General features: G+C 42.2%; 107 protein-coding genes, 1 riboswitch and 2 other annotated features (2 of these 110 running past the window's edge). Of the genes, 72 read left to right on the top strand and 35 right to left on the bottom strand.

Annotated elements, in window-relative coordinates; genetic code table 11:
* Positions 1-317, top strand: the end of a protein-coding gene (gene menC, locus NAF01_RS20605; protein ID WP_250801051.1) for an o-succinylbenzoate synthase. The gene continues 790 nt to the left of window position 1, outside the view; 317 of the gene's 1,107 nt are visible here — the last part of the coding sequence; its start codon lies off the left edge, out of view; it ends in the stop codon at positions 315-317.
* A gap of 359 nt (positions 318-676) precedes the next feature.
* Here the strand turns inward: menC and NAF01_RS20600 are convergent, their stop codons facing one another.
* From NAF01_RS20600 to NAF01_RS20585, 4 genes are all read right to left on the bottom strand, one after another.
* Positions 677-829 carry a DUF1540 domain-containing protein gene (locus NAF01_RS20600; RefSeq protein WP_197212962.1) on the bottom strand — a complete coding sequence of 51 codons (153 nt, stop codon included), beginning with the start codon at positions 827-829 and terminating at the stop codon, positions 677-679.
* Positions 830-948: 119 nt separating this feature from the next.
* Positions 949-1,998: a cytochrome d ubiquinol oxidase subunit II gene (locus NAF01_RS20595; RefSeq protein WP_035330424.1), complete on the bottom strand. Its 1,050-nt coding sequence runs from the start codon at positions 1,996-1,998 to the stop codon at positions 949-951.
* 13 nt (positions 1,999-2,011) lie between these two features.
* Positions 2,012-3,373 carry a cytochrome ubiquinol oxidase subunit I gene (locus tag NAF01_RS20590; protein WP_197248460.1) on the bottom strand — a complete coding sequence of 454 codons (1,362 nt, stop codon included), beginning with the start codon at positions 3,371-3,373 and terminating at the stop codon, positions 2,012-2,014.
* A gap of 129 nt (positions 3,374-3,502) precedes the next feature.
* Positions 3,503-4,507 (bottom strand): metal ABC transporter substrate-binding protein, encoded by a 1,005-nt coding sequence (locus NAF01_RS20585; protein ID WP_197212964.1) that lies wholly within the window; start codon positions 4,505-4,507, stop codon positions 3,503-3,505.
* A gap of 295 nt (positions 4,508-4,802) precedes the next feature.
* On the opposite strand from NAF01_RS20585, the gene NAF01_RS20580 reads away from it, so the two are divergent.
* On the top strand, positions 4,803-5,366 hold the full coding sequence (locus tag NAF01_RS20580; protein WP_076263309.1) for a beta-class carbonic anhydrase: 564 nt from the start codon (positions 4,803-4,805) through the stop codon (positions 5,364-5,366).
* Here NAF01_RS20580 and yidD read toward each other — a convergent pair.
* Positions 5,363-5,602 carry a membrane protein insertion efficiency factor YidD gene (gene yidD, locus NAF01_RS20575; protein WP_048011104.1) on the bottom strand — a complete coding sequence of 80 codons (240 nt, stop codon included), beginning with the start codon at positions 5,600-5,602 and terminating at the stop codon, positions 5,363-5,365. The two genes, NAF01_RS20580 and yidD, sit on opposite strands and share 4 nt — an antisense overlap.
* A 141-nt stretch (positions 5,603-5,743) precedes the next feature.
* Here yidD and NAF01_RS20570 point away from each other — a divergent pair, with 141 nt between their 5' ends.
* The gene (locus tag NAF01_RS20570) at positions 5,744-6,217 is read left to right on the top strand and encodes an S-ribosylhomocysteine lyase (protein WP_197248456.1); all 474 of its coding nucleotides are present in this window, start codon (positions 5,744-5,746) and stop codon (positions 6,215-6,217) included.
* Positions 6,218-6,507: 290 nt separating this feature from the next.
* Here NAF01_RS20570 and cls read toward each other — a convergent pair whose 3' ends face one another.
* Positions 6,508-7,956 carry a cardiolipin synthase gene (cls, locus tag NAF01_RS20565; RefSeq protein ID WP_197248454.1) on the bottom strand — a complete coding sequence of 483 codons (1,449 nt, stop codon included), beginning with the start codon at positions 7,954-7,956 and terminating at the stop codon, positions 6,508-6,510.
* Between the two features lie 87 nt (positions 7,957-8,043).
* Positions 8,044-8,226 carry a YtzI protein gene (gene ytzI / locus NAF01_RS20560; RefSeq protein ID WP_048007839.1) on the bottom strand — a complete coding sequence of 61 codons (183 nt, stop codon included), beginning with the start codon at positions 8,224-8,226 and terminating at the stop codon, positions 8,044-8,046.
* A 126-nt stretch (positions 8,227-8,352) separates the two neighbouring features.
* Between ytzI and NAF01_RS20555 the strand changes: the two genes are divergently transcribed.
* The gene (locus NAF01_RS20555; RefSeq protein WP_048007838.1) at positions 8,353-8,790 is read left to right on the top strand and encodes a Dps family protein; all 438 of its coding nucleotides are present in this window, start codon (positions 8,353-8,355) and stop codon (positions 8,788-8,790) included.
* A gap of 411 nt (positions 8,791-9,201) precedes the next feature.
* On the opposite strand, the gene NAF01_RS20550 is transcribed toward NAF01_RS20555, so the two are convergent.
* On the bottom strand, positions 9,202-9,459 hold the full coding sequence (locus NAF01_RS20550; protein ID WP_035330414.1) for a DUF6154 family protein: 258 nt from the start codon (positions 9,457-9,459) through the stop codon (positions 9,202-9,204).
* Between the two features lie 280 nt (positions 9,460-9,739).
* On the opposite strand from NAF01_RS20550, the gene NAF01_RS20545 reads away from it, so the two are divergent.
* A complete protein-coding gene (locus NAF01_RS20545) occupies positions 9,740-10,069 on the top strand; it encodes a hypothetical protein (protein WP_048007837.1) in 330 nt (109 codons plus the stop codon).
* Positions 10,070-10,510: 441 nt separating this feature from the next.
* Here the strand turns inward: NAF01_RS20545 and NAF01_RS20540 are convergent, their stop codons facing one another.
* The gene (locus NAF01_RS20540; protein ID WP_250801050.1) at positions 10,511-11,389 is read right to left on the bottom strand and encodes a DUF6612 family protein; all 879 of its coding nucleotides are present in this window, start codon (positions 11,387-11,389) and stop codon (positions 10,511-10,513) included.
* Positions 11,390-11,544: 155 nt separating this feature from the next.
* On the opposite strand from NAF01_RS20540, the gene ytkD reads away from it, so the two are divergent.
* On the top strand, positions 11,545-12,012 hold the full coding sequence (ytkD, locus tag NAF01_RS20535; RefSeq protein WP_197212984.1) for an RNA deprotection pyrophosphohydrolase: 468 nt from the start codon (positions 11,545-11,547) through the stop codon (positions 12,010-12,012).
* Between the two features lie 27 nt (positions 12,013-12,039).
* Here the strand turns inward: ytkD and NAF01_RS20530 are convergent, their stop codons facing one another.
* From NAF01_RS20530 to NAF01_RS20520, 3 genes are read right to left on the bottom strand one after another with little or no spacing between them, the layout of a single operon-like run.
* Positions 12,040-12,849: an ABC transporter permease gene (locus NAF01_RS20530; RefSeq protein ID WP_197212987.1), complete on the bottom strand. Its 810-nt coding sequence runs from the start codon at positions 12,847-12,849 to the stop codon at positions 12,040-12,042.
* A complete protein-coding gene (locus tag NAF01_RS20525) occupies positions 12,827-13,606 on the bottom strand; it encodes an ABC transporter ATP-binding protein (RefSeq protein WP_048007833.1) in 780 nt (259 codons plus the stop codon). The genes NAF01_RS20530 and NAF01_RS20525 overlap by 23 nt, the downstream gene beginning before the upstream one ends.
* 22 nt (positions 13,607-13,628) lie before the next feature.
* Entirely contained in the window at positions 13,629-14,624 is a 996-nt protein-coding gene (locus NAF01_RS20520) for an ABC transporter substrate-binding protein (RefSeq protein WP_076261845.1), read from the bottom strand.
* Positions 14,625-14,779: 155 nt separating this feature from the next.
* On the opposite strand from NAF01_RS20520, the gene NAF01_RS20515 reads away from it, so the two are divergent.
* Positions 14,780-15,565, top strand: coding sequence for an alpha/beta hydrolase family protein (locus tag NAF01_RS20515; protein WP_197212989.1), 786 nt, complete (start codon positions 14,780-14,782; stop codon positions 15,563-15,565).
* A gap of 85 nt (positions 15,566-15,650) precedes the next feature.
* Entirely contained in the window at positions 15,651-15,893 is a 243-nt protein-coding gene (locus NAF01_RS20510; RefSeq protein WP_048007830.1) for a DUF2584 domain-containing protein, read from the top strand.
* A 95-nt stretch (positions 15,894-15,988) separates the two neighbouring features.
* Here NAF01_RS20510 and pckA read toward each other — a convergent pair whose 3' ends face one another.
* Positions 15,989-17,575 (bottom strand): phosphoenolpyruvate carboxykinase (ATP), encoded by a 1,587-nt coding sequence (gene pckA / locus NAF01_RS20505; protein ID WP_197248445.1) that lies wholly within the window; start codon positions 17,573-17,575, stop codon positions 15,989-15,991.
* 218 nt (positions 17,576-17,793) lie between these two features.
* Here pckA and NAF01_RS20500 point away from each other — a divergent pair, with 218 nt between their 5' ends.
* From NAF01_RS20500 to asnB, 3 genes are all read left to right on the top strand, one after another.
* On the top strand, positions 17,794-18,168 hold the full coding sequence (locus tag NAF01_RS20500) for a thiol-disulfide oxidoreductase DCC family protein (RefSeq protein ID WP_250801049.1): 375 nt from the start codon (positions 17,794-17,796) through the stop codon (positions 18,166-18,168).
* A gap of 105 nt (positions 18,169-18,273) precedes the next feature.
* Positions 18,274-18,389: riboswitch (SAM riboswitch) on the top strand.
* A gap of 353 nt (positions 18,390-18,742) precedes the next feature.
* Positions 18,743-19,939, top strand: a complete 1,197-nt coding sequence (metK, locus tag NAF01_RS20495; RefSeq protein WP_048007827.1) for a methionine adenosyltransferase — start codon at positions 18,743-18,745, stop codon at positions 19,937-19,939.
* A gap of 297 nt (positions 19,940-20,236) precedes the next feature.
* Positions 20,237-22,141 (top strand): asparagine synthase (glutamine-hydrolyzing), encoded by a 1,905-nt coding sequence (gene asnB / locus NAF01_RS20490; protein WP_250801048.1) that lies wholly within the window; start codon positions 20,237-20,239, stop codon positions 22,139-22,141.
* Between the two features lie 382 nt (positions 22,142-22,523).
* On the opposite strand, the gene NAF01_RS20485 is transcribed toward asnB, so the two are convergent.
* Positions 22,524-23,372, bottom strand: coding sequence for a C39 family peptidase (locus NAF01_RS20485; protein WP_227888098.1), 849 nt, complete (start codon positions 23,370-23,372; stop codon positions 22,524-22,526).
* 73 nt (positions 23,373-23,445) lie between these two features.
* Positions 23,446-23,967 (bottom strand): gamma carbonic anhydrase, encoded by a 522-nt coding sequence (locus tag NAF01_RS20480; protein ID WP_048007824.1) that lies wholly within the window; start codon positions 23,965-23,967, stop codon positions 23,446-23,448.
* Positions 23,968-24,137: 170 nt separating this feature from the next.
* Here NAF01_RS20480 and NAF01_RS20475 point away from each other — a divergent pair, with 170 nt between their 5' ends.
* Positions 24,138-24,941, top strand: coding sequence for an alpha/beta hydrolase (locus tag NAF01_RS20475; RefSeq protein ID WP_163144797.1), 804 nt, complete (start codon positions 24,138-24,140; stop codon positions 24,939-24,941).
* 52 nt (positions 24,942-24,993) lie between these two features.
* Positions 24,994-26,088: a tetraprenyl-beta-curcumene synthase family protein gene (locus NAF01_RS20470; protein WP_250801047.1), complete on the top strand. Its 1,095-nt coding sequence runs from the start codon at positions 24,994-24,996 to the stop codon at positions 26,086-26,088.
* A 40-nt stretch (positions 26,089-26,128) separates the two neighbouring features.
* On the opposite strand, the gene NAF01_RS20465 is transcribed toward NAF01_RS20470, so the two are convergent.
* Positions 26,129-26,701 (bottom strand): tRNA 5-(aminomethyl)-2-thiouridylate-methyltransferase MnmM, encoded by a 573-nt coding sequence (locus NAF01_RS20465; protein ID WP_250801046.1) that lies wholly within the window; start codon positions 26,699-26,701, stop codon positions 26,129-26,131.
* A complete protein-coding gene (locus tag NAF01_RS20460; RefSeq protein WP_197213006.1) occupies positions 26,698-27,666 on the bottom strand; it encodes a tRNA modification radical SAM protein MnmL/YtqA in 969 nt (322 codons plus the stop codon). Before NAF01_RS20460 ends, NAF01_RS20465 begins: the two co-directional genes overlap by 4 nt.
* Before the next feature lie 203 nt (positions 27,667-27,869).
* Between NAF01_RS20460 and NAF01_RS20455 the strand changes: the two genes are divergently transcribed.
* The 3 genes from NAF01_RS20455 (at position 27,870) to NAF01_RS20445 (ending at position 29,727) form a co-directional block, all read left to right on the top strand.
* Positions 27,870-28,133 (top strand): YtzC family protein, encoded by a 264-nt coding sequence (locus NAF01_RS20455; protein WP_048007820.1) that lies wholly within the window; start codon positions 27,870-27,872, stop codon positions 28,131-28,133.
* Between the two features lie 14 nt (positions 28,134-28,147).
* On the top strand, positions 28,148-28,330 hold the full coding sequence (locus NAF01_RS20450) for a glycogen biosynthesis protein GlgD (protein WP_197213008.1): 183 nt from the start codon (positions 28,148-28,150) through the stop codon (positions 28,328-28,330).
* A gap of 215 nt (positions 28,331-28,545) precedes the next feature.
* Complete coding sequence (locus tag NAF01_RS20445) at positions 28,546-29,727, top strand: MDR family MFS transporter (RefSeq protein WP_250801045.1); 1,182 nt, start codon at positions 28,546-28,548, stop codon at positions 29,725-29,727.
* A 63-nt stretch (positions 29,728-29,790) separates the two neighbouring features.
* Here the strand turns inward: NAF01_RS20445 and NAF01_RS20440 are convergent, their stop codons facing one another.
* Positions 29,791-30,150, bottom strand: coding sequence for a hypothetical protein (locus NAF01_RS20440; protein ID WP_250801044.1), 360 nt, complete (start codon positions 30,148-30,150; stop codon positions 29,791-29,793).
* Between the two features lie 137 nt (positions 30,151-30,287).
* Here NAF01_RS20440 and NAF01_RS20435 point away from each other — a divergent pair, with 137 nt between their 5' ends.
* From NAF01_RS20435 to NAF01_RS20405, 7 genes are all read left to right on the top strand, one after another.
* Entirely contained in the window at positions 30,288-31,649 is a 1,362-nt protein-coding gene (locus NAF01_RS20435) for a sigma-54 interaction domain-containing protein (protein ID WP_048007817.1), read from the top strand.
* A gap of 331 nt (positions 31,650-31,980) precedes the next feature.
* A complete protein-coding gene (locus tag NAF01_RS20430; RefSeq protein WP_048007816.1) occupies positions 31,981-33,300 on the top strand; it encodes a GntP family permease in 1,320 nt (439 codons plus the stop codon).
* Positions 33,301-33,356: 56 nt separating this feature from the next.
* Positions 33,357-34,133 carry a 3-hydroxybutyrate dehydrogenase gene (locus NAF01_RS20425; protein ID WP_250801043.1) on the top strand — a complete coding sequence of 259 codons (777 nt, stop codon included), beginning with the start codon at positions 33,357-33,359 and terminating at the stop codon, positions 34,131-34,133.
* Between the two features lie 135 nt (positions 34,134-34,268).
* Positions 34,269-34,787, top strand: a complete 519-nt coding sequence (locus NAF01_RS20420; RefSeq protein WP_250801042.1) for a CBO0543 family protein — start codon at positions 34,269-34,271, stop codon at positions 34,785-34,787.
* A gap of 154 nt (positions 34,788-34,941) precedes the next feature.
* Positions 34,942-35,165: a binding site (T-box leader), on the top strand.
* Positions 35,166-35,215: 50 nt separating this feature from the next.
* A complete protein-coding gene (gene leuS / locus NAF01_RS20415) occupies positions 35,216-37,633 on the top strand; it encodes a leucine--tRNA ligase (protein ID WP_250801041.1) in 2,418 nt (805 codons plus the stop codon).
* 168 nt (positions 37,634-37,801) lie between these two features.
* On the top strand, positions 37,802-38,107 hold the full coding sequence (locus tag NAF01_RS20410) for a rhodanese-like domain-containing protein (RefSeq protein WP_250802510.1): 306 nt from the start codon (positions 37,802-37,804) through the stop codon (positions 38,105-38,107).
* A gap of 102 nt (positions 38,108-38,209) precedes the next feature.
* Positions 38,210-38,392, top strand: a complete 183-nt coding sequence (locus NAF01_RS20405; RefSeq protein ID WP_197248428.1) for a sporulation protein Cse60 — start codon at positions 38,210-38,212, stop codon at positions 38,390-38,392.
* 26 nt (positions 38,393-38,418) lie between these two features.
* Here NAF01_RS20405 and NAF01_RS20400 read toward each other — a convergent pair whose 3' ends face one another.
* Complete coding sequence (locus NAF01_RS20400; protein ID WP_197207969.1) at positions 38,419-39,681, bottom strand: BaiN/RdsA family NAD(P)/FAD-dependent oxidoreductase; 1,263 nt, start codon at positions 39,679-39,681, stop codon at positions 38,419-38,421.
* 231 nt (positions 39,682-39,912) lie between these two features.
* Between NAF01_RS20400 and NAF01_RS20395 the strand changes: the two genes are divergently transcribed.
* Positions 39,913-41,529: a putative polysaccharide biosynthesis protein gene (locus NAF01_RS20395; protein ID WP_250801040.1), complete on the top strand. Its 1,617-nt coding sequence runs from the start codon at positions 39,913-39,915 to the stop codon at positions 41,527-41,529.
* Between the two features lie 348 nt (positions 41,530-41,877).
* Complete coding sequence (locus tag NAF01_RS20390) at positions 41,878-42,597, top strand: pseudouridine synthase (RefSeq protein ID WP_076261890.1); 720 nt, start codon at positions 41,878-41,880, stop codon at positions 42,595-42,597.
* A gap of 64 nt (positions 42,598-42,661) precedes the next feature.
* On the opposite strand, the gene NAF01_RS20385 is transcribed toward NAF01_RS20390, so the two are convergent.
* On the bottom strand, positions 42,662-42,883 hold the full coding sequence (locus NAF01_RS20385) for a DeoR family transcriptional regulator (RefSeq protein WP_026041817.1): 222 nt from the start codon (positions 42,881-42,883) through the stop codon (positions 42,662-42,664).
* Between the two features lie 868 nt (positions 42,884-43,751).
* Between NAF01_RS20385 and NAF01_RS20380 the strand changes: the two genes are divergently transcribed.
* The 5 genes from NAF01_RS20380 (at position 43,752) to dat (ending at position 49,485) form a co-directional block, all read left to right on the top strand.
* Complete coding sequence (locus NAF01_RS20380) at positions 43,752-45,026, top strand: M48 family metallopeptidase (RefSeq protein ID WP_197248422.1); 1,275 nt, start codon at positions 43,752-43,754, stop codon at positions 45,024-45,026.
* 104 nt (positions 45,027-45,130) lie between these two features.
* The gene (locus NAF01_RS20375; RefSeq protein ID WP_197248420.1) at positions 45,131-45,847 is read left to right on the top strand and encodes an ABC transporter ATP-binding protein; all 717 of its coding nucleotides are present in this window, start codon (positions 45,131-45,133) and stop codon (positions 45,845-45,847) included.
* Complete coding sequence (locus NAF01_RS20370) at positions 45,837-47,015, top strand: ABC transporter permease (RefSeq protein ID WP_197248417.1); 1,179 nt, start codon at positions 45,837-45,839, stop codon at positions 47,013-47,015. Before NAF01_RS20375 ends, NAF01_RS20370 begins: the two co-directional genes overlap by 11 nt.
* A 97-nt stretch (positions 47,016-47,112) precedes the next feature.
* Positions 47,113-48,531: a dipeptidase PepV gene (gene pepV / locus NAF01_RS20365; RefSeq protein ID WP_250801039.1), complete on the top strand. Its 1,419-nt coding sequence runs from the start codon at positions 47,113-47,115 to the stop codon at positions 48,529-48,531.
* A gap of 84 nt (positions 48,532-48,615) precedes the next feature.
* On the top strand, positions 48,616-49,485 hold the full coding sequence (gene dat, locus NAF01_RS20360) for a D-amino-acid transaminase (protein WP_250801038.1): 870 nt from the start codon (positions 48,616-48,618) through the stop codon (positions 49,483-49,485).
* Positions 49,486-49,535: 50 nt separating this feature from the next.
* Here dat and cysK read toward each other — a convergent pair whose 3' ends face one another.
* Positions 49,536-50,468, bottom strand: coding sequence for a cysteine synthase A (cysK, locus tag NAF01_RS20355; RefSeq protein WP_048010817.1), 933 nt, complete (start codon positions 50,466-50,468; stop codon positions 49,536-49,538).
* A gap of 272 nt (positions 50,469-50,740) precedes the next feature.
* On the opposite strand from cysK, the gene thpR reads away from it, so the two are divergent.
* The 5 genes from thpR to NAF01_RS20330 all read left to right on the top strand — a co-directional run bounded on the left by thpR (position 50,741) and on the right by NAF01_RS20330 (position 56,947).
* The gene (thpR, locus tag NAF01_RS20350) at positions 50,741-51,319 is read left to right on the top strand and encodes an RNA 2',3'-cyclic phosphodiesterase (protein ID WP_250801037.1); all 579 of its coding nucleotides are present in this window, start codon (positions 50,741-50,743) and stop codon (positions 51,317-51,319) included.
* A 65-nt stretch (positions 51,320-51,384) separates the two neighbouring features.
* Entirely contained in the window at positions 51,385-52,362 is a 978-nt protein-coding gene (locus NAF01_RS20345; RefSeq protein WP_250801036.1) for a nuclease-related domain-containing protein, read from the top strand.
* Positions 52,352-53,320: a diacylglycerol/lipid kinase family protein gene (locus NAF01_RS20340; protein ID WP_250801035.1), complete on the top strand. Its 969-nt coding sequence runs from the start codon at positions 52,352-52,354 to the stop codon at positions 53,318-53,320. The genes NAF01_RS20345 and NAF01_RS20340 overlap by 11 nt, the downstream gene beginning before the upstream one ends.
* 63 nt (positions 53,321-53,383) lie before the next feature.
* Positions 53,384-55,534, top strand: coding sequence for a type I pullulanase (gene pulA / locus NAF01_RS20335; RefSeq protein WP_250801034.1), 2,151 nt, complete (start codon positions 53,384-53,386; stop codon positions 55,532-55,534).
* A 639-nt stretch (positions 55,535-56,173) separates the two neighbouring features.
* Positions 56,174-56,947: a phosphotransferase family protein gene (locus NAF01_RS20330; RefSeq protein ID WP_197213056.1), complete on the top strand. Its 774-nt coding sequence runs from the start codon at positions 56,174-56,176 to the stop codon at positions 56,945-56,947.
* Positions 56,948-56,950: 3 nt separating this feature from the next.
* Here the strand turns inward: NAF01_RS20330 and NAF01_RS20325 are convergent, their stop codons facing one another.
* On the bottom strand, positions 56,951-57,229 hold the full coding sequence (locus tag NAF01_RS20325; protein ID WP_250802508.1) for a YtzH-like family protein: 279 nt from the start codon (positions 57,227-57,229) through the stop codon (positions 56,951-56,953).
* Positions 57,230-57,450: 221 nt separating this feature from the next.
* Between NAF01_RS20325 and trmB the strand changes: the two genes are divergently transcribed.
* Both trmB and NAF01_RS20315 read left to right on the top strand, forming a co-directional pair.
* Positions 57,451-58,089, top strand: coding sequence for a tRNA (guanosine(46)-N7)-methyltransferase TrmB (trmB, locus tag NAF01_RS20320; protein ID WP_250801033.1), 639 nt, complete (start codon positions 57,451-57,453; stop codon positions 58,087-58,089).
* Between the two features lie 147 nt (positions 58,090-58,236).
* On the top strand, positions 58,237-59,079 hold the full coding sequence (locus tag NAF01_RS20315; protein WP_048010823.1) for a YtnP family quorum-quenching lactonase: 843 nt from the start codon (positions 58,237-58,239) through the stop codon (positions 59,077-59,079).
* Positions 59,080-59,125: 46 nt separating this feature from the next.
* Here the strand turns inward: NAF01_RS20315 and NAF01_RS20310 are convergent, their stop codons facing one another.
* Positions 59,126-59,440: a PepSY domain-containing protein gene (locus NAF01_RS20310; RefSeq protein ID WP_048010824.1), complete on the bottom strand. Its 315-nt coding sequence runs from the start codon at positions 59,438-59,440 to the stop codon at positions 59,126-59,128.
* 434 nt (positions 59,441-59,874) lie between these two features.
* Between NAF01_RS20310 and NAF01_RS20305 the strand changes: the two genes are divergently transcribed.
* On the top strand, positions 59,875-60,948 hold the full coding sequence (locus NAF01_RS20305) for a M42 family metallopeptidase (protein ID WP_197213060.1): 1,074 nt from the start codon (positions 59,875-59,877) through the stop codon (positions 60,946-60,948).
* 54 nt (positions 60,949-61,002) lie between these two features.
* Positions 61,003-61,515 (top strand): DUF84 family protein, encoded by a 513-nt coding sequence (locus NAF01_RS20300; RefSeq protein ID WP_048010826.1) that lies wholly within the window; start codon positions 61,003-61,005, stop codon positions 61,513-61,515.
* Positions 61,516-61,535: 20 nt separating this feature from the next.
* On the opposite strand, the gene NAF01_RS20295 is transcribed toward NAF01_RS20300, so the two are convergent.
* A complete protein-coding gene (locus NAF01_RS20295; RefSeq protein WP_163142289.1) occupies positions 61,536-61,982 on the bottom strand; it encodes a YtoQ family protein in 447 nt (148 codons plus the stop codon).
* A 162-nt stretch (positions 61,983-62,144) separates the two neighbouring features.
* Between NAF01_RS20295 and NAF01_RS20290 the strand changes: the two genes are divergently transcribed.
* The 7 genes from NAF01_RS20290 (at position 62,145) to murC (ending at position 71,499) form a co-directional block, all read left to right on the top strand.
* Positions 62,145-62,657, top strand: a complete 513-nt coding sequence (locus tag NAF01_RS20290; protein WP_197213065.1) for a hypothetical protein — start codon at positions 62,145-62,147, stop codon at positions 62,655-62,657.
* A 176-nt stretch (positions 62,658-62,833) separates the two neighbouring features.
* Positions 62,834-63,856, top strand: coding sequence for a PTS sugar transporter subunit IIC (locus NAF01_RS20285; protein ID WP_197213067.1), 1,023 nt, complete (start codon positions 62,834-62,836; stop codon positions 63,854-63,856).
* On the top strand, positions 63,853-64,170 hold the full coding sequence (locus NAF01_RS20280) for a thioredoxin family protein (protein WP_197213069.1): 318 nt from the start codon (positions 63,853-63,855) through the stop codon (positions 64,168-64,170). Before NAF01_RS20285 ends, NAF01_RS20280 begins: the two co-directional genes overlap by 4 nt.
* A gap of 163 nt (positions 64,171-64,333) precedes the next feature.
* Positions 64,334-65,134 (top strand): DUF1444 domain-containing protein, encoded by an 801-nt coding sequence (locus NAF01_RS20275; protein WP_197213071.1) that lies wholly within the window; start codon positions 64,334-64,336, stop codon positions 65,132-65,134.
* A gap of 637 nt (positions 65,135-65,771) precedes the next feature.
* The gene (locus tag NAF01_RS20270; RefSeq protein ID WP_250801032.1) at positions 65,772-68,606 is read left to right on the top strand and encodes a DNA translocase FtsK; all 2,835 of its coding nucleotides are present in this window, start codon (positions 65,772-65,774) and stop codon (positions 68,604-68,606) included.
* A gap of 163 nt (positions 68,607-68,769) precedes the next feature.
* Positions 68,770-69,867, top strand: a complete 1,098-nt coding sequence (locus NAF01_RS20265) for a nicotinate phosphoribosyltransferase (protein ID WP_197213075.1) — start codon at positions 68,770-68,772, stop codon at positions 69,865-69,867.
* 336 nt (positions 69,868-70,203) lie between these two features.
* Entirely contained in the window at positions 70,204-71,499 is a 1,296-nt protein-coding gene (murC, locus tag NAF01_RS20260) for a UDP-N-acetylmuramate--L-alanine ligase (RefSeq protein ID WP_250801031.1), read from the top strand.
* A gap of 56 nt (positions 71,500-71,555) precedes the next feature.
* Here the strand turns inward: murC and NAF01_RS20255 are convergent, their stop codons facing one another.
* Entirely contained in the window at positions 71,556-72,671 is a 1,116-nt protein-coding gene (locus NAF01_RS20255; RefSeq protein ID WP_197248398.1) for an aminopeptidase, read from the bottom strand.
* Between the two features lie 228 nt (positions 72,672-72,899).
* Here NAF01_RS20255 and NAF01_RS20250 point away from each other — a divergent pair, with 228 nt between their 5' ends.
* The 3 genes from NAF01_RS20250 (at position 72,900) to ytxJ (ending at position 74,311) form a co-directional block, all read left to right on the top strand.
* Complete coding sequence (locus NAF01_RS20250; RefSeq protein ID WP_035330351.1) at positions 72,900-73,385, top strand: DUF948 domain-containing protein; 486 nt, start codon at positions 72,900-72,902, stop codon at positions 73,383-73,385.
* Positions 73,386-73,407: 22 nt separating this feature from the next.
* Positions 73,408-73,911: a YtxH domain-containing protein gene (locus NAF01_RS20245; RefSeq protein ID WP_048010836.1), complete on the top strand. Its 504-nt coding sequence runs from the start codon at positions 73,408-73,410 to the stop codon at positions 73,909-73,911.
* A 70-nt stretch (positions 73,912-73,981) separates the two neighbouring features.
* The gene (ytxJ, locus tag NAF01_RS20240; RefSeq protein WP_226618229.1) at positions 73,982-74,311 is read left to right on the top strand and encodes a bacillithiol system redox-active protein YtxJ; all 330 of its coding nucleotides are present in this window, start codon (positions 73,982-73,984) and stop codon (positions 74,309-74,311) included.
* 30 nt (positions 74,312-74,341) lie between these two features.
* Here the strand turns inward: ytxJ and NAF01_RS20235 are convergent, their stop codons facing one another.
* Entirely contained in the window at positions 74,342-76,522 is a 2,181-nt protein-coding gene (locus tag NAF01_RS20235) for a cell division FtsA domain-containing protein (protein WP_250801030.1), read from the bottom strand.
* Between the two features lie 276 nt (positions 76,523-76,798).
* On the opposite strand from NAF01_RS20235, the gene NAF01_RS20230 reads away from it, so the two are divergent.
* The 4 genes from NAF01_RS20230 to motS all read left to right on the top strand — a co-directional run bounded on the left by NAF01_RS20230 (position 76,799) and on the right by motS (position 81,281).
* Positions 76,799-77,875 (top strand): bifunctional 3-deoxy-7-phosphoheptulonate synthase/chorismate mutase, encoded by a 1,077-nt coding sequence (locus NAF01_RS20230; RefSeq protein ID WP_197207996.1) that lies wholly within the window; start codon positions 76,799-76,801, stop codon positions 77,873-77,875.
* Positions 77,876-78,174: 299 nt separating this feature from the next.
* A complete protein-coding gene (gene ccpA, locus NAF01_RS20225) occupies positions 78,175-79,173 on the top strand; it encodes a catabolite control protein A (RefSeq protein WP_226618231.1) in 999 nt (332 codons plus the stop codon).
* Between the two features lie 568 nt (positions 79,174-79,741).
* Complete coding sequence (motP, locus tag NAF01_RS20220; RefSeq protein ID WP_250801029.1) at positions 79,742-80,560, top strand: flagellar motor protein MotP; 819 nt, start codon at positions 79,742-79,744, stop codon at positions 80,558-80,560.
* Complete coding sequence (motS, locus tag NAF01_RS20215) at positions 80,550-81,281, top strand: flagellar motor protein MotS (protein ID WP_197248392.1); 732 nt, start codon at positions 80,550-80,552, stop codon at positions 81,279-81,281. Before motP ends, motS begins: the two co-directional genes overlap by 11 nt.
* A gap of 77 nt (positions 81,282-81,358) precedes the next feature.
* Here the strand turns inward: motS and NAF01_RS20210 are convergent, their stop codons facing one another.
* The 3 genes from NAF01_RS20210 to NAF01_RS20200 all read right to left on the bottom strand — a co-directional run bounded on the left by NAF01_RS20210 (position 81,359) and on the right by NAF01_RS20200 (position 83,889).
* Complete coding sequence (locus NAF01_RS20210) at positions 81,359-82,531, bottom strand: acetoin utilization protein AcuC (protein ID WP_250801028.1); 1,173 nt, start codon at positions 82,529-82,531, stop codon at positions 81,359-81,361.
* The gene (locus NAF01_RS20205) at positions 82,528-83,175 is read right to left on the bottom strand and encodes an acetoin utilization AcuB family protein (RefSeq protein ID WP_048010844.1); all 648 of its coding nucleotides are present in this window, start codon (positions 83,173-83,175) and stop codon (positions 82,528-82,530) included. The genes NAF01_RS20210 and NAF01_RS20205 overlap by 4 nt, the downstream gene beginning before the upstream one ends.
* An 81-nt stretch (positions 83,176-83,256) precedes the next feature.
* The gene (locus NAF01_RS20200) at positions 83,257-83,889 is read right to left on the bottom strand and encodes a GNAT family N-acetyltransferase (RefSeq protein ID WP_048010845.1); all 633 of its coding nucleotides are present in this window, start codon (positions 83,887-83,889) and stop codon (positions 83,257-83,259) included.
* A gap of 222 nt (positions 83,890-84,111) precedes the next feature.
* On the opposite strand from NAF01_RS20200, the gene acsA reads away from it, so the two are divergent.
* Positions 84,112-85,830 (top strand): acetate--CoA ligase, encoded by a 1,719-nt coding sequence (acsA, locus tag NAF01_RS20195; protein ID WP_250801027.1) that lies wholly within the window; start codon positions 84,112-84,114, stop codon positions 85,828-85,830.
* 102 nt (positions 85,831-85,932) lie between these two features.
* Here acsA and NAF01_RS20190 read toward each other — a convergent pair whose 3' ends face one another.
* Positions 85,933-88,824, bottom strand: a complete 2,892-nt coding sequence (locus NAF01_RS20190) for a transglycosylase domain-containing protein (protein ID WP_250801026.1) — start codon at positions 88,822-88,824, stop codon at positions 85,933-85,935.
* A gap of 156 nt (positions 88,825-88,980) precedes the next feature.
* Positions 88,981-89,205 (top strand) — a binding site (T-box leader).
* A gap of 75 nt (positions 89,206-89,280) precedes the next feature.
* Here NAF01_RS20190 and tyrS point away from each other — a divergent pair.
* Complete coding sequence (tyrS, locus tag NAF01_RS20185; protein WP_197208004.1) at positions 89,281-90,540, top strand: tyrosine--tRNA ligase; 1,260 nt, start codon at positions 89,281-89,283, stop codon at positions 90,538-90,540.
* A gap of 180 nt (positions 90,541-90,720) precedes the next feature.
* On the opposite strand, the gene rpsD is transcribed toward tyrS, so the two are convergent.
* Entirely contained in the window at positions 90,721-91,323 is a 603-nt protein-coding gene (gene rpsD / locus NAF01_RS20180; RefSeq protein ID WP_048010849.1) for a 30S ribosomal protein S4, read from the bottom strand.
* 539 nt (positions 91,324-91,862) lie between these two features.
* On the opposite strand from rpsD, the gene NAF01_RS20175 reads away from it, so the two are divergent.
* On the top strand, positions 91,863-93,731 hold the full coding sequence (locus NAF01_RS20175) for a sensor domain-containing diguanylate cyclase (protein WP_197248379.1): 1,869 nt from the start codon (positions 91,863-91,865) through the stop codon (positions 93,729-93,731).
* A gap of 142 nt (positions 93,732-93,873) precedes the next feature.
* Positions 93,874-95,061, top strand: a complete 1,188-nt coding sequence (megL, locus tag NAF01_RS20170) for a methionine gamma-lyase (RefSeq protein WP_197213099.1) — start codon at positions 93,874-93,876, stop codon at positions 95,059-95,061.
* 49 nt (positions 95,062-95,110) lie between these two features.
* On the opposite strand, the gene NAF01_RS20165 is transcribed toward megL, so the two are convergent.
* Entirely contained in the window at positions 95,111-95,590 is a 480-nt protein-coding gene (locus tag NAF01_RS20165) for a GAF domain-containing protein (protein ID WP_197213100.1), read from the bottom strand.
* Positions 95,591-95,780: 190 nt separating this feature from the next.
* Here NAF01_RS20165 and refZ point away from each other — a divergent pair, with 190 nt between their 5' ends.
* Positions 95,781-96,410 carry a forespore capture DNA-binding protein RefZ gene (refZ, locus tag NAF01_RS20160; protein WP_197213106.1) on the top strand — a complete coding sequence of 210 codons (630 nt, stop codon included), beginning with the start codon at positions 95,781-95,783 and terminating at the stop codon, positions 96,408-96,410.
* Here the strand turns inward: refZ and hisJ are convergent.
* Positions 96,407-97,201 carry a histidinol-phosphatase HisJ gene (hisJ, locus tag NAF01_RS20155; RefSeq protein WP_226618236.1) on the bottom strand — a complete coding sequence of 265 codons (795 nt, stop codon included), beginning with the start codon at positions 97,199-97,201 and terminating at the stop codon, positions 96,407-96,409. The genes refZ and hisJ overlap by 4 nt on opposite strands.
* 647 nt (positions 97,202-97,848) lie before the next feature.
* Between hisJ and ezrA the strand changes: the two genes are divergently transcribed.
* Positions 97,849-99,537 (top strand): septation ring formation regulator EzrA, encoded by a 1,689-nt coding sequence (gene ezrA / locus NAF01_RS20150; RefSeq protein WP_197213108.1) that lies wholly within the window; start codon positions 97,849-97,851, stop codon positions 99,535-99,537.
* A gap of 453 nt (positions 99,538-99,990) precedes the next feature.
* Here ezrA and brnQ read toward each other — a convergent pair whose 3' ends face one another.
* Entirely contained in the window at positions 99,991-101,334 is a 1,344-nt protein-coding gene (brnQ, locus tag NAF01_RS20145; RefSeq protein WP_250801025.1) for a branched-chain amino acid transport system II carrier protein, read from the bottom strand.
* A gap of 332 nt (positions 101,335-101,666) precedes the next feature.
* Here brnQ and NAF01_RS20140 point away from each other — a divergent pair, with 332 nt between their 5' ends.
* The 6 genes from NAF01_RS20140 (at position 101,667) to rarD (ending at position 109,061) form a co-directional block, all read left to right on the top strand.
* On the top strand, positions 101,667-102,812 hold the full coding sequence (locus tag NAF01_RS20140; protein WP_048009307.1) for a cysteine desulfurase family protein: 1,146 nt from the start codon (positions 101,667-101,669) through the stop codon (positions 102,810-102,812).
* The gene (gene thiI, locus NAF01_RS20135) at positions 102,809-104,017 is read left to right on the top strand and encodes a tRNA uracil 4-sulfurtransferase ThiI (protein WP_404322477.1); all 1,209 of its coding nucleotides are present in this window, start codon (positions 102,809-102,811) and stop codon (positions 104,015-104,017) included. Before NAF01_RS20140 ends, thiI begins: the two co-directional genes overlap by 4 nt.
* A 328-nt stretch (positions 104,018-104,345) precedes the next feature.
* Positions 104,346-104,549 carry an alpha/beta-type small acid-soluble spore protein gene (locus tag NAF01_RS20130; protein WP_035330326.1) on the top strand — a complete coding sequence of 68 codons (204 nt, stop codon included), beginning with the start codon at positions 104,346-104,348 and terminating at the stop codon, positions 104,547-104,549.
* A gap of 173 nt (positions 104,550-104,722) precedes the next feature.
* Positions 104,723-106,312, top strand: a complete 1,590-nt coding sequence (mbcS, locus tag NAF01_RS20125) for an acyl-CoA synthetase MbcS (RefSeq protein WP_250801024.1) — start codon at positions 104,723-104,725, stop codon at positions 106,310-106,312.
* Positions 106,313-106,403: 91 nt separating this feature from the next.
* Entirely contained in the window at positions 106,404-107,999 is a 1,596-nt protein-coding gene (locus NAF01_RS20120; RefSeq protein ID WP_250801023.1) for an amidohydrolase, read from the top strand.
* A 129-nt stretch (positions 108,000-108,128) separates the two neighbouring features.
* A complete protein-coding gene (gene rarD / locus NAF01_RS20115) occupies positions 108,129-109,061 on the top strand; it encodes an EamA family transporter RarD (protein ID WP_048009303.1) in 933 nt (310 codons plus the stop codon).
* Positions 109,062-109,389: 328 nt separating this feature from the next.
* On the opposite strand, the gene NAF01_RS20110 is transcribed toward rarD, so the two are convergent.
* Entirely contained in the window at positions 109,390-110,190 is an 801-nt protein-coding gene (locus tag NAF01_RS20110; RefSeq protein ID WP_197213116.1) for an NAD kinase, read from the bottom strand.
* Positions 110,191-110,404: 214 nt separating this feature from the next.
* On the opposite strand from NAF01_RS20110, the gene sppA reads away from it, so the two are divergent.
* The 7 genes from sppA to NAF01_RS20075 form a co-directional block, all read left to right on the top strand.
* Positions 110,405-111,415: a signal peptide peptidase SppA gene (gene sppA / locus NAF01_RS20105; RefSeq protein WP_197248365.1), complete on the top strand. Its 1,011-nt coding sequence runs from the start codon at positions 110,405-110,407 to the stop codon at positions 111,413-111,415.
* Between the two features lie 15 nt (positions 111,416-111,430).
* On the top strand, positions 111,431-112,015 hold the full coding sequence (locus tag NAF01_RS20100) for an RDD family protein (protein WP_250801022.1): 585 nt from the start codon (positions 111,431-111,433) through the stop codon (positions 112,013-112,015).
* Between the two features lie 88 nt (positions 112,016-112,103).
* Positions 112,104-112,799, top strand: coding sequence for a DUF2953 domain-containing protein (locus NAF01_RS20095; RefSeq protein WP_197213120.1), 696 nt, complete (start codon positions 112,104-112,106; stop codon positions 112,797-112,799).
* 18 nt (positions 112,800-112,817) lie between these two features.
* Positions 112,818-113,285 carry a GerW family sporulation protein gene (gene ytfJ, locus NAF01_RS20090; RefSeq protein WP_197213125.1) on the top strand — a complete coding sequence of 156 codons (468 nt, stop codon included), beginning with the start codon at positions 112,818-112,820 and terminating at the stop codon, positions 113,283-113,285.
* A 130-nt stretch (positions 113,286-113,415) separates the two neighbouring features.
* Positions 113,416-113,916 (top strand): thiol peroxidase, encoded by a 501-nt coding sequence (gene tpx, locus NAF01_RS20085; protein ID WP_035330317.1) that lies wholly within the window; start codon positions 113,416-113,418, stop codon positions 113,914-113,916.
* A gap of 129 nt (positions 113,917-114,045) precedes the next feature.
* Entirely contained in the window at positions 114,046-115,029 is a 984-nt protein-coding gene (locus tag NAF01_RS20080) for a class I SAM-dependent methyltransferase (RefSeq protein ID WP_048009296.1), read from the top strand.
* A 287-nt stretch (positions 115,030-115,316) separates the two neighbouring features.
* On the top strand, positions 115,317-115,343 hold the beginning of the coding sequence (locus NAF01_RS20075; protein WP_048009295.1) for an acetate kinase. The gene runs 1,161 nt beyond the window's last position; only the first 27 of its 1,188 coding nucleotides appear in the window; its start codon is at positions 115,317-115,319; its stop codon lies beyond the right edge, outside the window.

Raw genomic sequence — 115,343 nt, 5'->3', positions numbered from 1 at the left:
GCCGGGTTGGAGGTTTAGGGACAGCAAAGAAAATTCATGATTATTGCCTGGATAAAGGGATCGCAGTCTGGTGTGGAGGTATGCTCGAGTTCGGAATCTCCCGTGCCCATAATATTGCGCTGGCTTCTCTGGAGGGCTTTTCCATTCCCGGTGATATTTCTGCATCAGAAAGATATTGGGAAGAAGATATTATTCTCCCTGAAGTCACCGTAAAAAACGGGATGATTATGGTTCCTGATAAACCGGGTATTGGTTATGAGATTAATGAGAAAAGACTGAGTGAAGTAACAATCGCAAAGGAATGCTTTGTCTTGTAGAAGAAAACCGCCGTTCTATTTTGGAAGAACGGCGGTTTTCATTTGATTGCAAAAAAATAAGGCGCATACGCGGCGCCTTTTATGATCAATTATTGAGTAATTTCGTCTTTAATAAATGAATCTTCTTTAATGGCAAAGGAGCTTAATCCAGCAGCAGCGGCAAAAGCAGCTCCAAGCAAAATAACGGTCGATAACATATGTATCACTCCTATTAGTTATTGTTATTCTATACATTCCCGGTAAAAAAAATAATAAACTTATTTATATTAAAAAAAGCGGTGCAGCACATGCACCGCTTTTGCAATATGCATTAATGGCACTGCCGGAATTCGACAAAATACGGGCGGTGCCTGTCACCATTAATGCGGTTCGAACGTTTTGCAGTCTGTTTCTTTGGAGTCGTCTGCCGTTTTGCCAGTATGGCTGACTACGTATATCTGGTCTGCACTGCATCGGTTTCCATTTTTCCAGAAAGCACAGTTATTAACTTCACATAGTACGTCTTGTGCCATTTTCAAACACCCCTTAACAGAAAATTGTGACCACATTGAAATTGACAAATTTCCGGAGCATGTCACTTCTTTATTTTCTGCAGTGCTTTTTTTGTTCAGTCATGGCATTTGCAGGAAGATCAAGCCGGGTCTTTGGTTTGTTTTTGCCGAAGATATCGTTTGTCGTTCATGAAAAGGCTCCAAAAGTATATGAACCCGGGGAAAAGGATAAGGAATCCTGCGATATAGGTGGCAAATATGGCCCGGAATGAACTTGGATCAGTAAACGCAGAAGCAATAGTCACTTCAGGGTAGACGATATAGGGAAGATGAGCTTTTCCATATGCATAGCTGGCAGCAAGGTATTGGAGGGTTATGGCAATAACCGCCAATCTGGGAATTCCCCTAACTCCTTTTTTGTTTACGGATGGCAGGAACAGGGCAAGCCCTCCTATTAGAAACAATCCAAGAGACAGCAAAAGCAAAGGCATATCATCTATCATCTTTTCATAAATCCAAAATGCTTCTCTTTTCAAAGTAAACATAATAAGAAATGCCATTATGATTGAAATTGGCCCAAGCACGATTGCATCCCTGCGGTATACTGAGTAAGCTTCCATCTCTTCCGAGGCTTTTGAGTAGTCCGCGAGGAGAAGGGAAGACAAAAACAATGTGCTGCTGATTGCAAAGCCGATAAAAGCATATTCGTTCGGGCTTGTAAAAAGATGTGCCAGGTCCAGAGATTGCCTGCCATCACTAAATTCAACAAAGTCTCCATGGGTGATGGGCAAAACGCTGATGAGCAATCCGGGGATAAGAATTCCGGATAAGCCTGAAATATAGGTGAGCGGCTTCCTGTATTCTTCCGCAATGTTGGAAAACACCAGGAATGCACTGCGGATCGCCAGTAAGAGCAATATGATGCTTCCTGGTATTAGAAGTACAGTTCCCAGTGTGTAGGCTGCAGTCGGAAAAAGGCTATAAACTGCCACTACAATTGCGACGATAAAGGTATTTGTCACTTCCCAGGTAGGAGATAAATATCGGTTTGCCACATTTGTTGCCTTTATTTTAGGCCGATTAAAGTAAATCATGGACCAGAAGCCTGCGCCAAAATCCATTGTCGCCATAACCGCATATATGAAGACGAATCCCCATAACACTGTGATGGCCAGTAATTCTTCCGCCATTGGATTCACTCCTTCATGTGTTTGATCCGTATAGAGGAACGTTTTTCTGTTTGGCTCTATTTATGTCATCGATTACAGTATTCTTTTTAAAGTAATAAAGCATAACAAACACAACTGCTACTCCAAGCACTACATACACAAGGGCAAAAAGAATAAATAAAATCCCCAGATTCTCAGCTGTCGTAACAGAATCAGCGGTGGACAGCACCCGGTAGATGGTCCAGGGCTGACGGCCGGTACAGGCAAATACCCATCCGAATTCTATTCCAAGAACTGCGAGCGGGCCTGAGGCAACAAATGCCCACATGATGAACCTGGGAAAATGGTCTCTTTTCAGGAATTTATTCCATACGAAAGCAATAAGAGATAATAATATGAGCAATGAGCCTATTCCGACCATCGCATTAAAGAGGGTATGAACAAAAAGCGGAGGCCACTCTTCTTCAGGAAAATCATTCAGCCCCACTACTTCGGTGTCAAAGCTGTTGCCCGCCAAAAAGCTTAGTGCCCATGGAATTTCAATTCCCCACTTAACCCTCTGAGTTTCACGGTCTGTAAATCCTCCAATCGCAAGGGGAGCATAGGATTGAGTTTCAAACAGCCCCTCTGCTGCTGCTAGTTTTTCCGGCTGGTACTCATGCAGGTATTGAGCCGATTCATGCCCGTTAATAGCTGTTAGAAAAGAAAAAATTCCGCCGACAATCAAACTCAGCATAAGTGCTTTTTTATGAAAGTTATATACTCGTGTTCCGAATGGAGTTCTAAGCATTTTGAAAGCAGCAACTGATGCTACAACAAATGCCCCTGTTGTATATGCTGATAGTGCCACATGTCCTGCTGTAACGATAAAGCTTGGGTTAAAAAATGCAGCCCATGGATCCACATCGACAATTTCACCATCGACAATCCTGAATCCCTGTGGTGTTCCTTCAAAAGCGTGAACATTAGTTATCAATACAGCTGAGGCAAAAGCGCCAAGAGCTACCAGTATAAGGCTTGATATACGCATCCATGGAGGGATTCTTTCGGCAGCATACACATAAATTGACATAAATAAAGCTTCAATAAAGAAAGCATAGATTTCAATCTGGAATGGCAATGCCATTACCTTGCCGATAACCTCCATAAAACCAGGCCATAAAAGGGAAAGCTGAGTCCCTGCTATGGTTCCTGTCGGAATTCCTACTCCAAGCAGCACCGCAAATGCCTTAGTCCACCTTTTTGCCATAATGACGTAATCAAGATCCTTCGTTTTCTGGTAAAGAAGTTCCGCTGTCAGCATCATCAGCGGCAAGCCGACTCCAATTGTTGCAAAAATAATATGAAAGCCCATTGTAGTCCCAAATAAAGACCTCGCAATCAATAAATCACTCATTGCTTTTTCATCCCTTCAATTTCTTCAATGGAAATAGTTTCTGCAAAAAAAAAGACAACTATGTAATCTTTTCCTGAATTACCTAAATTAAGAGACAAAAAAACCTCCCAATGCGGGAGGCTGGTGTGCTTATTTATTCAGCGCTTTTTTCAATGAAGCCAAATTATCTTCCATAAGTGTAAAATATGTTTGATTTTCGGTAATATTTTCTTCTGTAAGGACAGATAAATTATGAAGCATTAGCGGTTCTGCGCCAATTTCTTTCTGCAGAATTTCAGTCAGTCTTGAGCTCACATTTTGTTCGAAAAAAACATATTTTAAGTCATGTTCTTTTGCTTCTGCTATGATTTTCTGCAGTTCTTTCTGAGTAGGCTCGCTGGAAGAATTTAAACCGGATACACTGATTTGATCCAGACCATACCGTTCTTCCCAATAGCCATAAGCTGCGTGTGAAACGATGAATTCCTTATGCTTTGCACTTTGAACTGTCTGTTCAAAATCAGAATGAAGATTATCAAGCTTCTTTGCAAGCTCCATATAATTTTGTTCAAACTGCTCTTTCTGATCAGGCATCTGTTCCACTAAAGCATCCTTAATTGATTCCGCCAATTCTTTCGAGTATAAAGGATCCAGCCAAACATGGGGGTCGATATCTCCATGGTTGTGATCATGATCCTCTTCAGATGATTCAGCTCCGTGTCCGTCAGCATGTTCATCTTCATGCTCAGCTTCATCAGCATGTTCTTCATGTGCAGGATCATGATTTACATCTGAGTGGACAAACTCAATATTTTCTCCAGCGGCGACCATTTTAACATTCTCATTTTTCAATGTTTCTTTTGCCTTTTCCACAAAACCCTCAAGACCCAGTCCTATAAAAATGAATAGATCTGAATCGGCCAGCTTCATCATATCTTTTTGAGAAGGTTCAAATGTGTGTTCATCCGACCCCGGCGGGTAGATGGTTTCAACTTCTATCGCTTCTCCTCCGATTTGTTCAGTAAAGTATTGTAGAGGATAAACGGTTGTATAAACCATAGTTTTATCGCTGCTGCTCTCCTCTCTCTTTTCACCTGTACAGCCAGAAAGAACAAGGATTAGCCCTAGAATATATATCAAAAATGACTTTTTCATTTTTTTTCCTCCTTTTTATAAAGCGTATCTATTACGATTTAAAGTACAGACCATATTTTAAGTAATGTTTATAATTATGACCTTTAATACGTAACCATTACGATTTCCCTTAGTAATCTTACAAAATATCCAGATAAAAAGCAAGGAAAAAAATTTGTTTGGAGCACCTACTTTATGTATCATAATTATAGAGGCCAGTGAAAGGTCTTTATTAGTATTGACATTTTTTCGTCAAGTATGGGAGCGAATAGCTCTTACAATCAAAGTATTCACAAAAAGACAGGGAGTGGAACAATTGAAACTTTTAGAAGAGATCTTAAACCATAACCAGCAATTTGTTGAAGAAAAAAAGTACGAAGAATTTGAAACAACGAAATTTCCTAATAAGAAAATGGTTATTCTGACTTGCATGGACACACGTTTAGTAGAACTTTTGCCAAAAGCGCTTAATGTAAGAAACGGTGATGTGAAAATCATTAAGAACGCGGGAGCCTTAGTAACCCATCCATTTGGAAGTATTATGAGAAGCATATTAATAGCTGTTTATCAGCTGCAGGCGAAAGAAGTGTTTGTTATTGGCCATCATGACTGCGGCATGAGTGGAATGAAGGCTGATGCGGTTGTCAGCAGCATGAAGGAGAGAGGCATTACTGACGATGCATTGGATACGATGACATACTCAGGAATCGCTGCAGATGATTGGCTAAGAGGTTTTGAAAATGTAGAGGATAGTGTATCCCATAGTGTACATATGGTGAAAAAGCATCCGCTGATGCCGGCAGATGTGCCTGTGCATGGGCTTGTTATTCATCCTGGCACAGGCAAGCTTGACCTTGTAGTGGACGGATATGAGGGTTAATTCTTTTTCTTTTTGGGCCATTGCTCTGGAACCAGGTCGACACCGCCCGGATGAAGGGGATGGCATTTAAGGATCCGTTTTATTGTCAGCCAGCCGCCCTTGAAGGCGCCGAATCGCTTAACTGACTCCAGCCCATAATGGGAACATGTCGGATAAAACCGGCATGTAGGAGGCTTGAGCGGGGAAATCACAATTTGATAAAAACGAAATATTGAAATGAGAATTTTTTTAAGCATGGCATTACCTTTCCCGGTTAAATCATATTTTCTTTTAAAATAACATATTATCATGGAAAAGTCATAATTTTCATATTAATTTGATGAATTTAGTCGGATATTATGCTATAGTAAAAGGAAAACTTTAGGGGAGTGTTTTATATGCCTTCAGTAGAAAGCTTCGAGCTGGATCATAATGCTGTAAAAGCGCCTTACGTGAGGCACTGCGGTGTCCATAAGGTGGGCAGTGACGGACTAGTGAACAAGTTTGATATCCGGTTCTGCCAGCCAAATAAACAGGCGATGAAGCCGGATGTCATACACACACTTGAGCATCTGCTTGCATTTAATATCCGTACTCATGCAGAAAAATATGACCATTTCGACATTATTGATATTTCCCCGATGGGCTGCCAGACCGGCTATTATTTAGTGGTAAGCGGTGAGCCGTCAGTTGAAGAAATAATTGATCTGCTGGAAGCTACAATGGAAGATGCAGTTGAAATTACCGAAATCCCCGCGGCAAATGAGAAGCAATGCGGGCAGGCAAAGCTTCATGATCTTGATGGGGCAAAGCGTCTTATGAGATTCTGGCTGCAGCAATCAAAGAATGACTTGAAACAGGTTTTTGCATAAAGTGAAACTTCAATCAGTGGGGGTTTTCCTTATTCCCCACTGATTGTTAGTCGCGTTCTAGTGTCGCTAAGATCTCCGCTAGCGCTTCGATCAATCGACACTACGAACCCGATTTGTTCAACTAAGCCTCTGCCTGCGCGTCGGCAAGTTTCACTGTATCTCACCAATCGGGCCTTTACGGGCAGTAAGACCCCCACTTATCCTCCTTTGATTTCTCTGAGTCTTGAAGTGGGGGTCTTACTGCCCGTTAGACTGCGATAAAGAAAACGGGCTGATTTTTTCAGCCCGTTTTATAATATTGGCGAAAGCAGCCTTGAGATGGATTCTTTCAACTTTATCTTCAAGGGCCTATTTCTGTAATCTCCTGCAGACAGGTTTGCTGATAGCTGGACATCTTCCTTAAAGCTCTCAGTCAGTTCTTTTGAAACATCCTGATCGTAAATAAAAGCATTTACCTCAAAATTGAGCCTGAAGCTTCTCACGTCTATATTCGCAGTTCCTACCGATGATACTTTTTCATCCACAATCAGGGTTTTTGCATGTATGAAGCCATTTTCGTATATATAAATATTTGCATTTACTTTTAGCATTTCCCCAATATAGGAGTAAGTGGCCCAATAAACAAACATGTGGTCAGGTTTATTTGGAATCATAATATTTACTTCCACACCTGACAATGCAGCTATTTTCAAGGCATCCAGAAGACTTGCATCAGGAATGAAATATGGGGTTTGGATATAAATGGACTTACGAGCAGATGAAATCATTTTTATATAACCATTTTTAATTTGTTCCCATTCAGAATCCGGACCGCTGGTAACAATCTGCATCCCTACGCTATCCTGAGACTCGCACAGCGGAAAAAACTCAGGAGCATAGAAAATATCATGGCGGTGGGAAGCCTGGTTCCAGTCCAGGATAAAGCGGGTCTGCAGAGAATGGACAGCACTTCCTCTGATTCTTAGATGGGTATCACGCCAATACCCGAACTTTGGATTCAGCCCGAGATATTCATCCCCGACATTAAAACCGCCAACATACCCAATCCGTCCGTCAATGATGGCAATTTTCCGGTGGTTCCGGTAATTGATTCTTAGATTGATAAAATGCAGCCGCGAAGGGAAAAAGGCCTCAATTTCTCCTCCTGCAGCAATCAGCTCTTTAAATGCCCTTTTATGCAGGCTCCTTGAGCCAAGTTCATCATAGAGAAGCCTGACTTTAACGCCTTCCCTGGCTTTTTCCGTTAAGAGAGTAATTAAGCTTTTCCCAAGATTGTCTCTCTTGAAGATATAATATTGCAGGTGAATATGATCGGTTGCACTTTTTATATCATCTACAAGTGAATTAAATTTTTCTTTCCCGTCTGTAAAAATTCTGACCTCGTTATCCTGGGTCAATACTGCATCATTGTTTACAAGATGCATGTAGATAAGGTCTTTGTATTTTTCAATGATTTCATTGCGAAAATGGAAATCCTTTTCCTTAATTCCTCTGATTTGGCTGTTCAGCAGTTCATCAATTCCAATTTTTTTGCGGTCTTCCCATTGGAACATCTTTCTTCGGGTTAAATTCTGTCCAAAGAAGAGGTACATGAAAAAACCAAGAAGAGGAATAAAGAATAAAACCATGAGCCATGCCCATGTGGCGCCTGCATCCCTTCGCTCCAGAAAGATAACAAACACAGCCAGGATAATATTTAATACTAAAAATACTGTAAGCATCATGGAGTATATATCCATCTTAATGTCCTCTCCACATGTATTTTTCCGTCCCTTTAAAAAGAAAACCTCCGGCTGTACGGAGGCTGTTTATATAATAGCGTATGCTTACGAACGGTTTTGGTTATCTTCTTGCTCCTCGTTAGCCTCTTTTTGTTCCTTGCCGCTGTCAGGAAGCGGATCAATCGGGTCTACCGTATGCTTGAATTGGTAAGCCTTTGAAGTAGTAATGACGCTAAGCAGCAGAACCACAATCACGATAATGATCGATATGACTAATACCGTATACATTTTTCTCCCCCTTTTCACTCAATATTCTACCATGAAAGCAGCTCAATAATGAAAAATTTAGCCATGGCCTTGTACAGGTTTTAATTCTGCCAAGGTGGGTATTCTATTGTTGGGAGGATGATTATTATGAGTAAAGAATTAGTACAAGCTGTTAACCAGCAAGTAGCAAACTGGACAGTTCTATATGTAAAGCTTCACAATTACCATTGGTATATTAAAGGGAAAAACTTTTTTACCCTTCATGCAAAATTTGAAGAGCTGTATAATGAAGCTAACGTACATGTAGATGAACTGGCTGAGAGAATCCTTGCTCTTGAGGCTAAACCGGTTGCAACGATGAAGGAAGTCCTGGAGACCAGTTCCCTTAAAGAAGCGACAGGAAAAGAAAATGAGGAACAAATGGTTCAATCTGTCGTTGACGACTTTGAAAAAATGGTGGACGAGCTTCAGGAAGCAATCGAGCTTGCAGAAGAAGCCAAAGATGAAGGAACAGGCGACATGCTGATTGCTGTAAAGCAAAGCTTGAAAAAACATATCTGGATGCTTAAAGCATACCTTGGATAATAAACAAAGACTGGCTGGAAAGCTGGTCTTTTTATTTTTGAAAAATAAGGGCTTTTTTCGCAAAGTTTGCTGCTATTTGTATTATATTTACTGAGTTGATTGGAGCGGAAGGTGCGAGATCCTCGAAAATGCTATCGCATTTTCTTCGTGCGGTGTCTAGTGCGGTGTCTACTCAAGGAAGCTTATTCAAAGTCCTGCGGGAGTAGCAGGACAGGTGAGACACCGCAGACGCACAGCGTCGAGGAGGCTCACCGCCCGCCCCGCGGTTCGCTGAGCAGCCTGGAGAGGAAATCAACGGACAATATTGATAAACGTAAAGCAATAATTTTAACGAAAAAGACCAAATAAAAAAGCGGCTTCACGCCGCCTTCGAGTATATGGATCGTTATTCTAAATTCGGATATGTATAGTTTAGTGTATGTTCCGGTGGTGAATGATCGGGCTTCTGCGCTGGCCGTAATTTTCACTGGCAAATTTCCCTTTTAAGCTCTCAATCAAATAAAGCCCCATTAAATCATATAATTCCTGATTATCAAGGTCCTTGATAATATTCAGCAGGTCTTCCCTGTCCATTTCCTCTAAGAAGGCAAAAGCGAGCATATCGATATCTTCTTCATCACCAGTCAGCTTATTCCTGTAAAGTTCATATAGCTCATCAATCAGTTTCATGGTAACACCTCCTTAAAAAAATCTCCGGTTTTCTATAGTATACTTAATTTAATACCCCTGATGCAGAAAAATATTCACCACATGTAAATTGGAAAGCTGACTTCCAATTTGTTTAACTTAGTATATGTCAGCTTAAGAAGAATGATCGTAATTTTGTATAATTTTATCATAAATGTGGGATACGATAACTATAGAAATGAAAAATATTGTGCTATGTAAAGAAAAACTGACCGGTGTTGAATCTGCGTCACAGGAATGAACAAAAAAGGGGCTGACAGGATTGGAAGGAAATAAAAAGACGTATTATATAACGCTTGGTTCGGGTGAGATTTCTCAAAGTGCTACTGACTCCACCTGGAATTATAAAATTGAGGCAAATGATGATGAAATTATTGCCTTAAGAGAATATTTTGACCAGAACTATTCAACAGAATGGCAAAATTTTTTCAGAGCCCATGTTCCTTATGTTCAATACCACTATGACCGTGAAAATGATGCCTATGATGACACAATGAAAAAAATATATGGGATGATTTATAATCTTGGAGATGATGAAGCAAGAAAGCATATTGAAAGCATGGGAATCCTGACAGAAGAGGAACATAAATAGAATAGCGGAAGCGCCTTGCTCACGTATGAACGCAGACTAAAAGCGCCACATCCTGTGGAAACGGCTTATGACCCTGAGTCCCTAGGAGCCGAAACAAGACAAACCGAAATGTGGAGGCGACTGCCCTTTTAAGGAATGCAGACTAAGAGCGCCACGTCCTCCCAAAAGCTGCCGCTTTCGGTCGTGCGATGTATCGCTGCCGTAGCTTTCCTTGTCCTGTGGCAACGTCTGCATGACCCGCATCCTGCGGGCCTCAAGCAAAAGACGAGCCCTGCAAGAAGGTGTTCTTTCCTTCTGGAAGGGCTTATGTCTCGAGTCCCTAGGAGCCGCAACAAGACAAGCTTGTGACCTCGAGGGGGTAGGCGCTGAAGCTAGACAGCTCTCGAAGTACTAAAATAAATAATAGTAGAAATAAAAAGCTGAGGCCGCACCTCAGCTTTTCTACATTTCCATTTCCACAGCTGTATCAAGAACTTCCTGTGGAACAGCAATAGCCTCAACTTTATTATAGTTTGAGTATTGGCCGTTCATGTTCTGCTTCATGGAGATTTTTTGGCCCTCAGCCGTGATTTCCATGTCCATAATCATATTCAGCACGCTTGGGTAAAAAGTTTCTTTATCAATCACAATTTCATATTCCACGCCTTTGATGTTCATGTTATCAAGCATTTCACCATTGGCGGCCAATTCAGGCGGGAGCGTTTCTGCTGCCGTTTCCTTCACGAAATCATTGAATTTTTCTCCATCGGCTTTCAACTTCAGGATATAGCTTTTTGTGTCCTGTTCAAAGGTGAAATCGTCCACAAATTCCTGCAGTTTCTTCAGTTCCTCACCAGGATTCGTCTGCTGGCTGGACATTTGAAGCAAATCATCAGACATTTCTTTAGGGAACTTCATCCATTGCTGACCGGCTGCATCATAAAGAAACATGCCTTCTTCCGTAAAATAGCTTTCAATATCATAGGATTCTGCTGCGCCTGCCATTGACATAGTCATTTTCTGATAAAAAGCCATTGGATCTGTGGTGACATCCATATCAATGACAGAATCGATATTCATATTTTCCCCTTCAGCACCCGAGCTCATTTCCTGGCTCATATCCATTTTAACTGAGAAGCTTTTTAGCTCTTCCGAAGCCTCCGTTGATTTCTTTAAAACTTCCTCCAAGGTCATTTCAGAAGATTCTTCAGTTTTTGCTTCTTTCTTTTCTGTGCCGGCTGCTGATTCATTAACTGGTTTGGCTGTTTCATTACATGCAGTCAGCATTAAAATCATGAAGAAGCCGGTAAGGATTGCGAGAGACTTTTTCAAGATATACACTCCTCTATTTATGTTAGTCACCTAATTTTACGGGCAAAAAAGGAGAAAAGTTTCAAAAATATGTAATTTGATACTTTAGCCCCAGAAGTTTTTAAAAACGTGATTAACCTTTATAATGAAAACATCAAAATTTACTTATCGAGTGAGGGAAAAGCATGGAAACCTTTTTGGATGAAAACGGCGGGAAAGTGCGCATGTCTTTTAATAAAAGAGCATTCGAAACAGAGCCTGAACACGTTTTGGTCATTTGCCGCTATGGTGATCAATGGCTGCTGACGAATCATAAAAAAAGGGGATGGGAATTTCCTGGGGGTAAAAGAGAACAGGGTGAGTCTCTTGAAGAGGCAGCCAGAAGAGAAGTATATGAAGAAACCGGAGCAGACTTAAATAGTCTGCGTTTTATTGGTGAATATGAAGTTAACTTGGACAATGAGCGTTTTGTCAAAGCTATTTTTTTCGCAGAGGTGGGAAACCTCAACAATACAAATCAATACTTTGAAACAAACGGTCCCATCCTGACAGGGGAAAACCTGCTTGAAGACAGGTGGAACAGTCAATACAGCTTCATCATGAAGGATAAGGTAGTTGAAAAGAGCCTAAAAAAAATTTTGAAGGAAAAATAAAAAACGGCATGCGGTTTGCCGTTTTTTTTATGAACCATTCTTAATTAGTTTTCTCTCCAGGAGCTCAACCAGCTGATACATCACTGTTGCAAAAACAGCAATTACAAGCAATGAAAGCATTACAAGGGTGAAGTTGAATACTTGGAAACCGTAAATAATCATGTATCCAAGACCTTTTGAGGATACAAGGAATTCGCCGACGATCACCCCTACCCAGGATAACCCCACATTCACCTTTAATGTTGAAATGATGGTCGGAAATGAAGCAGGCAAAATGGCTTCCCTGAAGATTTGAAATCGATTTGCCCCAAAGGTCTGAAGCACTTTAATATAATTGGGGTCTACTTCTTTGAAAGATGTATACACGACAATGGTTGTGATGATGATCGAGATAATCGCACCCATGGCAACGATCGAAGTAAAGCTCGGGCCTAAAGCAACAATTAAAATAGGGCCAAGAGCAACCTTTGGCATTGAATTCAGGACAACCAGATAGGGATCCGCTATTTTTGAAAGCATTGGTGACCACCAGAGGATGGCTGCCAGGAATGTGCCTAAAAATGTGCCCAAAATGAACCCAAATACCGTTTCTGACAAAGTGTAGCCTAAATCCACCATCAAGGTGCCATCCTGTAGTTTGGTTAAAAATAATCCCCATACTTTAGAAGGCGCACTGAAAATCAGCGGGTCAATCCATTGCTTTTGGCTTGCAAGCTCCCATCCTGAAAAAAACACGAAAAATATGACAGCCTGATAGAAGCGGACCCATTTCTTTTCACGGTTCAGCGACCGGATATATTTCTGGTGGAGGAATTTAACGTTCTCCTGCGGGCTCAAGGGACTCCAGCTCCTTCCATATAGTTTGAAAAATCGCTGGATATGCTTCATGATTTCTTGCGTTAAAAGGGGTCTCATCTCGTAATTCTTTAGGTATTACAAATGTCTTATGAAGCTGTCCGGGCCTTGCGGAGAAGAGAAAAACACGATCACTCATGCTGATTGCCTCACCAATATCATGGGTAACCAGTATGGCTGTCTTTCCGAAAGATTTAAGCGTGTCAGAGACCAGATCCTCAAGCTTTAGTTTGGTTTGATAATCCAATGCGGAAAAGGGTTCATCAAGCATAAGCAGCTTTGGGCCGGTTGCAAGTGTTCTTACAAGGGCAACCCGCTGGCGCATTCCCCCTGAAAGCTGCTTCGGAAACTGTGACTCTACACCTTTCAGTCCCATCTCCTGAAGGAGCTTCAGTGCATAAGCTTTTTTATCAGGAGTGAGGCTATTACCGATTTTCAGCCCCAGCAGTATATTTTCTTCAATGTTCTTCCAGGGAAAAAGATAATCCTGCTGAAGCATATAGCCAATTTCATTTTCTGCTGTTTCAACCCGCTTTCCTTCAAGTGTGACAGTGCCTTCTGTGGGTTCAAACAGGCCTGCTATGATGGAAAGCAATGTTGTCTTACCGCATCCGCTTGGACCGAGGAAGGAAACAAATTCTCCTTCCTCCACATCAAGCGAAACATCGGAGAGGGCCGTGACAGCAGAGGTTTTTGTAAAATAAGTGTGGTGGACAGCATCAACTTTCAGAAAATCCATGTCGGCCTCCTCTTTCGTTTAGTTACTTCATTACCCCTTCAGCAATCTCTGTGTTGACAAGTGTGCCATGCTCTAAGCGCTTAGGAAGCTCTCCTGCTTCTTCCATAATGTTCTGCAGATTATCCCATTCTTCAGTATCCAGAATAGGATCTGTTGCAAAAGATCCCTGACTCTTATAGCGGTCTACTACCATTTCAATGATTTCAAGCTCAGTGTTGTCAAAATATCCTTGAATAGCTTCTGCCGTTTCCTTCGAGCTATGCTGCTCAACCCATTGCTGTGCTTTATAAATTGCTCTTGTGAATTTCTCGACTGTTTCCTTATTTTCATCAATATAGCTTTGTTTCGTCATGAATGTGGTATAAGGTATATGTCCGGACTCGGTTCCAAAGGAAGCAACAATATATCCTTTTCCTTCTTTTTCAAATACACTTGCAGTAGGTTCAAAAAGCTGGACAAATTCACCGGTGCCGGAAGCGAAAGCTGGAGCAATATTGGCATAATCAATATTTTGGATTAAATCCAAATCCTGGTGCGGGTCAATGCCATGCTTTTTCAATACAAACTCGCCGGCCATCTGCGGCATGCCGCCTTTACGCTGCCCTAGAAATGTTTTGCCTTCCAGCATATCCCATGAAAAGTTATCGATTTTATTGCGCGAAACCAGGAATGTTCCATCCGTTTGGGTAAGCTGTGCAAAGTTAATGACCGGATCATTGGAGCCCTGTGCCGAAACGTAAATGGAAGTTTCTGAACCTACTAGCGCAATATCAGCGCTATCCGACAGGAGCGCGGTCATTGTTTTATCTCCGCCGGCTGTTGTTGTAAGCTCTACTTTAAGTCCTTCTTCTTCAAAGAAACCTTTCTCAAGGGCTACATATTGTGGAGCATAGAAGATGGAACGTGTCACTTCAGCAATGCGGACCGTTTGCATTTCATCCTTTCCGCAGGCTGCCAATGGAACGATCAGTATCACTGCAAGCATAAGCAGCATGCTGGTTTTCATCCATTTTTTCATAAGCCATAAGACCTCCCTTATGCTAAAAAGTCAGATTAAAAAGCCTAGGATATCGTATGAAGATCGAAAAAATGTGTGAATGCCCATGGAAATATTTTTAGAGGAAGGTCTAAAAGCTCAAACTAAAAGGAAGCCTCAAGAGGGAGGATGAGAAAATGGAATTCAGGAACGGCCAAATCATCAATAAACAGAGATTCCCTTCACCAAATCCGGCAATTGAATTATCTGTTGTTACTTATCAGGCAAATGGATTACATATAAAAGGCCTGCTGGCAGAGCCAAAGGGGGAGGAGCTATATGATGGATTCCTTTACCTGAGAGGAGGCATAAAAAATGTCGGGAAAGTACGGCCTTCCCGGATTGTCCAGTTTGCCTGTGAAGGTTTTATTGTTTTCGCGCCTTTTTATAGAGGAAATCAAGGAGGGGATGGAAATGAAGACTTTGCAGGGGAGGACAGACAGGACGCGTTTGCTGCGTTTACTCTTCTTCAGGAGCATGCCCGGGTAAAAAGAGTTCATATATTTGGTTTTTCCCGAGGCGGCGTAATGGCATTGCTTACTGCAATCGAGTTTCCGCAAGCCGCATCCATTGTAACATGGGGAGGGGTCAGTGATATGTTTCTCACCTATGTAGAGCGCAAGGACCTCCGGAGAATGATGAAGCGGGTAATAGGCGGAACTCCGACAAAGTTTCCGGAACGGTATAAATACCGCACCCCGCTTTTTCAGCTGGAGCAGCTGCAGGCACCTGTCTTAATCATTCATGGAAAACAGGATCATAACGTCTCGGTGGAGCATTCCTATCGCCTCGAAAAAAGGCTTAAGGCTCTTAACAAAAAAGTGGATAGCTGGTATTTTCCTGACTATACCCACTACTTTCCGCCAGCCGTAAACCGGAAGACGGTAGAGGATTTAGGTGCGTGGATGAAAAGTCATAAATGACAAATGATTTTCGCTTAAAGGCTTTCAGAGCAGAAAAAGGTGGGGTAAAATAGAGGAAAGTATAAAGAATGAAGGAGAGATACCAATGGGTATGCCTTTAGAGCTGAACACAATGATCGTGACAAAGGGAAGGGAAAAAAGACTTGATGAGAATTACTTTTCACTTGTCAAAGAAGGGTATAGATTATATCCGCTCGATATCCCGGTCGAAGTAAAAAGAACAATTGACGGCGACCTGAACGGAATGGGAGTCATCCGAAAAGTGGAGTGGGAAAACAGCCAGACACTCATTACTTATCAGCTTGTTTCCTTAAACTCAACAAACTAGAAGAGCGCGCCTGGACAGAGTCCGGCGTTTTTTTGTTCAATGTTTCTGCAAACTCAAAAAAAAGAATTGCCGCGCAAACGGCAATTCTTTCTCTATTATGCAATTGGTCCGCCTTTTTCTTCAATGTCAGAAGAAACGCTTGTAAACTTCTTGAAGTTTTCACGGAATTTAGCAGCAAGCTCTTTTGCTTTCGCTTCATAAGCAGCCTGATCTGCCCATGTTTTGTTTGGCTGAAGAACTTCATCAGGCACTCCTGTCACGTGCTGAGGAATTTCCAGACCGAAAATTTCGTCCTTGATTGTTTCTACGTTGTTTAGTTCACCCTCTAGTGCAGCTTCCACCATAGCACGGGTGTAGGCAAGCTTCATGCGTTCGCCGACTCCATACTCTCCGCCAGTCCATCCTGTGTTTACAAGGAAGACTTTTGCGTTATGCTCATCGATTTTCTCGCCTAGCATTTCAGCATAACGATTTGCAGGAAGCGGAAGGAAAGGTGATCCAAAGCATGTAGAGAACGTTGCCTGAGGTGATGTAATGCCGCGCTCAGTTCCTGCAAGCTTGGATGTATAGCCGCTTAAGAAATGGTACATTGCCTGCTCTTTTGACAGTTTAGAGATTGGAGGCAATACGCCAAATGCGTCAGCTGTTAAGAATACGATTGTATTAGGGTGTCCGGCAATGCTTGGGTCAACGATATTATCGATGGCCTGAAGCTGGTATGCCGCACGTGTATTTTCAGTTAAAGTGCTGTCATCGTAATCTGCAACCCGAGTTTCGCTGTTTACCACCACATTTTCCAGCACAGCTCCAAAGCGGATTGCATCAAAAATTTGCGGTTCTTTTTCACGGGATAAGTTGATGCATTTCGCGTAGCATCCGCCCTCAATATTGAAGACTCCATTCGCAGACCAGCCATGCTCGTCATCACCGATCAGCTTGCGGTTCGGATCTGCAGATAAAGTTGTTTTTCCTGTTCCGGATAAGCCAAAGAATAAAGCCACATCACCTTCACGTCCAACGTTTGATGAACAGTGCATCGGAAGGATTCCGTTTTCTGGAAGCATATAGTTCATAACAGAGAAGATGGACTTTTTCATTTCACCTGCATATTCTGTTCCGCCAATTAAAACAGTGCGGCGCTCAAATGAAATGATAATGAATGTTTCTGACTTTGTGCCGTCAACAGCAGGGTCTGCTTTGAAATTAGGAGCAGAAATGACTGTGAACTCTGCCTGATGATCCAATAGCTCGTCTTCTGCCGGGCGAATGAATAACTGGTGTGCAAAAAGATTATGCCATGCATATTCATTGATCACCTGGATAGGCATGCGGTGTTTTTTATCAGCACCTGCGAAGCCTTTGAAAACAAATACTTCTTCTTTTTCTTTTAAGTAATTGATTACTTTATTATAAAGATTAGAGAATGCTTCTTCAGAGATTGGCTGGTTTACGCTGCCCCAGTCCATTTTATCTTTATTTGATGCTTCTTCAACAATGTATTTATCTTTAGGGGAACGCCCTGTATACTTTCCTGTAGTAGCGCGTACAGCCCCAGTGGAAGTAAGGGACCCTTCATTGCGGTTTAAAACTTTTTCCACAAGCTGAGGAACGGATAATTGCACTTGAATGTTGCTGCCATTTAATAATTCACTCAATTCGTTTGATATGCTTACAGAGTTCATCTGATGAATACCTTCCTTTTTCCCGATTTTTTTATGAAAGTGATTACATCTCGAAATTAGTATAACACATTGAAATGATTAGTCTATACTATTACGAAACTTTTTTGTCTCTGTTATTAAATTGTCACAATTGGACAGGTAATCCACTTTAATCGCCTTATAACCGATATATGCTATTATAGAAGAAAGTGTTAATTTTACCATGGGACTGATCTAAAATGAAGACAATTGCCCTATATGATGGAACATGCTCCTTATGCAAGGAAACAAAGAGAATCCTTAAAAAACTCGATTGGCTGAATAAAGTGGAGTGGATTTCACTGCAGGAATATGAAAAAGAGCCTGGGTCTATCTCATTTTCCCGAAACGATTTGCGGAGGGAGCTTCATATTATTACCCCCTCCGGCAGCGTGAAAAAGGGGTACTATGCGGTAAGGAGACTGCTGTTCCTCTTTCCTGCATCTTTTTTCATTAGCATCCTTTTATATGTACCATTCACTGCAATTCTCGGCGATCCGGTATACAAATGGATTGCGAAAAACAGGCAAAAGTTTCTAAAGAAAAAGTGTGACGATGGAAGCTGTTCTCTGTAAAGGGGAAGCGTACATTTTTAAGCCGAAATTTAACGGTGAAAAATAATGAAAATCTGTTGACATGGTTCGATAAAATACGGTATGATTCAACCTTGAACGGATACTCTCTTATCCCGAGCTGGTGGAGGGACAGGCCCTATGAAACCCAGCAACCTGCTAAAGGCAATAATCAGCAAAGGTGCTAACCTGACGCAAGGACGTAATTCCTTGAACGATAAGAGTGAAAGGCGCGAATCGATTTGCTTTCAACCTTTTCACTAATGAGAAGGTTTTTTATTTTGCTTATCTAGCTCCAGCACCCCCGGGTGCTTACGCTTTTTAACTGGCAATGGGATGAACGGCTTTTGGAATGTACTATTTATGTGAGTTTTTGGCATGCTTATGAATTATGGATACCTGGCATTCTTGCCGGCGCTGTCTATTTTTCTAATAAAAACTCCATGTTTATTTCATACTACTAAGGGAATGAGTTCCGTATCAAACAGAGATCCATGAAATGACAGGGAAAAATTATTTTTCCGCTTCCCCATTTCTTATTTCTCGCTCAATTTTCTATTTATAAGGAGGAAGCCAGATGTCAACAAAACGTCGTTTGTTTACTTCTGAATCAGTTACTGAAGGTCATCCGGATAAAATCTGTGACCAAATTTCTGATGCAATCTTAGATGCGATTTTAGCTAAAGATGCGAATGCCCGTGTTGCTGCAGAGACTTCTGTAACAACTGGACTTGTATTAGTTGCAGGTGAAATCACAACATCTACATACGTAGATATTCCAAAAATCGTTCGTGAAACGGTAAAAGAAATCGGTTATACTCGTGCTAAATACGGTTTCGATTCAGAAACATGTGCAGTTTTAACTTCCATTGATGAGCAGTCTGCAGATATCGCAATGGGTGTTGACCAGGCACTTGAAGCACGTGAAGGGCAAATGAGCGATCAGGAAATCGAAGCAATCGGTGCAGGAGACCAGGGCTTAATGTTCGGTTTTGCCTGTAACGAAACGAAAGAGCTTATGCCTCTTCCGATTTCTTTGGCACATAAACTTTCCCGCCGCCTGACTGAAGTTCGTAAAGAAGAGATCCTTCCTTACCTTCGTCCGGATGGAAAAACTCAGGTAACGGTTGAGTATGATGAAAATGACAAGCCTGTCCGCATTGACACAATCGTTATTTCTACTCAGCATCACCCTGAAATCAGCCTGGAGCAAATCCAGCGCAACCTGAAGGAACATGTTATTAACCCGGTTGTTCCAAAAGAACTAATCGATGAGAATACAAAGTACTTCATCAACCCGACTGGACGTTTTGTGATCGGCGGACCTCAAGGGGATGCTGGTCTGACTGGACGCAAAATCATTGTTGATACCTACGGCGGATATGCACGCCATGGCGGCGGCGCGTTCTCCGGCAAGGATCCTACGAAGGTTGACCGCTCTGCTGCATATGCCGCACGTTATGTTGCGAAGAACATTGTAGCAGCCGGTTTGGCAGAAAAAGTGGAAGTTCAGCTTGCTTATGCAATCGGTGTGGCACAGCCTGTTTCAATTTCTGTTGATACATTTGGAACCGGCAAAGTGGATGAAGATGTATTAGTTGATTTAGTAAGAAAGCATTTTGATCTTCGTCCTGCAGGAATTATTAACATGCTTGGCCTTCGCCGCCCAATTTACAAGCAGACAGCTGCATACGGACATTTCGGACGTACAGATGTTGACCTTCCTTGGGAGCGTACTGACAAGGCAGAAATTCTTCGTTCTGAAGCTGAATAATAAATTTAAAAAGTGGGAGTTGCATTTACTATGTAACTCCCGCTTTCTTTTTTGCGTCTTTATACATATAGGGTGATAATTCACTTTTCGGTCTTTATGCTCTTTAGTCGTTTATAATTATATGTTATCGTGTAAACTTCGGATAATGGCTTAATTTTCCGCGCATGTTTTTTTTATAATCCACGTGCTAATTATAAATGATTAGTGGTAGTATTATAGGGTATGTTTTCTGAGACAAAGGAGCCGTTAAGGCTATATCTAAATATTGAGAATAGAATGGAGTAGGTGACGTACATAATGTGTGGTTTTATTGGTTGTGTACATGAAAAAGCACAAAATTACCGTGACGCAGATAAAGAACAATTTCAAAATATGAATGATATCATTACACACCGGGGTCCGGATGACTCAGGATACTATTTTGATGATCATATTCAATTTGGCTTCCGCCGGCTTAGCATTATCGATATTGAAAGCGGACACCAGCCGCTGACTTACGAGAATGAGCGTTATTGGATTATCTTTAATGGTGAAATCTACAACTATGTGGAACTTCGTGAAGAACTTCTCAAAGCTGGCCTAAGCTTTGAAACAAGCTCAGATACAGAAGTCATCATTGCCCTTTACAGCCATATGAAAGAAAAAGCTGTTGAAAAATTGCGCGGTATGTTTGCGTTTGTCATATGGGATAAACAGGAGCAGTCTTTATATGGAGCCAGAGATCCATTTGGGATTAAACCTTTCTTTTATTACGATAAGGGAGACCGCACGTTCTTTGGATCAGAGAAGAAGAGCATTCTATTGGCACTTCAGAATGATGTATTAAACTATGACTCCCTGCAGCATTTTCTGACCTATCAGTTTGTGCCCGAGCCAAACACAATGTCAGAGGGAATCCACAAGCTGGAGCCAGGCCATTATTTTACTAAAAAAATCGGTGCTCCGATGGATATTAAGCGCTATTGGAAAGCTGCTTTCCATCCAGTGCAGAAATCAGAAGCTGATTTTACAAAAGAAATTAGAGACGTGTTATTCGACTCGGTCAAAATGCATATGCGTGCCGATGTTCCTGTAGGTTCTTTCCTTTCAGGCGGAATCGATTCTTCCATCATTGCATCGATTGCGAAGGAATTCCATCCTGCTATTAAAACATTTTCTGTCGGTTTTGAACGCAATGGCTTCAGCGAGGTGGATGTAGCGAAAGAAACAGCAGAAAAGCTGGGTGTCGAAAACATCAGCTATATCATTACTCCTGAGGAATACATGAATGAAATTCCAAGAATCATGTGGCACATGGACGATCCGCTTGCCGACCCGGCATGTGTGCCGCTTTATTTTGTGGCAAGAGAAGCCCGTAAGCACGTAACCGTCGTTCTTTCGGGTGAAGGAGCCGATGAGCTGTTTGGCGGCTATAATATTTACCGTGAACCACAATCCCTTGAAGTCTTCAATAAAATTCCTGCCATCGGCAAAAAGCTTCTCCGTATGATTGCAAGCATGATGCCTGAGGGTATGAAGGGAAAAAGCTTTATTGAACGCGGTGTTACGCCAATGGAAGAGCGCTACATCGGAAACGCAAAAATGTTTACAGAACAAGAGAAGCGCAGTCTGCTTCATGTATATAAAGACAATTTAAATTATACAGATATCACGAAACCATTATATGAAGAAAGCCGCGGCTATGATCCGGTTGATCGCATGCAGTATATCGACATTCATACATGGATGCGAGGAGATATTTTATTAAAGGCGGACAAAATGACGATGGCTCATTCTCTCGAGCTTCGTGTTCCGTTTCTTGATAAAGAAGTTTTTGAAGTGGCTTCTAAAATACCGACCAGCCTGAAAACGGCAAATGGCACTACGAAGTATATTCTTCGCAAAGCTGCCGAAGGAGTCGTTCCGGATCATGTGCTGAACCGCAAAAAGCTTGGGTTCCCTGTGCCAATCCGCCACTGGCTGAAGGACGAAATGAATGAGTGGGCGAAGAATATCATCCGTGAAAGCAATACAGAGCATCTGATTAATAAAGACTATGTATTGCAGCTGCTTGAAGACCATTGTCAGGATAAAGCGGACAACAGCCGCAAAATCTGGACAGTTCTGATGTTCATGGTTTGGCATCAGGTATATGTGGAGAAAAAATACTCCTTTGAAAAAGAATACTTGTTAGATAAAGATTTGCAGCCTCTTAAAGGCTAATCAAAAGCGTCCATCAGGAATACCCTGGTGGACGCTTTTAGGTATAAGAATGTATAAATTTCTTAATTTAGATAATTGTCTAGCTCCAGCGCCTACCCCCTCGAGGTCACAAGCTTGTCTAGTTGCGGCTCCTAGTGACTCGGGGTCATAAGTCGTTTCCTTTCAGAAGGAAAAACGCCTTCTTACAGGAACCGTCTTATGCCTGTCGTCCCTGGGCAGTCGCCTCCACATTTCGGGCACCCCTCCCAAAAAGGCAAAGGACGCCTTTCCGGAAGGTTCGTCTTGTGCTTGAGGCCCGCGGGATGCGGGTCATGCAGACGTTGCCACAGGACGTGGCGGTCTTAGTCTGCGTTCCTTCGTGGGCAAGGCGCTTCCGCTTTTCTTATGGGACATAGGTAATAGCCTGCTTTCCCATCTGCACCCATGCTTTTTCAAAATCGGGTATGGGTGCTTTTTTATTTTTTTCGCCTGTGAGCGGGTCGTTGAAGTACATGTATTTCTGGTCATAGCCCGTTATCAGGACTGAATGCTCTTTATAGGTGATCTGAATTTTTCCGCTCGGAGTATGCCAGGTCTGAAAAAAGTCATCAGACAGCTGTTTATAGGCTGTGTTGATAATTATCCATACAGGTCTGCCATCTGACAAATGAATCTTTAAGTCTTCAAAATCGGATCCGGTAAGGTCTTCAATGGAGCCGGGCATGTACTTTTCCGCAAGCTCTTTTACGGGTTTATGATAAACACCCAGACCAGGATTATCAAAGGAGTACATATCGCCTATGAAGCCTTCATTCGGGTGTCCGAAATAGATTTTTCCGTTTTCTATACGATAAGGCTCAGGGTTTTTCTTTATTTCTTTAGCAAGTGTCATTTTATCAGCCTTGATCCCTGCATGCTGCAGGAGCATGGATAAGCTCGTGACTTCGCATCCCCTGGGGAGCTCAGGAAACTGATTGATTGCGGGTGCATCAATAATTATTTTTTCCTTGATCTTAATTACAGCCGTGCTGTTTCCAAGAAAAGCAGTGGCTTTCTCAGCTGGTTCAGAAAGCCAGGATTTTATTTTGTTCACGGCAGATGGAGGCTTGCTTCCTGCAAGATTGTCATAAACAAATGCTGCAGAAACAAGGATGAAGACAATTAAAAACATGGGTGCCGTTTTTATTATGGTTTTTCTAAATATCACAATTAATAATAAGAATAGGACAATTGCCCCGATATAAATCTTCAATTCCTTCACCCGCCAATAGCTATTGCCTTATATTTAATATCGGCCTATTTCTCATTCTATTAAGGCTGGAGAGTTATTTCCGCTTTTTCTGCAAAGACTTATAGTATTGGCCTTTTTCAGCGTATTCCCTGCTGATCCGTTCCATATCTTTAATATCTTCCGGTGTCAGCTCACGGATCACTTTTGCAGGCCTGCCGAATGCAAGCGTATTGGGCGGAATTTTCTTTCCCTGCGGAACAAGGCTGCCTGCCCCAATAAATGCTCCCTCCCCGATTTCTGCCTGATCTAAGACAATCGAGCCCATTCCAATTAGAGCTTTCTTGCGGATAATGCAGCTATGAAGGATTACCTGATGGCCTACTGTTACTTCGTCTTCCAGTATAAGCGGGTTATTCGGGCTCTGATGCAGGACGGAATTGTCCTGGATATTAACCTTCCTGCCGATGATAGTTGGTGCTACATCCCCGCGTATGACGGAGTTGAACCAGATACTGGAATCCTCCCCAATTTCAACATCTCCGGTAATGGTAGTGAAATCTGCAATAAATGCGGATTCTGCAATTTTAGGTTCTTTATCTTTATATGGATAGATCATCTGTAAACACTCCTGTATTAGTTGGATTATTTTGATTTTATCATATGAGGCATCATAAACGTTATTTTGGTAAAAGAGTTTTTTAAGGGGCTGATTCATGAACAATTTTTGCATCTAGGCTATAATATATTTACATAAGATCGTACGTAAAAAGGCAGGGAGGATTGACTATGTGGAAGTGGGAAACTGAAGGAGAGGCAAAAGGCGTTATTGTCATGGTTCATGGGGCAATGGAGCATCACCGCCGTTATGGCTGGCTGATTGAAATGTGGCGCTTGGCCGGTTTCCATGTCATTATGGGAGATCTTCCCGGCCAGGGAATGACTACAAGATCCAGAAGGGGCCATATTGATTCCTTCGATGAATATATCATTGAAGTTAAAGATTGGGTACAGGCTGCCTATGAATTTGAATTGCCGGTTTTTCTTTTGGGACACAGCATGGGCGGACTGATTGCCATTCGCTTGCTGCAGGAAGAAAGAATGAATCTCGCTGGAGTGATTTTGTCATCCCCATGTTTAGGTTTAGTTCAGCAGCCTTCGAAATTACTGAACTTTTTATCGCTTGGACTCAATTCAGTGATGCCCGGCCTGAAAATGGATGCAGGATTGTCAGTGGACATGGCGACGCGGAATCAGGATGTCCTTGATGCTGATATAAATGATTCACTGTATGTGACAAAAGTTTCGGTCAGATGGTACAGGGAACTTGTTTATGCCATAAAGCTGGCCTTTGAGAATCTTGATAATATCCAGGATGTACCCCTTCTCGTAGTTCAGGGCGGCGATGATAAAATCGTGAATAAAACAACTGTCAGAGAATGGTTTAACCTTGCGCCTTTCTCAGAAAAAAGGTTCAAAGAGTGGCCAAAGTGCTACCACGAAGTCTTTAATGAACCTGAACGTGAAGAGGTATTTGAATATGCGAAGGATTTCGTGAACAGCCAATTAAAGGCGCTGGGTTATGTGGTTTAATGATTTCCTTAAGATATTCACCAGACCTGATCAAAAGGAGGTATCTGCTGTCATGAGTGTCCCTTCCATGCCAATTAGCCTGATGTCACATGTCTATCGGAAGGTTCTGCCTGCTGTCCATAAGGAGCTTGCATATTGGAAGGGCCGGGCAGAAGCAATTCCTGATCCGGAGTTAAGAAAGCAGGCTCTTGCCAGCATTGAACATAAAACGTTTCACTGTGAAGGGGGAGCTATTATGTCATTGATGGCAAAGGAAAAATATGAACAAGCGATTAAGTTCATTGTCGCTTATCAGACAATCAGTGATTATTTGGACAATCTTTGCGACCGGAGCACCTCGCTTGATCCCGGAGATTTTGCCGCACTTCATGAGTCAATGGAGGATGCCCTGGCTATTGACGCAGAAGGGAAAAATTATTATCGGCTGAGAAGTGAGCAGGATGATGGAAATTATCTTGCAGATTTAGCGGCATCCTGCAGGGAAGTGCTGTCGAGTCTCGATCAATATCCCCATATAAAAAGACATCTGCTTGAATTATGCCGTTACTATTGTGATCTGCAAATACATAAGCATGTCGCAGTCGAAGAACGAGTACCCCGGCTGCAAAACTGGTTCGACCAATATCGTTCAGATATACCCGAGATGGAATGGTATGAGTTTTCTGCCTGCTCGGGTTCGACACTCGGGATTTTCTGCCTTGTATCATACGCACTGAGAGATGATTTTAAAGCGGAGCATGCGGTTAATATAAGAAATGGATATTTTCCTTACATCCAGGGCCTCCACATTCTGCTTGATTATCTGATTGATCAGGAAGAGGACAAGGCCGGGGGAGACTTGAATTTCTGCTTTTACTATGAAAGCGAAGAGAGATTGTTTTCGAGATTGAAGCACTTTGTTGCAGAGGCAGACAAGCATACGGAAAAGCTGCCTCATAAACATTTTCATAAACTGATTAATCGCGGCCTGCTGGGGGTCTATCTCTCTGATGATAAGGTCCGGAAGCAGCGGAATGTCAGAAGATTAGCCAAAAGCATGATCAGGACAGGCGGAATGGTGAGCTATTTCTTTTATGTGAACGGAAGAGCTTACCGGACAGTGCAGAAGATGATGCCTTCTGGTTTTGCAAAAGTCTTTGTGAAATAAGTAAAAGCCTGCAATTTTTTTTGCAGGCTTTTACATCATATTAACGTTTTTCAATTGCAACGATAAACGGCGGGTTATTTTTTTGATTAATAAACTGATACTGCAAAACATGGACGATGCTTTGATCCAGCTGCTTGACATATCGGAGCAGATAATCGCGCTCTACAGCACCTTCTATATGGCCGTGATAAATCACCAAAAGAATGATCCCTTCCGGAGCCATCAGTTCTAAAAGCTGATCGATGGCAGAAATGGTTGTCTGCGGACGGGTGACAATATCTTTGTCGCCCCCGGGCAAGTAGCCTAAATTAAATATGGCTGCTGTTATTTTTCCATGGTGGACAGGCGGTACATTCTCAAGAATGTGTTCATGACCTGTTTGGAAGAGGGTAGCCCTGTCTGACAGTTCGTGATCAGCCAGGCGTGTTTTTGTACTCATGACAGCCTCTTCCTGAATATCGAATCCATAAACTCTGCCGTTAGGTCCCACCAAATCAGCCAGAAATACGGTATCATGGCCGTTGCCCAGAGTGGCATCAATAACGATATCTCCAGGTGATATTGCTTTCTCAAGCAGCTGTCTTGCATATGGTAAGATTCTTTCAAGCTTCATGACAATGCCTCCACTTGACTTGGATTGTAAAATTTACCTTGCCAGCTGTTTCTTCGCTTTAATTCTGCATCAATGCCATTAAGGACTTCCCACTTATTAACACTCCACATTGGCCCGATCATCAAGTCGATTGGCCCATCACCGGTAATGCGGTGTACAATCATTTCCGGCGGTAAAATTTCCAGCTGGTCACATACTAAATTTATATATTCATCAAGAGACAGAAACTCAAGCATGCCCTTTTCAAATTGTTTAACCATCGGGGTTCCCTTTAATAAATGAAGGAGATGGATTTTAATTCCCTGTACATCCAGCTTCGCAACCTCCCGGGCGGTTTCCATCATCATTTCCGGTGTTTCAAGCGGAAGCCCATTAATAATGTGGGAACAGATGCGGATTCCATGTTTGCGGAGCTTGCTTACTCCCTCCACATAGCACTGATAATCATGTGCGCGGTTAATTAAAAGGGCAGTTCTTTCATGTACAGTCTGCAGCCCGAGCTCTACCCAGAGGTAAGTCCGCTTGTTAAGCTCTGCCAGATAGTCAACTACATCATCAGGCAGGCAGTCAGGGCGGGTTGCAATAGACAGCCCGACAACCCCTTCCTGCTCAAGCACCCGCTCATACATATCACGAAGCACTTCAACAGGGGCATGTGTATTGGTAAAAGCCTGAAAATAGGCCATATATTTTCCGTCTTTCCATTTATGATGCATTTTTGTTTTGATTGCATTAAACTGTGTGTCCAAATCATCAGTGCGGTTCCCGGCAAAGTCTCCAGAACCGGCGGCGCTGCAGAACGTACACCCTCCGTGTGCGACCGTGCCATCACGGTTTGGGCAATCAAATCCGCCATCAAGTGCCACTTTAAAAACCTTATGGCCAAATTCACTGCGCAAATGATAATTCCATGTATGGTACCGTTTATTATCGGATGCATATGGAAAAGGATTTACTTTATCCACAATTATCCCTCCTTAATCAAAGAGTAATCTATATTGTGAAAATCATTATGAGTGCTTTCATAAAATTAATCTTATCATGACGCAAAACCTTATAAAAGGGGAATTGGCAGGAAATACAGTGGTAAGGATTACGGAAAAATGAACAAACTAATTCATGAAGCATGCAAGCTTCTATACCCATTCTTCAAGGAGGGGAACATACCATGGCAACCCGTGAATCAATGGATACACTTCTTCAGCAGTGTGAGGATGCAATCCGTTTTGCGCAGGAGCAGTTTGAATCGGGAAGAACACAGGAGCATTACAATGATTTCGAATACTCCAATGCGCTTCAGTCTTTGGAAGCTGCTTATAATGATATAACCCAGATGGCCCATAGCGCCAACTCCCAGCAGCGGGAACAGCTTCATCGTATGAGGCTCCAGCTGCAGCAGCTCCAAAATCAGATGATAATTCTTCCTCATTAAGGAGTGGTTCACAGATGGTAAAAAAGCGATCAAAACAAAACAATCCGGAACAAAAGACCCGCAATGGCGCCAATAACCAGGATGTTGAATTTGGCCGGGACTTCGACGCGGTAAAGCAGTCGAAAAAGCACTATGAAAAATCAGGCGGACAGCCTGTTAAATCGAAATTTCATCCAGAACCGGAACAATCGTCATAAATAATTATGGCAAAGCCCCGATCCACCGAGGATCGGGGCTTTACTTTTCTGAATCTTTAAGTGAAAAAGAAGAAGTATTCTGTCTATTAAAATCGATTAAAAACCTATTGCAAGGACAGGAAAAACCAACTAAAATTATTTTGGATTTCGAAATAGTGTCCGGGAGATAATGCACCGGCTAAACATAAAAAATACGAAAAAAGGGGCGTTATCTTATGCCGCGGACCTTATGGCTTTTAATTATTGGGATGGCAGTGAATGTAACCGGATCTTCTTTTTTGTGGCCTCTTAATACAATCTACATTCATGACCACTTAGGCAAATCCTTATCGGTAGCCGGCCTGGTACTAATGGTGAACGCAGCTGCCAGTGTCGCCGGAAATTTAATAGGGGGGAGCCTCTATGATAAAGTTGGCGGCTATCGTTCGATTCTTCTTGGAATTGTCATCACAGTAATGGCGCTCCTCGGTTTGACCTTTTGGCATGGCTGGCCTGCATATGTGGTATTCCTTACCTTTGTCGGATTTGGCTCCGGGATTGTTTTTCCTTCTATGTTTGCGATGGCCGGATCAGTCTGGAAAGAAGGAGGACGCAAAGCCTTCAATGCCATCTATGTAGCCCAGAACGCAGGTGTTGCCATTGGTGCTGCTCTTGGCGGTCTTGTGGCCTCGTACTCTTTTCAGTTAATTTTTCTGGCCAATACTGTTATGTATATCATTTTTTTATTGATCGCTGTTTTTGGCTACAGGGGAATAAACACAGTTTCCGGTCAGCAGACCTCCATCCTTCAGGAAAATGGCATGGTTAAAAATCATACCAAGCTTTATGCGCTGCTCATATTATGTGCGGGCTATTTATTGTGCTGGGTAGGATATGTTCAATGGCAATCGACTATTGCCGCTTATACACAGGAGCTGAACATTTCGTTAAAGCAATACAGTTTGCTGTGGACTATTAATGGAGCCCTGATTGTCTTGGGGCAGCCGGTTATCAGTGCAATGGTAAAATGGTTTAAAACATTAAAGATTCAGATGGTCGCCGGAATGGTTATATTTATTGGCTCGTTTGCTGTTGCGGCGATCGCAGAACAGTTCTCCGCATTTGTCATCAGCATGGTTATTCTGACAGTAGGCGAAATGCTGATATGGCCAGCTGTTCCGACCATTGCCAACCAGCTTGCTCCTAAAGGGAGGGAAGGGTTTTACCAGGGAATCGTAAACAGCACAGCTACAGGCGGAAGGATGATCGGCCCTTTACTGGGGGGTATTCTGGTTGATCTTTATGGAATCTCCATGCTGTTTGCTGTATTAATGGTTCTATTTGTCTTTGCCATTCTGACGATTCTTGTATATGACCGGAAATTAAAGGAGTCTAAAGAATTGGCGCATGTTTCATAAGTATAAACCAAAGAATGAAACCTGCAGTTTGGAGCTGCAGGTTTTTTGTGTCTTGTAATTCATTTAACCTGCGCCTTCAAGAGAGTTCTCTTTTTGGTTAGCGCAAAATACAACCTCATTGAAGAAGCTTTTCAGAATCAGCCATCTCGCCGGATAAGTATGGATAAAGTCTTCAAGGACCTCTTCAGAATAAAGAAGCAGGATATCCAGCTCTGCTTTCTTTTTCTTCAAATCATACAATAGGGCATGTGGAATGGTGTAGTAGTCGTTCAGCTGCCATTGATTTAGCTTCACTGTATAAATATTATGGTTCTCAATATAGGATTCCAGTGCCTGTTTTTGCAGCTGAATACATTCTTCTTTGGGCTTGTTTAAGTATTGCCAGTGGGGATTGATCAAATATATGCCTTTCAGCTGAAACACCTCCCATGTCTGCACGGATTACTAATGGTATGGACAGTAAACGCAAATGGAATACCTATTGAAATGAATTTGTTGTCAGAAAAATATGATAAAATGGTGTTTATAATAGTAGAATGTCCAAAATGAGGGGATCAAAAATGAAAAGTGCATTATTTGATTTGCCTGTTCAAATGGTTGAAACCATTGTAGAAAACGCCTTTGGATGGCTTGTCGTTGTAAATAAAGAAGGAACGATCATTTACATCAATAAAAATTATTGCGATTTCCTTGAGGTGGAGAGGGAACAGGTTCTGGGGAAGCATGTATCGGGGGTTATTGAAAATTCACGAATGCATATAGTGGCAGAATCAGGAAAGGAAGAAATTGCGGACCTGCAATTTATAAGAGGCAACTATATGATAGCAAACCGCATTCCCATTTTTTCTGATGGCGAGGTAATTGGCGCATTCGGGACGGTTTTCTTTAGGGATACAAAGGAATGGATGCAGATGAACAGCCATGTAAAGAGCATGCTCACAAAAATCCAGAGCTATATCCAGGGAATTGATCCAAGTGTAAAATACAGCCTCGATGATATATTAGGAAGCTCAAGCCAGATTCACAGCCTGAAAGAAAAGGTGAAAATGGTGGCAGCCAGTGATATTTCCGTTTTAATCCGCGGGGAAAGCGGGACCGGCAAAGAACTGTTTGCCCACAGCATTCATCAGCTCAGCAACAGGAGCCATCAGCCATTTGTAAAAATTAACTGTGGGGCCATTCCTGAACATCTGCTGGAGTCTGAACTGTTTGGCTATGAAGAGGGAGCTTTTACAGGGGCGAAAAAGGGCGGTAAAAAAGGAAAATTTCAGCTCGCAGATGGAGGGACCTTGTTTTTGGATGAAATCGGGGATATGCCGCTTAATATGCAAGTGAAGTTATTGCGTGCCCTGCAGGAAGGCGAGATTGAAAGTGTTGGGTCAACTTCTCCGGTTAAAGTGGATGTCCGGATTATTGCTGCAACTAACAGACCGCTCGAAAAAATGATGGAGGAAAAGCGTTTTAGGGAGGATTTATTTTATCGAATTAATGTAGTGCCGTTCATGGTTCCTTCTTTGCGCGACAGGATGGAGGACTTACCCCTTCTAATCGACAGCTTTATCAAGAAAATAACGAAAAAATCAGGAAAGAGAATAAGTGCAATTGAAGAGGAAGTCATAGAAAAGTTTCATCAATACAGCTGGCCCGGAAATATCAGGGAGCTTGAAAATGTAATCGAGGCATCCATTCACCTGACAAGCAATGAAACTATCACCACAGAATCATTGCCGGATTATATGAAAGAAACTGCTGTATATCCGGTTGGAAAAAAGAATTTGAAGGATATTCTTGAGGAAACAGAGAAGCGGATTCTGTCACAAAGCTTGAGCAAATATAATAATGACCGAATAGCAGCAGCAAATGCTCTTGGCATCAGTAAATCGTCCATGTACGAAAAGTTAAAGAAATATGGAATTGTATAGGTTTAAAAAGTCCAGAAATCCGGAATATATTCCAGAATTCTGGACTTTTTTGATTCTAGGAATCTTTAATACTGATAACCCTTAGTTAGACGGAATTGTCAGAAAACTATTCTATTAAATTGGAGGACTTGCTCCCTGCCCGTTCCAGATTTCCGGAAAAATAATTCATTAAATGTTCACCATTCCCTTTACCAAGAAGTATTTTTTTGTTGGCACACTTCTTGCAATAACATTTCACAAGAAGTTATTTTTTTATCTTTTTTTGAAAACGTTTGCAAAAGGAGGGGTGACTTGTTAATTTTCTTATATTTAAAACAAAGGGGGAAATGAAATGCTAAGTATGATTGGGTTAATAGGCGGGCTTGCCCTGCTGATATACCTGACGATGCGGGGAATGAATCTGCTGGTGGTCGGTCCATTATCTGCGCTGTTTGTAGCTCTTTTTAGCGGTATGCCTTTATTTCCGCAGCTGGCAGGAGAAGGAGAGGCCAACTTGGTCGGGAACTATATGTCCGGCTTTTCGGGATTTGTCACATCATGGTATCTGATGTTCCTATTAGGTGCTATTTTTGGAAAGGTAATGGAGGATAGCGGTGCGGCTGACAGTGTATCCAAAATGGTCGTGGATAAGCTTGGAATGAAATATGCCGTTCTTGCCATAGTCGCGTCCTGTGCCATTTTAACTTATGGCGGAGTCAGTTTATTCGTTGTCGCCTTCTCTGTATATCCAATGGCGTTGAGTTTATTTAAGCAGGCAAATCTGCCGAGAAGATTTATCCCTGCAGCACTGGCATTTGGATCTGTAACATTTACGATGACTTCTGCAGGTTCACCTGAAATTCAAAACTGGATTCCGATTGAATTCCTAGGAACAACTCCATATGCGGGCTGGGAAGTCAGCTTAATTGTGGCTGTGTTCATGATGATCTTCGGCTACTGGTGGCTGAAGCGCATGATTACCAAGGCTGTAAACAAAGGAGAAACGTTTGAATCCCGCAAGCAGGATCCTGTAACAGAAAATAAGGATTTACCGCATCCAATTATGGGTGTTGTACCATTAGTTGTGGTTTTAATTATTTCCTTCGTTTTTCATGATTCACTTGCACAATCTGCACTTATTCTTGCCTTGCTGGGTGGAGTCATTGCCACATATCTATTGAACCGAAAGTATTTCACTAATTTCTGGAATGCTGTGTCTGATGGAACATTAGGTGCATTGATTGCTATAGGCAATACGGCTGCTGTCGTTGGGTTTGGCGGCGTAGCAAAAGCAGTGCCTGCATTTGCCACAGCAGTTGATTGGATGACGAGCATTCCTGGCAGTCCGCTGATTGGCGGTGCCATAGCCGTAAGTGTGATCGCCGGGATGACTGGGTCAGCTTCAGGAGGCCAGGCAATCGCACTGCCAATTCTTGCACCGCATTATATGGACATGGGCGTTAATGCAGAAGCCCTGCACAGGACGGTTGCCATTTCTTCCGGAGCTCTCGACTCTTTGCCGCATAATGGCTATGTTGTTACCACTGTACGGGCAATCTGCGGTGAAACCCACCAGGCAGCATATGGAGCAGTGGCTGCTGTTACGGTAATTGTCCCGCTGATTGGTTTAGCCATAGCGATTGTATTATTCTCATTCGGATTAGGAATCTAATTTCGGCAGGGGCTCATCAAACAGGGCCCCGGCTTTGTTTTGAAAGGAGCTTATTCATGGTACAAAATAAAGTCGTTTTTATCACTGGTGCAGCGCAGGGAATTGGCTATGAAATTGGCAAGAGGTTTGCCGAACAGGGCTCGAGAATTGTTCTGACTGATATTCAGGAAGCTGCCGTGAAAAAAGCTGCAGAAAACCTGCAGAATGAAGGTTTTGAAGCGCTTGGGCTAAAATGTGATGTCACATCAGAGTCAGATATACAGGCGGCCATTAATGAAACTGTCAGCCGATTCGGTGCTTTGGATGTGCTGATAAATAATGCAGGGCTGCAGCATGTTTCATTTATAGACGAATTTCCAACTGAGAAGTTTGAATTCATGATCAAAGTAATGCTGACTGCTCCATTCGTGGCTATAAAGCACGCGATGCCAATCATGAAAAAACAAAAATCTGGCCGGATACTTAACATGGCTTCCATCAATGGGCTTGTGGGGTTTGCAGGCAAGGCTGCATATAACAGTGCAAAGCATGGTGTTATAGGCTTAACTAAAGTCGCGGCGTTGGAGGCTGCTGAACATGGCATTACGGTTAATGCCATCTGTCCGGGCTATGTAGACACACCACTCGTAAGAAATCAGCTGAATGATCTTGCTAAAACAAGAAATGTCCCCATCGAAAAAGCACTGGAGGAAGTCATTTATCCATTAGTGCCGCAAAAAAGGCTTCTGAAGGTGGAAGAGATTGCAGATTATGCGATTTTTTTGGCTGGCGATGCAGCTAAAGGAATTACGGGCCAGGCGGCAGTTATTGATGGGGGCTATACAGTTCAATAAGAATGCGCATAGCAGTTTTTTAGAGAGGGCAGAGAATGCCCTCTTTTTCTCTTGTCCAGTAATGCGAATAAAACCTCTGAAACTATGGGTATATTGTTGATACTGAATTGATGGCAGATAATTGGTGGAGATATTGTGTATTTATTATTGGTTGTACTTGTCTATATTTTTTTTGCCTGGAAATTTGTTGATTGGAAAAGATGGAAAGAATACTATCCTACTGTCCAATTTTATATCATTGCCAACTTTCTATATAATTTTTTATTTTATAATCATACCCTATGGGCCTATAGAGCAGTTACGCTGGATTGGCTGAATCATACGTTTATTGAAATCACCTTCACTTTGCTGATTATTCCAGTCGTCGTCATGATTTACCTTCGCTATTTTCCGGAAAAAAATCTAAAGAAAAAGATTTTTTATACTGGCGTGTGGATCGTTTATTTCTCAGTGCTGGAGTATTTGTTTTCTAAAAAGGGATTGTTTATTTATGATAATGGGTGGAATTTCTGGTGGTCTGTGCTATTTAATCTCATCATGTTCATCATGCTGCGAATGCATTATAAAAAGCCGGGAATAGCTATGGCAGTTTCGCTTCCTATCATTGCGATTCTATTATGGCTCTTTCATCCGCATCTGATCGATTTGAAATAATGATTGGATGGTTTCGTAAACATTTTGCCCTAAAGAAAGTGAAACATGGTGCACAATTTTAAAAGCTTTGCATATTCTAAGTATTAAATTCCTGTCAGGATAAGCCTACTTGCATCCTGGCGGGAAATTTATTACAATAGTCATATTCTTATACTAAAATGCTTAGATAAGGAGCAGTAGTGGTGCAGCGCCCGTTTTAAGAGAGTTGACGGCAGGTGCAAGTCAGCCGGGCACATCATGAACTCGCCTTTGAGCAGCAAGTGTGAAATACCAGTAATGCTTGCCGTTTTCCGCGTTAAGGATGAATGAAGCGAGTGACATGTTCACTAATGTGGGTGGTACCGCGGGAGATTTATACATAATCCTCTCGTCCCTTTTTGGGATGAGAGGTTTTTTTATTTTATTTTCATTAATAGGAGGAAACAAAAATGAGTTTCAATCATAAGGAGATTGAAAAAAAGTGGCAGGGCCACTGGGAAGAAAATAAAACATTCAAAACAACTGAAGATAAAGGCAAGCGCAAGTTTTATGCGCTTGATATGTTCCCATATCCTTCAGGCGCTGGTCTTCACGTTGGCCACCCGGAAGGATATACGGCAACAGATATCCTTTCCCGCATGAAGCGCATGCAGGGCTATAATGTCCTTCATCCGATGGGCTGGGATGCATTTGGTTTACCTGCAGAGCAATATGCACTTGATACAGGGAATGACCCGGCAGAATTCACAGAACAGAATATCAACACCTTCCGCCGCCAGATCAAAGCGTTAGGCTTCTCCTATGACTGGGATCGTGAAGTAAACACAACAGACCCTGAATACTATAAATGGACTCAATGGATCTTCTTAAAGCTTTATGAAAAAGGGCTTGCTTATATCGATGAAGTAGCTGTTAACTGGTGTCCTGCACTTGGAACAGTACTTGCAAATGAAGAGGTTATCGACGGAAAAAGCGAGCGCGGTGGCCATCCGGTAGAACGCCGCCCAATGAGACAGTGGATGCTGAAAATTACGGCTTATGCGGATCGCCTGCTTGAAGATCTTGATTTATTGGATTGGCCAGAGAGCCTAAAGGATATGCAGCGCAACTGGATCGGCCGCTCTGAAGGAGCTGAAGTGACATTCAATATTGAAGGACATGATGGCACATTCACCGTATTCACAACACGTCCTGACACATTATATGGTGCAACATATGCTGTACTTGCTCCAGAGCACGCGCTTGTTGATAAGATCACAACAGAGGGGCAGCAAGAAGCAGTTCAGGCTTACATTGACAAAGTAAAGAGCAAGAGCGATCTTGAGCGGACAGATCTTGCTAAAGAAAAAACGGGTGTCTTCACTGGTGCGTACGCGATCAACCCGGCCAACGGCGAAAAAATGCCAATCTGGATTGCAGATTATGTTTTAGTCAGCTATGGAACAGGTGCCATCATGGCGGTTCCGGCACATGACGAGCGCGACTATGAGTTCGCCAAGCAATTTGATCTGCCTATTAAAGAAGTCGTTGCCGGCGGAGATGTTGATAAAGAAGCATACACTGGCGATGGCGAGCATGTGAACTCAGGTTTCCTTGATGGATTAAACAAAGAGGACGCTATTGAGAAAATGATTGCCTGGCTTGAAGAAAAAGGTATTGGCACCAAGAAGGTTACTTACCGTCTTCGTGACTGGTTATTCAGCCGCCAGCGCTATTGGGGCGAGCCGATTCCAGTTATCCACTGGGAAGATGGCACAATGACTGCCGTGCCGGAAGATCAGCTTCCATTAGTGCTTCCAAAAACAACGGAGATCAAGCCATCCGGTACTGGTGAGTCACCATTAGCCAACATTGATGATTGGGTTAATGTTGTGGATCCGGAAACTGGCAAAAAAGGCCGGAGGGAAACGAACACAATGCCGCAATGGGCAGGCAGCTGCTGGTACTACCTTCGCTATATTGATCCGAAAAATAGTGAAGCTCTTGCAGATCCCGAAAAATTAAAAGAATGGCTTCCGGTTGATATATATATCGGAGGAGCTGAACATGCGGTTCTTCACCTTCTATATGCCCGCTTCTGGCACAAGGTCCTTTACGATGTGGGAGTTGTCCATACGAAGGAACCGTTCCAAAAGCTATTCAACCAGGGTATGATTCTTGGGGAGAACAATGAGAAAATGAGTAAATCAAAAGGCAATGTCGTTAACCCGGATGAAATCGTAGAGAGCCATGGTGCAGATACTCTTCGTTTATACGAAATGTTCATGGGGCCGCTTGAAGCTTCCATCGCCTGGTCTACAAATGGATTGGATGGCTCAAGAAGATTCCTTGACCGCATCTGGCGATTGTTTGTGGAAGAGACTGGTGAATTAAGCCCGAGAATTCAAGACATTGAAGAAGGCAGCAGTCTTGAAAAGGTTTACCACCAAACGGTGAAAAAAGTAACTGAGGACTACGAAGGACTTCGTTTTAACACAGCTATTTCTCAAATGATGGTATTCATTAACGAAGCTTATAAAGCAGATGTGCTGCCAAAAACTTTTGCAGAAGGTTTTGTTAAAATGCTTTCACCAATCGCTCCTCATATTTCAGAAGAGCTTTGGTCAAAATTTGGCCATGATGAGTCCATTGCTTATGAAGCCTGGCCGGCATTTGATGAAGCCAAAATGGTGGATGACGAGGTCGAAATCGTGATTCAAATCAACGGCAAAGTCAAAGCGAAGCTAATGGTTCCGGCCGATGCAAAAAAAGACCTGTTGGAGCAAATCGCAATGGGTGATGAAAAAGTAAAAGAGCAAATTGATGGAAAAACTGTCCGTAAAGTCATTGCAGTACCGGGCAAGCTTGTAAACATCGTTGCAAATTAAGTTATATTGAGATGAACCACCTTTGTTTGATCAAGGGTGGTTTTTTTGTATATATGTTAAAGAAACTTCTCATTTTTTTTTTTTCGTGCCATATAGGGTATTATAGGAGTGGCAGCATTAGTAAAAGCAAAGTGCTATTTAAAAAGTTTTCAGGAAAGGGTGTTAGGATTGGACCGTATTGAAGAGATTACCACTGATGAATTGCAGAAAAAGCTGGAGGCTGGAGAGAAGCTTGAGCTTGTAGATGTTAGAGAAGATGAAGAGGTGGCTTCCGGAATGATTCCTGGAGCCAGACATATCCGCATGGGCACGATCCCTGAGAACCTGGATAAATTCGATAAAGACACTGAGTATATCATTATCTGCCGCTCTGGCGGCCGCAGCGGAAATGTTTGTCATTACTTGCAGGAACAAGGATATAAGGTTCGCAATATGGCTGGCGGCATGCTGAACTGGCAGGGGAAAACAGAATAAATTACAAACGGGGCCAATTAGGCTTCGTTTTTTTTAGTTTTTCAATTTTAAAAATTCGGAAAATTGACCAAGCTAATAAAAAATACTGGGAGGAGAATTCCTGTGATTAAGGTAAAATTATTCGATCACGAGCATGAAAAAGACCTGGAAAAGGATATGAATCATTTTCTGGAGAAGATTGAGGAGAAAAAGCTGCTGGATATAAAATATAATGTGGCCGCAGTGCAGGAGGATGAAGACGATCAGATTTATTGTTTCTCTGCCATGGTAATATATAGAGCCTGACTCTAGTGCATCAGGCTCTATCTTTATTACATGGTATGTGCAGCTGCATTTAATCCGGCTAACCGGCCTGTTACAAGTGCAGAAGTGATATTGTATCCGCCTGTGTAGCCATGGATGTCGAGGATTTCTCCGCAGAAGAAAAGACCTTCCATCATTTTTGAAGCCATTGTCTGCGGTTCGATTTCTTTGACGGAAACACCTCCGCCGGTAACAAAAGCTTTATCGAGAGGCAAAGTGCCGGTTACTTTAAACTGAAAAGATTTGCAGCCCTTAACAAAGCTTCTGATTTTTTCATTGGAAATAGCTGCCCCTTGTGCAGATGGATCAATTCCGTTCTGCTCAAGAAGAAACAAAAGATACCTTTCCGGAAGCAGCCCTTTTAAGAGGTTTTTAATGATTTTCTTCGGTTCTTCTTTAATCTTTTTGGACACTTCCTGAAAAAGAGGTTCTTCCTTTGTATCCGGGAGTGCATCCAGGTTCATGGTTACTTCTTTCAAATTCCACTTCTTCATCGCTTTCACCGCATACTGGCTGCAGCGCAAGACCGCCGGGCCGCTAATGCCGAAATGGGTGAAAATCATATCCATCCGATGTGTTATGAGCGCTTTTCCTTTAGGGTTTAAAACACTAAGTGCCACACTCCGAAGCGACAATCCCTGCAGCGCTTTTTCTTTAATAAAGCTCTCTGAAGATGTCAGCGGAACCTCAGTTGGGAAAAGCTCTGTAATCGTATGGCCTGCTTTTTCAGCCCATGCATAGCCGTCACCGGTTGAGCCTGTGTGAGGAACTGACTTTCCACCGACGGCTATCACAACAGAGTGTGCTTCATAAACATCGCCTGTTTTTAATTCTACCGATTTCACCCTGCCATTTTCATAGTGAACATCCTGAATCGGGCTGTCTGTTTTGATATCGACCTTCAGTTCCTTCAGCCTTGAAATTAAGGCATCAACAACCGATTGCGCTTTGTCGGTAACGGGAAACATCCGCCCATGATCTTCCTCTTTCAGCTCAATTCCCAAATTCTCAAAGAAGCGGATAATATCTTCATTGCTGAAGATGGAAAATGCACTATACAAAAATCTCCCATTGCCCGGGATATGCTTAATGATTTCATCTACTGGGAGCCTGTTTGTGACATTGCACCGGCCTCCACCGGAAATGGCAAGCTTCCTTCCAAGCTTGTTTCCTTTGTCAATGAGAAGGACCTTTGCCTTCTTTTCCGCAGCACCGATTGCTGCCATCAATCCCGAAGGACCTCCGCCTATTACTATTACATCATATTTCATGGTTTCACCAACTTATCTAAATTCGCTAAGTAAACAATAGATTCATTATAAATCAAATATCCTATTTCTAAAAATAATCCCTCATTATACGGTATTGCAAGTGGAATTTCCCCGGCAAGAAGAGTACACTACAAATAGTGTGTCTAAAAAGATAGAAAAATGACGAACTTAGCTTTGGCATTCATATACTTTTATAGTTTGTATGCTGCAGTTTTTTAAGGAAGGGATTATATGTCATCTAAGCTTATAAAGGGAACCTTCATCCTTACGCTTGGCACCATTATCTCGAAGGTTCTTGGTTTGTTTTATGTTATTCCTTTTTATCAAATAGTCGGGAAGGAAGGGACAGCCCTTTATTCCTTTTCGTATACACCTTATACAATCTTTATTAGTATCGCAACTGCAGGGGTTCCGCTGGCAGTTTCAAAGTTTATCTCTAAATATAATGCAATAGAGGAGTATGCTGTCGGCAGAAAGCTGTTCAAGTCAGGTTTGGTGATCATGACGGCAAGCGGAGTCATCTCATTCCTGATCCTGTTCTTCCTTGCTCCGGCTGTTGCCGAAATGACCCTGGCAGGGAAAGATGTGGAGGTAAGTGTTGAAGATGTAACAACCGTAATCAGAGCGGTATCATTTGCCCTGATTATTATTCCCTTCATGAGTCTGATAAGAGGATTTTTCCAGGGGCATCAGTCAATGGGGCCTACAGCGGTTTCACAGGTGGTGGAGCAGATTGTCCGCATCCTGTTTGTGCTTGCAGGTGCATATGTGGTCTTAAATGTGATGGAAGGCTCGCTCACTGCAGCAATCAGTGTCGCCACTTTCGCAGCTTTTATTGGCGGACTCGGAAGCCTCGGGGTGTTATTCTGGTATTGGTATAAGCGCAAGCCGCATTTGGATAAAATGCTTGAAGAAGATAAAGGAACAGTGGACATCTCTCTCAAGGAGATATATAAAGAAATCATTCTTTATGCTGCACCTTTTGTGTTTGTAGGTCTTGCAAATCCGCTCTTTCAGTTTATTGATCAGATTACATTTACAAGAGCGATGGATGCTATTGGCGAAGCAGGCAATGCTGTAGCATCATTTTCTGTCCTGAACTTTGAGACCCATAAGCTGGTCATCATTCCTGTCTCACTTGCCACAGCCTTCTCGCTGACGCTTGTGCCGAGTGTGACGAAAGCATTTATGGAAGAAGATCGGGCAGACCTAAACCGCCAGCTGAACCAGACGTTCCAGGTGCTTTTATTTCTGACTCTTCCTGCCGTGGCAGGTTTGTCCCTGCTTGCAGAGCCCGTTTTTACCCTATTCTATGAGCATAAAGATTTGGGTACTGAAGTGTTGAGAACTTATGCACCGGTGGCGATTCTCTTTGCTTATTTTTCGGTAACAGCAGCCATTCTGCAGGGAATCAATGAACAGCGCTTCACAATTTTGAGTTTGCTGACAGGCCTGCTTGTAAAGCTGTCATTGAATATTCCGCTCATAAAACTGTTCGAAACACAGGGAGCCGTTTTTGCAACAGCGCTTGGCTATATTGCGGCGATCTTAATTAACCTTTATGTAATAAAAACATATGCCAAATATCCATTTAAGCTTGTTTTAAGACGCGGTATGCTGATTGTATTATTTACTGCATGCATGTACATTGCTGCAGGCTTGGTTTATCAAATAACCACCAGCTTCTTATCGCCTGCATCCAGTGTCGGGGCAGTAATTATTGTCATCATCTGCGCAGCAGCAGGAGCCGGAGTTTATTTCTACCTAAGCTTCAGAACAAAACTAATCTATCTCCTGTTCGGATCAAGGGTTGATAGGATGCTGAAGAAGTTAAGACTGAAAGCATAAAAAATAAAAGGTCTCCATGATGGGGGCCTTTTCTAAAGAATTCCTAGGGTTTGTTTTAGTTGCCTTTATACCAAAGCACTGAGTTTATCTTCGCTGTGGGTACTTGATCCTCGAAAATGCTTGCGCATTTTCTTCCTGCGATGTTCAGTCGAGGAAGTTTATTCAATGTCCTGCGGGAGCAGCGGGACAGGTGAGACACCGCAGGCGCGAAGCGACGAGGAGGCTCACCGCCTGCCCCGCGGAAAGCAAGTGCCCGCAGCGGAAATCAACGGGCAGAATAATAAGGTATTTTATTATCGCGACTTTAAACGAAACCAGGGTGAATTTGGATTAATAAGGAGGGTCATTATGAGAATAGACAAAATGCTCGCCAATCTAGGCTACGGCAGCCGCAAGGATGTTAAAAAGCTATTAAAAGATGGAGCAGTAACCGTTAATGATGAGAAAGTAAAGGATCCAAAACACCATGTGGATCCTGAACAGGATGCCGTTGTCATCAACGGCGAAAAAGTTGAATACAAGGAATTCATTTATTTAATGATGAACAAACCGCCTGGCGTCATTTCCGCAACCGAGGACTCACAATCTGAGACCGTGGTGGACCTGCTCGAAATGGAAGACCTTGTGTTTTCTCCTTTTCCGGTAGGGCGTCTCGATAAGGATACAGAAGGGCTTTTGCTTCTGACGAATGATGGCCAGTTGTCCCATCGCCTGCTTTCACCCAAAAAACATGTCCCCAAAACCTATTTTGCAGTCATAGACAGTGAAGTTACAGCAGAGGATATAGCCGCATTTCAAAAAGGGGTTATATTGGATGATGGCTATGAAACTAAGCCTGGGACATTAAAAATTCTTAAGTCCGGCATCACCTCTGATATAGAATTAACAATAACAGAAGGCAAGTTCCATCAAGTGAAAAGGATGTTCGAAGCTGTAGGAAAAAGAGTCATTTACTTAAAGAGACTTTCCATGGGCCCGCTCGAGCTGGATGAGACATTGGAATTGGGAGAATATCGGGAATTGACGGAAGAAGAGCTTGATAAGCTGATGAATTATGAAGTGGGATAAGACAGAAAAATCGCCCTGAGAGCAGGGCGATTTTTTATTTATTATGCTGTTTTTGCTTTGAGTATTAAGATGACATCTTTACTTTCTTTTGAGTAATAGTCCATTTGCCTCTGCTCGGACTCTTAACCAAGTCATTGTAGGCGAGGACATTTAAATCTCTTTGAATGGTGCGAGGAGTGATGCCAAATTCCTCTACAAGCTCCTGAGTTGTTACAGTTCCGCGCTTACTTATAAACATGTAGACGGATTTTACACGGTTTAACATCCGGTTAGTCGAAGGTTTCAAAAAACCACTCCCTATCCTTTTTTCAAACCCCATGGCAATTTTCTGCAACCGACAGCTACATTGAAGGTTAACCTTCAATCGTATGTAGTTTTCTTTTCCCCAGACAACCCCTTTATACTCTGGTTTTTAGTCAAGATGTCATACCTCTGACTATATTGTAACGCTATTATCTGATTATTTCTACTTCAAGGCTATAATTTTACAAAATATTTATAATGGTGCTTCTTTTTTAGTCTTTGCGTTCCCCTCCTTTTTAATGTATGTTTAATTCCCTAAATTTCTGTAATTAAACTTCGATGCGAAAAGGCATTATTACTATACCTTATGGCAGAAGGGGCTTGTAATATGTACAGAAAATTCTAAAATATGCTCTAAATTTTCCTATATCCTAAAATTTGTTTTTTGATTATAATCAATTGGTATATTTATCGCAGTCAAATTGCCCGTAAAGGCCCGAAGAAGGACAAAGACTAAGAACGCCACATCCTCCCAAAAGCTAACGCTTTCGGTCGTGCGATGTATCGCTGCCGTTGCTTTCCTTGTCCTGTGGCAACGTCTTTGTGACCCACTTCCTCCCAAAAGCTGTCGCATTTGGTCGTGCGATGCTCATGCTGACGAAGCCTTCCTTGTCCTGTGGGCCCCAACTAACAATCAGTGGGGATAAGGAACCCCCCGCTGATTGAAGTTTCACTTTATCGCAGTCTAACGGGCAGTAAGACCCCCACTTCAGACTCAGCGGAATCAATGGAGGATAAGTGGGGGTCAAACTGCCCGTAAAGGCCCGATTGGTTCAACTAACAATCAGTGGGGGATAAAGCCCCCCCACTGATTGAAGTTTCACTTTATAAGATTGAAAGGAAGAAAAGTTATGGAAGCTCACACTCTGAGAGATCGCCTGGTATACCCGAAGGAAAGTATTTATTTTGCATTTGTTGCCTTATTTAGTATTGTGTCTTATATTTTTCTCGCATTTTCTATTATTGGGATTATTATTATTTTAACTTTGATCCTTGTATCTCTCTTGTTCCATGGGATTATGATGGGCGGCATCAGAAGAAACGGGGTAAGAATAAGTGAGAAACAGTTTCCGGAGATTTATGAAAAAGCAGTAATGACTGCGAAGGAAATGGGTTTACAGGATCTGCCGGATATTTACGTAATTGAGTCTGAAGGGGTTCTAAATGCCTTTGCCACCAGATTTTTCAGAAGAAATATGGTTGTCTTATATTCTGGTATTTTTGAGCTGGTTGAGCGGGGAGCTGAAAAGGAAGTGCTGTTCGTCCTGGCCCATGAGTTCGCTCATTTAAAAAGAAAACATGTTATCATAAGTCTCCTGCTCCTTCCTGCTATGTGGGTTCCATTCCTGGGGAATGCGTACCTGAGAGCATGCGAGTATACATGTGATCGTTATGCTGCCTTTTATATAAAGTCTTTTGAAGCATCAAGGGATGCTTTAACCATGCTTGCCATTGGAAAAGACCTTTATCCTAAGGTCAATAAACAGGCATATATGGAGCAGCTTCAAACAGAAACTGGATTTTTTGTCTGGCTGAATGAAAAACTATCCACGCACCCGCACTTGCCAAAAAGAATATATGCCCTATCGAAGTTTTTTGCCAATGAATCTACAGTTGAATTAAAAGAACCGAAGGGCAGAGTTTGGATTGGAGCAGCAGTGTCAGTCCTGTCTTTGACGATTTTATCCGGAGGACTCTGGTTTGGTTTTAAAACACTTGAAAAAATGGATTTATGGACTGAAACGGTTATGGGGATTGAAGGTGCCACCGCACTAATGAACGCAGCGAGCGAAAATGATACTGACATGGTTCACACATTATTGACTGATGGTGCGGATATTGAGGAAACGGATGCAGACGGCACTACTGCATTACATTGGGCTGTTTCTTATGGCCAGTATGACAGCGCTGCTCTTCTGCTCGAAAGTGGGGCTAACCCTAATGTGATCGATAACTATCAAACCTCTCCTTTAATGAGTGCGGTGTTCAATGAGGATATTGAAATGGCTGCGCTTCTTCTGGAGTATGGTGCTGATCCCGCTGTGAAAGATGCCGAGGGCTATACAGCCTATGATTACGCAAAGGACTTTGAAAATATAGAATTAATGGAAATCCTCCAGCCATAAAAAAACTGCCTCTTTGAAGGGCAGTTTTTTTATGGCTTTAAAAATATTAAATTAGTGCAAACTTTTTCCAGCGATATTCGTATGTATAGTCAGGAGGAGAGAAAATGAAGCTATTAAACGTTGAAATTGCATCAGCAGGCTATGAAAATGAAAAACCGATTATACATAATATTCAATTTGATTTACAGGATGGGGAATTAATCGGCCTTATAGGACCAAACGGCGCTGGAAAAAGCACAACGATAAAAACGATTCTGGGATTAATGGAGCATAAAAAGGGAGCAGTGGAATTTAAGGAGGGAGTGAAATATTCCTATATCCCGGAACGGCCCATTTTTTATGATGAGCTGACACTGTGGGAACACCTGGATTTTACAGCGGCAGTGGAAGGGTTGCCGGAATTACATTATAAGAAGAAAGCAGAGGAGCTCTTAAAAGAGTATAACCTGTCTGAACATGCTCACAAGTTTCCCGGGACTTATTCAAAAGGAATGCAGCAAAAGGCTATGCTGATTCTTGCGATGATTGCCGATCCGGATGTCTATATCATTGATGAACCGTTTATTGGGCTGGATCCCAATGCAATGAAACTGTTTCTGGAATCAATTGATCGGGAAAGGCAAAGAGGCTCAGGCATTCTCATGTCCACGCATGTTCTGGATACGGCAGAGAAAGTATGCAGCCGCTTCTTAATTGTGCATGAGGGGCAGCTGAAGGCTTCAGGCACATTATCTGATATCAGGCGGCAATGCGGTCTTCCTGCTGGGTCACTTTATGAATGTTTTCATCAGATCGCAGAGGGGAACCGCAATGAAAAGTAACTCTCTCTTTCTCAGAAGGCTAATAAACAGCTGGAGTTATCAGTTTGGTATTTTCCGTTCCATTGCAGATTGGACCATCATGGTTTATCTCATTGTTCCGGGAACTGTCATCTTTGGAATGATCTATCGCTCCTGGTGGCTGGAAACTCCGGAGTGGATGGCTGGCCTGCCATTGTTTCTCCTATTCTTTCTGTTCTATATTTTTTCATGGATGGGAAATTTCCGTCCATTTGTATTAGAGGCAGATAAGGTATTTCTGGTAAAAAATAAGACCCTCTTTATGGGAATGAGAAAATGGGGATTTGTTTACTCACTATTTTTTCAAGCAATGGGTACAGCAGCAATGATTGCTGTTTTTCTTCCATTTTTAAAGAATAGATATCTTTTGGAATGGAACCAAATCGCTGTCTTCCTGCTCTTTTTCATCTCACTGAAATGGTCTATTATGATAGTTTCTTATTTTTTGAAAAGGATTGAAGGGAAATTAAAAAGATATGTGATCACCTTTGCGCTGTTTGTACTCTTAAGCTGGTTCAGCCAGCTTGTATATTCACTCTGGTCTATCGGTGCAGAATTTCCGGTTATAATTGCATCAGCATTGCTGCTTTCGGGCGCACTAATAAAAGCTTCCCGGCTGCTGAAAAAAATCTCAGCCTTAGAATTTGAGGTTATGCTGGAACAAGAAGAAAAAACAAAGTATATAAAATGGATATTTATGATGGCTCCTGATCTGGAAAAGCCAGTTGTTTCAATGCGGACAAAACCGCTATTATTCAGAAACTCCAGAATGATCTTTAATAAGAGAACACCTATAACGGGACTGGCGGAATTATTTTTAAAGATTTTTATTCGAAACCCCTCGTTTATTTTCAGTTATTTTCAAATTATTTCCGTGAGCGCTGCCGGCATTCTTCTTATACCGCCTCTATGGATAAAGGTGATTGTATCAGGTGTCTTTCTTTTCCTAATGTATTCCTGGCTCTCCCTTACTTGGGATAAAGCCATTATGTCTCACCCCTTTACAAAAAAATACGGTGAAAAGGATTTTTACTTTACTGCGAGAAATAGGACTGTCTTAGCCCTTTTCCTCCTCGCCATTTTACTCTTAGGGCTGGTTTTAAGCGCCTCAACGCTTATCTTGGCAAGGTTCAGCTTTCCTGATGCATAATAAATGTATGTTTCATTAAACTATCCCATAAGCAAAAGGCGGACAAAATGGGTTATAATGGGGAAATCATAAATGTTCAAGTTAAGGAGGCAACTGTATGAACGTATTGGATTGGCAAAAAGAGGTTAATAAGAGAAAAGATGAATTAATAAAGGATACTCAAAACCTTTTGAGAATCAGAAGTCTGCTGGATGAAGAGAATGCAACAGAAGATGCTCCCCTTGGTGAAGGTGTAAAAGAAGCGCTCGATTTCATGCTTGCACTTGGTGAAAAGGATGGATTCACTGTAAAAAATGTCGGCAGCCTGGCTGGTCATCTGGAATTCGGCGAAGGCGAAGAAATTGTTGGAGTACTTTGTCACGTTGACGTGGTTCCGGAAGGAGATGGATGGACAAGCGACCCGTTTGGTGCAGAGATTCGCGATGGAAAGATCTTTGCCAGAGGGGCGATTGACGACAAAGGCCCAACGATGGCTGCTTATTACGCCATGAAAATTGTGAAGGAATTAGAGCTGCCTTTAAGCAAACGGGTCCGAATGATTATCGGAACAGATGAAGAAAGCGATTGGCGCTGTGTGGAGCATTATTTCAAACACGAAGAAATGCCTTCAATTGGATTTGCTCCGGATGCAGATTTCCCAATTATTTATGCTGAAAAAGGCATCTCTGATTTTGATCTTGTCCAAACTGGATACAACGAAGAAGCAGACAGAGAAGTATTGGCAGAGGTTGTCTATTTCCAGGCAGGAAGAAGATATAACATGGTTCCTGATTTTGCAAAAGCCAGTCTTGTGGTTCACCTTGAACATACTGAAGTGGTGCAAAGGTATATTAATTTCCTGAAAAAGACAGAGCTTGAAGGCAAGTATTACATAGATAATGGCGAGCTGATACTCGAACTCCAGGGAATCTCAGCACATGGGATGGAGCCTGATAATGGGAAAAATGCCGGTATACTGATGGCATCATTCCTGGCTTCTCTTCAGCTGGATGAGAAGGCATGCCAATATTTTCAGTTTGTATCACAATACTTATGTGATGATTCCAGAGGAAGAAAGCTTGGCATCGCCTGCACGGATGATATTACAGGCGACTTAACCATCAATGTAGGCAAACTTTTATATACGAAGGAAAATGGCGGCCGTTTAGGCTTTAATGTACGCTATCCCGTTACAAATGATATGGGAGAAACGAAAAACAAGCTTGAGTCTCTAATCGAAAACGAACATTTCAGATTGGAGAATTTCTCAGATGCCAAGCCTCATCATGTGGAAGAAGATGATGTTTTGATTCAAACACTGAAAAAAGTATATGAACAGCAGACTGGCGAAAAGGCAGAGCTTTTATCCATTGGCGGGGGGACATATGCACGCTCATTGAAATCAGGAGTTGCATTTGGCCCGCTCTTCCCAGGCAGGGAAGATGTCGCACATCAAAAAGATGAATATATGTTTATTGAGGATTTGTTAAAGGCTGCAGCCATTTATGCACAGGCGATTTATGAACTTGCGAAATAACTTTGAAACCTGATAGGATGGCTGAAAGGTTTTAAATACAGCTGACAGATAGACATACAAATCAAATACAGGGAGTGTCGGGAAATGGAATATGTCATTTTGAATGGTAATTTGATCGAACGTTCAAAAGCGAAAGTCGATATTGAGGATCGCGGTTATCAATTTGGTGATGGCGTCTATGAAGTAATCCGCGTTTATAACGGAAAAATGTTTACAGCAGATGAGCATCTTGAAAGGCTTCTTGAAAGCGGCAATAAAATAGAGCTGAACATTCCTTATTCCAAGGATCAGCTTAAACAGATGCTTATAGAAATGATTGATAGAAATAATCTTGAACTGGGTATTGTTTATATGCAATTTTCCAGGGGGACGTCTCCTAGAAATCATGCATATCCTGGTGCAGATGTTGCACCGGTGCTTACCGCCTATACCCGTGAAACCACTAGGCCGGTTGAATCAATGAGAAATGGAGTTAAAGCTATTCTGATTGAAGACATCCGCTGGCTGCGATGTGATATAAAGAGCCTGAATTTGCTGGGCAACATCATGGCGAAGCAAAAAGCAGCCCAATCCGGCTGCTTTGAAGCCATTCAGCATCGCGGAGATACGGTGACTGAGGGAAGTTCTTCTAATATAGCCATTGTAAAGGATGGAACACTTTATACACACCCTGCAACAAATTTGATCTTAAATGGCATTACCCGCCGCAAGATCAATGAGATCTGCAGGGAAAATGGAATAGCACTTAAAGAATCAGCTTTTACTAAGGAAGATTTGCTGGCAGCAGATGAAGTCTTTATGTCCAGCACCTCAGCTGAAGTTACTCCGATTATCGAGATTGAAGGAAAGCCGGTTGGTAATGGAAGTCCTGGTCCCATCACAAATAAATTACAGAACCTTTTTGAAGAGGCTATTGAAAAACAGTGCGGCAGCTTGACGGTTAAAATTAGATAATTCTTAAACGAAAGACCCCAGGAATATTTCCTGGGGTCTTTTACCTTAGCTTATTCAAACTGAAACAGATCGCTTGAAAGGTATCTTTCTCCGGTATCGCAGACGATGAATACGACAACATCATCCGGCTTTAGCCTTTTTGCAACCTGGATGGCGGCATAGCAGGCAGCACCTGAGGATGGACCGACTAATATCCCTTCTTCTCTTGCCATTCTGCGTGTGGTATCATATGCTTCTTCATCTTTGATTTGATGGATTTCATCATAAACATCCGTATTGAGAATTTCCGGAACAAATCCGGGACTTGTGCCGACAAGCTTGTGCCTGCCAGGCTTTCCGCCTGATAGGACGGGCGAGCCTTTTGGCTCCACTACATGCACTTCCAACCCCGTATAATGCTCTTTCAGAACTTCACCTGTGCCGGTAATCGTGCCGCCCGTACCTGCCGTGGCAACGAAGGCAGACAGTGGTTTGCCGATTTCCTTCATAGCCTCAATAATTTCGATGGCAGTTGAGTGGCGGTGCGCATCAGGGTTAGCGTTATTTTCAAATTGCATTGGCACAAAGCTGTTTGGAATTTCCTTAGCCAGTTCATTTGCTTTATTAATAGCACCGGGCATTTTGTCATCTCCAGGAGTCAGGACAACTTCTGCTCCATATGCTTTTAAAAGGTTGATGCGCTCTGCTGTCATAGTATCAGGCATAACCAGAATGGCCTTATAGCCGCGTGCTGCTGCATTCATTGCCAGCCCGATGCCGGTGTTTCCGCTTGTTGGTTCAATGATGGTTGAACCAGGTTTTAATTTGCCTGCTTTCTCCGCTTCGATAATCATATTATATGCCGCGCGGTCTTTTACACTGCGGCTTGGATTGTAGAATTCAAGCTTTGCATAAATGCTTGCGCCATTTTCAGGTGCCAGCTTATTTAATTTCACAAGTGGTGTATCTCCAATTAAGTCCGCAAGATTGTTGACAACTTTCATCTGACTCTCCCTTTCAAATATGACTTTATTTAATAACAAGGAAGTTTAATATATAGAACTATTATCTTTGTTATTTTATGTCCATTTGTTTATTTTCATCCTGATAAAGGAAATCTATATCTATCCGTAATATATCCATCATACTAAAACAGACTATTCCAATCAAATCAAAAGGAATTGGATGGATGACAAAAATAAGAGGACAAACAGAAACTATCTGCCAATTTCAACAGATGTTTGTTAAAATAAGTGGAAATATGGAGGAATATCAAGTGTCCAAACAAATGAATGCTCATTTTTTCTTTGCGGTGAAATTGCCGGATGAAACAAAGGAAAAGTTAAAGGAATATATGGAATGTGTAAGTCTCAAACTGCCTTTTAGCCGCTGGGTTCACCATGAAGATTATCATATTACTTTAGCATTCCTTGGATCGGCCCCTGAAGAAAAACTGCAGAAAGCATCCGGGCTTATCGCTGATTCCATCAGAAACGGAAAGACTTTTCCGCTGTACATCAGCAAACTTGGCGTATTCGGAAAACAAGAAGCGCCAAGAATTTTCTGGTGTGGAACACAGCAGGACAAACATCTTCAAGACTTAAGGTTGAAAGTATATTCAGCCTGTCAGGAAGCTGGCTTTAAGTTGGAGACAAGACCGTTTAAGCCTCATATAACCATGGCAAGAAAATGGGCCGGGACAGGTCCATTTCAGCAAAGTCTGCTCGATGCTAACAGTCCTTTTAAAGACGGGCACCTCGAGTTTGAGGCTTCAGAAGTTGTTCTATATCAAACTCATCTGGATAAATCGCCGAAATATGAAAGTATTGCCATCTTTCCGCTTTTGGCGGAATAAAATAATTACATACTTAAACAGTAAATGATAGATAGAAAGTTATTTACGAAAGCAGGGCTAGGAGAATGGGACAGTTAATTAAATTGCAGGATTATGTATCACGTTACCAGCAGGACATTTTTGTATATCCTTCCCGTTTTGTCAGGCTGAAAAAACAGCAGTGGGATAAATGGCATAAAACGTGGGAATCAAATGAATCCTTTACCCCTCGACCCGCGCAGCGTGATACTTCGGGCACAGCGGACTGGTCCGATGAAGAAAAAGAGCCGCTGATGGAAAAAATAAAGGGGTTATTAAAAAGGGGCAGGAATGAAGAATTTGAGCAATATGATCCTGTCGAAAATAAAGTGAAAAAGGAGGAAGATGTGCTTGAATTTGAAGCCTGGTTTGCTGTACGTCCAGAAACAATTGAGAATCTAAAACACCAGTTTCTGGACCAGCTTTACCGGTTCCAGATGAAATGGGCAACCTCCACACTAACGGAAAAATCCTTTCCCGAGAAGCACTACTATTATGATGAAAAGCTAAAATATTTTCTGCAGAGATATCCGGATACGTATCTTGTCATGTATAATCCGATCTTTTTATTGAAAAGGGCTCCTGTTGAAACAGAAATTATTGTCATAGGACCGACAGAGGTATGGTGCATCAGCTTTTTGGAGCAGGAAGATTCAGCGGTATTCACAGGTTCAAGGGATAGATTCTGGACAAAAAAGGGAAAAGGGGAAGAAAAAAAAGTCCTGAATCCGCTGCTTGCATTAAATAGAACAGAAAAAATTATCCGAAAAATATTTGAAATTCATTCTATTGAATTGCCGGTTAAAAAAGCTGTACTTACACGAAATGGCTATATTGATTATCCTGCAGCACCGGCAGATGTACAGCTGGTCGAGAAAAGGACCTATGATCAATGGTTTCAGGCAATGAGAAGTCAGCGTTCTCCCCTCAAGCATGCTCAATTAAAAGGAGCACAGGCACTGCTTCAATATTGCCAGACTGCATCAGTCAAAAGACTGGAGTGGGAGAATCGGAATGAATCCTGAAACGTTCCACGGGGATAATCCACTTATGTTCATTATTAATCCGCAGGCGAAAAATGGTTATTGCCTGAAAGTCTGGGGAAAGGTTGAGCAGAAGCTGCAAGAGGAAAATATCTCTTACTCTGCCGTCAGGACAGAATACCGCGGCCATGCCAGGGAATTGGCAAAGATTTATATAGAACAGGCAGGCGGACAAAGGTTGTATCTTGTTGCTGTGGGCGGAGACGGAACGGTTCATGAAGTGATGAATGGCGCGGCGGGTCATCAGAATGTGACTGTCGGGTTTATTCCGGGAGGGTCCGGGAACGACTTCTCGCGGGGCTTTGATATCCCTAAAGACCCGGAGGAATCTTTAACCGCAATACTTAAGGGAATTAGTCATTCTGTGAAGGGCGATATCGGAATGATTAGACACACAGATGGGAAAACAACATATTTTATTAATAATATGGGTGCAGGATTTGATGCACTGATTTCCCGGAAAGTAAACAGTTCAAAGATCAAGGGTATCTTGAATCAGCTTTCTCTGGGCAAATTTGTATACGCTCTCTTTCTTATAAAAGAGCTGTTTTTCTATAAATGCTCTGATCTTGAAATCATCATTGACGGAAAAAAACATCAAATAAGGTCAGCCTGGTTTATCACTATTTCCAATCAGCCATTCTACGGAGGCGGTATGAAGATTTCTCCGGATGCAAACCCCTTTGATGGAATTCTAAATGTTACGGTAGTCCACAATATATCCAGGATTAAACTTTTGTTTGTATTTGCCTCTGTCTTCAAGGGGAGACATATAGGATTTAAAGAAGTCGCAATCCTGCAGGGCAGAAATATCAGCATTCGTTCTTCACACCCCATCCCTGCCCACGCAGATGGCGAGATTCTGGGCAGCACACCGATTTCAGCATCTATTTGCCCGGAATTCATTTCAATAATTAAAGGATATGTTAAAGAAGGGTGATGACTTTTAGGAGAGAGCTGCTCTTAAATTACCGTCCTACTAAGCAAAGGAGCTGAGTTCGGAATGATAACGATTGAACGGACTTTTAATGCATACCTGGATGAAATGCACATCATTACGATTCTACTTCCTTTCAGCTATCATCAGGGACGTTCTTCCGGGTTCTCTCTCCTTTCAGACGTGGAGGAAGAGTTTCCTGTAGACATATTGCAAAGCAACCCGATTGAGGACGCCGTTAAATATACATGCAAAATAGACCATGATGTGGAATTCGGGAAACAATATTGGATAGTGGATGAACATGGCGGAAAAACAGACCTGCAAATCGGAGCGGTCATTCGAACAAGTGATTTTGATAAGAAGTTCTATTATGACGGACCTCTAGGTATATCATACAGCAAAGAAAAAACGTGCTTCAGGCTCTGGGCTCCGACAGCCGCAATGGTAAAGCTGAAGTTAAAAGGAGCATTGGAGGGGGAAGCGGAGCTTTTTCCAATGACAAGAGGCGAGAGGGGAGTCTGGAGCTGTGAAGCAGCCGGCGACCTCGATCGTTTTCTTTATTCTTTCCTGGTATGCATTAACCTGGAGTGGAAAGAAGCTGTAGATCCATATGCTGTGTCCTCGGCTATGAATGGTGAATATGGGGCTGTCGTCAATCTGGAAAGTACAAAAATAAAGAAGCCTGAGCTTCCACCGCTCCATCAGCCGACAGATGCTATCATATATGAAACACATATTAGGGATTTTACCATCCATCCAGGGAGCGGGGCACAACAGAAAGGCCTTTATCTGGGAGCGGGCGAGAAAAACACTGTTGGCAGTGATGGGGAGCCGACATGCCTGTCATATGTCAAACAGCTCGGTGTAACTCACATTGAGTTTCTGCCTGTCCATGACTTTGAAGGTGTAAATGAAAAAAGTCCAAAAGAAGAATACAACTGGGGTTATAATCCGCTCCATTTTAATGTCCCGGAAGGAAGCTATTCTTCTGATCCCCTGGATCCGTATTCACGGATTAGAGAATTGAAAGCTTTGGTTCAGGCTGTTCATTCCCAAGGGCTTAGAGTCATAATGGACGTAGTCTACAACCATGTATATATTCGTGAGCATTCTTCTTTTGAAAAAATCGTACCGGGCTATTTCTTCCGACATGATCAATATGGAATGCCTTCAAATGGCACCGGAGTTGGAAATGACTTTGCTTCTGAGCGCCTGATGGCCAGGAAATTTATTGCTGATTCCGTATCATACTGGATGAAGGAATATCAAATTGATGGTTTCAGATTTGATTTGATGGGTATCCTCGATATCGAATCGATGAATGAGGTTCGCAGAATTTCGGAATCAATTGACCCTGCTGTCATTATCATTGGAGAAGGCTGGGATTTGAATACCCCTATACCGGAAGACCGGAAAGCAAGCATCCGCAATCAGGAAAAGCTGCCGGGAATCGGCCAATTCAATGACTGGTTCAGAGATTCCATCAAAGGCAGCACCTTTAATTTATATGATAAAGGATACGCGTTAGGGAATGACCATTACTATGATGCGGCAAAGCAGGTATTGGCCGGAAGCATTGGCCTTGAAAAAAAGGAGAAAGGCATCTTCCTTTCCCCATCGCAATCAGTAAATTACGTGGAATCCCACGATAATCACACTCTATGGGATAAAATCCTGGTTTGTTCTGAAAATGCGGATTCGATTACACAGCAAAAAAAGCACCGATTGGCAACCGTAATGGTACTCCTGTCACAGGGAATTCCATTTCTGCATAGCGGGCAGGAATTTTATCGGACCAAAGGCGGGAATGGAAACAGCTACCGGGCTCCAGACTCCATCAATCAACTGGACTGGGAGAGAAAATCACGTTATTTCAATAATGTTGAATATATTAAAGGGATGATCAGCATTAGAAGGTCAATTCCTCTTTTCAGGCTTGCCGATGCAGAATTAATCCGGAATTCCATGCGGTTCATGGATATTAAAAAACCGCTAATTGGATATGTCTTAACCAGCTCTGATCAAAATGCCGGGTGCAGCCGCGCAGCAGTTATTATCAATCCTTCAGCGACGGAAGAAGAAATTCTGCTTCCGGACGGGGATTGGGACCTTATTGCAGATGAATATACCGCCGGCAATTCCACAATACGCAAGATAAGCACCAGATTGACAATTCCGCCAATAAGTTCATATGTGCTGGTTTGCAGAAAATAGAAATAGGCTGCTGCTTTTTTCTGCAAACATTACCCTCAATTAGAAAATACTGATATAAACACCTGAAAAAACATCATTTTTCCTGATGATATTCCGTAAACCTAAATAGATGCACTTGACGAAAAAAGCCAGTAAGAATAAAATTTATAAAGATGGCTATTGTGAGGAACTTACATCAATAGCTCTTTTTTTTATTTTTAGTTCCGTTACATTAGTGGTTTTATATTTGCTGATTACCTTTGTGCATTATTGGTGCTTTACTTAATTAACCTGATAAACAGCTATATTTGCAAAAATGCATTATAGTTGTATAGAACATAACATTACTAAGCAACGGCCTTTTTATCGGCCATGGCAAAATAAGTCTTGATGCAAAAAACAGGGCTTATTTTTCAACTCTTAATTATTTTTACTTCGAGAATTGTCTAGCTCCAGCGCCTACCCCCTCGAGGTCACAAGCCAATCCTCCCAAAAGGCAAAGAACGCCTTTCTGGGAGGCTCGTCTTGTGCTTGGGGCCCACAGGATGTGGGTCATGCAGACGTTGCCACAGGACGTGGCGAACTTAGTCTGCGTTCATATGGGTGGGCAAGGCGCTTGCGCTTTTCTACAATGGCTTATTAAATTGCAGGTGAACAATTTTGGAACATTTATTTGGACATGACTGGGAGATTGTTCCCGCCGGAGGGGCAACAGGGGAAGCTTTTTATGCAAAGAACGATGAGCAGAGGCTTTTTCTTAAAAGAAACTCTTCTCCTTTCCTGGCGGTTCTATCTGCGGAAGGAATCGTCCCGAAACTTATCTGGACAAAAAGAATGGAAAATGGGGACGTTATAACTGCCCAGCAATGGCTTAATGGACGGGAGCTGAAAGCTTCTGACATGAACCGGGAAAGCGTGGCAAAGCTTTTGAGGAAGATCCACTCTTCAAAGCCGCTGCTTGGTATGCTGACAAGAATGGGGAAGTCTCCGCTGCAGCCTGAAACTCTTCTGCATTTGATAGAGGAAGAGCTGGACTGTGATTTGAAGGAGCAGGCTGCTGTTATTCAGTCGGTCGATTTCCTTAAAAAAGAAGTTTCGCATATCCGCTGTGAAGAAAATACGGTGTGCCACTGCGATGTGAATCATAACAACTGGCTGCTTGCGGAAAACAACCAGCTGTACTTGATTGATTGGGATGGAGCCATGATAGCAGATCCCGCCATCGACCTGGGCATGCTGCTATATTGGTACATTCCTAAAGAAGAATGGCCGAATTGGCTTGAGCGGTATGGCATTCAATTGACAGAGGATTTGCTGCTCCGCATGAAATGGTATGTGATTGCACAGACTTTGACATCTATCCAATGGCATAAAAATAAATTCAGATTCCAGGAAATGGACAAGTGGCTTTCTTACCTGGATGAGCTTCTTTGAGATTTACGAAAATTGATCAATATCCTGTACCCATTGTGATAAATCATTCTGATGGGATTCAATGTGGGTATCCAATTGGGAAGAATTGATTCCATGCTGACTGTATTCATAAATTTCTTCTAATACTGTTTTTACGTTTTGATTAATGTTTCCGTTGATCATTAATGATTTAACCAGGCGTTCCAATTGTTCACATTCTGAAATAGAGCCACAGCAATCTGTCTGATGATTGCTTAAAATATCTTTTAATAAATTTAATTGATCGTGGTGTCCAAGCGGCATGAAAAACACCCTTTCTTTTGAATCTGAAAATAAGTGCAAAAGGAATTCACTTTTAGGTTGTGGATTCCTTTTTTATTTATTCATGCGGGGATGTAATTTAAGTGTTTAAATGCCATTAGGTTAAACTGCAGGCAAGGGATAAACCAATTTAAAAAATAAAGTTGCATCACAGTGATGGGCATGATATTGTTTGAACGATATTAATTTTTAGGAGTGTCAAAATGCGACAGCGAAATAAACCCTGGGCAAAGGATAAATTAGCCGAATATCCTCAATACGTAATTTCAGAACCTGAAAAATATAAAGGAAAGTGGAAGGAAGCATTCGATAAAGATCAGCCCCTTCATATAGAAATTGGGACAGGAAAAGGCCGCTTCATAACTGGTATGGCAAAAGCAAACCCGGATATTAACTATATTGGAATTGAGCTGGCTGAAAGCGTGATTGTCACCGCACTGGATCGTATCATTGAGGAAGAGCTTCCAAATATAAAGCTTTTGAATGTAAACGCAAATGATCTTCGGGACTACTTTGAAAAAGGCGAAGTCAATCGTGTCTACCTCAATTTTTCAGATCCATGGCCGAAGAAGCGTCATGCAAAACGCAGGCTGACTTATAGAAGCTTCCTGGATATTTATGAAGATATTCTTGTGGGTAAGGGAGAAATTCACTTCAAGACCGATAACCAGGGACTGTTTGAATCTTCTCTTATGAGTTTTTCCGATTATGGCATGCTGCTGACATTTGTCAGCCTCGATCTTCACAATAGTGACTTTGAAGGAAACATCATGACCGAATATGAAGAAAAGTTCTCATCAAGGGGAAGCCGTATATTCCGGTGTGAAGTGCAATACAGATAATTGAGTCTATCCATATGGATAGACTTTTTATTTTTTGTATTTGCGCATAAATAGTTTAAATATTTCTATAAGTAAGCGCTTAAATGTTATGATGTGGTAAAGGGAAAGTGAGCGCTTGCTCAGAAATCATAACTGGAGGGGATTTTCATGGAAACATTGAAGTTAAATAACTTAAAGCTGTCCTGGCTTCGCGGCGGTGTCACATATCTTGACGGCGGAGCCATGTTTGGAGTAGTTCCGAAGCCTTTGTGGTCAAAAAGATATCCATGCAATGAAAGAAATCAGATCGAGCTGAGAACAGATCCCATTCTTATTCAATTTGAAGGTAAGAATATTTTAGTCGAATCTGGTCTGGGAAATGGGAAACTGAATGAAAAACAGAAGAGGAATTTCGGAGCGCTTGAAGAGTCGTTTGTTGAACAGGATTTAGCGAAGCACGGTTTGTCTCCAAGGGATATCGATTATATCCTTATGACGCATCTTCATTTTGATCATGCCTGCGGACTGACGAAACCGGAAGAAGGAAAGTTCTCTTCAGTATATCCTAACGCCAGAATCATCGCATCACGGGTGGAATGGGAGGAAATGAGAAATCCTAATATTCGCTCAAGAAATACATATTGGAAGGAAAACTGGGAGTCCATTCAGGATCAGGTGGAAGTTTTTGATGGGGAGTGGACACTCGGCCCTATTAAAATGGTGCATACAGGCGGCCATAGTGACGGACATTCCATCCTGGTTATAGAAGATGAAGACGATACCGTCATTCATATGGCTGATATCATGCCAACACATGCCCATGCAAATGTTTTATGGGTCCTCGCTTATGATGACTACCCGATGGATTCCATCAGCGCCAAGGAAAAATGGATGGAATACGGGATGAAGAAAAATGCATGGTTCACTTTTTACCACGATGCTTTCTACAGGGCAGTCAAGTGGGATGAAGCAGGAAATATTGCTGAAAAAGTGGAAAAGCAAAAAAGCTAAAAAATCCCCATCCGGGGATTTTTTAATACAACTCGGCTGCTGGCGATTAATGCAGCGGGAAGACGTCCAAAATGGTTCCAGTCTCTGCATCAGCAATGAACTCATACTGCTCGGCTTCCTCACCGGAAAATCTTGAAATGCCGCCCTTATAGACCTGATATTTTAAATGTCCCTTTTCATAAGGTTCAGCTTTCATTTGAATCCATGAACCACTAATCGGACCTTCCTGCTTAAAGGCATCCTTTGCATTAGCTAAAGCTTTTTCCGGGGAAACAGAAGTTTTCTGCGAAAGCAATTCCCTTGCTGCGTATCCGCTTGCCAAACCAACTCCTACACCTAACATAAAAGATTTCCAATTCATAATTGCACCTCCCCAGGCTGATGATATAAGCAATTCATTATTAAAATTTTCTGTTTTCCAAATCTATCTTACCAAAAATAGGCTGGAACTAAAATAAATATTGCATTTCGTCAGTCGAAATTTCCTGGCTGAAATGGTGGAAAGACGTATGAAAGTTCTGTAAAATAAGATCATCGCAGTCTAACGGGCAGTAAGACCCCCGCTTCAAATCTAAGATGAATTAAAGGAGGATAAGTGAGGGTCAAACTGCCCGTAAAGGCCCGAAAAACGAACAAAGACTAAGAACGCCACGTCCTGTGGCAACGTCTTTGTGACCCACTTCCTGTGGGCCGCAACTAACAATCAGCAGGGAGAAAAGCACTCCCCACTGATTGAAGTTTCACTTTATACATATCTGCATAGACAATCTATTGATTGAAAAAGGAGAAGAATAAATGAACGAAAAAACTTTGCAGCTTTTTAAAACATTGACAGAGTTGCCGGGGGCACCTGGAAACGAGCATTTAGTCCGGAAATTCATGCGCGAACAAATCAGCCAATATACAGATGAAGTTGTTCAGGATAAGCTGGGGGGCATCTTCGGAGTTAAAAGAGGGGATGAAAGCGGCCCGACTGTAATGGTAGCAGGACATATGGATGAAGTGGGATTCATGGTCACAAGCATTACAGATAATGGCATGATCCGTTTTCAGACACTTGGAGGCTGGTGGAGCCAGGTCTTACTGGCACAAAGAGTACAAATTATTACAGATCAGGGACCTGTGACAGGAGTTATCGGTTCCATTCCTCCGCATCTTTTAGACGAAGCAAAGCGCTCAAAGCCGATGGAAATAAAGAATATGCTGATTGACATTGGGGCGGATGACCGTGAAGATGCCAAAAGAATAGGCATTAAGCCAGGACAGCAAATTCTGCCTATCTGTCCATTCACACCAATGGCGAATGAAAAGAAAATACTGGCGAAAGCTTGGGATAACCGTTACGGATGCGGCTTGGCTGTGGAGCTTTTAGAGGAAGTCCAGAATGAAGCTCTTCCCAATATCCTTTATTCAGGAGCAACAGTTCAGGAAGAGGTTGGCTTAAGAGGTGCACAGACAGCAGCGAATATGATCACTCCTGATATTTTCTTTGCGCTGGATGCAAGCCCTGCCAACGATATGACAGGGGATAAAAACGAGTTCGGGCACTTAGGCAAGGGAGCTCTGCTGCGAATACTTGATCGTTCAATGGTAACGCACCGGGGCATGAGGGAGTTTGTACTGGATACAGCCGAAACGAATAACATCCCATATCAGTATTTCGTCTCACAGGGCGGAACAGACGCCGGAAAAGTTCATGTATCCAACGAAGGTGTTCCCAGTGCAGTAATCGGCATTTGCTCCCGCTATATCCACACACATGCATCCATCGTGCATGTCGACGATTATGCAGCGGCAAAAGAATTGCTTGTTAAACTTGTAAAGTCTTGTGACCGTTCAACAGTAGAGACAATTCGTCAAAACAGTTAATCAGATGAGACAGCAGGTGCTGTCTCTTTTTCCTGTCAAAAGAAAGGAGCATTTATGAAAATCATCATTGGTTCAAAAAATCCTGCAAAGATTTCGGCAGTACAGGCGGCCTTTAGTGATTATGAAGCAGACATTATGTCCGAAGATGTGCCCTCGGGAGTGAATGATCAGCCATTTTCTGATGAAGAAACCATTAAAGGGGCCATTAACAGAGCTTTTGGAGCACTTGAAATATCCGGAGGTCAAATCGGCATTGGGTTAGAGGGAGGTGTGCAAAAAACAGAATATGGGCTTTTTCTCTGTAACTGGGGGGCTCTGGCGGAAAAAGAAAAGCCTCCGATTATTGCAGGCGGAGCAAGGATTCCTCTTCCTGATGCTGTTGCAGAAAGGCTATCAGCTGGCGAAGAACTGGGCCCTGTCATGGATGATTATGCACAAATAGAAAACGTCCGTAAAAATGAAGGAGCAGTTGGAATTTTTACAAATGGGCAGATTGACCGTGCTGCCATGTTCTCGCATGTCATGAAACTTCTTATCGGGCAATATGAATATAGAAAAAGGGGATAGCATAGCGCTACCCCCTTTTTTTATTCGGTTTCAAAGATGTACGACAAAACTTTCAATGCCTGGCTGACAGTTTCAACAGTAACATTTGCTTTGCTTGAAAGCTCTTTTAGAGGGTGGTGAAGTTCCTTTGGACGGATAAGGATCAGCGGCTTTCCAAGTGCGGCAGCTGCGCTTGCATCCATGGCGGTGTTCCATTGCTTGTACTTCTCACCAAATAATGCAATCACCAGATCTGATTTTTGCATTAGAAGCTGTGTTCTTAAGTTATTAATGCCTGAAGCAGCTTCATCTCGAAGTATTGCATCCGGCTGCGTCCCGAGAATTTCCTCTCCAATCATGTCAGAACGGTCATGATTTTCCATTGGACCTGTAAAATGAACAGGCAGCTGTAATAATTTTGCTTTTTCCTTTATTTCATTGCGCCAATTGGAATGTATTTCACCTGCTAAATAGACGGTTATTTCCATTCTTTTTCCTCCTTTATGCAATATTCTTATATTTTAACATTTCTTCTAGGAAGTAACGCAGTGAAAAGGCTGCCAATCCTGATATGAAGGGTTGTCAGACTATTGAGAAGAAATGTATGATAGGGAAGGATATGAGAATCCATGCAAGGAGGGGACAATAGAATGAGTAAAAGATTCACCGCAGCCTTGCTCTTATTTATTTCATTTATACTGCTCAGTGCCTGTTCAGCATCGTTGGAAGAAGAGCAAACCGCCGCAAAGAATGCTGCAGAGGAAGCATTTAACCAATCACCTGAAAAGACCAATCATAAGTTTGAAGATATAGAATATTATTTGCCTTTCGGCTATGAAGTAGAAGAGGAAAGCCCAAATAACATCATCTTAAAAAATGGTTCGAAACGATACATCCTTTTTTACAACCAGCATGAAGATTCGGACAGCAAGATTGTTTATGATGCTACCTTAAAGCAGAAAGATGAATTTGAAGTTAAAGAGACGTTTACAAAAGAGGGACATAATGGCTTCCTATTAATTAACAGCGGAAAGAAAGACGAACATGAATTGGTCGTTGGGATTGGAGGCGTAAAATTATCAACGCAGGCTAAAACCAGAAATTTATCCTCTGACGCCGCTGCGATGATGGAAATAGCCAATTCTGTTCAAATGAATAACTAAAACGAGGGGCGCTGCCCTTCGTTTTTTTGTTTTGTCTTAATAAGCAGCTGAATCTTTAATTTATATAATAGAAAGCCCCTGACAAAAGAACAATAAAAATACAGAAGATTTTATATTACAAGTGTCTTTACATATGTTATCTTATAAATGCAGAACTTTTACATAGGGGGAAAATTATGAGAGCTTTCCTGAATCGAAAAGGGGTTACCCTTTCAGCTAAAGTTTATTTTATAGATGCACTGAGCAGCATGGCGCTGGGCTTGTTTGCTTCGCTGATCATCGGGCTGATTATTAAGACAATTGGGGAACAGACTGATATCAAATATTTGCAGGAAATGGGCCTTCTGGCAATGGGGCTGATGGGGCCTGCCATTGGAGTGGCAGTTGCATACGGACTGAATGCACCGCCGCTGGTTGTCTTTTCAGCCATCGCAAGCGGGGCTGCAGGCGCGGCTCTCGGGGGGCCGGCAGGGAGCTTCGCTGCAGCCCTTATTTCCACGGAACTTGGTAAATTGGTCAGTAAGGAAACAAAAGTGGATATCATTGTAACACCGCTTGTAACCATTGCATCGGGTTATGTCGTATCTACACTTATTGGACCCGGAATTGACTTTGGGATGAAAAGCTTTGGCAGCCTGATCATGTGGGGAACCGAACAAAGGCCGATCCTCATGGGTATCATCGTCGCGGTATTAATGGGACTTGCCTTGACGGCTCCCATCTCTTCAGCTGCCATTGCGCTTATGCTTGATTTGCACGGAGTTGCAGCAGGAGCTGCCACAATTGGCTGTGCAGCACAAATGGTCGGCTTCGCTGTGAGCAGCTACAGGGAAAATAAAATGGGCGGTTTAATTGCGATAGGAATTGGAACATCCATGCTTCAGGTGCCTAATATTATTAGGAACCCTCGCATCCTTATTCCGCCTACAATCGCAGGTGCGATCCTCGCACCGTTTGGCACGACCATCTGGCTGATGGAAAACAATGCTGCAGGGGCAGGGATGGGTACAAGCGGGCTTGTTGGCCAGATTATGACTTTTACCACGATGGGCTTTGGCCCGGACGTTTGGATGAAGGTCATCATCTTGCATATTATTGGACCCGCTCTCATCAGCCTGATATTATCTGAATATATGAGGAAAAAAGGCTGGATCCAATATGGAGACCTACATATCAGCACAGGGGGCGGAAGGAAATGAAAAAATTGGAATCAATAGAGCAATTTAACGAGATGCGCAGCAGCGGGAAACACATTTTCATGTTTTCAGCAGACTGGTGTCCTGATTGCCGGGTGATTGAACCGGTATTGCCTGAAATTGAAGCAAAATATAGGGACTATAATTTCGTTTATGTAGACCGCGATCAATTCATTGATCTTTGCATTGAGCTTGATGTCTTTGGCATTCCGAGCTTCATTGGATTCAGGGATGGTCAGGAGCTCGGCCGCTTTGTCAGCAAAGACCGCAAAACTCAGGAAGAAATCGAGAACTTTATTCAAACTCTGGAAAACTAGGCCTGGCAATTATTTGATAAAACAGCTTCAGCGCCTGCCCCCTCGATTTCAGTGGCGGGCAAGTCACTTCCGCTTTTATGCCCTCCTGCATCTTTTTTGAGCAGGAGGGTTTATTAGTGTAAAATGATAGTCGGAAATCAATCCCCAAAGGAGGGGCTTATATATGAAAATGGATAGCAGGAAAATGAAAAATGAATTGGAGCAGCGCTTAGCAAAAGAGAACCGAACTTTCTCTTTTGACAGGGAAAAAGATCAGCTTAGAATAGAAAATAAGAACACGGGAAAGGGGATTACCATCTCTCTGCCGGGCATTATAGCTAAATGGCAGGAGCAAAAGGAAAAAGCGATTGACGAAGTCGTTTATTATGTGGAAGAAGGCCTGGAAGCAATGGTGGAGGATGCTCATTTATCCGGGCATGAAAAAAACATTTTTCCGGTCATTCGATCAACCTCTTTTCCGGGTGAATCACAGGAAGGCGTTCCTTTTCTGACAGATGAACACACGGCTGAAACCCGGATCTATTATGCCCTTGACCTCGGTAAAACGTATCGACTTATTGATGCACAGCTAATGGAAAAAGAGGGCTGGAATCCGGAAAGAATTAAAGAAACGGCTCTATTTAATGTAAGATCTCTCTCGACAGATATGAAATCGGATACTGTAGCAGGCAATACTTTCTATTTCTTAAATAAGAATGATGGATATGATGCAAGCAGGATACTGAATGATTCGTTCATTAAAGAAATGAGCAGGAAAGCAGAAGGAACCATGGCAGTGGCAGTTCCGCATCAGGATGTATTAATCATTGCTGATATTAAAAATGAAACAGGCTATGACGTTCTCGCCCAGATGACTATGAGTTTCTTTGCGAGCGGAAGAGTGCCCATTACTTCCCTATCATTTTTATACGAAAATGGAGAGTTTGAACCCATATTTATTTTGGGTAAGAATAAAAAGAAATAGCTTTTAAAGGCCACTTCAATGTGGTCTTTTTTATTGGCTGTTTTCGCAAGGTTTGTTGCTAATTGTATATTATTTACTGAGTTGATTGTAGCGGAAGGGGCGAGATCCTCGAAAATGCCTTCGCATTTTCTTCGTGCGGTGTTTTACTCAAGAAAGTATATTCAAAGTCCTGAGGGAGTAGCGGGACAGGTGAGACCCCGCAGACGCGCAGCGTCGAGGATGCTCAGCGCCTGCCCACGGTTCGCTGAGCATCCTGGAGCGGAAATAAACGGGCAGCATTGATAGGTGAAAATACAACAATTCATACGAAAAGAGTCTTTTTGTTAACCGTGCTGATCCATTCTGAAAAAAGGGAAATAAACCCCCAGGAGTGATTATTTGTTTTCGAATTATATAACAATCAATTATTTCTATTAAAAAGTAAAACAGAACTGTGAAAAAAGTCAGATGTCTGTACAAATAAATCTTTTAACTGCTCTGAGTCGAAAGTATGTCTGCAGCTCTTCGTTTGTTTGTAAATTTACCCATTCTGCCTTTAAAAGGACTCATTCTCGGATTTCTTATTCAAAATCTGTGAATAACTGCTAAAATAATAGAGATAGTCTAACAAAGTTTTTGATAGAAAGAGTTGATATAAATGAGCTGGATTAAGAAGCTGTTCCATATGTTTAAAGATAATGATGAAGACTATGAGGAATTTGAAGACCATGCGGATGAGCAAAATCAAGAGAAACAGCCTGCTTCTCAAAGTACAAAAGAAAGTTCAAGAGATATAGACGCTAAAGTAGTTTATCAATATCCTAAAGGCCAATTCCGTTTTCCGGTCATACCTGACCATGAAGCAGCCCGGGATAATAAGAGGCAGCAAAAGCAGGAGTATACACGCGGGCAGACGGTTAAAGAAACACCTGAAAAACGGCAGCCAAGGATAAGGGAAACGGAGCGGCAGAGAAAACCGGCAGATTCTCCATTTCATGAAAAAAGGGTGCCCCGTTCCGCAGAAAGGGAGCGGCAAAAAAAGACTGCGCCATCACCTGCAAGTGAAGAAAAAATCCTGACCCGCAACGAAAGAGAGGCTGCCAATAAGAAAAGGCCTTTCCAGCCAACAGAAATTCCATCCCCGATATATGGTTTTAAGAGACCAGGTTCAAACACTCCTAAGGATCAATCAGGGAACGGGGAACAGGAAAATAACCGCAGGGAAATTACATACGATGAGGTTATGCGCAAAATTCAGCAGAAGCCTCAAAATAGGCCGAAGATGACTGCTGCTGATTCGCCAAAAGAAAGAAAAACCGTCATTACTGATAAGCTGGAAGCTTTCCAGGGACAGGCTGCTGCATTGGAAAAAGAGGAACCGGCAGCAAAAAAATATAAAATAGGTGAAGCATCTGAATTAATGTTTGAAGTTCCAGAGGAAAACCAAGAAAAAGAACCCTGTGAAGTGGAAACACATGCAGCATTGGACGATGAGCTGGAACCTGTCATCCATCCTGATTCTTCCAAACCAGCAGGCAATGAGTTTTCAAACCATGAAGAGAGCATTGATCATGAAAAAAAATCTGAAGTCAGCAGATCGCTCGCAAATATGATTGAAGAGGCTCTTCATGAAGAAGAAACAGAAGAATACACAGAAGACACAGCAGAACTTTCCGGACAGGATGATTTAAATTCTAATGCGATCCCTGAACCAGAGGCTGAAGAGGTTCTAGAGGAAAGTCAATTAATCCAGGATATAAACATAGAATCAGAGAATGAAGATATGCCGAATCCAGTGCAGGAAAAAAATGTTCAAGAGGAAAAGCCTTCTTCCAGAGGGTCAATCCCATTCAACGTCATTATGCTGAACAATGACAGAAAAAAAATGAACCAGCAGGGAAAAATATCAAAGCCTGCAGATGAAAAAAAAAATAATATCACGGTGTTTCCATCTGAAAGCATCCAGCAGACTGCTGCTTCAGCGGAAAGAATTGAGGATTACCCGACTTCACCGGAATCGGACAGGATGAAGGAACAGCAGATATATCGGGCGGAAGATGACATTTCGTATTACCAATTCCCTTCGCGGACATTACTGACACCGCCGGTAATCATGGATGAAGCATCTGATTGGCTTTACGAACAGGAACAAATGTTAAACTCCACCCTGCAGAATTTCAATGTCAGGGCCAGGGTAGTCAATGTTACGCAAGGACCTTCTGTAACAAGATTTGAAGTGCAGCCTGAACCGGGGGTCAAGGTGAATAAAATCACGAACCTCTCGGATGATATCAAGCTTAGTCTGGCAGCAAGGGATATTAGGATTGAGGCACCAATTCCAGGAAAGCATACAATCGGCATTGAGGTTCCAAACCAGAGCAGCCGTCCGGTATTTATCAGTGAGATCATAAACACCCCTGAGTTCCAGAATGGAAGCTCCCCATTGACTGCTGTGCTTGGCCTCGATATCTCAGGAAAGCCGATTGTGACGGATTTAAGGAAAATGCCCCACGGTTTAATTGCCGGTGCAACGGGATCAGGGAAAAGCGTCTGTATCAACACGATCCTTGTAAGCCTTTTGTATAAGGCAAGTCCGGATGAATTAAAGCTTCTCCTGATTGACCCGAAAATGGTCGAACTTGCACCATATAATCGAATCCCCCATTTAGTCAGCCCGGTTATTACCGATGTAAAAGCAGCAACAGCTGCCCTGAAGTGGGCTGTAGAGGAAATGGAGCGGAGATATGAATTATTTGCCCATGCCGGTGTACGGGATATAAACCGTTTTAATGAGCTGGCTGAAGAGCATCAGCAATATTCAGAGAAGCTTCCATTTATGGTCATTGTGATTGATGAGCTGGCAGACCTGATGATGATGGCGCCGGCCGATGTGGAAGAAGCCATTTGCCGGATTGCACAGAAAGCCCGTGCATGCGGAATGCATCTGATTATCGCAACCCAGCGGCCTTCCGTAGATGTTATTACCGGCTTAATCAAAGCGAATGTCCCAACAAGGATTGCATTCTCTGTGTCATCTCAAATTGATTCAAGAACAATCATTGATATAAGCGGAGCGGAAAAGCTGCTGGGCCGGGGAGATATGCTTTTCCTTGAAAATGGATCCTCAAAGCCGGTCAGGCTCCAAGGGACATTTGTTTCAGACAAAGAAATTGATGATGTCGTAGCCCATGTACGCAGGGAACAAGAACCTGATTACTTATTTGAGCAGGAAGAGCTTCTGAAAAAAGCCCAAGCCATTGAAGAAGAAGATGAACTGTTTTTTGAAGCATGCGAGTTTGTTGTTGATCAGGGCTCTGCTTCCACTTCAAGTCTGCAAAGAAGATTTAAAATAGGCTATAATAGGGCAGCCAGGCTGATTGATATGATGGAAAAACAAGGATTCATTTCAGAAAATAGAGGCAGCAAACCAAGGGATGTCCTTATTACTGCGGCTGATCTTGAATCCATACAAGACACTAGTACATTAAATTAATCCATGGTATTCTTTACTTGCATGTTTAAAATAATATGAATAACTACTACGATAACGAAGAAAGCATTCATAAGCCGGCGTCCTGCCGGCTTAGGGGCCTGCTCCTTGCTACGCCAAGTCTGCAGGCAAGCCTGCTTTCTTTCATGTTTGTAAGGAGCTTGGGATGAAAGAGATTGAAATGAAGGTTAAGGGAGAAATAAAGCGTCTGACAAACCAGACTTTTAAATTTGATGAACGTGTAAGAGATGGCTGGTTTTCAGCGGTTTACTTCCTAAAGACCAGAGAAATTGTGAAGAAATATCACGTTGATAAAATTGTAACTATGCAGTTTTTTCAAAAGAGTCATGCCGTTCTATGCGGGACAGATGAAGTTATTGCGTTATTAAAAACATTTGCGGACCGTCCGGATGATCTGGAAATCCATTCATTAAAAGATGGTGACAAGATTTCACCCTTTGAAACAATAATGACCATAACAGGTAGATATCAGGATTTCGGCTATCTCGAAGGAATCATTGACGGCATATTGGCCAGAAGAACTTCGGTTGCCACAAATGTCTATAATGTGGTAAAAGCAGCAGGAGTTTCCGGTGTTCAAAAACAGGTCATATTCATGGGAGACCGGGATGATCATTACACCACCCAGGCTGGTGATGGATATGCAGCTTATATTGGGGGTGCAACAGCCCAGGCAACACATGCCATGAACGAATGGTGGGGCAAAAAGGGCATGGGAACAATGCCGCATGCGCTGATTCAAATGTTTAAGGGAGATATCGTTGCGGCTGCTGAAGCTTATCAGGAGACGTTTCCTGAAGACGATTTAGTTGCTCTTGTAGATTATAACAATGATGCAATCACTGACTCACTGAAAGTCGCAAGGGCTTTTGGCGATGAACTTAAAGGTGTCCGGGTTGACACCTCCAGAACGATGATTGATCAATATTTCTTAAGAAATCAGCATGTCCTGGGAACATTTGACCCGCGTGGAGTCAATGCTGAACTGATTTTTGCTCTAAGAAAAGCGCTGGATGACGAAGGCTTCGGCCATGTGAAGATTGTGGTGAGCGGAGGCTTCACCGAATCCCGAATCCGTGATTTTGAAGAAAAGGGTGTTCCAGTTGATACTTATGGTGTGGGAAGCAGCCTTCTTAAGATCACCATTGGGTTCACGGGAGATAATGTAATGATAGACGGCAAGCACGCTGCCAAGGCAGGACGCCGTTACCGCCCCAACCCCCGCCTTGAAAGAGTTGAATAACAGAGCAATACTTTTAAATGGATATGGTAGGCTCACTTCGGTTTTGCATTCTTCTCGTAAAGCTGAACAGCTCCAGGGCGGGAATAGAGAGCCTTCCTGATATCCAATGGTTTATATGTAATGTTTAGGGTATAAATAGCTGGCAATACGTTACATAGTTTTTAAAATCGATTAATGATATAATGTTTCAATACATTAAAGTGTAAGTTTATATAAATAACATCGAAACAGCATAGCAGCACAGTCACGGAAGCATGTCTTCTCAAGGGATATGCGCAAAACTAGATATATGTCATATACTGTTTTACAGATATACGATGGTTGGAGGTTCTTTATATGACTATTTACCATTTCGTAGGTATTAAGGGGTCCGGAATGAGTGCATTGGCACAAGTTCTGCATGATATGAACTATCAGGTTCAAGGCTCCGATTTTGAGAAACACTTTTTTACACAGGTGGCGCTTGAAAAATCTGGAGTAAAGATCCTTCCCTTTCAAAAGGAAAATATACAGCCGGGCATGACGGTAATCGCCGGGAATGCATATCCGGACACGCATGAAGAGATTGAGGAAGCAATGAAGCTTGGCTTGCCTGTTGTGCGATATCACCGCTTCTTAGGTGATTTTATGAAGAATTTCACAAGCATTGCTGTGACAGGAGCACATGGAAAAACATCCACTACAGGCTTGCTTGCACATGTTATGAGAGGTGCAAAACCAACTTCATTCCTTATTGGAGACGGTACGGGCAAAGGGGACGAAGAAGCTGAGTATTTTGTTTTTGAAGCTTGTGAATACAGAAGACACTTCCTTTCTTACTACCCGGATTATGCGATAATGACGAACATCGATTTCGACCACCCTGACTACTTTGCCAATGTTGAAGATGTTTTCTCTGCTTTTCAGGAGATGTCTTGGCAAGTCAATAAGGGCATTTTTGCATGTGGTGATGACGAACAGCTGCAAAAAATACAGGCTAAGGTGCCTGTCGTATTTTACGGTTTCGGAGAAGAAAATGATTTCCAGGCACGCAATGTTGTTAAGACGACTGAAGGAACAACATTTGACGTTTTTGTCCGCAATACCTTCTATGAGACGTTTTCAATTGCCGCCTATGGAGATCATAATGTCCTGAACTCTTTAGCTGTCATCGCTTTATGTCATTATGAAGAGATTGATGCGAAGATTGTTCAGGAACAGCTTCTTTCCTTTGAAGGGGTGAAAAGAAGATTTTCCGAGAAGAAAGTGGGCTCTCAAGTAATTATTGATGATTATGCCCATCATCCGACAGAAATTAAGGCAACTGTAGAAGCTGCCAGACAAAAGTATCCTGAAAAGGAAGTTGTCGCCGTTTTCCAGCCTCATACTTTTACGAGGACTCAGGCATTTCTTGAGGATTTCGCATCAAGCCTCAATTTGGCTGACAAGGTTTATCTATGTGAAATCTTTGGCTCTGCCCGGGAAAACCATGGAAAGCTCACGATCAATGATCTAAAGGATAAAATTCCTAATGCACAAATTTTAAATGAGGAAGAAACAGCTATCCTAAGAAATCATGAGGAAAGTGTAATTATGTTTATGGGTGCCGGAGATATCCAAAAATTCCAGCAGGCATACGAAAACCAAATATAATTTATAAAAAGGATGCTCCGCTCAGGAAGCATCCTTTTTTACATAGACTCGTGACCCTATTTTAAGTTCTCTGGATTTAACGCTTCCAGTTCAGCAATGACGAATCGCCCGTCTTTACGGATTAATACATCATCAAAGTAGATCTCACCGCCGCCATAGTCAGGGCGCTGGATGTTGACCATATCCCAGTGGATATTTGATTTATTGCCATTATACGCTTCGTCATAGCACTGTCCGGGTGTAAAGTGGAAGCTTCCGTCGATTTTTTCATCGAACAGAATATCCTGCATCGGATGAAGAATGTATGGATTAACTCCGATGGCGAATTCACCAATAAAGCGTGCACCTTCATCCGTATCAAAGATTTTATTGATGCGTTCACTGTCATTGGCTTCCGCTTCAACAATTTTACCGTCTTTAAATGTCAGCTTGACATTTTCGAATGTAAAACCATGGTATGGAGATGGTGTGTTGTAAGTGATAACGCCGTTCACAGACTCACGTACAGGGGCAGTATAAACCTCTCCATCAGGAATATTCATCTGACCGGAACATTTGATTGCAGGAATATCCTTAATCGAGAAGGACAGATCTGTACCAGGGCCGGTGATCCGGACTTTATCGGTCTTATTCATTAATTCTACAAGGCTGTCCATTGCTTTATCCATCTTGCCGTAATCCAAATTGCAGACATCAAAGTAGAAATCTTCAAATGCCTCTGTGCTCATTTTAGCAAGCTGAGCCATGGAAGCATTTGGATAGCGCAGGACTACCCACTTCGTTTTTGGCACGCGAATTTCTCTATGTACTTTCTGTCCAATTGTTGAACCATGGATTTTCATTTTATCATCCGGCACATCAGCCTGCTCGTTGATGTTATCTCCGGAGCGAAGTCCTATGTATGCATCCATTTTGCTCATAACATTTGCTTCAAATTCAGCCATCATATTGAATTGCTCTTCTTGTGCTCCTAAAAGCAGGGAACGATCCACCTGATGATCTTTTAAGGAAACAAATGGGTATCCTCCAGCATCGTATGCTTCCTTAACCAGAGCCGTCACCAATTCCTTCTGCAGTCCAAAATTTTCAATAAGGATTTTCTCGCCTTTCTGGAGACGGACTGAATAGTTAATCAAATTTTTGGCGAGTTTTTCAATACGGGGATCTTTCATGCATATATACCTCCATCAAAATTTATTTCTCCGACAACTCTTATTGTAACCGAAATGAATGGTTTTGTTTAACCTTTTCCAATTATGCTAATATTTACTTTAACTGATGAAAATACCCGAATGAGAAGGAATTTGGACGTTATAAGTTGAATCTATTAATGTACTCCTGGTTTAGAGGCAGTGCATCTGGGTAAAAAGTTAGTATACAGACAACCGGAGGTGTAGGAATTGGAAATAATTTTATACTTAAGTGTAGCAGTCATTGCTATTGCATTCCTTGTTTTGGTCATTTATTTGGCAAAAACATTAAAATCCTTGCAAGGTACATTAGATAACGTTTCACACACATTAGCAGGCCTTGAAAGGCAATTAGACGGTGTTACGAAGGAAACTACAGTCCTTCTGCACAAAACAAATTCACTGGCAACAGATATTCAGCAGAAGTCTGAAAATCTGAACAGTGTCGTAACTGCGGTAAAAGAAGTTGGTGACTCTGTCCGCAAATTTAATGGATCCATTCAGAAAATCACATCTTCTGTTAACACACAGCTTGAACAGAATAAAGATAAAATCTCACAGGTGGTTCAGTGGAGCAATGTTCTCCTTGAAATCAAGGATAAGTGGAAAATGAGAAAAGAAGACCCTTATCAGTACAATGTCGGCGAGAAACAAATGCTTCCGCCCGAACGCCAGAGAGAAAGAGCACGATACTAGAATAAGAGGAGGAAAAAGGAGAATGAATAGCCAAGACCGTACTCAATTTGATTCAAACCAGGTAAAAACTGAGGAAAATATCAATACGAAGGATTTTATGATTGGTGCTCTTATAGGAGGAATGGTTGGCGCAGCTACAGCTTTGTTCCTGGCTCCAAAATCAGGAAAAGAGCTTCAAAGTGATTTAAGCGAAAAAGCGGCCATCTTAAAAGAAAAATCAGGACAGTACCGCGAAACAGCTATGACAAAAGGAACTGAACTGGCTAATGCTGCTAAAGAGAAAACAAATGTGTTAACTCAAACAGTGACCAAGCAATCCAATGAGCTTGTAAATAAAGTGAAAAACTTAAAAGACTATCAAAATGGACAAGCTCCTTCAAACGGAACAGCTGAAGAAGAGGGAGCAGCTATCATTGACGAAACATTCCAGGCTGAAGGAAACGCGCCAGTCAATGATGCAGAAATCCAAATGAAGCTGGAAGAAACGAAAAAAGCTTTTGACGAAACCGAGCAAAAGTATAACTAAACTATTTGTTTAAACAACGGTGAAGTGGTACGATAACTTCACCGTTGTTTAATTTTAGGAGGAGAGAAAAATGAAAAAATTTGATAGTCATGAAGCATTCGATCAAGCGGTAGAGTCAGGAGAGCAGCTGCTGGTTTTAAAACATAGTTCCACATGCCCTGTGAGCGGTGCAGCTTATGAAGAATATGAAAGCTTTGTAAAAGAGCATAAAGATGTAAATACTTATTACCTGGTTGTTCAGGATGATCGCCCTTTGTCCAATCACATTGCAGAAGCTTTTCATATTAAACATGAGTCGCCACAGGCAATTCTGTTTAATAATGGAGATGTGGTATGGCATGCATCACATTGGAAGATTACATATGACTCCCTTTTGAATGCTGTAAAGGAAAACAGATAAAACCCATCCAATCGGATGGGTTTTTAATTTCTAGCTATATTTAATAGTTGAATGCTGTTTATTATTTATGGAAGGCCACACAATTTTAAGGTGATCACCAGGCTCTACAGATTCATGAAAGGATGTTTTTTTCCCATTTTTCAAAAGGATGAAGCCTCCGGAAGAGGAAGCAGGCATATCGACATTAACATGGCTGAATATATCCTGAAAAATAAAGGGGGATCTTGGTTTTTTCATAATTGTTATCGCATCTCCAGCAGAAATTACGTCATCTTCGGTGAGTACAGCTCCTTCTCTCTGAAATTCGAGTATTCCCCTGGACAGCTCTATTTTCTTGCTGTTAAAAATGACAGGGATACTCTCCTGAAGTGCCAGCTGCTTAATATCTGCTAATTCCTTTACGGTCAGAGTGTTTCCTTTTTCAATGCGAAGATTGTCACCATCCTCTACTATGCTGTGACAATTAGCCTCAAGGCCGTTTTTATAAAGCTTTCCGGAATGGCGCGGCAGAAAAGTCTCTTTTTCGTTAATGCTGATTCGAAAAGGCTTAAGCTCGTTTAATAAATTATTTAGACTTAAAATGGTTAAGATTTCTTCAGCTGTTTCCGATACCCTGCACTCCACTTTATCCCGATCAGCAAGAGTCTGCTCTAGCGGGACAACTTTTTCATTACAGGTAATGGCAGGATGGATTGTATACTGTTTTCCGTTAATAGTGATAGACTTTTCCGGGACTTCATCTATTAAATCCTTTATGCAAACTTCAGCAGGCAATCCGTCACGCCCTTTTGAAACGGTTATGATATCCCCTGATTTGATTTCTTCATCTAAACCACTTGGGAGGCTGTTGCGTGTAATGACAGGAGCTTCTCCATGGCTTCCAGGGATCGTAATGTTTTGCCCATTTAAATTGATAATCATAGCAAGTCCGGGCTTCCCGTAAAGCCTATTCATTTTAATGCCTGCTGCCAGCAGACAATCCCCGACTGTCAGTTTTTTAACATCAAATAGCCGGACAGGCTGATCGTTGACGTAAACAGTACAATATTGGACCGGGGCTTTTTTAGCGGCAATTGCGATTCCTATTGGGGTGACTAACTCAGGGCCTCGGTCTGTGTTATCCGGTAAATTCAGGCCGCCGATAGCATCAATCCCCCTAATGGCAACTCTGTTTGCCGGAAGGCCTAATCTGTTCGCTATCCTTTCAGGAAGTCCGGGTGTTAAGCTCCCTCCGCCTGCCAGCATGACGGCTTTTGGCGGCCTGTTGTTCAGCCGCAATATTTCCTCGCAGATGGAATTTGTCAAACGTACAAGTGCTGGAGAGATTTTTTCAATTGTCTCCTCCCTGCTGATTTCTGATTGGAAGCCGAGAATATCCGTGACAGTAATCGTATCGGATTCGTGCAAGTCTCTTTTTGCCTTTTCGGCTAGAGGGAAGTCCAGCAGAAGCTGGTCACTGATGGCTTCGGTGATCTCGTCGCCTGCTACAGGCACCATTCCAAAAGCAGTAACTGTGCCCAGATCTGTTATGGCAATATCGGATGTTCCGGCACCAATATCAACAAGTGCCACATTCAGCCTTCTCATTGAAGGCGGGATAAGGACATTAATAGCTGCGATTGGCTCCAGTGTTAAAGCTTCCATTTCCAGGCAAGCTCTTTGAAGAGCTGAGATAAGTGACTCTACTACAACTTTGGGCAGGAAGGTAGCAATGATTTCGACAGATGCCTCATCCCCCTGCTGATCAATCAGGCTTCCGATTTCTTCACCATCAAGACGGTAGTATAAAACCGAATATCCAACACAATAGTAATAATAGCTTTTTTCAGCTGCCTGCTTTTCTGCAGCGATTGCCTGCGCCTGCTGAACCGCACTTAATTCAAGGTGAAGTATATCCTGCTTTTTCATCATGGGTTTTCCTTTAATGGTGATGGAAGTTTTAGATCTTTCCGTTTTTAAAGCCCTGCCTGCCGCTGCTACACAAACTTTATTTAATGGGCCGTGTTTCACTTCAAGATCATCCCTGATTTCTGCTATAATTTTTGAAACAGCCGGAACATCATGGATCTGGCCGTCGAGCATGGCCCTCTCTGCATGCTCCCTAATCACGATGTCTTTCACATGGTATTGGCCGCCTTCTTCTTCCAGAATAATTCCGACAACCGTGCGAGTGCCGATATCCAGTGCAAAAAGCTTTTTTTGTTCGTCCAAAGCAATACACCTTCTTTTTAATTGTCTTAGAATGCTTATTTATGCCTTTAGATCGCTTTACTACTTAAAAGCGTTTAATTAATAAAGAAATTTTTCGTGACATGTCTGAATAATTCATATATAATAACCCTAATTATAAAAAATGTATCACATATCCATGGGCCGTAAAAGAAAAAGATGGAAATGCTTAACTCGTTGCGATTTAGTTGCGGGCTATGTACATGCATCCTGAAACCAGCACGGCTTAAATTGAGATTCGAAAGGAAGGGACAGGAAATGAGCAATAATGAACTAGATAAACTTCGTGATCGAGTGGATGAGCTGAATCTTCAGCTTTTATCTTTGATCAATGAAAGAGCTGAACTTGTTCAAGAAATCGGAAGAGTAAAGGAAACACAAGGGGTTTATCGTTATGATCCTGTCCGGGAACGCAAAATGCTGGATTTGATAAAAGAGCATAATGACGGTCCTTTTGAAAATTCAACAATTGAGCATATGTTCAAGGAAATATTTAAAGCAGGTCTAGAACTTCAAAAAGATGATCATAGAAAAGCGCTTCTAGTTTCACGCAAAAAGAAGCCTGAAAACACAATTGTGGACTTGAAAGGTGAAAAAGTAGGAGATGGCAATCCTCATCTTGTTTTTGGCCCGTGTGCAGTTGAATCATATGAGCAGGTAGCAACTGTTGCTGAAGCTGTAAAAGCGAAAGGGCTTAAACTTCTTCGCGGAGGAGCATATAAACCAAGAACTTCGCCATATGATTTTCAGGGTCTTGGCCTTGAAGGCCTGAAAATTTTAAAAAGAGTGGCAGATGAATACGATCTGGCAGTTATTTCTGAAATTGTAAGCCCTAATGATATTGAAACAGCTGTAAATTATATTGATGTCATTCAAATCGGTGCAAGAAACATGCAAAACTTCGAGCTATTAAAAGCAGCGGGTGCTGTAAATAAGCCAGTTCTTTTAAAGCGCGGAATTGCAGCTACAATTGAAGAATTCATTAATGCTGCAGAATACATCATGTCCCAGGGAAATGGACAGATCATCCTGTGTGAGCGGGGAATCCGCACCTACGAACGGGCAACACGCAATACACTGGATATATCAGCAGTGCCAATCCTTAAGCAGGAAACACATTTGCCTGTACTAGTTGACGTTACACATTCAACAGGCCGCAGAGATTTGCTTCTTCCGGCAGCAAAAGCAGCGCTGGCAATCGGCGCAGATGGCGTAATGGCAGAAGTTCATCCTGACCCGGCTGTTGCCCTTTCAGATTCAGCACAGCAAATGGACTTAAATCAATTTGACCATTTTATGTCTGAACTGAAATCTTCAGCATTGCTGAAAGTGTGATCATCGAATAAGAGCCGTTCGCGCATTCTGATTCGGCATCAACGGAACTATTCAATATACGGAGAGCCTTCTGCTCATGCAGAGGGCTCTTTTTTTCGCTTGTAAAGTGAAGTTTTAAGTTTTTTTCAGAAATATAAGCCTTGACATTGCGGCAATTCCTGGACTGTCGTATGATTAAATACATAATTGTTCATGTGTAACTGCTCACAAATTAGGATAAAAAATGAGTAGGTTATGTCGTGTTGCTGTAAAATATAAAGTAATAGAAGTGACCGCTATTCAAAAAAGGAGTGTCAGTAATGAATGTAACAATATATGATGTGGCGAGAGAAGCGAATGTTTCAATGGCAACGGTTTCTCGTGTTGTAAATGGCAACCCGAATGTTAAACCCGCAACAAGAAAAAAAGTAATGGAAGTAATTGACCGGCTTGGATACCGCCCGAACGCGGTTGCAAGAGGATTGGCAAGCAAAAAAACCACTACAGTCGGTGTGATCATTCCCGACATTTCCAGCACCTTTTTTGCAGAACTGGCAAGGGGCATAGAAGATATTGCGACAATGTATAAATACAACATCATTCTCAGCAACTCCGACCAGAATATCGAAAAAGAGCTGCATTTGCTTAATACTATGCTCGGGAAACAGGTGGATGGAATAGTCTTCATGGGCGGCAACATTACGTCCGAGCTTGTAGAAGAGTTTGAAAAGTCTCCGGTTCCGATCGTACTGGCCGGTTCTATTGAAGAAACGGGCAAAATTCCATCAGTCAATATTAATTATGAACAGGCAGCATTTGATGTCACAAAGTCATTTATTGAAAAAGGCCATAAAGATGTAGCCCTTGTGGTAGGGCCCCTCCGCGAGCCGATTAATCAGGAAAAGAAGCTTGCAGGCTATAAGCGTGCATTGGAAGAAGCTGAAGTATCCTTCCGTGATGAATTGGTGGTTGAAGGAGATTATACGTACGATTCAGGTATAGAAGCCTTTGAAAAACTGCTCGAGGCTGAACCTCGCCCAACTGCTATTTTTGCAGGATCTGATGAAATGGCTTTGGGAATTATCCATGGTGCTGAAGATAAAGGCTATGATGTTCCTAAAGACTTTGAGGTCATCAGTTCAGACAATACCAGATTGACTTTAATGGTACGTCCTCAGCTGACATCAGTTGTACAGCCATTGTATGATATCGGTGCAGTTGCCATGAGATTACTTACAAAACTTATGAATAAAGAATCTGTCGATGAGCAAATTGTTGTACTTCCACATCGAATTGAAGAACGAAGCTCAACAAAATAAGAAACATGCCGATATAAAAGACAAGCGGAAGCGCCTCGACCAGTCCCGACAAGCGCTGGAGGGCCAGAAGTTGAAGTCGTTCTTTGACTTCAGCATCTGGACCGAAGCGACTCGAGGGCTAGGCACTGCAGCTGGACAAGGGAAGAAAGAGAAACGCCTTAATATGAAAGGCGTTTCTTTCTGTCAAAATTTATCGCAGTCTAACGGGCAGTAAGATCCCCCTTTCAAGACTCAGTGGATTTAAAGGAGAAAGTGGCGATCAAACTGCCCAATCTAGCTGCGGCTCCTAGGGGCTCGCTTGTCACCCCTGGGCAAGTCGCCTCGCTTTATAATGTAAAGGCCTGAAAAGAGGAACAAAGACTAAAAACGCCACATCCTCCCAAAAGCTGCCGCTTTCGGTCGTGCGATTTATCGCTGCCGTTGCCTTCCTTGTCCTGTGGCAACGTCTTTGTGACCCGCTTCCTGTGGGCCTCAACTAACAACCAGCGGGGAGAAAAGCACCCCCACTGATTGAGTTTCACTTTATACTAAAACTTTTAGATAATGCAGTGGATCAGGGAGAGAGAGTATGAGAAAGTTCGATATGTTAACACCTGCTGGGTTATTGGCGGGCCTGGCTATGCTCATTTTTGGGATTATGTGGAATGGTGGAGCAGCTGGATTTTTATCATTTATTGACCCTTCATCAATCCTTATTGTTTTAGGCGGATTAATAGCCGGTTTGCTTGTTAGTTTCCCATTAAAAGATATCAGGCATATGCCCACAGTTTTTAAGCAGGTTTTTTCCAGTGAAGAACAAAGCGTTGGCGACCTGATTGGGATTTTTGTCAAACTCTCTGAGCGTGCCCGGCGTGAAGGGCTATTGTCGCTTGAGGCTGAAGTCGGGGAAGTTGAAGATTCTTTTATTCGGAAAGGCATTTATCTGGCTGTGGATGGCATAGAGCCGGATGTCATTACTGACATTATGAATGCAGAAATAATGGCGATGGAAGAGAGGCACAGAAAAGGCAGAAGTATTCTTGAAAGAGCGGGTGAGTACGCTCCTGCATGGGGGATGATAGGAACTCTGATCGGCCTGGTTCTGATGCTGAAAAATTTAAATGATCCCTCCACTCTTGGGCCAAATATGGCCATTGCCTTATTGACTACATTATATGGCTCACTTCTGGCCAATCTTATTTTTCTGCCGATGGCAGCAAAGCTGGCTTTGAAGACAGAGAAGGAAGTATTTTTAAAGGAGATCATTATTGAAGGGGTCATCGGTGTTCAATCCGGTCAAAACCCCAAAATTCTGGAGGAGAAGCTGAGCGCCTTTTTATCCTCTGAGGAACGGAGAGAGCTTGAGAGGGCAGTAAACGCGGGGGAGGCTTTGAATCATGAGGCGTAGGCGAAGATCTCCTAAGCCTCCTAAAGGTGCCCCAATCTGGATGGTGACTTTCTCAGATCTCGTTACATTAATATTGGTTTTCTTTATCCTGCTATTTTCAATGTCACAGATTGATTTAATGAAATTTCAGGCGATTTCTGACTCTTTCCGGGACAAACAGGTGCTTGATTTCCAGCCGTCCATCATTCCAGCGGAGAATCAGGGAGAAATGGAAGAAAATACGGAAAAAGAAGGCAGCGGTCAATTTGATTCGCTTGATGAGCTCCAGATGGAAATACAGTCCTTTCTGGATGTGAATGGTTTAGAAGAGGTTATAGTGGCAAACAGAACGGAGCGTGGTGTCGTTCTCGTCCTGCAGGAACAGGTTTTATTCGAATCCGGGGAGGCCAGTCTTATAGAGAGCTCCTACCCTTTCCTGGATAAAGTAGGAACCCTGTTAGCAAACATGCCCAACCTGGTGAAGGTGGAAGGACATACTGATGACCGGCCCATAACTACATATAGATATCCGTCCAATTGGGAGTTATCTGCTGCCAGGGCCAGTACAGTAATCAGATATTTAACAGAAGGGCATAACCTTGACAGCCACAGATTTATGGCTATCGGCTACGGGGAAACCCGTCCCATCGTTCCCAATTCCGGACCGGAAAATTGGGAGAAAAACAGGCGTGTTGAAATCATTATTTCTGATCCGAAATTTAATGAAGAGAACAATCAATAAACAGGTCTGGCTAAAGCCAGGCCTGTTTATTTGACTGTGAAGAAATGGCAGCCGGATGTTTCCGGCCAGTCACTTTCTTATTTAGACTCTGTCATTGATTTGTTCCGGATGGGATATAGAACCTTGTCCAATGTCCGGGCATTTTTTTCAGTTATTTCACTTTTACGGGGGATAGGGTTATATAAATCAGCCGGATCTTCCCATTCAGAGGGAAGAGGCACAGGTGCGTGTTCTTTCCACTTATTTATCCATTCCTCCGGGATATTGCCGTAACAATTAGAGTTTTCAGTCATTTCGAGCCAAATCATGGCCCATGCCCGGGGAACAACTCTCCAAATGTCATAGCCGCCGCCGCCGACTGCAATCCATTTCCCTCCGCAATATTCATGGGCAATTTCATGAGCCAGTTTCGGAATTTCCCTATAGATTTTTATAGTAGATGATAAATGGGTAAGAGGGTCAAGGTAATGTGCATCAGCCCCATTTTGCGTCAAAATTACATCAGGCTTGAAAAATTCCGCAACCTCCCGAAAAGCTGTACGGTATGCATGCAGCCAGGAGTCGTCTTCAGTAAAAGCGTCCACGGGAATATTAAAAGAGAAACCATATCCTTTCCCTTGTCCCCGTTCATTGATATTTCCGGTACCAGGAAAAAGGTATCGGCCTGTTTCATGAATTGATAGGGTGCATACATCCGGGTCATCATAAAATGACCATTGGACACCGTCACCATGATGAGCATCAGTATCTACATACAAAACACGGGCTTTATACTTTTCCTGCATGTACTTTATGGCTACTGAGCTATCGTTGTAAATGCAAAATCCGGAGGCTTTTCCCCTAAAACCGTGGTGAAGGCCTCCGCCAAGGTGCAGTGCATGCTTAGCACGTCCGTTCATAACGGCATCAACGGCTGCCAGGGTGCCTCCTACTAAAAGAGAGCTCGCTTCGTGCATATTGGAAAATATAGGTGTGTCCTCTGTTCCAAGACCATAGTTTTCACATGATTCCTCAGGAAGCTGTCCACGGCCGGCAAGCTTGACAGCATTCACATAATTTGGATCATGAATCAGGTGAAGCTCTTCATCCGAAGCCTGGCGCGGCGGGATAATATGACAGTCATCGATGGCATTTATATTTTTGAGCAAATCGAGTGTCAGCTTCAGCCTTATCTGATTAAAAGGATGATTTTTGCCGAATTTGTAATTCAGCAGGTCTTCCGAATAAACAAATACTGAATCATGTGTCATAGTGAAATCCCCGGCATATTTGGCCATAAAACGTGATGGCCTGCTTTTTTCAAATCTTCTACTACAAGTGTAGGATTCATTGTTTGTACCCTTATCACCAATATTTTAAATTTATCATCTGTTTTGTCAGGGTATACAAGGACACTCTGGATATTTGCCTTCCTTCTGCAAATGACTTCAGCGATTTCAAACAGCATGCCCGCCTTGTTCGGCACCTTCACTTCAATCTGCGAGCCTGGCTGATGAGCTCCCGTCAATTGAACTAATGTATGAAGCAAATCGGTTTCTGTGACAATCCCAACCAGCTTATTATCGTTTAATATGGGAAGGCAGCCAATCCGCTGCTCATAAAAAACCGCAGCAATTTCTTCAGCAAAATCAAGCGGATGACCAGTGATGATATCTGTCTTCATAATCATTTTTAACGGTCTCTGCAGATCTTCCTTAAACAGTTCTGTATGAAAAATAGAAGGTGTGGCGTCCCGAATATCCCTATCTGTTACAAGTCCCTGGAGTCTGCCATCTTCATCTGTTATTGGCAAATGCCGGATTCTTTTTTCACTCATAATTCTTATGGCATCGGCAATAGTGTCTTCTTTTGACAAAGCCGTGACATCCGTTTTCATAATTTCTTCTACAATCACTTTAAATGCCTCCTTATAAAATATATGGAGATACACTCATGCAGGAAAAGTCATAGCATGAACTATGTATTTACACTTCTATTAATACATAAAGCGATTCATAAAGCGCAAGCGGTCAAATTGCTGGACAGAATCCTGGTCTACTCTTTTTCCGATTCGGGCCATCAGGCAGTTTGCAGGGTGAGAACTGATTTCCGGGTCATCTGTGGCGTACCATTCAAGACCGCCTGCATTCATCATCTTTTCCATGATTTTTCGATATTCCCATACATTCAGGCCAGTTCCTTTTAAATCCCAATGCCAATAATACTCTGTCGTTATAACAATATAATCCTCCATAGCATCATCCATCATAGATACTTTCAGCAGGTTCTTGCCTGTTCCCGAACCCCGGAAAGCAGGAATCACTTCTATGGCACCCAATTCAATTAAATTATCCATCTTACCTTCAGACCAGCGTTCAAGGGGATCCGGATACAAGTAAGTAACATAGCCGACAATGGTATGTCTGTCACGGGCTACTATAATTCGGCCCTCAGGCAATCCCGCAATCTCAACCAGGGCTTTATGCTGCTGAGCCGGCGGCCTGAAAGCGACAAGATCTTTATGAAACTCATAATCTGCCAATTTTTCGGGTGTAATTGGCCCCTCAATGATTAATTTTCCATTGGCTGTTTTTAATTCCTTTGCATTATACGTTTTGTTATGTTCCATGTATTCACCACCCAGGTAGCATGATCAATGTATCTTCTATTATACATAAAAACGCGGATGATAAAGCGCTTTCACATAATTTTCTGTGTAATTTAAAAAAGTTTGTGACAATTTACGAGTCTGGTCATAACTACTTTTTTCTCCTTTAAAATTTTAAAAATTGAGAAAATATAATGTTTATACTATAATAATATCAAATCTAAATAAGGGGGAGAACTATTTATGAAAGTGGAAGCGCTGCCAGTAACACAAGGGGACTTCAATTTAAAAAATTATAATGAACTTTATGCAAATTTCAACTGGGCTGATGCGGAAAAAGAATTTTCCTGGAAAGAAACCGGCCGCATGAATATGGCCTATGAGGCTATTGACCGTCATGCGGAATCTTTCAGAAAAAATAAGGTTGCCCTTTATTATCGCGATGGGGAGAGAAATGAGAAGTATACTTTTAAAGAAATGAAGGATCTATCCAATAAAGCGGGAAATGCATTAAAAGCATATGGCGATGTTGAAAAAGGCGACCGGGTGTTCATCTTTATGCCGCGTTCTCCTGAGCTCTATTTTGCCGTATTGGGGGCTGTTAAACTGGGGGCTATAGTGGGTCCTCTATTTGAAGCTTTCATGGAAGGTGCGGTCCGTGACAGACTTGCTGACAGTGAAGCAAAAGTCCTGATTACAACACCTGAGCTTTTGGAACGGGTGCCTGTTGACCAGCTGCCTGCTTTAAAGCATGTATTCCTTGTTGGGGAAAATATAGAGGAAACCGGGCCATATGTCAATTTTAATAAAAGAATGGCTGAATCCAGCAGGAAGCTCCCAATTGAATGGGTTGACGGAAACGATGGGCTTATTTTGCATTATACATCCGGTTCAACAGGAAAGCCAAAAGGGGTGCTGCATGTACATAATGCAATGATTCAGCATTACCAGACAGCTAAATGGGTGCTGGACTTAAAAGAAGAAGATGTATATTGGTGCACTGCTGATCCAGGATGGGTAACCGGTACTTCATATGGTATTTTCGGCCCGTGGCTGACAGGGACTTCAAACCTTGTGGTCGGGGGCAGGTTCAATCCGGAGACTTGGTATAAAATGATTGAGGAGTATGCCGTTACAGTTTGGTATAGTGCTCCGACTGCATTCCGCATGCTGATGGGAGCGGGCGATGAAGTGGTGAAAAAATTTGATTTAAGCTCCCTTCGCCATGTCCTCAGTGTGGGTGAACCGCTAAATCCTGAAGTTGTCAGATGGGGTACAAAAGTCTTTAACATGCGCATCCATGATACATGGTGGATGACTGAAACAGGTGCACAGCTCATCTGCAATTATCCTTGCATGGAAATAAAGCCGGGATCCATGGGTAAGCCGATTCCGGGTGTAAAAGCAGCCATTGTCGATGATCAGGGAAATGAACTGCCGCCTAACCGTATGGGCAACCTTGCGATTAAAAAGGGCTGGCCTTCCATGATGCATGCCATCTGGAATAACGAGCAAAAATATGAATCTTATTTTATGCCTGGTGATTGGTATGTTTCCGGAGATTCCGCTTATATGGATGAAGATGGATACTTCTGGTTCCAGGGCCGTGTAGATGATGTTATCATGACATCTGGCGAACGTGTAGGGCCGTTTGAAGTAGAGAGTAAACTGATCGAACATCCTGCGGTTGCAGAAGCTGGGGTTATCGGCAAGCCGGATCCTGTCCGCGGAGAAATTATTAAAGCGTTTGTTGCTTTACGGGATGGGCATGAACCAACTGAGGAATTAGTGGAAGAAATTCGCCAATTCGTTAAGAAGGGCCTTGCTGCCCACGCTGCTCCGCGTGAAATCGAATTCCGCGACAAGCTTCCAAAAACCCGCAGCGGCAAAATCATGCGCCGTGTGCTTAAGGCATGGGAACTGGATCTCCCAACCGGTGATCTGTCTACAATGGAAGATTAAGAAAGTTCAAGGCCGCTGTTCAAAAACAGCGGCCTTCACGTGCTTTTAAAAGTATAAAACGAGAAAAGCAGAAATCCAATCAATGGATTTCTGCTTTTCATTTTAACCATTTTCAGCTGATGTCTCTCCATCTTCACCGGATTCTGATGGTTTTTCTTCCTTGGGCTTTTCTTCGGCTGGCGGATCTTTCGGTTTATCTTCCTTAGGCTTATCTTCCTTAGGTTTATCTTCCTTAGGCTTTTCTTCTTTAGGTTTCTCTTCTTCCGGCTTTTTGCCGATTTCCACTGCATTGGATGGAGCGGACTCTCTGCCGGCAATGTCAACGGCTGTTACATGGATTGAGCCGCTTCCAGCTTTAAAGCTAAGGGAGGAGCCGGCTTTTATGGTACCGACTTTTTTGCCTCCGTTATAAACACGGTAACCTATCACATCTTTTTCAGGGTGTGCGCCCCATGTAATGGTTTCACCCGAAGCCTTTATGCCTGGAGCTGCCGGGGCTTTACCGTTGTCTTTGAGCTGGTCAGCGCTAGTCAGTATGCTCTTCCAGCGTTCTTTATTCGGAATAAGAGTACTTAGATTTGATTTAATGCCGAATAGCTTTTGAATATATTCCGGATTGACTACCATTCCAGGTTCAGTAAACTCTTCTGGTGTTGAATCAAGTGCCATATATTTTTTATCGCCAATTCTTACAAGTTTTCCATTGCCGAGGCTGTCATCCACTTTTGTAGGAACAAATTTGGCATTGAATAAATCAGTCTCGACCAGGCCAGCCTTTGAACATGCCTCTGAAGGGAGCAGGCCGGAAATAGCACAGAATGAACGTCTTACGATTCCGCCCGGCATTTTAAAGCTTTCGCTCGGGTCCACAAGGTCAGGGGCAACATCATATGCTGCATTCATCAGGTCAGCCCACAGATAATTATTTCGCAGGCTATAGCTTAATGGGCCAGGAGCCTTCAATGATTTAGGCGTATCATAACCAGACCAGATGCCGAAGGTGACATTCGGGTTGGTTGCCACAAACCAGGCATCTATGAATTCAGTACCAGTACCTGTTTTCCCCGCCCAATCAGAACCGAACTTCAATCTGCTCTTAATCGATGTGGCAGTTCCGCTGTTAATAACGTCTCTCATCATATCGATTGTAAGGTACGCTGTCTGCGGGCTAAATACATCAACAGGCTCGGACTTATGCTGGAATATGACGTTCCCGTCTTTATCTGTAATTTTTTCAATCATATAGGCGTCAATAAATTTCCCGCCATTAGCAAATGTAGTAAATGCGTTTGTATTTTCTTCTACAGTTACACCGTATTCCAGTGATCCGATGGATGTAGACAAGTTTGTATAGTCAGGGCCGATAAGAGAAGTAAAGCCCATTTTTTCCAGGTAAGAAGCAGGCCGCTGTCCGACTATATCTTTATAGAGCTTTACAGCAGGGACATTGTATGAATGCTTAAGTGCATGTCTGGCCGAAACGAGCCCGCTATAGGTATTTGTATAGTTCTTTGGCCAAGGTCTGTTTAGTCCCGGAGCAAGGTGCAGCGGCACATCAGGAAGAATAGTGCCCGGCGCTGCCTTTCCCAGTTCTATTGCCGGAGCATAGACTAAAAGCGGCTTCATGGTTGAACCATTTTGCCTTAGAGCGCTTGTAGCATGGTTCAGCTGCTCGCGTTTGTGATCGCGTCCGCCGACAAAGCTGATAATTTTCCCGGTTTTATTTTCAATTAAGATCGCACCAACTTCTACGGGCTCCATGATTTGCTTGTTTTCTCCAGTTTCCGGATCCTTCACTGTCTCAGGTTTATCAGGGCCGTAATAAGGGTAGTTATCTTTGACCTGCTGCATCTTATCATAAATATCCTTGTTAATGGTCGTATGAATTTGGAAGCCATTCTGGCGGATTGTCCGGTCTGCAAGGGTTCTGTATTCCTCGCGGAGCTCGTCATCTTCTTTTAAGTCCTGTTCTTCATATCCGTCATTTTTTGCGAGAATTTTAGTCATGATTTTTACTGCACGTTCTTCTATTTCATACGTTAAATATGGATACTTTTCCAAAGGGCTCTCAGAAGCTGTAGTGAAATCCTTTGTCAAGTCATATGCCAAAGCTTCCTCGTATTGCTTCTGGTCAATCTTTCCGTCATCATACATTCTTTTCAGAACGGTTTTCATCCTTGAGAAACCCGGTTCCAGATTCTCTTTGACCGTTCCCTCCCTTGTAAAGGGAGTGTAGCCGAATGGACTCTGAGGAAGCCCTGCTATGAAAGCGGCCTGAGGCAATGTTAATTCTTTTGCACTCACCCCAAATATACCTTTGGCAGCTGCTTCAACTCCGGCAATATTACGTCCGGTTGCATTTCTTCCAAAAGTGGAAACATTGAGGTAGGCTTCCAATATTTCTTTTTTATCAAAGAATTTTTCCAGCCGCAAAGCAAGCAGAATTTCTTTTGCTTTCCGCTCGAAAGAAACTTCATTCGTTAAGATTTGGTTCTTTATCAGCTGCTGTGTCAGTGTACTTCCGCCGGATTGAACAGATGAATTTGTTACTTCCTGGAACAGTGCGCGCATTATCGCTTTTGGCACCACACCGTCATGTTCGTAGAAATACTCATCTTCAGTAGCTACTACTGCGTTAATTAAGTGTTCCGAAACATCATCAAGCTTAACTTCCTCACGTTCAAGGTCTGTTCTGAGCTTTCCGAGATATACATTATTTGCAAAGTATAGTTCTGATGTTTCTTCATAGTCATAAATATCCTTTTTCATGCTGGCATAGGATCTGATGGGCTCATCCTTTACAAGCGAAGCGAAATAACCAGCTCCGAGTCCCCCAGCGAATGCACCGCCAATCACAGCCAGGATGATAAAAAGCAAAGTAAGATTCCAGATGACCTGGTATGTTATACTTGCGCCTTTAGCGGCTTTCTTATTACCAAAAAGGCCCGGAGTCTGCCTCAATTTATCCATTAACATTTGAAACTTTTCTTTCATCGTATCAATCCCCCTAAAATCACATATATTATAGCACAATGTGACAGCCCAATATGACATGGTTCGCCATTTATCTGAAATTTCCTTTTTTGCACAGGAATTTGACATTTGGTTCAATTTTATGATAAAAATATTCTATCTTAGACTTTTAATATTTTACAGGCATTGATGGGAATCCAGTAATGCTTCTATCCCTGTTTCAGAAAGCCGGCGTTTGCTGCGAGCCGGTACAAATAGAAGGATGAATTACCTCCCTGAGCTTTCACTGTCAACCTGCACAGCAGTTATAGCAGTGGACGGATTATCCGTTATTCTGAAAGAGTGGAGGACATTTGTCCTCAATCTGGGTGGTACCGCGCAAAATGATCATGCGTCCCTGCATAATTGCAGGGGCGCTTTTTGTATGGTTAAAACCGTAAATGCCTTGAAAATAACCGTTGATAAGGAGGATATAAGATGAGCTTAATTGAAGATCTGCAATGGAGAGGAATTGTTTATCAGCAGACAGATGAAGAGGGTATTCAAAATACTCTTGGGAAAGAGAAGATTTCTTTGTACTGCGGTGTTGACCCTACTGCTGACAGCATGCATATCGGACACCTGCTTCCATTTTTAACGTTAAGACGTTTTCAAAAAGAAGGCCACCGTCCAATTGTTCTTGTTGGCGGAGCTACTGGACTTATTGGTGATCCAAGCGGCAAAAGCGAGGAAAGGAAGCTGCAGACTCTTGAAACAGTACAGCATAATGTGGACTGCATAAAGGGCCAGCTGAAAAGAATTTTTGATTTTGAAAGTGAAAACGGTGCAATTATGGTTAACAATTACGATTGGGCAGGCTCCATGGATATCGTTACGTTCCTGCGTGATTTTGGAAAACATGTCGGAGTCAATTACATGCTCGCTAAAGACACCATTTCTTCCAGGCTGGAAACAGGGATTTCCTTTACGGAATTCACTTATACCATCCTGCAGGCAATGGATTTCCTTCATTTATTTGAAAACCATAATTGTAAGATGCAAATTGGCGGAAGTGATCAGTGGGGAAATATTACAACCGGGCTTGAGCTTATCCGCAAAATGGCGCCTGAAGGTTCCAAGGCTTACGGCCTGACAATTCCTCTTGTAACGAAAGCGGATGGAACAAAGTTCGGCAAAACGGAAAGTGGCGCAATCTGGCTTGATCCTGAGAAAACATCTCCTTATGAGTTTTACCAATTCTGGATTAACACAGCAGATGCGGATGTAATCAAATACCTTAAATTCTTTACCTTCTTATCCCGTGAAGAAATTGAAAATCTTGAAAAAGCTGTTCAGGAAGAACCGCATCTCCGCAAAGCCCAAAAAGCACTTGCTGAAGAAATGACGCGTCTGATTCATGGAAATGAAGCATTAGAACAGGCTATCAAAATTACAGCTGCCCTATTTAGCGGAGATATAAAAAATCTTTCGGCTTCAGAGATTAAACAAGGCTTTAAAGATGTTCCATCTTATGAGCATTCTGAAGGAGAGGAATTGGGCATAGTTGACTTGCTTGTGGCTGCCAAAATCTCTCCATCCAAACGCCAGGCGCGTGAAGATGTGACGAATGGCGCTGTTTCTGTAAACGGAGAACGCGTAACAGAGCTTGATTACACTCTAACTGATAAAGACAAGATCGAAGGTCAATTTACTGTCATTCGCCGCGGAAAGAAGAAATATTTCCTGATTAAATACTAATATGCGAAAGCCCTCCTGTGACGGAGGGCTTTATTTATATATAATTGAATCAAAAATGGGTGGACAGATAGCTGATCCTGTTGATTAACGACGAAAGCAGGAGTCGAGGTTGTAAAGTGGGAGTTAATCCAGTAGATATAACAAAAAAACTGCCGAAATGCTTCGGCAGTTTAAATATTATTAACGAGAGTAGAATTCAACGATTAGAGATTCGTTGATTTCAGCTGGAAGTTCAGAACGCTCAGGCATACGAGTGAAAGTTCCTTCTAGCTTGTCTGCATCGAAAGATACGAAGTCAGGTACGAAGTTGTTAACTTCGATTGCTTCTTTAACGATGTCAAGGTTGCGAGATTTTTCGCGAAGTGTAATTGTTTGACCAGGTGCTACGCGGTATGATGGGATATCAACACGAGATCCATCAACCATGATGTGACCGTGGTTAACAAGCTGGCGAGCTTGACGGCGAGTGCGTGCAAGACCTAAACGGTAAACAACGTTGTCAAGGCGTGATTCAAGAAGAATCATGAAGTTTTCACCGTGCTTACCAGGCATTTTGCCAGCTTTATCGAATAAATTGCGGAATTGACGCTCATTTACTCCGTACATGTGACGAAGCTTTTGCTTCTCCTGCAATTGTAATCCGTATTCAGAGATTTTCTTGCGCTGGTTTGGACCATGTTGTCCAGGAGCGTAAGGACGCTTTTCTAATTCTTTTCCAGTACCGCTTAGAGAGATTCCAAGACGACGGGATAATTTCCAGCTTGGACCAGTATAACGAGCCATTTAAGACTCCTCCTTTTGTGTTTTTATTTGGGTAAAATAAAAACAGAAACAGATGCGCACAACAATCATGTTCATTTTGTTTTCATGTACCTTCGCCCTAGCAGCAGAGGGTTACACAGTACCCCATCCCCAGAAACATATAAGTCGCCAAAGGCGGCTGAAGCTGGTTGAGGAACAAAATGAGTACATCAAGGTGCTCACATAGGCTGCAATATTTTACACAAGGAGTATTATATAATTTTCAGAGGGTAAAAGTCAAGGTGATCTTTATTTTTTACTTCTTTTGATTTAAAGCATGTATTCATTATAAGGCAAAGTTTTTTTCTAAACCATATTTCACAGTAAATTAGAAAACTAGCAGGAGTCTCTTTGAAACTGTGATATAATAAAGAAAAATTTGGCAGAGGACTATCCTGCTGAAAACCGGAATTGAAACGAAATAGCCACATCTTTACCGGGATTATTAATTTTGGTCCGTTATAATATACCTTATTGGTTAAAAGATTCATGATCTGAGACATTTGATGGGTGATAAGAAGATGGATACACTTGAACGCCAAATCATACTTAATTTAAAAAGCCGATTTTTTGATATTATTGATACGGAGAACGGTTTCTTTCATTATGAAAAATTACTGAATGAAATGCTTTCTGCCATTCAAGCCCTTACCGAAGCGGATGAAATAACTCTCTGCGTTTTTAATGAATGGAAGCAGGAGTTTTTTGCAGAAGCTTCCACAAATCCGGAGGCTTTAGATTCACGTGTTTTTTCAGGTGATTTAAAAAGATGGGCTAAAACAAACAGTGAGTTCCAGAAGTTAGGCACGGAGATTACGGAAGAACAAATCATGATTCCTCTTGTAAAAGGAAACAAGCTGCTGGGCTGCATGATTCTAACAGGGGCATCAGGCTGTTTTCACACTTATCCAGAAAAAGTTTTTCAGGAACTTAGCGAAGAATGCGGGCAATTTCTTGATAAAGCTCAGGGTATGGCCAAAATTGCTTCTGAAGAGAAACGCTATAAACAGCTGTACCGCGTTACTGAGAAATTCCATTCTTCAATGGATATGGACATGGTACTGGGGGAAATTATCTTTACTCTCCAGGAAATGTACCCCACTTTTACCTATTATCTTCTGCTGTCGCAGGATAATAATAATCATGGTGATCTGCCTATTAGAGATCTTGAATATGACAGCGAAAACATCGCGGCCATGCAGGCTTATGTCACGGGGGCTGTTCAATTTGAAGATTCCCTGCAGGAAGTTCGCTCTATTCTGTATGCTCCCTTAAAAGGGAAACAGGGGGTTTATGGCGTGCTTCAGGTTATTGCACCTAATACCATCATATTCCCTAAAAATGAAATTGAATTTATAACGCTTCTGGCCAATACTGCAGGCAGTGCCCTGGAGAATGCACAGCTTTACCAGCAATCCAAGCGGCTTATAGCGGATCTTCAATTAATTAATGAAACATCCCATCGCCTGAACTCGAATTTGCGCCTTACAGAAACGATGAACTTTATGTCAGATCAGATTCTGCAGTCCTTTGATGCTGAAGAAGCCGGTTTCATCCTGATATCTGCTGATGCTTCTGATGTGAATATAATTCAGGGCAGTACTGAATTTTTTCATACCAAAGAGGCAGAAAGCTATATCCAGTATATGAAGGAAAAGATCATCAGGGAGAAAGAGTCTCTTTTTATTGGGGATTTTTCTTTACAGTCCGAGGGAGCGGCGGGCTGCTATAAATCCATTATGGCGGTTCCGATGACCCAGTCTGGAGTATTAAAGGGATTTGCGCTTGTCTTGCACAGTTCTCCTTATCATTTTTCATTTGAAACATTCAAGCTGCTGCAATCATTGATTCATCATTCCACCCTTGCCTTTACCAATTCAATGCTGAGAGAAGAGCTCGAAAAGATGGTTGTAACGGATCACTTAACAAAGCTTTATTCACGAAGCTATCTGGATGATCGCATACATCAGTCCATGAATGAAGATCATGAAGGAACCTTTATGCTGGTTGATATAGATGATTTTAAATTGATCAATGATACATACGGACATCAGGTAGGCGATGAAATCATTATTCAAGTCGCCAATTTAATTAACAGCAATATTCGCGGCACTGATATAGGAGCAAGATGGGGCGGTGAGGAGCTGGCTCTTTACCTGCCCGGTGTATCATTGTCAGCGGGTGCTCTTATTGCTGAGCGGCTTGTCAGAAAGGTATGCCAGATTACAGATCCCAAAGTAACCATTTCTTGCGGAGTTTCGCATTGGAGCAGGGGAAATATAGATTCATATGCTGCGCTTTTTAAGCGGGCTGACAGGGCTTTATATACTGCCAAGAATACAGGTAAAAATAAAGTGGTACTTGAGTCGGCAGCAGATACATTTATATAGGGGACTGCCTTATAAAGAGGCAGTCTTTATTAATATTTTTCCAAAACAAATTACTTTCAAAAAATATGCTATTATCATATGCTGAAAGAGGAGCTTATTATAGTAAATAATGTAAGCGTTTTCAACGAAGGGGAGAGTTATAATGGATAGAAATCATCGGTTTAACTTCGAGACGCAGGTCATCCATGAAGGATACGATGCAGAAAGCTTCAAGGGAAGCCTGGCGCCGCCTATTTTTCAGACGTCAACTTTTACTTTTGAGACTGCACAGCAGGGGGAAAAGCGTTTTGCCGGTGAAGAAGAAGGCTATATTTATTCCCGTCTGGGCAATCCAACAGTAAAGATGCTGGAAGAAAGAATGGCCGCCCTTGAAAAGGGAGAAGCTGCCCTTGCTTTTGGTTCGGGCATGGCCGCGGTTTCAGCTGTTCTGTTTGCTTTAACCAAAACAGGTGATCATATCTTATGTTCACAGGGAGTGTATGGTTGTACATTTGGACTCCTGGAGATGATGGAGGAAAAATATAAAATTAGCCATGATTATTCAGCTATGGAATCAAAGCAGCAGCTGCTTGATCAAATAAAGCCTGAGACTGTCTGTATATATGTTGAAACTCCAATAAATCCAACAATGAAATTGGTGGATTTGAAGATGGTTGCAGAAGTAGGGAGGGAGAAAGGAATTCCAGTTGTGGTTGATAATACTTTCTGTTCTCCATATTTACAGAACCCGATTGAGCTGGGATGCGATATTGTCATTCATAGTGCGACAAAATACATCGGGGGTCATGGTGACGTAATTGCCGGCCTTGTTGTAGGTAGCAAAGAATTTTTGGATGAAGTAAGGATGACTACTCAAAAAGACATTGGGGGCATTATTTCACCTTTTGATGCCTGGCTGCTGCTGCGCGGCTTGAAAACACTTGCAGTCAGACTTGACAGGCACTGTGATAATGCTGAACAGCTTGCATCATACTTATTGGCGCATCCAAAAGTGGAAAAAGTTTATTTTCCCGGAGACAGCAGTAATACAGATTTTGATATTGCGCAAAAACAAATGAGAAAGCCGGGCGGAATGATTTCCTTTACTCTAAAAGGAGATAAAGAGACTGCTCAGGAATTTATGAACAGGCTGAATCTAATAAAAATTGCCGTGAGCCTTGGAGATGCAGAGACATTAATTCAGCACCCTGCAACTATGACGCATGCAGTAGTTCCAAAAGAATTCCGTGAGAAAATGGGCATTGAAGATACATTGCTGAGGCTTTCAGTCGGCCTCGAATCATGGGAAGATATCAGGGATGATCTGTCCCAGGCTCTTGAAGAAGTCTGATAAAAAAGAGATGGCCGTTTTTAAATGGCCATCTCTTTTTTGAAATCTTTTACAGGAAGGATACAAGTACCTCTGAGAATTGTTCCAGGTATTTTTGGTCAAGTTCATCAAAACGGTTTTTTTCCGGGGAATCAATATCCAGCACACCGAGAAGCTTGCCATCTTTAATAAGCGGAATAACGATTTCGGACTGTGAAGCAGCGTCACAGGCGATATGTCCAGGGAATTGATGGACATCTTCAACACGGACAGTTTCCAATTGCTTCGCGGCTGTTCCGCACACTCCCTTGCCAAGGGGGATTCTTACACATGCAGGCAGACCCTGAAATGGCCCGAGAACAAGCTCGCCTTCTTCCATCAGATAAAACCCTACCCAGTTTGTACGTTCCAGAAATTGATTAAGAAGTGCTGATGCGTTGCTTAAATTGGCAATGCTGTTCGTTTCCCCTTCAAGAAGAGCGGAGAGCTGTTTAATCAATAATTGATAATTTTCTTCACGGGTTCCCTTGTATGATTCGACACTAAACATCACAAATCACCTAGCTTTCTCAAAGATATATGAATTTCCTGGCAGATGAACAGGAAATTAGAAGGACATTGTCGAGAACTTTATAAAGGATAAGACGATTTTAGCAAGAATGTTTAATTATCACAACAAATCCGTTTATGAATTCGCGTGTTTGGACAGAAACTTTACAAAAGAAAGTGAGGCGGGAACTTTGAAGAAAAATTCAAAAGAGGCAATTGTGTCTGCCGCTATCTCCTTATTTAATACGAAGGGTTTTTCTGGGACTTCCATCCGTGATATTGCAGGCAAAGCTCAGACGAATCCAGCGAATATCGCATACTATTTCGATAACAAACACGGGCTGCTTGAATATTGCTTTACTGCTTTTTTCGAAGGGTATATTCAGGAGATAGAGAAGGGGTTTTCATTTCTTGAGCAGGGGGCGGCTCTGAGCCTGAAAAAAATGGCGCAAAACATCATGGTTTATCAATTTGAGCATAGCCATTTAACAAGATTGATACTCAGGGAAATTTCAATAGATTCACAGGTGGTAAGAGAAATCATGTCCACTTATTTAGCAAAGGAAAAGTTTTATTTTGGCAGGGTGCTCGAAAGGGGCATGAAAACAAAAGAGTTCCGTAACCATTCAGCCAATTATATGATTATCCAGCTGAAAGGACTCCTGTCCATGCCATTTCTGAACACACATTATATGGCTGAAGTTCTGCATGTATTTCCTCATGAAAAATATTTCGCGGACAAATATACGAAAGAGATCTTCAACTGGGTTGATGGAGTCCTGTGCAATCATGCCGGAAAATCATATGCTGCTGTACTCTAAAGGTGTTTCATTCTATCAAGGCCCTGACCCATTTCCTTTGCCTGATGAGAATCGGATCCATATACCAGTGTAATGCCTTTTTGGGCCGCTGCTGCAGCAGCCCAGTCCGGAGGATAGGAATCCTTGCATAAAGGCTTGGCGAAACCGGCTCCATTATAGTCGAGTTCATAGCCATGAGTATGAACCTCATCAAGTATTTGGTTTATTTCCTCTCTAAATTCCCGATCAGCGGGATATTTTTTTTGAAATTTTTTCACCAGGGTGATATGCCCAATTCTTTTTGGTTTAAACGGTCCCAAATCTGCTTTTATAGATAAAAGCAGGGTGCGGAAATAATTCATATAAACTGCATCAATAGAACCATATTCTTCGATCATCTTTGCAAAAACATCCGGGCTGTAGTCCACGCATTCGTAGCGGCTGCCATGTTTTAGAAAATGTACAGATAAAATAGAATCATCCATGTATTTTCCATTTTTATCGAGGAATTCTGTAATCTCCCGTTCAAAGCCTTCAATGTAATCCACTTCAAGCCCCGCATTAATCCTGATTTTTCCGTGGTAATCTGCTTTTATTCTTGAAATATCAGTAAAATAATTTTCAAGATTCTCCTTGCGCATCGCACTGTCCCGGGCAGGTGCCGGGTCCTCAAAGCCATCAGGGAGCGGAGCATGTTCGGTAAAAGAAATCTCCTTAAAACCCAGACTTATTGCTTTTTCAACATAATCTTCCAATGAATCTTTTGTCCCGTGCGGGCAATAGGGTGTGTGGATATGGCCGTCTTTTAACATATAAAGACCTTCCTTTCTGCAATGGTTTAATTGATGCGGTACTCAAGTCTCTTTTTTATATATCTCCTAAATAAAGAAGGAAATCTTTTATAAAAAGCGAATTGTTTGTATTTGAACAGTTCATATAGTTCAATTAAAAAGGCGGTTTTCTGTTGCATATTATATATTAATTACTGAGTTGATTGCAGCGGAAGGTGCGAGATCCTCGAAAATGCATTCGCATTTTCTTCGTGCGGTGTTTACTCAAGGAAGCTTATTCAATGTCCTGCGGGAGTAGCGGGACAGGTGAGACCCCGCAGACGCGGAGCGTTGAGGAGGCTCACCGCCCGCCCCGCTGTTCGCTGAGCAGCCTGGAGCGGAAATCAACGGATAACATTGAAAGGCAAAAATAAGAATTTATACGAAAAGAGCCTTAAAAGAAACATTAAAAAATTATAGATGCTATAGTTATTTTTCGAAAATAGCATTTTAGACGAGATATAAAAGAAGAAATTCATAAAAAAATGAAATAAATAGTCAAAAAATGTCGTTTACATGGTATCATAAAAGCATTGAAAATAACATGTGAAATAAAGAAACGCCTCACACTATTAAATAAAAACTTTATATATACATGCTGGCTCGGGAACAGAACAGGGGGCTTTAAAATGGAATACATAATTGGAGCTATAGTCATTCTTTTATGCCTATATCTCACCGGATATTTTTTTAAGAAAAAACATTACAAAGAAATTGACAGGCTGGAAACATGGAAGATGGACATAACGGACCGCCCAGTTCTAGATGAAATGTCTAGAGTGAAAAAGCTGAATATGACGGGGCAGACAGAGGAATTATTCGAACGCTGGAGAAATGAATGGGATGAAATAGTTACATCGCAGCTTCCAGATGTGGAAGAATTGTTATTTGATGCTGAAGAGAGCATAGATAAATACCGTTTTAAAAATTCCAAGGAAATTCAGCAGAGAATAGAAAAAAGGTTAACTGAGATAGAAGAAAACATCAAAAACCTGCTTGCTGAATTGAATGAACTGGTAGGCAGTGAAGAGAAAAATAGAGCGGAAATTGAAGAATTGAAAGAAATGTACCGCCAATGCAAAAAGTCTCTCCTTGCACACCGCCATACATTCGGCAAATCTGAAAAAATTCTTGAAGAACAGCTTGATGAAGCATTGGCCAAATTTGAAGAATTCGATGACAAAACCGAAAAGGGCAATTACCTTGAAGCACGTGAAATCCTTCTTATAATCAAAGCGCTGATTGAGGATTCTCAAGCCAAAATGGAAGCTATACCAAGTTTGATGGTTGACTGTCAATCCAAGATCCCTTCCGAGCTGGAAGAGCTGAGAGACGGATACAAGGAAATGCTGGAGCAGGGATATCTGCTTGATCACCTGCAAATAGATAAAGAAATTGAAAGGCTTGAAGAACAAGTAAATGTATATGCAGGCTCCATTGATCAGGCACAAATCGAAGAAGTTCAAACAGGAGTCGAAGAGATTAAAGATAATATTGAACATCTGTACGATCTGCTCGAAAAGGAAGTACATGCCAGACATTACTTAAGCCAGCAGGATGAGGCAACAAGAACCATGCTTTATAATAACCGTGATATGAACAATAAGCTAAAGACAGAGATAGCGGCTGTCCGGAATAGCTATCATGTTCCAGAAAAGGATCTTGAAATTCAAATCCACCTGGAGAAAAAAATAAGCCAGCTGTTCAAAAAATTCGAAGTGCTGGAGCATAAGATTAACAGCCAAAATACTCCCCATACACTTCTGAGAGAAGAGCTGGCGGAAGTCAAGGAACACATTGAGGAGATTTCAGATGAGCAGACAGCCTTTGCCGAAAAGCTTCAGGCCTTACGAAAAGACGAAATGTCTGCAAGGGAAAAAGTAAAAGAATTAAGCAAGAAAGTGGCAGAAACAATAAGGCTTATCTCTAAAAACAACGTGCCTGGAGTTTCACAGGAATATAAATATTTGATCCAGGATGCGAAAGAAAGCATAGATAATGTGCTGGCTAAGCTCGATGAAAAACCATTGAATATTCCTTCGGTCCAGCAATATCTTGAAGTTGCGGTGCTGACTGTTGATAAGGCTGCTGATTCTGTGGGAGATATGATTGAGACGATTCTTCTAGCTGAGAAAGTCATCCAATATGGCAACCGATACAGAAGCAGATATCCATCTATTGATAATGGATTAAGGGAAGCAGAGGCTTCATTCAGAAGTTATGAATATAAAAAAGCATTGGAGCAGGCTGCCTCCTCAATTGAAGAAGTCGAGCCGGGTGCGATCAAGAGAATTGAAGAATTAATAACTGAACAATAAAAAAACAGATCCGATTATCGGATCTGTTTTTTTAAAAAGGAATCTATCCGGCTCCATGCGCCGATAAGCGTGCGCATGGAGCTTCTTGATCGCAGTCTAACGGGCAGTAAGGCCCCCACTTCAAGAGTCAGCGGAATCAATCGAGAATAAGTGGGGGCCTTACTGCCCGTAAAGGCCCAAATAAGGTCAAAGACTAAGAACGCCACGTCCTGTGGCAACGTCTTTGTGACCCACCTCCTGTGGGCCTCAACTAACAATCAGCAGGGAGAAAAGCGCTCTCTGCTGATTGAAGTTTCACTTTATCGCAGTCTAACGGGCAGTAAGCCCCCCACTTCGAGACTCAGCGGAATCAGAGGAGGAAAAGTGGGGTCAAACTGCCCGTAAAGGCCCGATTGGTTCAACTAACAATCAGCAGGGAGAAAAGCGCTCTCTGCTGATTGAAGTTTCACTTTATTATTCGTTCCCAGCAATTGTTTTTTTTGACTCCCCAACAGCAATTGCCAGGAAGTAGCCTATAACAGCTCCAGCAATGGCAGGCACAATCCAGCCGATACCCTCAGCAAAGAATGGGAGGAATTGAAGTGAGTCTGTGATAAAGGATACGTCCATTCCAGCTGTTTTCAAGCCATCCACAAAACTGATTAATCCTGTTGGAATTAATGCCCCGATATATACAACTGAGTAGCCATTAAAGGCATTGTGCATAAACGATAGAAGTATCAGCACGATGGCCAGAGGATAAATGATGATCAAAATTGGCAATGAAAGCTGAATCAACTGAGTTAAACCAATATTTGCAACCACCATACTGAACAATGAAAGGATGATTACAATGGTTTTATATGATATTTTGGGGAGCAGTTTATGAAAGTATTGCGCACAAGCGGAAACGAGTCCGATTGAGGTTGTCAGGCATGCTACCGTTATGGCGAGCCCAAGGATCACTGCTCCCGCTGATCCAAATAGAAAATGAGAAACGGCAGATAGGATAGCGCCGCCATTATCGAATTCACCTATAGCTTCCGCACTTGTTGCCCCGATATATGCAAGAGATAAATATACTGCCGCAAGACCGGCAGCCGCTATCAGTCCGGCAGTAATGCAAATTTTCATAAGTGAATGTTTATTTGTCACACCCATACCCTGTATTGAACTGATAACGATAATACCGAATACCAGAGCTGCAATTGTATCCATCGTCAAGTAGCCTTCAATGAAGCCTTTAAAGAACGGCCCCTCTGCATATGCTCCCACTGGAGCCTGCAATTCGCCCATAGGAGTAATGATGCTTTTTATAACCAGAACAGCAAGGATAATGAGCAAGGCAGGTGTGAAAATATTGCCAATTCTATCCACTAATTTCGATGGATTGAGAGAAAGCCATGCTGTGATGCCAAAAAAGGCTATGGTATAAACCAATAACGGGAAAGCACTATTGGAAGCGGTTTCAGACAAGAATGGAGTAACCCCAATTTCATAAGCAACTGTCCCTGTACGCGGGATTCCGAAAAATGGTCCAATGGCTAAGTACATAATAATAGTAAAAATCATTCCGTATAAAGGGTGTACGCGGCTTGCAATTGTCTGTAAATCACCATTTTTGGCAATGGCGATAATACCTAGCAACGGCAATCCAACCCCTGTAATTAGAAATCCAATAATAGCAGTCCATACACTTGTGCCGGCAGCTTGTCCCAGGAAGGGAGGAAAAATCATATTTCCTGCCCCAAAGAATAGGGCAAATAACATGAGTCCGACGGCGAGAATTTGTTTTGGTGCTAATGTTTTATTCTCCATATATATCCTCCTGAAATAGTTCCATATCATAATGTTTAGAACATTTTCATATTAGCACAGGAACTAAAAAAAATGTCGAAAAAATCCGAAGTCTTAATATTTAGTATTTTATAATAATGAAGTTGAAATGTACGGTGCTCAAATTACAATAATATCAGCTTTCCACGTGAAAATTAATCCATTCATTTGGTTAAACTTTTCAAACTTGCTTAATTTAAATAGTAAAGAATTGACTATTTGGTTCAAAGGCTTCAATTACATTTCCAATCTTCACTAGTTATGATATGATTTAAAGTTGGCTAAAGGGTTATCGGAACGGAAAGGAGAAGACCGTGATTTATTTAGATAACAGTGCAACAACTAAACCATATAAAGAAGTGCTTGATTCTTTTATAAAGGTTTCTTCAGAATATTTTGGGAATCCTTCTTCCCTGCACGAATTTGGAGGTAAGGCAGAGAGGCTGCTGATGCAAGCGCGTGAGCAAATTGCCCAATTGCTGAATGTTAAGAATAACGAAGTGTATTTCACATCCGGAGGAACAGAAAGCAATAACCTTGCTATAAAAGGAACTGCATTAATGCATAGAAAAAGAGGCAGCCATATTATCACCACCGGACTGGAACATGCTTCTGTAAGGGAGACTGCAGATCAGCTGAAGGAATTGGGCTATCGAATTAGCGTAATTGAACCGGACAGTAAAGGTATTGTCCATGCTGAAGACATTGAAAACGAAATTACACAGGAAACTGTCTTAGTCTCTGTTATGCACGTAAATAATGAAATTGGTTCCATTCAGCCTATAAATGAAATAGGTGAGATGCTGAAGAAACATGCGAGGGTCATATTCCATGTAGACCATGTCCAGGGAATCGGCAAGGTGCCCCTTGACCTTTATCAGGCCCACGTGGATCTGTGTACGATTTCGGCTCATAAATTCCACGGTTTGAAGGGGAATGGGGTTTTGTACATTCGTGATGGACTTCGTCTTTCGCCGCTGCTCTCCGGGGGCAATCAGGAATGGAAAATGAGAAGCGGCACAGAAAATGTAGCTGGCATTGTAGCAATGGCAAAGGCCCTAAGGCTTACGATGAATAATATGGAAAGTCACTTAAGCCGGCTTACATCCATTAAAACCTATATTATGGAGGAGGTGGGAAGTATTGAGGGTATTACAGTTCATACCCCTGAAAATAATTCTGCTCCCCACATCGTCAATTTCTCCATAAAAGGATTCAAAGCGGAGGTATTTGTACACGCTTTAGAAGAGCGCGGAATTTTTATTTCAACTACAAGTGCCTGCTCTTCGAAGAAATCTGCTGCCAGCAGTACCCTGATGGCTATGGGAATTCCTGAAAAGGATGCGAAAAGTGCAGTCAGGGTCAGTTTGTCTTATGATAATACGAAGGAAGAGGCAGAGACTTTTATACAGGCGGTAAAAGAGACCGTTATTAGGCTAAGAGAGGTTATGAAATCATGATAAATTATGACCGTATACTTATACGATATGGAGAAATCTCCACAAAAGGCAGAAACCGCAATAAATTTGTCGATAAACTAAGAAAAAGTATATACGATGTGCTGAATGAATTTCCCGGCATCAAGATAGAATCTACAAGAGACCGAATGTACGTTGTGTTGAATGGTGCTGATGGCAGGGAGGTTGCTGATCGCCTTAAAGGCATCTTTGGCATTCAGTCATTTAGTCCTGCTGTGAAAGTCAATAAAGATATCGAAGAAATGAAAGCAGCAGCATTGGCATTGTTTTTAAAACACTTTGATGAAGGAAAGACCTTCAAGATTACAGCTAAAAGAGCCGATAAAAGCTTCCCTTTAAATACTGACGAACTTAATCATGAATTTGGCGGACACCTCCTGAAGAATGTGCCGGGTCTAAAAGTGAACGTAAAAAAACCGGATATTAATCTGCAGATTGAAGTTCGCGAAGAAGCGGCTTACTTATCATGCGAAACCATTGAGGGGGCTGGCGGACTTCCTGCAGGTTCGAGCGGTAAAGCCATGCTTATGCTCTCGGGAGGAATTGACAGCCCGGTAGCAGGTTACTTATCCATGAAGAGAGGATTGGAAATTGAAGCTGTCCATTTTCACAGCCCGCCTTTCACCAGTGAGCGTGCAAAGCAAAAAGTAATTGATTTGACAGAAAAACTTGCGAATATTGCTGGAACCGTTGTTCTCCATATTGTCCCATTTACAGAAATCCAGCAGCTGATCCATCAGCAGGTTCCGTCGAATTATACTATGACAGCAACAAGACGATTAATGCTCCGGATCACTGATGAAATCCGCGATAAAAACGATGGCCTGGCCATTATAACCGGGGAAAGCCTTGGACAGGTAGCAAGCCAGACACTAGAGAGCATGTTTGCCATTAACGATGTTACGACAACCCCTATCCTGCGGCCGCTGATCACAACCGATAAATCAGAAATCATCGACATTGCCCAAACCATCGATACACACGATATATCGATCAGGCCTTTTGAAGATTGCTGTACCGTTTTTGTTCCTTCATCACCCAAAACAAAACCAAAACGCGACAAAGTCCGCCGCTTTGAAAGCTTTGTTGATTTTGAACCTCTAATCGCAAAAGCAGTCGAAGGGACCGAAAAGCTGGTTATTAAACCTCAATCGCGCAATGAAGAATCTTTTGGGGAATTATTTTAATTTACATTCGGGATAATGTTTAAATTGCTATATGGAACAGGTTTTATTTTGATGAGTTGATTGTAGCGGAGAGCGCTTGATCCTCGAAAATGCTGAAGTTCTTCGTGCGGTGTTCATTCGGAGAAGCATATTCAATGTCCTGCGGGAGGCTCCCGTTCCTCCCCGCGAAGAGCAAGTGACCCATGCTGAAATCAACGGGCCTCATCTAAATGCTAAAACAGCAATTGTTAATTTAACTTTTAAAAAATAATACAACAATTACCAATTAATTAGTGTATATGGCCATGTGATTCTACACATTCTATACTCACAAGGAGGTGAAAATCACATGGCAAACAACAACAGCTCAAACCAACTTCTAGTTCCTGGAGTACAACAAGCTCTTGACCAAATGAAGTACGAAATCGCTACTGAATTCGGTGTAAACCTTGGTGCTGAAACTACTTCTCGCGCTAACGGTTCTGTAGGTGGAGAAATCACTAAGCGTTTAGTTCAAATGGCTGAACAGCAATTAGGCGGTTTCCAAAGATAATTAAATAATATGGCTACAAGGAGCAGGAATTATTCCTGCTCCTTATTTTTGTGCAAAAATTATTTTTCAAAAAATAAATAATTTTAAATTTTATAATAATTTAGTATAATAATTTCTATAGATTACGCATCAGGATCAGACACCAGCAAATGAAATTGTCAGGGGGAGATTTGATGAAACGGGAAGACTTAATTGCACCGGAGAAATACAATCTCGTATCAGAAATGGAGCGGTTTGCCGGAAATAAGGACAAACTTGCAATAAAGTGGGAAAATGAGCAGGGAGAAAAGAAAGAGATTACATACAGTGAACTGATCCTTAATGCAAATAAAATTGGAAACGTTTTCTTGGAAAATGGTCTTAATAAAGGAGATGTTATTCTGATCATTGTTCCAAAACTGATTGAAGCATATCAGGTTTACATTGCATCATTGAAAGCAGGAATTGTCGTCATACCAAGTTCAGAAATGCTTCGAACGAAAGATCTGCAATACCGCATTAATCATGGCGATGTTAAAGCGATCGTAAGTTATTATCCATATGTTGACCAATTTAAAGATATTAAGGAAGCAGAAGTCCTGCCGAAATTTGTGATAGGCGGAAATGCAGATGGCTGGATCAGTCTGGACGAGGAAATGAAACAGTCTTCACCGGAACTTTCATTGGCTGACACATCCCGGGATGACATGGCATTTCTTTCATATACATCTGGAACAACCGGAAACCCTAAAGGTGTCGTACATACACATGGCTGGGCATTTGCACACCTAAAAACAGCAGCACCGAACTGGTTATGTATTAATGAAGGTGATACAGTATGGGCAACTGCTGGCCCCGGCTGGCAAAAGTGGATCTGGAGCCCGTTCCTTTCCGTTCTTGGTTCTGGTGCCACCGGAGTTGTCTACAATGGAAAGTTTGAGCCGAAAAAATACTTGCAGCTATTAGAAGATTATCAGGTAAATGTCCTTTGCTGCACACCGACTGAATACAGGCTGATGGCAAAGGCTGACAATATACATGAATACAAGCTGCCGGCCCTTCATAGTGCTGTTTCGGCGGGTGAACCGCTCAACAGGGAAGTGATTGATACATTTAAGAAGCATTTTAACGTGAATGTCCGTGATGGGTATGGACAGACTGAAAATACCCTGCTTGTCGGCATTACAAAGGATATGGAGCTAAAAGCTGGATCAATGGGCAAACCGACTCCAGGCAACAGAGTCGACATTATAAATGAAGACGGTGAAATATGTGCTGTGGGTGAGACAGGAGATATCGCTGTCCATATAGAAACTCCTGCACTCTTTAAAAATTATTATAAAGACCCGGAAAGAACTGCTATGCAATTCCGCGGTGATTACTATATTACCGGAGATAAAGCTAAGAAAGATGAAGATGGCTATTTCTGGTTTGAAGGACGCGGTGATGATATTATTATCAGCTCAGGCTATACGATCGGACCATTCGAGGTGGAAGATGCACTTGTAAAGCATCCGTATGTAGCAGAATGTGCAGTTGTAGGTAGTCCTGATGAAGTGCGCGGATCGATCGTTAAAGCATTTGTTGTATTAAGGGAGGGTGTCGACCAAAAAGATCCTAACCTTGTTTCCCAGCTCCAGGAGCATGTAAAAGAGCTGACAGCTCCTTATAAATATCCTCGGAAAATTGAGTTTTTATCTGAGCTGCCAAAAACGACTTCTGGAAAAATCATGCGTGTGGAATTGCGTAAAAAAGAAGCGGAAACTGCTTCAGCGCAAAACTGAATGCTTTGAAAAATACAGGCGGAATTCCGCCTGTATTTTTGTTATACTATGGTAAATGTGAACTTTTACTTATTAAAGGAGAAAAGATTATATGGGAACGCTATGGCACGGGGGGCCGATATATACCCTTCAGCAGGAAGGCCATCAAATAGAGGCCGTTTTTACAGAAGGCAGCCAAATTATTGAAGTTGGCGCTTTAGGAGATTTAAGGGGTAAGTATAAAGAAGAAATTCAAAAGGAGATCGATCTGCAGGGAAGCACCATGCTGCCGGGATTTGTGGATAGCCATATGCATCTCATCGGGCATGGCGAAAGGCTGATAAGGCTCGACTTATCTGAGCACACATCAAAGCAGGAAGTTCTTCAGGCTGTTAAGCAATTTTCTGAGACAATAGAAGAAGGAGAGTGGGTTATTGGGGAAGGCTGGAATGAAAATTTATGGGATCAGCCGGAGCCTATTTATGCTTCAGAGCTGGACCAATATGTTCCCAATCACCCTGTTATGCTGAAACGTGTGTGCAGACATGCTCTTGCAGTCAATTCTCTTGGATTATCCAAAGCAAATATTACTGAAGATACTGAATGTCCTCCAGGAGGAATAATTGAAAAAGATGAACTTGGAAAACTCAATGGACTTTTGAAGGATCAGGCCCAAGATCTTTTATACAATGTGATGCCTTCTGTCTCAGAAGGCTATTTAAGGAAGGCGCTTCACGCTGCCATTCATGATGCCTATAAGCTTGGATTGACAGGAGGACATACTGAGGATCTCAATTATTATGGAGGGTTCTCCCAGACCTATCAGGCCTTCAGGCAGGTAATTGAGGAGGAAGGTCTTTCTTTCCGGGCACATCTGCTGGTTCATCATGAAGTTGCTGATGAAATGAAGGAATCAGGCGGAGGATTTTTAGCGGGAAGTAAACATATAGAGTTTGGTGCTATGAAGATATTTGCCGATGGGGCTTTAGGGGGAAGGACGGCTTTACTAAGCCATCCCTATGCAGATGATCCATCCACTTCGGGAGTTGCTATTTTTTCACAGGAGCAGCTTGATGCCTTAGTGGAGAAAGCCCGCAACCATGAAATGCCGGTTGCCATCCATACGATTGGAGATTTGGCATTTGAAATGGCATTAAATGCAATAGAAAAGCATCCATTGGAAGGTCTGGGGCGAGACAGACTGATTCATGCACAAATATTGCGCAAGGAGCTTATTGAAAGGGCTAAAAAACTGCCTTTAATCCTTGATATCCAGCCGAGATTTACAGCCTCCGACTTTCCTTGGGTGATCGACCGAATTGGTGAAGAAAATATGGAGTATTGCTACGCATGGAAGACACTGCTGAAAGAAGGAGTACATTGTGCAGGAGGCTCTGACGCACCAATTGAGCCAGCCAATCCATTTCTTGGTATTCATGCAGCTGTAACGAGAACAAACATAGATGATCCGCATAACACAGTCTATTATCCAAGTGAGGCATTATCTGTGTATGAAGCAGTATGCTTATTCACAAAAGGCAGTGCATATGCTGCCTCCCATGAAAATGATAGAGGCGTCATACAAGAAGGGTATCTGGCAGATTTCACTATTTTAAATGAAGATATTTTTAAAATGCCAATAGGGCAAATTGCAGCCGTTACCGTTAACAAAACCGTTATTGATGGAAAAATAGTATACGAAAGATAAATGAAAATGTCAGGTGCCTATCCAATAGGTGCCTGACATTCTTTTTGGCAGGAAAAAATGATTGCAAACATTTTCAAGGCGGGCTTATAATATAAATATTTCGATACTAGAAAGAATTGAGGAAATGCAATGAAAAATAATGAAGTGCAAATGGGAGCTCTATACGCAGGGTTTGCGTACTTTTTATGGGGCATTTTGCCTATATATTGGAAGTTAGTGGATCACGTACAGGCAGATGAAATTTTGGCTAACCGGATTTTTTGGTCATTCTTCTTTATGCTGATTATTCTGCTGGCCTCAAAAAAGTGGAATGCTTTTGCTGCAACACTTAAAGGATTTAAAACAAACAAAAAGCAGCTTTTCGCCCTTGTGATTGCCTCCATTCTAATCAGCACTAACTGGTTTTTATATATTTGGGCGGTCAATACCGATCAGATGATTGAGGCCAGTCTCGGCTATTATATTAATCCTCTCGTAAGTGTGATTCTGGGCATGCTGGTTTTTAAAGAGAAACTATCACCTGCGCAATATGTATCTTTTGGGTTTGCGTTTGCCGGAGTTATGATTTTGACTGTCAGCTATGGGCGGTTCCCCTGGATAGCCATTGTTCTCGCATTATCCTTTGGCCTTTACGGGCTGGCCAAAAAGCTTATAAAAGTTGATTCGGCTATTGGCTTAACGCTGGAAACGTTAGTAGTGACTCCGCTCGCATTTATTTATATGGTGATGCTTTTTATGAATGATAAGCAGGCTTTTCTGCATGTTTCGATAAGCACAGACTTGCTTCTTATTGGGGCAGGCGCAGCCACAGCAGTGCCGCTCTTGTACTTTGCCAAAGGAGCTCAAAAGATACCGATGTCCATGCTTGGCTTTCTGCAGTATATTGCGCCGACAATTACGCTGATTCTGGGAATTTTCGTTTATCATGAGCACTTTACAAAACTTCACATGCTTTCCTTTATGTTTATCTGGCTGGCTTTAACGATTTACTCTGTTTCGAGGACAAAGCTTTTTGCCCATCGGGAAACAAAACTAAAGCGCGGAAAAGGTATTGGCATATAGAAAAAAGAGTTTCGCACAGATATGCGAAACTCTTTTTTCTAGGCTCTTCTCGTATAAATTGTTTTTTTGCCTTTCAATGTTATCCGTTGATTTCCGCTCCAGGCTGCTCAGCGAAACGCGTGGCGGGCGCTAAGCCTCCTCGACGCTGCGCGTCTCCGGGGGGTCACACCTGTCCCGCTGCTCCCGCAGGACGTTGAATATGCTTCCCTGAAAAAACATCGCACGAAGAAAATGCGATAGAGGATCTCGAACCTTCCGCTCCAATCAGCTCAGAAGTTAAATTTAGTACCTGTCTAATAGCAAAAAGCTTTACGAATACATCCTATTATTATAAAAATGTCCTCTTCACTTTTTGCCAAAAGGAGTTGTCCTTCAGTTTAACAGTCTTAATGATATTGCTGCTTAGTTTTATATCAATCTTTTCAACATGCTGAATGCTTAGGGCTTCATTGTCCATTCCCATTGTCGGATGGTCATTGCCATCTTGAACCACTTTGAGGGTCAGCTGCCGGTCTCCGCTCAGAATAAAGGACGATCCAAGTGTACGATAGCGGTTGTTATTCAGTGAAGCTAGTTCGCTCACCTGCATGCATGGCAGCAGCGGATCAACAACTGCTCCATTTACTGACTTATTATAAGCTGTGCTTCCGGTTGGAGTGGCAACAATCATTCCGTCCCCGCGGAAAGTTTCAAAATGAAAGTCATCGATAAAGACATCGATTACAAATGTTTTAATTATGGCAGAACGGATGCTGAATTCATTCAAGCACTGAAAGGATGTCTGGTCATCAACTGTAACATCGATAGTGGGATAGCGTCTTACCTCTACTTGTTCATTTGTCATTGCCTCCACCATCTTGTCTGTATCATCAAGATGGAAATCACAATACAGGCTAAGGCTTCCGGTCGTCGAAATTCCGGCATACAAACAGTCATCTCTATAGCCGGTTTTCCGGACAGCCTGCAAAAACGTACCGTCTCCCCCTATGCTTACAATGATATTGGCTTTTTTGAAGTCATTGACGATCGTAAAGGCATGCTCCTCAGCCAGGCTGTAAAGAGGAGCTACTTTTTCCATCGTTGCTTCATCTTTTTTGTGATAGAAGTATATATTGCGTCTTTCAGGCATATTCATTCCTCCAAGCAGTAAGAAAGTCTTTCCCAAATAATTCAAATTTTGCTATGATTATGGTTGTTGAATTCAGTTTACCTTTTTTTGAAACATTTTTAAAGTTTTATACGTATGAAGAATATGTGGCGAATAGGTTTTCTGGGAATCATAATCTGTCTAACAAGGCGGCTGATTATGTTAGGAGAGGGCATTTTAAAAGGAGGATTTCTTAATGAATGGAAAACGTTGGGCTGCACTGGGTATAGCAGCAGGTTTGTTTGTATTTTCCGTTGTGCTGAATTTCGTGACTGCATTTGCATTTACAGATTTTGAAAGCTCGGTAAATGAACTCTTTGCAGGAGGCAATGAAGCATTTTTGGAAGAAGTCATTGAAGAGGGAAATGCACAGAAAAAGATTGCTGTGCTGGACGTGAATGGAGTGATCCAGGATACGGGTGATGCAGCTTCTTTATTTGCAAGTCCGGGATATAATCACAAAGGGTTTATGGATAATCTTGACTATGTAAAAGAAGACAGTACAGTAAAGGCGATAGTCATTAAGGTTAATTCCCCAGGCGGAGGGGTAGTGGAAAGCGCCGAAATACATGATAAGATTATTGAAATCCAAAAAGAAACAAAGAAGCCGGTATACATATCGATGGGATCAATGGCTGCATCAGGAGGCTATTATATTTCTGCTCCAGCTGACAAGATTTTTGCCAGCCCCGAGACATTGACCGGTTCTCTTGGTGTTATCATGCAGGGCTATAATTATGCGGGGCTTGCTGAAAAATATGGTGTCGAGTTCGTTACGATTAAGAGCGGTCCATATAAAGATATTATGAGCCCTACCAGGGAGATGACGGATGAGGAAAGAAAAATTCTTCAATCCATGATTAATAATTCCTATGAGGGATTTGTTAAAGTTATTTCGGAAGGCCGCGGATTAACTGAGGCACAGGTGAAAGAAGTTGCTGACGGCAGAATTTATGACGGGCGGCAGGCGAAAGAACTGAATCTGATTGATGGTTTTGGCTATGACGATGATGTTATTGAACAATTAAAGAAAGATCATAAATTAAATGGTGCGCAGGTAGTAAAGTATTCTGAGAATTTCGGGTTCGGATCCATGTTCAGCATGGGTGCGCGAAAAATCATGGGTGATGACCTGGAAATGGCAGGCGTGATGAAGTTATTATCACAGCCAAACTCACCGCGTTTAATGTATCTTTATGCTGAATAGGAAGGGGGAGAAAAGATGACTTCAAATGATCCGAATGAAAGAGAGCTTGCCCATCCTGAGTTAAACCAGGTTGAAGGCGGGATCGAGTCAGCCTTTGATGAAGCAGATCCGGCTCGTAAGGAAACGGCCATACAGGCAGAAACCCTCCCCATTCAAAAAGCTTCGGCACCGATCAGGTTTGCTGGTTTCTGGATGAGATTTTGGGCTTATCTTTTAGATTTGGCTGTGGTTGGCAGTGTGGACCGGATATTGATCAATCCAATTTTTAGAGCATTGGATATTCCTTTGCATGAAAGCAATTTGTTTGCACCGATTTCCATAGCAACTGCCATTACGTTCTACGCTTATTTTGTGCTGATGACAAAGTTTTTTGGCCAGACGCTCGGGAAAATGGTATTTGGTTTAAAAGTAGTAGATCTTAAAGGGGAAAAGCTGACATGGGGCACAATTTTGTTCCGTGAATGGATCGGCCGTTTTATATCAGTGAGCATTTTTATCGGCTATGTCATTGTAGCCTTCCTGCCTAAGAAACAGGGACTGCATGATCTTTTTGCAGATACCTCTGTTGTTCATGAAAGGCAAAATGAACAAGTTATTTAAATGAGAAATGGAAGCCTGTCACCGCCTGGTGGCAGGTTTATTTTTGTTCAGTTGGGCATAATACAAAGCTGAAAGGGTGTGAAAAAAAGTGAAGTGGCTCCTGATTGCCGTAATTGCCCTCATACTTCTTTTAATTCTAGTTATGATAACAAAACTAAAAATATATTTTCATTTTTATCATGGAAACGATAATGATCATTTGAAAATCCAAATGAAAGCCTGGTTCGGGCTGATCAGGTACAAAATTGAAGTCCCGCTGATAAAGGTTGATGATAACTCGCCAACGATTGTCGTAAAGGAACAGACGGCTGCAGGGCCACAGGAAAATACTTCTGATAAAGATACTAAGCAATTCTCCGCGACGGATCTTATTAATAGTTTGCATGACACGAAAGCAATGCTTAATCATATCGTGTCTCTCCACAAAATTATACGGAAATTTCTAAAGCATGTAACCATCCGGAATCTTGAATGGCATACTTTTGCAGGCCTTGGGGATGCAGCCCATACGGGGATGATCACCGGGGCTCTCTGGGCAATAAAAGGGAGCATTTTAGGAATAATAAGTCATTATATGAAACTGAAAACGCCTCCCAGAATCACAGTTACTCCCCATTTTCAATTTTCCGTTTCACAAACAGCCATTTCATGTATGATTCATTTTCGGGTCGGGCATGCTATGTTTGCAGGAATTAAACTGATCAAATATTGGAAAGGCAGCCGGGCGGACTTCAGGACAAAGCCGCTTTCTGCCTTATCTGATGATGGGACTAAAACTGTCTAGAAAGAGGAGGAGCAATGAATGTCTGACCATCCTATTCAAGGGCTTATGACAACTGCCATGGAAAATCTGAAAGAGATGATTGATGTTAACACGATAATTGGGGATCCAGTAGAAACCCCCGATGGCAGTGTAATTTTAACCGTTTCAAAAGTTGGCTTTGGGTTTGCAGCAGGAGGAAGCGAATTTATGCTTGATGGACAATCAGGCGAGGAAAAGGGCCACCCGTTTGGCGGGGGGAGCGGAGGCGGTGTCTCCATCACACCAATCGCCTTTTTGATTGTAAATTCTCACGGGGTAAAAATGGTTCATCTTGATGAAAGCACTCATTTGTATGAGAAAATTCTTGACCTTGCCCCGCAGGCAGTCGATAAAATTCAGCAGATGTTTAATAATAAGAAAGAAACCGGCTCCGGCAGCCAGCAAGGCCAGAATCAGCAGGAAAACAGTGATGAGTACAACGGACCTAAACAGGATCTTGATATCTAAGAGGAGAAGGAAGTTAACTTTCCTATGGAGAGTTAACTTTTTTCTTGGAATGTATCCTTAATAATTGCAAAAAAGATTCTGAAAAGATATGATTTACACTGTACATAAGTGATTAAGGAGGACGATTTAAATGGCATCTATTACGTTCAAAGGAAATCCTGTAACATTGCTGGGTAATGAAGTAAAAGCAGGAGATAAAGCTCCTGAATTCAAGGTTCTGGCAAATGACCTTTCTGAAGTTACACTTGCTGATTCAAAAGGACAGGTACGTCTTATCAGTGTAGTTCCTTCTATTGACACGGGCGTTTGTGATGCACAGACACGCCGTTTTAACGAAGAAGCTTCCAAGCTTGATAATGTTAAAATTCTTACTGTAAGCGTAGATCTTCCGTTTGCTCAAAAGCGCTGGTGTGCAGCAGCAGGAATTGAAAATGTTCAAACTGTTTCCGATCACCGCGACCTGTCTTTCGGAGAAGCTTTTGGGGTAGCCATCCAGGAACTTCGTCTATTGGCCCGTGCGGTTTTTGTTGTTGATTCGAACGACACTGTGACATATGCGGAATATGTCAGTGAGGCAACAGATCATCCAAACTATGAAGCAGCAGTGGAAGCAGCTAAACAAGCGAAATAATATAGATAATTGGAAGCTCCGGATTCATTCCGGGGCTTTAATTTTTTTTTTGTTCCTCAGCACGAAACTTGTGAATGAACCAAAAGCCCGTTAAAATAGGAAAAAGAATAAGGACGGGAGGAATATGCTGTGAAAATAACTCCGGTTGAGGATTTATTTACGATTTTAAACGAAACGGCTGTAATTATGCAGGAAGAACTGCATTGTACATACTTAGAAGCTCTTGCTGAAACAGGAGAGAATTTATTTCATGAAAGTATTCTTCAGGATGAGCTCAGTGAATTAACAGTTAAAAGGCTCAGGAAGAGTTATGAAGCCATTGACTTAAGCAGCTGCACAAAAGAAGAAATCAGAAAGTCCTTTCAGCTTGCTATATTAAAAGGCATGAAAGAAAATGTGCAGCCCAATCATCAAATGACTCCTGATGCAGTGGGAATGCTGATGGGGTATCTTGTGGAAAAGTTCATTCAGGATAAAAGCTTCCGCCTGCTTGATCCTGCGGTAGGAACAGGAAATTTATTGACCACTGTTATGAATCACCAAAGCGGTAAAGTAATTGAGGCAAACGGGATTGAAATTGATGACTTATTGATTAAGCTTGCTTATATCAATGCCAATTTACAGGAGCACCCCATTCAATTCTTCAATCAGGATAGTCTTGAACCGCTGTTTATCGAATCTGCTGATGCCGTAGTAAGTGATCTGCCTGTCGGGTATTATCCGAATGATGTCCGTTCGGCCGAGTATAAGCTAAAAGCGGATGAGGGGCATTCCTATTCTCATCACTTATTTATTGAGCAGAGTATGAATCATGTTAGATCAGGCGGCTATTTATTTTTTATCATTCCAAATGGGATGTTCGAAAGTGATCAGGCTCCCAAGCTTCATGAATTTATCAAGGAAAATGCCTACATTCAAGGATTGATACAGCTGCCGCTCACTATGTTCAAAAATGAAAAAGCGGCCAAAAGCATATTCATCCTTCAGAAGAAAGGGGAAGGAGTCACTCCCCCAAAGCAGGCGCTCCTAGTCAACTTGCCAAGCTTATCTAAAACAGCAGAAGCAGAAAAAATTCTCAAGAAAATTGATGTCTGGTTTAAAGAAAGTAAATAAAGTAAACGAAAAGAAGCTGTGCATTTGCCGGCTTCTTTTTAAATGAAAAAATATAAGGAAGTATCAGAAAATATTTAATTTAACATGAAAACGATATCATTGCAAGGTGATTCTTGAAATGTTTTGCATACAGTGTTTAAATGGAAAATTGAGAGATATTAATTGTGGCCGATGCACAAAATAAAGTTGTATTACTTTATATCGCCGTATCACACATTGTTATATAAAAGTATGGGTTTAAAGTGACAGATCAGTCTCTTTGAACATTCTAAAGGAGCGGTAGCTTTATGGCAAAAATCATTGCAATTAACGCC

Source organism: Cytobacillus firmus (assembly GCF_023657595.1).
GTDB classification, from domain to species: domain Bacteria; phylum Bacillota; class Bacilli; order Bacillales; family Cytobacillaceae; genus Cytobacillus; species Cytobacillus firmus_B.
Note: the sequence above shows the minus strand (reverse complement) of the source record. Positions and strands in the feature narration are given on the sequence as shown.

What these genes read in the sequence shown, in the direction of transcription:
- NAF01_RS20600 (WP_197212962.1), bottom strand. Translation starts at nt 829, where the DNA reads ATGGCACAAGACGTACTATGTGAAGTTAATAACTGTGCTTTCTGGAAA.
- NAF01_RS20595 (WP_035330424.1), bottom strand. Translation starts at nt 1,998, where the DNA reads ATGGCGGAAGAATTACTGGCCATCACAGTGTTATGGGGATTCGTCTTC.
- NAF01_RS20590 (WP_197248460.1), bottom strand. Translation starts at nt 3,373, where the DNA reads ATGAGTGATTTATTGATTGCGAGGTCTTTATTTGGGACTACAATGGGC.
- NAF01_RS20585 (WP_197212964.1), bottom strand. Translation starts at nt 4,507, where the DNA reads ATGAAAAAGTCATTTTTGATATATATTCTAGGGCTAATCCTTGTTCTT.
- yidD (WP_048011104.1), bottom strand. Translation starts at nt 5,602, where the DNA reads ATGCTTAAAAAAATTCTCATTTCAATATTTCGTTTTTATCAAATTGTG.
- NAF01_RS20570 (WP_197248456.1), top strand. Translation starts at nt 5,744, where the DNA reads ATGCCTTCAGTAGAAAGCTTCGAGCTGGATCATAATGCTGTAAAAGCG.
- cls (WP_197248454.1), bottom strand. Translation starts at nt 7,956, where the DNA reads ATGGATATATACTCCATGATGCTTACAGTATTTTTAGTATTAAATATT.
- ytzI (WP_048007839.1), bottom strand. Translation starts at nt 8,226, where the DNA reads ATGTATACGGTATTAGTCATATCGATCATTATCGTGATTGTGGTTCTG.
- NAF01_RS20555 (WP_048007838.1), top strand. Translation starts at nt 8,353, where the DNA reads ATGAGTAAAGAATTAGTACAAGCTGTTAACCAGCAAGTAGCAAACTGG.
- NAF01_RS20550 (WP_035330414.1), bottom strand. Translation starts at nt 9,459, where the DNA reads ATGAAACTGATTGATGAGCTATATGAACTTTACAGGAATAAGCTGACT.
- ytkD (WP_197212984.1), top strand. Translation starts at nt 11,545, where the DNA reads ATGGAAACCTTTTTGGATGAAAACGGCGGGAAAGTGCGCATGTCTTTT.
- NAF01_RS20525 (WP_048007833.1), bottom strand. Translation starts at nt 13,606, where the DNA reads ATGGATTTTCTGAAAGTTGATGCTGTCCACCACACTTATTTTACAAAA.
- NAF01_RS20520 (WP_076261845.1), bottom strand. Translation starts at nt 14,624, where the DNA reads ATGAAAAAATGGATGAAAACCAGCATGCTGCTTATGCTTGCAGTGATA.
- NAF01_RS20515 (WP_197212989.1), top strand. Translation starts at nt 14,780, where the DNA reads ATGGAATTCAGGAACGGCCAAATCATCAATAAACAGAGATTCCCTTCA.
- NAF01_RS20510 (WP_048007830.1), top strand. Translation starts at nt 15,651, where the DNA reads ATGGGTATGCCTTTAGAGCTGAACACAATGATCGTGACAAAGGGAAGG.
- pckA (WP_197248445.1), bottom strand. Translation starts at nt 17,575, where the DNA reads ATGAACTCTGTAAGCATATCAAACGAATTGAGTGAATTATTAAATGGC.
- NAF01_RS20500 (WP_250801049.1), top strand. Translation starts at nt 17,794, where the DNA reads ATGAAGACAATTGCCCTATATGATGGAACATGCTCCTTATGCAAGGAA.
- metK (WP_048007827.1), top strand. Translation starts at nt 18,743, where the DNA reads ATGTCAACAAAACGTCGTTTGTTTACTTCTGAATCAGTTACTGAAGGT.
- asnB (WP_250801048.1), top strand. Translation starts at nt 20,237, where the DNA reads ATGTGTGGTTTTATTGGTTGTGTACATGAAAAAGCACAAAATTACCGT.
- NAF01_RS20480 (WP_048007824.1), bottom strand. Translation starts at nt 23,967, where the DNA reads ATGATCTATCCATATAAAGATAAAGAACCTAAAATTGCAGAATCCGCA.
- NAF01_RS20475 (WP_163144797.1), top strand. Translation starts at nt 24,138, where the DNA reads ATGTGGAAGTGGGAAACTGAAGGAGAGGCAAAAGGCGTTATTGTCATG.
- NAF01_RS20470 (WP_250801047.1), top strand. Translation starts at nt 24,994, where the DNA reads ATGAGTGTCCCTTCCATGCCAATTAGCCTGATGTCACATGTCTATCGG.
- NAF01_RS20465 (WP_250801046.1), bottom strand. Translation starts at nt 26,701, where the DNA reads ATGAAGCTTGAAAGAATCTTACCATATGCAAGACAGCTGCTTGAGAAA.
- NAF01_RS20455 (WP_048007820.1), top strand. Translation starts at nt 27,870, where the DNA reads ATGGCAACCCGTGAATCAATGGATACACTTCTTCAGCAGTGTGAGGAT.
- NAF01_RS20450 (WP_197213008.1), top strand. Translation starts at nt 28,148, where the DNA reads ATGGTAAAAAAGCGATCAAAACAAAACAATCCGGAACAAAAGACCCGC.
- NAF01_RS20445 (WP_250801045.1), top strand. Translation starts at nt 28,546, where the DNA reads ATGCCGCGGACCTTATGGCTTTTAATTATTGGGATGGCAGTGAATGTA.
- NAF01_RS20435 (WP_048007817.1), top strand. Translation starts at nt 30,288, where the DNA reads ATGAAAAGTGCATTATTTGATTTGCCTGTTCAAATGGTTGAAACCATT.
- NAF01_RS20430 (WP_048007816.1), top strand. Translation starts at nt 31,981, where the DNA reads ATGCTAAGTATGATTGGGTTAATAGGCGGGCTTGCCCTGCTGATATAC.
- NAF01_RS20425 (WP_250801043.1), top strand. Translation starts at nt 33,357, where the DNA reads ATGGTACAAAATAAAGTCGTTTTTATCACTGGTGCAGCGCAGGGAATT.
- leuS (WP_250801041.1), top strand. Translation starts at nt 35,216, where the DNA reads ATGAGTTTCAATCATAAGGAGATTGAAAAAAAGTGGCAGGGCCACTGG.
- NAF01_RS20400 (WP_197207969.1), bottom strand. Translation starts at nt 39,681, where the DNA reads ATGAAATATGATGTAATAGTAATAGGCGGAGGTCCTTCGGGATTGATG.
- NAF01_RS20395 (WP_250801040.1), top strand. Translation starts at nt 39,913, where the DNA reads ATGTCATCTAAGCTTATAAAGGGAACCTTCATCCTTACGCTTGGCACC.
- NAF01_RS20390 (WP_076261890.1), top strand. Translation starts at nt 41,878, where the DNA reads ATGAGAATAGACAAAATGCTCGCCAATCTAGGCTACGGCAGCCGCAAG.
- NAF01_RS20380 (WP_197248422.1), top strand. Translation starts at nt 43,752, where the DNA reads ATGGAAGCTCACACTCTGAGAGATCGCCTGGTATACCCGAAGGAAAGT.
- NAF01_RS20375 (WP_197248420.1), top strand. Translation starts at nt 45,131, where the DNA reads ATGAAGCTATTAAACGTTGAAATTGCATCAGCAGGCTATGAAAATGAA.
- NAF01_RS20370 (WP_197248417.1), top strand. Translation starts at nt 45,837, where the DNA reads ATGAAAAGTAACTCTCTCTTTCTCAGAAGGCTAATAAACAGCTGGAGT.
- pepV (WP_250801039.1), top strand. Translation starts at nt 47,113, where the DNA reads ATGAACGTATTGGATTGGCAAAAAGAGGTTAATAAGAGAAAAGATGAA.
- dat (WP_250801038.1), top strand. Translation starts at nt 48,616, where the DNA reads ATGGAATATGTCATTTTGAATGGTAATTTGATCGAACGTTCAAAAGCG.
- cysK (WP_048010817.1), bottom strand. Translation starts at nt 50,468, where the DNA reads ATGAAAGTTGTCAACAATCTTGCGGACTTAATTGGAGATACACCACTT.
- NAF01_RS20345 (WP_250801036.1), top strand. Translation starts at nt 51,385, where the DNA reads ATGGGACAGTTAATTAAATTGCAGGATTATGTATCACGTTACCAGCAG.
- NAF01_RS20340 (WP_250801035.1), top strand. Translation starts at nt 52,352, where the DNA reads ATGAATCCTGAAACGTTCCACGGGGATAATCCACTTATGTTCATTATT.
- pulA (WP_250801034.1), top strand. Translation starts at nt 53,384, where the DNA reads ATGATAACGATTGAACGGACTTTTAATGCATACCTGGATGAAATGCAC.
- NAF01_RS20325 (WP_250802508.1), bottom strand. Translation starts at nt 57,229, where the DNA reads ATGCCGCTTGGACACCACGATCAATTAAATTTATTAAAAGATATTTTA.
- trmB (WP_250801033.1), top strand. Translation starts at nt 57,451, where the DNA reads ATGCGACAGCGAAATAAACCCTGGGCAAAGGATAAATTAGCCGAATAT.
- NAF01_RS20315 (WP_048010823.1), top strand. Translation starts at nt 58,237, where the DNA reads ATGGAAACATTGAAGTTAAATAACTTAAAGCTGTCCTGGCTTCGCGGC.
- NAF01_RS20310 (WP_048010824.1), bottom strand. Translation starts at nt 59,440, where the DNA reads ATGAATTGGAAATCTTTTATGTTAGGTGTAGGAGTTGGTTTGGCAAGC.
- NAF01_RS20305 (WP_197213060.1), top strand. Translation starts at nt 59,875, where the DNA reads ATGAACGAAAAAACTTTGCAGCTTTTTAAAACATTGACAGAGTTGCCG.
- NAF01_RS20300 (WP_048010826.1), top strand. Translation starts at nt 61,003, where the DNA reads ATGAAAATCATCATTGGTTCAAAAAATCCTGCAAAGATTTCGGCAGTA.
- NAF01_RS20295 (WP_163142289.1), bottom strand. Translation starts at nt 61,982, where the DNA reads ATGGAAATAACCGTCTATTTAGCAGGTGAAATACATTCCAATTGGCGC.
- NAF01_RS20290 (WP_197213065.1), top strand. Translation starts at nt 62,145, where the DNA reads ATGAGTAAAAGATTCACCGCAGCCTTGCTCTTATTTATTTCATTTATA.
- NAF01_RS20285 (WP_197213067.1), top strand. Translation starts at nt 62,834, where the DNA reads ATGAGAGCTTTCCTGAATCGAAAAGGGGTTACCCTTTCAGCTAAAGTT.
- NAF01_RS20280 (WP_197213069.1), top strand. Translation starts at nt 63,853, where the DNA reads ATGAAAAAATTGGAATCAATAGAGCAATTTAACGAGATGCGCAGCAGC.
- NAF01_RS20275 (WP_197213071.1), top strand. Translation starts at nt 64,334, where the DNA reads ATGAAAATGGATAGCAGGAAAATGAAAAATGAATTGGAGCAGCGCTTA.
- NAF01_RS20270 (WP_250801032.1), top strand. Translation starts at nt 65,772, where the DNA reads ATGAGCTGGATTAAGAAGCTGTTCCATATGTTTAAAGATAATGATGAA.
- NAF01_RS20265 (WP_197213075.1), top strand. Translation starts at nt 68,770, where the DNA reads ATGAAAGAGATTGAAATGAAGGTTAAGGGAGAAATAAAGCGTCTGACA.
- murC (WP_250801031.1), top strand. Translation starts at nt 70,204, where the DNA reads ATGACTATTTACCATTTCGTAGGTATTAAGGGGTCCGGAATGAGTGCA.
- NAF01_RS20255 (WP_197248398.1), bottom strand. Translation starts at nt 72,671, where the DNA reads ATGAAAGATCCCCGTATTGAAAAACTCGCCAAAAATTTGATTAACTAT.
- NAF01_RS20245 (WP_048010836.1), top strand. Translation starts at nt 73,408, where the DNA reads ATGAATAGCCAAGACCGTACTCAATTTGATTCAAACCAGGTAAAAACT.
- ytxJ (WP_226618229.1), top strand. Translation starts at nt 73,982, where the DNA reads ATGAAAAAATTTGATAGTCATGAAGCATTCGATCAAGCGGTAGAGTCA.
- NAF01_RS20230 (WP_197207996.1), top strand. Translation starts at nt 76,799, where the DNA reads ATGAGCAATAATGAACTAGATAAACTTCGTGATCGAGTGGATGAGCTG.
- ccpA (WP_226618231.1), top strand. Translation starts at nt 78,175, where the DNA reads ATGAATGTAACAATATATGATGTGGCGAGAGAAGCGAATGTTTCAATG.
- motP (WP_250801029.1), top strand. Translation starts at nt 79,742, where the DNA reads ATGAGAAAGTTCGATATGTTAACACCTGCTGGGTTATTGGCGGGCCTG.
- motS (WP_197248392.1), top strand. Translation starts at nt 80,550, where the DNA reads ATGAGGCGTAGGCGAAGATCTCCTAAGCCTCCTAAAGGTGCCCCAATC.
- NAF01_RS20210 (WP_250801028.1), bottom strand. Translation starts at nt 82,531, where the DNA reads ATGACACATGATTCAGTATTTGTTTATTCGGAAGACCTGCTGAATTAC.
- NAF01_RS20200 (WP_048010845.1), bottom strand. Translation starts at nt 83,889, where the DNA reads ATGGAACATAACAAAACGTATAATGCAAAGGAATTAAAAACAGCCAAT.
- acsA (WP_250801027.1), top strand. Translation starts at nt 84,112, where the DNA reads ATGAAAGTGGAAGCGCTGCCAGTAACACAAGGGGACTTCAATTTAAAA.
- NAF01_RS20190 (WP_250801026.1), bottom strand. Translation starts at nt 88,824, where the DNA reads ATGAAAGAAAAGTTTCAAATGTTAATGGATAAATTGAGGCAGACTCCG.
- tyrS (WP_197208004.1), top strand. Translation starts at nt 89,281, where the DNA reads ATGAGCTTAATTGAAGATCTGCAATGGAGAGGAATTGTTTATCAGCAG.
- rpsD (WP_048010849.1), bottom strand. Translation starts at nt 91,323, where the DNA reads ATGGCTCGTTATACTGGTCCAAGCTGGAAATTATCCCGTCGTCTTGGA.
- NAF01_RS20175 (WP_197248379.1), top strand. Translation starts at nt 91,863, where the DNA reads ATGGATACACTTGAACGCCAAATCATACTTAATTTAAAAAGCCGATTT.
- megL (WP_197213099.1), top strand. Translation starts at nt 93,874, where the DNA reads ATGGATAGAAATCATCGGTTTAACTTCGAGACGCAGGTCATCCATGAA.
- NAF01_RS20165 (WP_197213100.1), bottom strand. Translation starts at nt 95,590, where the DNA reads ATGTTTAGTGTCGAATCATACAAGGGAACCCGTGAAGAAAATTATCAA.
- hisJ (WP_226618236.1), bottom strand. Translation starts at nt 97,201, where the DNA reads ATGTTAAAAGACGGCCATATCCACACACCCTATTGCCCGCACGGGACA.
- ezrA (WP_197213108.1), top strand. Translation starts at nt 97,849, where the DNA reads ATGGAATACATAATTGGAGCTATAGTCATTCTTTTATGCCTATATCTC.
- brnQ (WP_250801025.1), bottom strand. Translation starts at nt 101,334, where the DNA reads ATGGAGAATAAAACATTAGCACCAAAACAAATTCTCGCCGTCGGACTC.
- thiI (WP_404322477.1), top strand. Translation starts at nt 102,809, where the DNA reads ATGATAAATTATGACCGTATACTTATACGATATGGAGAAATCTCCACA.
- NAF01_RS20130 (WP_035330326.1), top strand. Translation starts at nt 104,346, where the DNA reads ATGGCAAACAACAACAGCTCAAACCAACTTCTAGTTCCTGGAGTACAA.
- mbcS (WP_250801024.1), top strand. Translation starts at nt 104,723, where the DNA reads ATGAAACGGGAAGACTTAATTGCACCGGAGAAATACAATCTCGTATCA.
- NAF01_RS20120 (WP_250801023.1), top strand. Translation starts at nt 106,404, where the DNA reads ATGGGAACGCTATGGCACGGGGGGCCGATATATACCCTTCAGCAGGAA.
- rarD (WP_048009303.1), top strand. Translation starts at nt 108,129, where the DNA reads ATGAAAAATAATGAAGTGCAAATGGGAGCTCTATACGCAGGGTTTGCG.
- NAF01_RS20110 (WP_197213116.1), bottom strand. Translation starts at nt 110,190, where the DNA reads ATGCCTGAAAGACGCAATATATACTTCTATCACAAAAAAGATGAAGCA.
- sppA (WP_197248365.1), top strand. Translation starts at nt 110,405, where the DNA reads ATGAATGGAAAACGTTGGGCTGCACTGGGTATAGCAGCAGGTTTGTTT.
- NAF01_RS20100 (WP_250801022.1), top strand. Translation starts at nt 111,431, where the DNA reads ATGACTTCAAATGATCCGAATGAAAGAGAGCTTGCCCATCCTGAGTTA.
- ytfJ (WP_197213125.1), top strand. Translation starts at nt 112,818, where the DNA reads ATGTCTGACCATCCTATTCAAGGGCTTATGACAACTGCCATGGAAAAT.
- tpx (WP_035330317.1), top strand. Translation starts at nt 113,416, where the DNA reads ATGGCATCTATTACGTTCAAAGGAAATCCTGTAACATTGCTGGGTAAT.